A 113,407-nucleotide genomic window follows, 5' to 3' on the forward strand; every position below is an offset into this window, starting at 1 on the left:
CGCCCGCGACCGGCCCCGCGCTCAGCCCTTCTCCGCCGCCATCCGCGCGGCGAAGGCCGTGAGCTCCTCCGACCAGCCCGTCGCCAGCCGCGAGGACGTGGCGATGCGGGTGGCGCGCTCGACCAGTTCGCGGATGTGGCGCTCGGCGATGCCGCGTTCCTCGCGCTCCAGGAGGATCTCCCGCAGCAGCTCGGCGTCCCAGTCGTACTCCGGCCCGCCGTCGAGGAAGCCGCGCAGCCGCCACGCGGCGTGCAGGGCGCGGGCGTAGGCGTCGTAGGTGACGTCGAGGTCGGGGCGGCCGGCGAGGGCGCCGCCCAGGCGCAGCGGGTGCCGCACGGCGTACCAGCCGGCCGTGCAGCCCCGGTCGCATCCCGATATGCACCGCCCGGGCCAGGGGTCGTCGAGATACTCGGCGGCCATCGCCTCGTGGGCGTACGTGCCGACCACCCGCTCCAGGCGCAGTTCGTCCCAGATCCGCCAGGCGGCGACGGGCAGCCGGGCCGCGAGCCGGTCGGCGAGGGTGAGGGAGAGGTCGCCCGCGAGGTTCGCGGTGGACTCGCCGAAGCGCCCGGCGTCGCCCGCCCAGCCGTTGCGCTCGTGCTCGGCGGCGCGGCTGACGTGGAGGGTGGGGATGCCACGGCGCAGAGCGGCGTTGTCGCGGACGTCGCTGCGGATGAGGGTGCAGGTGTCGAGGAGTTCGAGGGCGGCCGCGGCGTCGACCGCCTCGGCGGCCTCGGGGCCGTCCGGGTCGCCGCCCGCCGCGAGGTAGCCGGTGAGCAGGACGACCGGGCGCACCCGGTCGACGCCCACCGCGACGAGCTCGGCGAGGGACTCGATCAGCCCGGCGCCCCGGGTGTCGGCGGTGCGCCAGCGCCGGTGTTCGTCGTTGAGGAGGCCGCGCAGGCGCTCCTCCACGCGGTCGAGCATGCCCGCGCGCTGGAGTTGGGGGGCCACCTCCTGGGGCGCCGGCGAGCGCGGCAACCTTGGTTGCGCTGTCATCGTGTGCCTCCCTGGATCGGCTCCGGCCTGCGACCGGCCGGGCCGGCGGGTGCTCCGCCGCGCCGGCGGAGCCTGACCGGCCAGAAGGCTTCCCAGCGGAGCGCGCCGGAAGCGGTGGTTTCCTGCCATACCGGATCGAGCCATGCGCGGGGGCTCCGCCCGGAATTTGAGCGTCCGGTGGCCGGGGGCCGTCGGCGGTGGCGCGATTCCGGCGGGCCGGCGGGTGGCTCATATTGGGCTGTTGCGCGAAGGCACCGGGAACTGACCGGGGCTCCGCCGCGTCCTTGGGCGCCCGGTTCCGCGAGGGCAGGCCATCTGTACAGCGCGGCTGCGGCGCCGCTACAAACGAAAGGCCCGGAGACGGCGGAGGCGGGAGACGGCGATGCGCAGGATCGCGGTAGTCGGCGCGGGGCAGGGGGGACTGCACCTGGCCCTCGGGCTGAACGGCCGGGGCTATGAGGTGACCGTCCACGCGGCCCGGCGCCCGGACGAGGTCCGGGCCGGGAGCATCCTGTCCACCCAGGTGATGTACGGCCCCGCCCTCGCCCTGGAGCGCGCCGCGGGCCTGAACCTGTGGGAGGCCGGGACCCCGCGGCTGGGCGCGCTGCGCACGACCGTCGCGGACACCGCCGTCACCGCGCCCTTCGACGAGCCCGCGCAGTCCGTCGACCAGCGCGTCAAGACGGCACGCTGGCTGGAGCTGTTCGAGGAGCGCGGCGGCCGCGTCGAGTACGGCACGGTGGGGCCGGAGCAGCTGGAGCGGATCGCCGGGGCGCACGACCTGACGGTCGTCGCGACCGGCCGCGGCCCGCTGTCGGAGCTCTTCGGCCGGGACGAGCGGCACAGCCCGTACGACGGCCCCCGGCGGACCCTGGTCGCCGTCTACGTGCACGGCATGAGATCCCCGTCGGACGCCCCCGGGCCGCAGCTGCGGGTCAGCCCGGCGGAAGGCCGCGGCGAGTTCTTCGCCTTCGACGGCACGTCCTTCGACGGGCCCTGCGGGATGCTGATGTGGGAGGCCGTGCCCGGCGGGCCCCTCGACCGCTGGCAGGACCTCCCCGGCGGCCCGGACGCCGTGGTCGAGCGCTCGCTGGAGCTGCTGCGGACCCACGCGCCCTGGGAGTACGAGCTGTGCGCGGGCGTCGAGCCGACGGACGCGGGCGCCGCCCTCGTCGGGGCCGTCACCCCGGTCGTCCGGCACCCGGTGGCACAGGTCGCCCCCGGCCGTCACGTCCTCGGCATGGCCGACACGGTCGTCGTGAACGACCCGATGACCGGCCAGGGCGCCAACTCCGCGGCCCGCTGCGCCGACGGCTACCTCCGCGCGATCCTCGCCCACGGCGACGCGCCCTTCGACCGTACGTGGATGCTGCGGACGTTCGCCGCGTTCTGGGAGCACGCCCGGCACGCGGTGGCCTTCACCAACCTGCTGCTGGCGGGGCCGCTCCCCGAGCACGTGCGCCGCGTCCTGGTCGCGGCGACGGCGCACCCGGAGGTCGCCCACCGCTACGCCAACGGCTTCGCCGACCCGGTCCGTTTCCAGGACTGGCTGCTGGACGAGGACCGCGCCGACGCGTATCTGGCCGCGGTGACCGGCCGGCAGGTGACGGACGCCTGAGCGGTGCCGGAGCGATGGCGGTAGCCTGGAATCCGGTGGCGGCCGTCGGCCGCCGCGCGGCGGTGGGGCCCGCCGTACCCGAACCGCGGCACAGGCGCCGCCAACGGTCCCTACTTGCTGGCACCGCGCGAGTAGGAGGCATCGTTCATGGGCTCTTCACGGGCCGTCGCGGACACTTCCCCGGTACGAACACCGTCCCCCGGGCGGTCGGCCGCGCCCGGGCAGTGGCCCGTCGTCTGCGCGGTGTCCCTCGGCGGCGGGGCCGGAGCCGCCGCCCGCTACGGCGCGGGGCTGCTGTGGCCGACCGCCCAGGGCGCGTTCCCCTGGACCACGTTCCTGATCAACACCGTCGGCTGTGCCCTGATCGGCGTCCTGCTCGTGGTGATCGCCGACCTCGCCGCACCGCACCGGCTGCTGCGGCCCTTCCTCGGCACCGGGGTGCTGGGCGGCTTCACCACGTTCTCCACGTACGCGGTGGACATCCGGCACCTGGTGGACGACGGCCGCACGGCGGCCGCCCTCGCCTATCTCGCGGGCACGCTGCTCGCCGCACTGGCGGCGGTGTGGGCGGCGGCGAACCTCACCCGCGTGTTCCTGCGCCGGAGGGCACGATGAGACTCCACGGCAACGCGCTGCGCCTGACGGTCGTCGTCGGCGAGTCCGACACCTGGCACCACCGGCCGCTGTACTCCGAGATCGTGCACCGCGCCCACGCGGCGGGGCTTGCGGGCGCGAGCGTCTTCCGCGGCATCGAGGGATTCGGCGCCTCCTCCGTCGTCCACACCTCGCGGCTGCTGTCCCTGAGCGAGGACCTGCCGGTGTCCGTGGTGATCGTCGACACCGAGGAGCGCGTACGGGCCTTCGTCCCCGCCCTGGACGAACTGGTCGACGAGGGGCTCGTGTTGCTCGACGAGGTCGAGGTCGTGCGCTACACCGGCCGCGGCGGGGAGCCGGGTGACGCGGCGTGAACTGGATCGTCGTCGTCGCCGGGGCCATGGTCGGCGCGCCCCTGCGCTATCTCACGGACCGCGCCGTGCAGTCCCGCCACGACTCGGTCTTCCCCTGGGGCACCTTCACCGTCAACGTCGTGGGCTGCCTGATCCTGGGCACGCTCACGGGTGCGGCCGTCTCTTCCCACGTGCAGTTGCTGTTGGGCACGGGGTTGTGTGGCGCGCTGACGACGTACTCGACGTTCTCGTACGAGACGCTGCGGCTGTCGGAGGAGGGCGCGTCGGGTTTTGCCGTAATGAACGTGGGGGCGAGCGTCGTGTGTGGTTTGGGGGCGGCGTGGGTGGGGGCGACGCTGGGGCAGGCGGTCGTCGGCTGAGCGGGTTTGTTCCCCACCCCGCCCCTTCCCGAACTGGGGCTCCGCCCCAGACCCCGAAGCACGCTTCGCGCGCTGTCCTCAAACGCCGGACGGGCTGGATTTCGCGGACCGTAGCCAGCGAATTCAGCCCGTCCGGCGTTTGAGGACAAGCGGCGCAGCCGCTTCAGGGGGTCCGGGGTCTCCCCGGTTTCGGGAAGGGGCGGGGCTGGGGAACAAGCCCGCCGCAGGCGCAACGGAGTCGCACCCACGCCCGGTCACCCCGGCGGCGGCGTGCCCAGATGTTCCAGCAGAACGCCGCGCAGCTCGCGCGCCGCGCGTGGTGGGGCGACATCCTTGCGGTGCGCCACCGCGATCGTGCGCCGCATCCGCGTCCCCTCGAAGGGAGTGACGCGCAGGCCCGAGCGGGCGGCCACCATGCCGGGGACGACGGCGAGGCCGAGGCCCGCGCGGACGAAGCCGAGGACGGCGTCCATCTCGCCGCCCTCGACGGTGAAGGACGGTTCGAAACCGGCCGCCCGACAGGCCGCCGTGGTGATCTCCCGCAGGTCGTAGCCGCGCCGGAACATCACCATGGGCCGGTCGGCGAGCTCCGCGACCCGGATGGCGCTGCGCCGGGTGGGCGGTGGCGCCGAGGGGGCGGTGACGACGACGAGGTCCTCGCGCAGGAGCTCGGTGGTGGCGAGGGCGGGGCCACCGACGGGCAGCGGGGTGATGATCAGCGCGAGGTCGAGCCCGCCGGCGGCGAGGGTGCGGACGAGGTCCTGCGAGCCGCCCTCGTCCACCACGAGCTCGATGCCCGGGTAGCGCGCGTGGTAGGCGTGCAGCACATCGGGGACCAGACTCGCGCAGAGGCTGGGCGGCGCCCCGAGCCGCACCCGGCCGCGCCGCAGCTGGACGACCTCCTGGACCTCGCGGCGCGCCGTCTCGGTGTCCGCGAGGATCTGCCGGGCGAGCGGCAGCAGGACCTCGCCCGCGTCGGTGAGCGTGATGTTGCCCCGGGCCCGGTGGAAGAGCTCGGCGCCCAGCTCCCGTTCGAGGGCGCGGATCTGCTGGGACAGCGAGGGCTGGGCGACGTGCAGCGCGTCCGCGGCCCGCGTGAAGTGGCGGATCTCGGCGAGCGTGGTGAAGTAGCGGAGCTGCTGGAACTGCACCCGCGCATCGTATATAGCCGGAACCTATCGAGACAGGCTCCGGCATCGACGTTCACCGGCCGGCGCGGGCGGGCCCGTCAGCGCGCCCCGAACACCTGGGTCCACCGGGGGCCGCCCGGCGCGTGGTTGACGCCGACGCCGATCTCCTTGAAGGAGCAGTTGAGGATGTTCCGCCGGTGCCCGTCGCTGTGCATCCACGAGTCCATGACCGAGGCGGGGTCCTGCTGCCCGTAGGCGATGTTCTCGCCGTACGTGCTCCAGTGGTACCCGGCGGCGGTGATGCGCTCGCCCGGGCCCGCGCCGTCGGGGTTGGTGTGGTCGAAGAAGTTGCGGGCGGCCATGTCGTCGGAGTGGCCCTGCGCCGCGCGGTCCAGGGTGGCGTTCTCGGTGACCGGGGAGCAGCCGGCCTTCGCGCGCTCGGCGTTGACGAGGGCGGTGACCTGCTGTCCGAGCGAGCCGCCGCCGGGCGCGGCGGGCGGCTTGGGCGCCGCGGGGGCCTCGGTGGCGGGGCGGGCGGTGGCGGGGTCCGGCTTCTTCGGCTCGGGCGCGTCGCCGGTGGCGCTCTCCGGGGCGGAGGCCGGGGCGGACGCGCTCGGCTTGGCGGACGCGCTCGCGGAGGCGCTCGCCCGGGGCGAGGGCGACGCGCTCGGCGGCAGGGCGCCGGTGGAGGCGTCCAGCGCCTTCACCTGGGTGGGTATCTCGTCCCCGGCCGAGACGGGCCGGTCCGTACGGTCCGTGGAGTCGGTGAAGAGGTACATCCCGCCCAGCACACCGCCCGCGACGACGGCCAGGGCCGCGGCCCCGGCGGCGGCCCGCTTCACGGTGCGGGGCCGGGAGGAGGCGCGGTGGCCGTGCGTACGGCTGCCGCCGGTGCGGTGCCGGGCGGCGCGGGAGGCGCCCGGAGCGGGGGACGAGGCCGCGACCGGCCGCGTGTGGAGCACCGCCCCGCCGCTCCACCAGCCGAGCAGCGCGCCCGCCACCGGCACCAGGCCGAGGCCGACGAGCAGCCGCTCCGCGGGGACCAGCGCGGACCAGGCGCCCCCGCACGCCCCGCAGGCGCGCGCGTGCCGGGCGATGCGCTTGCGCCACAGCGCGGACGGGTTGCCGTCCCAGGGGCCGACGAGCTCGGCGAGCTCGCGGCAGCGCGGTGCGGCACCGAGGGCGCGTACGACGCCGCGCGCCGTGTCCAGCTGCTCCTTGGTGCGCTGGACGCGGACGGCCGTGTGCGCGGGCGACAGCTCCAGCGCGGCGGCGACCTCGGCGCGGGTCAGCTCACCGGCCGCCTCCAGCCACCACAGGGACAGCACGGTCTGCTCGCCCTCGTCGAGCCAGCGGGTCGCCTCCGCGACCTCCCTGCGCTGGCCCGAGAGGCCAAGCCGCACGATGGTCAGGTCGACGAAGTCCGCGCGGGGGTCGGGGACTTCGGCGACTTCCTGCAGGCCACTGACGGGTGCCTCGGGGCGAGCCCGCCAGTGGCTGCGTATCTGGTTGGTCGTGATGGCCACGAGCCAGGAGCGGAAGCGGGCGGGGTCCCGGAGCTCGTCCAGGCCGTTGATGACCCGCAGCATCGTCTCCTGGACCACGTCGTCGACGTCGGCGTGCCCGTTGAGGGCCCGTCCGACGATGTTGTAGACGAGCGGCAGGCAGTCGGCGACGAGCTCGTCCTGTGCCGCCGGGTCCCCGGCCCGTGCCGCCTCGACCACGGCCACGCTGTCACTCTTCACGCCGCGCCACCCCTTCTCGCTTTTCCGTTCGGTCCGACACATAGGAGACGTGGGACGCCGCGCGGGATAACAGAAAAGGGAGAGGAAATTTTTCAGCAGTGCCGGATCACGGCCTGCGGGCCGCCCGGTTGCGGCCGCCGGGGCCGGGCGACAGCCCTTCGGCGAGTTCGTCGAGGGCGTCCAGCAGAAGGTCCGCGCCGCGCACGGCGACGCCCTCGTCACCGACTTCCGCCTGCCAGGCGGCGAGCGCGGCGCGGGGGCCCGTCCAGTCCAGGTGGCCCCGTTCCCGTACGGCCTCGGCCGCGGCCGGGAGGGCCGCCTTGAGGGCCTCGGCGAAGGACTCGGCGCCCTTGGAGGGTTCGGCGTCGCGGTCCGGGAGGTGAGCCTCCATCAGCATGGTGGCCCGGCCCATGGTGGCGAGCGCCGCCTCCGCCGCGCGCTCCTTCGTACGGGAGATGCCCCGGTGCCGTACGGGCTCGGTCAGGGCGCGGGCCGCCGCCTCGTCCCAGGCGGTACGGGCCGCCCGCGAGTCCAGCAGCGCCTCGCGCACCCGGCGCGGGCGGCGCTCGGCGGGGTTGCCGAAGGCGTGGAGCACGGCCAGGCTGTAACGGCCGTTGGCGGTCAGCCAGTCGGCGAGCCGGTCGCGCAGCCGGGGCGTCTCCCAGGTGGGGAAGAGCGCGTACGCGGCCATCGCGAGCAGCCCGCCCAGCAGGGTGAGGGCCACCCTCGCCTGGACGGTCTGCGACCAGTCCCCGCCCGCGATGCCGAGCAGGAAGACGACGTAGGCGGCGATGCACGCCGACGCCACGCTGTAGCCGGTGTTCATCAGGAGGTACATCAGCGCGATGCACAGCACGGCGAGGCCCGCGTTCACCCACGGCCCCGGGTGGGCCAGGGCGACCAGCGCCCCGCCGATCAGCACGCCGACGACGGTCCCGGCGAAGCGGGCGATGCCCCGCGAGTACGTCTGGCCGAAGTCCGGCCGCATCACCATCACGGAGGTCATCGGCGCCCAGTAGCCGTGTCCGAGCGGCAGCGCGGTGCCCAGCACGTAGCCGACCAGCACGACCGCCGTCACCCGGACCGCGTGCCGCCCGACCGGCGACGACCAGCGCGCCTCGCGGCGCAGGGCGCGCAGCGCGAGCGGCACGAGGCGGGGCACGGAGGGCCGCAGCAGGTGCCGGTGTTCCTCACCGGCGGGCGGCCGGGTCGAACGGACCGGCTCGTCGGTGGCGTCCACGGCGTCGCCGAGCAGCGCGATCAGCCGGTACGCGGAGCGGCGGGCCGGGCCCTTGAGCATCGGCCCGGACGCGGGCACCTGCAAGGTGGCCACCGTCTCGGGCGACAGCCGCACCGGCTTGCCCCAGCGGATGGCGCGGGCGACGGCGTCCAGGACCGCCCCGGCGGCGGCCAGCAGATCGCGGGCCCGGTCGCGCTCGGGCCCCTCGGCGGGGGCGCCCAGCACGGGGTCGGCGATCGAGGCGAGCACCGGCCGGATGCGCTCGGCGACCCCGCGCGGACCGCCGAGCTGGCGGGGCCTGTTGCGGGCCTGACGGGGCGTGAGCTCGGCGGCCTCACGGGCGTCCATGAGCGGCTGCGGGTCGAAGCGGGCCATGGGGTCGTGGCGGAGTCTTCGCGCGTAGTCCGCCTCGGCGGCGAGCGCGTCGGCGAGCGCGTCGCGCTGGATGCCCCAGGGGCGGACGGGCAGCAGCACGATCAGCGCCGCCTGGACCAGCCCGCCGACGGCGATGAGCCCGGCGTGCTCCAGGGCGCCGAGCACGGACGTCGGCAGGGTGACCGTGACGAGCATGACGGCGATGGTCTGCGTGGCGACGAGCCCGGACACCGGCCCGACCGCCCACGCCATGCCGGCGAAGAGCGTCCACACCGCCAGCAGCGTGGCGAACAGGACGTGGTCGGCGGCGGCCATGTAGCCCAGGAACGTACTGATGCCGAGCCCCACCGCCACCGCGAGCGCCAGCACGGGCCGCGGCCGCCAGCTCCGCTGGAACGTCGCCAGGCCCGCGGCGAAGGCGCCGAACGCGGAGGAGACGGCGAGGGTGGGCGTGCCGAGCCAGAGCGTCAGCCCGACCACGATCGCGACCCCGGCCGCGCCGCGGAGGGCGACGACCGGGGTCAGCTTGGTGCGCTCCACGGTCAGACCGGTCCGTACGGTTTCTCTCAGGGCGCTGGACCAGGTCATGACCTGAGCTTACGTTTTGGCGGGTTCAGGTCCGTCGCCGCCCGCGCCCCGCGCTCACCGGTGGCTGGGGAAGCCCAGGTCGACGCCGCTTTCCGAGGGGTCGGGCCAGCGGGTCGTCACGACCTTGCCGCGGGTGTAGAAGTGCACGCCGTCGTTGCCGTAGATGTGCAGGTCACCGAAGAGGGAGTCCTTCCAGCCGCCGAAGGAGTGGTAGCCCACCGGCACCGGGATCGGGACGTTGACGCCCACCATCCCCGCGTGGACCTCCAGCTGGAAGCGGCGCGCCGCGCCGCCGTCGCGCGTGAAGATGGCGGTGCCGTTGCCCCAGGACGAGCCGTTGATGAGGGCGAGGCCCTCCTCGTAGGTGTCGGCGCGCAGCACGCACAGCACCGGGCCGAAGATCTCGTCGCGGTAGGCGTCCATGTCCGTGCCGACGTGGTCGAGGAGGGACAGGCCGATCCAGTGCCCGTTCTCGTGGCCCTCGACGGTGAAGCCCGTGCCGTCCAGGACGACCCGCGCGCCCTGTCCGGCGGCGCCCTCCACGTAGGAGGCGACCTTGTCGCGGTGGGCCTTGGTGATGAGCGGGCCCATCTCGGAGGCGGGGTCGTCGCCGGGGCCGATCTTGATCTTCCCGGCGCGGTCGACGATCTTCTCCACGAGCGCGTCGCCGGTGGCGCCGACCGCGACGACCGCGGAGATGGCCATGCAGCGCTCGCCGGCGGAGCCGTACGCGGCGGAGACGGCGGCGTCGGCGGCCGCGTCGAGGTCGGCGTCGGGCAGCACGAGCATGTGGTTCTTGGCGCCGCCGAGTGCCTGGACGCGCTTGCCGTTCGCGGTGGCCACGGTGTGGATGTGACGGGCGATCGGGGTGGAGCCGACGAAGGAGACGGCCGCGATGTCGGGGTGCTCCAGGATGCGGTCGACGGCCACCTTGTCGCCGTTGACGACATTGAGCACGCCGGCCGGCAGGCCCGCCTCGGCGGCCAGTTCCGCGAGCAGGAAGGCGGCCGAGGGGTCCTTCTCGCTGGGCTTGAGGACGAAGGTGTTGCCGCAGGCGACGGCGAGCGGGAACATCCACATCGGCACCATGGCCGGGAAGTTGAAGGGCGTGATGCCCGCGACGACGCCGAGGGGCTGCCGGATCGCCGCGACGTCGACACCGCTGGACACCTGGGACGACAGCTCGCCCTTGAGCTGCGTGGTGATCCCGCAGGCCAGCTCGACGATCTCCAGGCCGCGGGCGACCTCGCCGAGCGCGTCGGAGTGGACCTTGCCGTGCTCGGCGGTGATCAGCCGGGCGATCTCGTCGCGGTGGGCGTCCAGGAGCGCGCGGTAGCGGAAGAGGACGGCGGTGCGGGCGGCGAGCGAGGAGGTGCCCCAGGTGGCGTACGCCTCCTTCGCCGCCGCCACGGCGGCGTCGACCTCCTCGGCGGAGGCGAAGGCGACCCGGGTGGTCTCCTCCCCGGTCGCGGGGTCGGTGACCGGCCCGAACGTGCCGGAAGCGCCCTCGACGGCCTTGCCGCCGATCCAGTGGTGCACGGTCTTCATCTTCGGGGACCCTTCTGGCGGATGACTTGGCGGACGGGAGACGGACGGGCGGGAGGCCCTCACAGATATCGGCGCCGTCCGACCACGTGCCGTTCGTACTCCTCCCGGGCCCTGACCGCCGCGGGACGGGTCGCGGTCTGGGCGACAGGCACATCCCACCATGCCTGCGCAGGGGGCGCGCCCGGCACTGTGTCGGCCGTTTCGGTCTCCACATAGACACATGTGGGGCGGGTGGCGGCGCGTGCCTCGGCCAGCGCCTCCGCCAGTTCGCCGTTGGTCCGGGCGCGCAGCACCGACATCCCCAGGGAGGCGGCGTTGGCGGCGAGGTCGACCGGCAGCGGGTCGCCGGTGTACGTGCCGTCGGGGGCCCGGAAGCGGTAGGCCGTGCCGAAGCGCTCGCCGCCGACGGCGTCGGAGAGCCCGCCGATGGAGGCGTAGCCGTGGTTCTGGAGCAGCAGGAGCTTGATGGCGATCCCTTCCTGCACGGCCGTGACCAGCTCGGTCGGCATCATCAGATACGTGCCGTCGCCGACGAGCGCCCAGACGGGGCGGTCGGGGCTCGCCATCCGGACGCCGATCGCGGCGGGGATCTCGTAGCCCATGCAGGAGTAGCCGTATTCGAGGTGGTAGTCGCGGCGGCCCCGGGCGCGCCAGAGCTTGTGGAGGTCGCCGGGGAGCGAGCCGGCCGCGTTGACGATCACGTCCGAGGGGTCGACGACCCGGTCGAGGGCGCCGAGCACCTGGGCCTGGGTGGGGCGGGCGGCGCGGTCGGTCCAGGAGAAGGCGCGGGTGACGACCTGGTCCCAGGCGGCCCTGCCGCGGGCGTACTCCCGCTCGTACTCCGCGGGGACGCGGTGGCCGGACAGCGCCTCAAGCAGCGCCTCAAGACCGGCCCGCGCGTCGCCGACCAGGGGCAGGCCGGAGAGCTTGTGGGCGTCGAAGGAGGTGATGTTGAGGTTGACGAAGCGCACGCCGGGCGCGGCGAAGAGGGTCGAGGAGGCGGTGGTGAAGTCGCTGTAGCGGGTGCCGACGCCGATGACGAGGTCGGCGGTGCGGGCGAGTTCGTCGGCGACGGCGGTGCCGGTGTGGCCGAGGCCGCCCACGTCGCGGGCGTGGTGGTGGGGCAGCGAGCCCTTGCCCGCCTGGGTGCAGGCGACGGGGATGCCGGTGGCGTCGGCGAACACGGACAGCGCCTCGTAGGCGCCGCTGTGCGGGACGCCACCGCCCGCGATCAGCAGCGGGCGGCGGGCGGCCCGTACGGCCGCCACGGCCTCGGCGAGGGCGCCCGGGTCGGGCGCGGGGCGGCGCACGCGCCAGACGCGGTCGGCGAGGAACTCCTCCGGCCAGTCGTACGCCTCGGCCTGTACGTCCTGCGGCAGGGCGAGGGTGACGGCGCCGGTCTGTACGGGGTCGGCGAGCACCCGCACGGCTTCCAGGGCGGCCGGGATCAGCATCTCGGGGCGGGTGATCCGGTCGAAGTACCGCGAGACGGGCCGCAGGCAGTCGTTGACGGAGATGTCGCCCGCGCCCGGGTGTTCGAGCTGCTGGAGCACGGGGTCGGCGGGGCGGGTGGCGAAGGTGTCGCCGGGCAGCAGGAGGACGGGGATGTGGTTGATCGTGGCGAGGGCGGCGCCGGTGACGAGGTTGGTGGCGCCGGGGCCGATGGAGGTGGTGACGGCGTGGGCGGAGAGCCGGTCGCGGTGGCGGGCGTAGCCGACGGCGGCGTGCACCATGGCCTGTTCGTTGCGGCCCTGGTGGTAGGGCATGGCGTCGCCGGACTCCAGCAGCGCCTGGCCGATCCCGGCGACATTGCCGTGGCCGAAGATGCCCCAGCAGGCCGTGATCAGCCGCTGCCGTGTGCCGTCGCGCTCGGTGTACTGGTGGGCGAGGAATTCCACCAGGGCCTGGGCGACGGTCAGCCGCCGGGTGGGAACGGTCATCGGGCCTCTCCTGCGGTGTACAGCGGCAGCCGGGGGTCGACCGGCTGTCCGGGCCAGGTGGCGCGGATCCAGGCGTGGTCGGGGTGATCTCTGATGAGCCACTCCCGTTCCGCGCCGGGCCCGGCCATGACGTTGAGGTAGTACATGGTGTGGCCGGGGGCGGCGACGGACGGGCCGTGCCAGCCGTCGGGGATCAGCACGGCGTCGCCGGTGCGGACCTCCGCGAGCACGTCCGTGCCACCGCTCCGGGAGGGCGAGACCCGCTGGTAGCCCAGCCCGGCGTCGCCCTCGATCTCGAAGTAGTAGATCTCCTCCAGGCGGGACTCCTCGCCGGGGCGGTGCTCGTCGTGCTTGTGCGGCGGATAGGAGGACCAGTTGCCGCCGGGGGTGAGCACCTCGACGGCGATGAGCCGGTCGCACGCGAAGGCGTCTGCGGCGGCGAAGTTGTTGACCTGCCGCGAGCAGTTGCCGGTGCCGCGCAGCTCCACGGGGACGTCGGAGGCGGGGCCGTAACGCGCGGTCAGCCGGTTCGCGCAGCGCGCCCCGGCGAGCGCGAACCGGCCGCCCGCGCCGGAGCCGAGGGTCACCCGGGCGTCCCTCGGCACGTACGCGAAGTCGCTCACGCCCTCGAACACGCTCTTCCTGCCGTGCAGTTCGAAAGGCTCCCCGTCGACGGTGACCGTGCACCCTCCGGCCAGCGGCAGCACGATCCATTCGCTGTCACCCGCCGTGAAGGTGTGCGTGGAGCCGGGCGAGAGCGTGAGTACGCGCAGCGAGGAGTGGCTCCAGCCGGCCTGCTCGGGCCAGATGTCCAGGGCGTACGGGCCGTCGGCCGCACTGCCCGCCGGGAGGTGATGGGTGGCGAAGGTCATGAGCTCTCGTCTCTCCTGACGCCGTGTGGGCCACAAGCGTCACAGCAGTCGTACGGCCGTGTCGACGGCACCGGCCACATCCCCGTCGGCCGGATAGAGCAGGGAACGGCCGACGACGAGCCCCTTCACGGTGGGCAGCCGCAGGGCCGTGCGCCACTTCTCGTACGCGGCGTCGCCGCCCACGTCGCCACCGAGCAGCACGGTGGGGAGCGTGGTCGTCTCCAGCACCCGGCCCATGTCGGCGGGGTCGTCGGTGACGGGCACCTTGAGCCAGGTGTACGCGGAGGTCCCGGCGAGCCCCGAGGCGATGGCGATGGAGGTGGTGACGGCCTCGGCGCCCAGGTCGTTGTGGACCCGGCCGGCCACCCGCCGGGAGAGGAACGGTTCGACGAAGACGGGCAGTCGGCGGGCGGCCATGTCGTCGATGGCGCGGGCCGCGGAGTGCAGGGTCCGCAGCGAGCCGGGGTCGTCGTGGTCGATGCGCAGCAGGAGCTTGCCCGCGTCGAAGCCGAGCCCGGCCAGGTCCTCGGGGCGGTGCCCGGTGAACCGGTCGTCCATCTCGAACGCGGCACCCGCGAGCCCGCCGCGGTTCATGGACCCGATGACGACCTTGTCCTCCAGCGCGCCGAGCAGCAGCAGGTCGTCGAGGACGTCGGCGGAGCCGAGCACCCCGTCGACGCCGGGCCGGGACAGCGCGAGGCACAGCCGCTCCAGCAGCCCGGCCCTGTCGGCCATGGCGAACGGCCGGTCCCCGACGGCGAGTGCGCCGCGCGCGGGGTGGTCGGCGGCGATGATCATCAGCCGCCCGCTGTCCCCGACGAGCGGCCGCCGCACCCGCCGCGCAGCGGCTTCGGCGACGGCTTCGGGGTGCGCGGCCCTTACGTTGACCAGGTCGGCGATGTCGATTCTCACGATGACCTTCGGCTCGGCGGATGTTGCACGGCGGACGCCTGCGGCGGGCTTTTTCCCCAGCCCCGCCCCTTCCCGAAACTGGGGGCTCCGCCCCCAGACCCCCGGGGTGCGCGAATTCAGCCCGTCCGGCGTTTGAGGACGCGCCCGCAGGGCGCTCCCGCCGCAGGCGGCAAGACGGCCCGCAGCCGGGGGTCTGGGGCACGAGCCCCAGTTTCGGGAAGGGGCGGGGTAGGGGAACAAAACCCGCGGCTACCCGGAACCCAGCAACCCCTCGATCTCCGATCGCGTCGGCATCGCCGAAGAGCAGGACAGCCGCGAAGCGACAAGCGCCCCCGCAGCGTTCGCGTAACGCAACGACACCGCCAACGACAACCCGCTCAGCAACCCATCGCACAGCGCCCCGCCAAACGCATCACCCGCCCCCAACCCGTTCAGCACCTCGATCTCCACCGGCGGGACCTCCGCCGTCGTGCCGTCCCGGTGGACGGCGAGGACGCCCTTGGGTCCCTGCTTGACGACGGCCAGTTCGACGCCCGCGTCGAGGAGCGCCCAGGCCGCCGCGAGCGGCTCGCGCTCGCCCGTGGCGACCTCGCACTCGTCGGCGTTGCCGACGGCGACGGTGGCGTGGGCGAGGGCGGCCGCGTAGTACGGCCGGGCGGTGGCCATCGCGGCGGCACCCGTACGCCCGCCGTCGCCCGAGGCGCCGCCCTCGCCGCCCCAGAACAGCGGGCGCCAGTCGAGGTCGAGCACGGTGGTGCCCCGCTTGGCGCGGGCCGCGAGCGCGGCGAGCGTCGCGGAGCGGCTCGGCTCCTCGCACAGGCCGGTGCCGGTCACCCAGAAGATGCGGGCGGCGCGGATCGCGTCCAGGTCCAGTTCGGTGGTGTGGATCTCCAGGTCGGGCGCCTTGGGCCGACGGTAGAAGTAGAGCGGGAAGTCGTCCGGCGGGAAGATCTCGCAGAAGGTCAGGGGCGTGGGGTGGGCGGGCACGGGCGTCACCCACCGGTCGTCCACGCCGAAGTCGCGCAGCGCCCGGCGGACGTAGTCGCCGAAGGGGTCGGCGCCGGTGCGGCTGATCAGCGCGGTGCGGCGGCCGAGCCGGGCGGCGGCGACCGCGACATTGGCCGGCGAGCCGCCGAGGAACTTGCCGAAGGTCTCGACCTCCGCCAGCGGCACGCCGGGCTGCAAGGGATAGAGGTCCACCCCGACCCGGCCCATGGTGATCAGGTCGTACGGTCCCGTCTCGCTCATGGGTCAGGTCTAGCCGGGCCCCCGCGACCATGTCAAGGAATTGTCCTTACATATTGACGTACTCGGGGCGGACTTGACGTGACGTCCGAATGTCCGGACGTAACCTTGACACCCCCTCCGCCCGGCGGGGAAGCTACGGGGAGCCCCCGCCCCTCGCCCGAGGCGACCCGAGGAGAGCCGCAATGCCCCCCAGCCCCGCTCCTTCGCCCGCGTCCCGCATCCGGGTGGGTTCCGCCCCGGACTCCTGGGGCGTGTGGTTCGCCGACGACCCGGCCCAGGTCCCCTGGCAGCGCTTCCTGGACGAGGTCGCCGACGCGGGCTACGCCTGGATCGAGCTGGGGCCGTACGGCTACCTCCCCACCGACCCCGGCCGGCTGCGCGACGAGACCGGGCGGCGCGGCCTCTCCGTCTCCGCGGGCACGGTCTTCACCGCCCTGCACCGCGGCCCCTCCGTCTGGGATGCGACCTGGGAGCACGTGTCCGCGGTCGCCGGGCTGACCCGGGCGACGGGCGCGCGGCACCTGGTCGTCATCCCGTCCTTCTGGCGCGACGACCGGACCGCGGAGCAGATCGAGAGCCCCGAGCTGACGGCCGGGCAGTGGCAGCACCTGGCCACGGGCACGGAGCGGCTGGCCCGCGAGGTCCGCGACCGCTACGGCCTGGAGGTCGTCGTCCACCCGCACGCCGACACCCACATCGACACCGAGGCGCACGTCGAGCGGTTCCTCGACGCGACGGACCCCGCGCTGGTCAACCTGTGCCTGGACACCGGGCATTACGCGTACTGCGGCGGCGACAGCGTCAAGCTCATCGAGACCTACGGCGAGCGGATCGGCTATCTCCACCTCAAGCAGGTCGACCCGGCGGTCCTGGCGGAGGTGGTCGCGAAGGGCACCCCGTTCGGGCCCGCCGTGCGGCAGGGCGTGATGTGCGAACCGCCGCGCGGCGTACCGGCGCTGGAGCCCGTGCTCGCGGCCGCCGCGAAGCTGGACGCCGACCTGTTCGCCATCGTGGAACAGGACATGTACCCCTGTCCGCCGGACCGCCCGCTGCCCATCGCCCGGCGCACCCGGCGCTATCTGCGGGGCTGCGGCGTCTGACGGCTTTTTTCCCCCATGTACGGAACGAGGAGGCACCCACCATGACGCAGCAAGGCACGCTCGGCGTCGCCGTCATCGGCACGGGACGGATGGGCGCCGACCACGTCCGGCGGCTCGACCGGGTCATCAGCGGGGCGCGGGTCGCGGCGGTCGTCGACATCGACGGCGACCGCGCCAAGCGCGCCGCGGGCGGCATCGACGGCTGTACGGCCTACACCGACGCGGCCGCCGCCCTGTCCGCCCCCGACGTGGACGCCGTGCTCATCGCCTCCCCCGCCCCCGCGCACGAGGCCACGCTGCTGGAGGCGTTCGCGCGCGATCTGCCCGTGCTGTGCGAGAAGCCGCTCACGCCCGACGCCGCGTCCGCACTGCGCGTGGTGGAGGCCGAGGCCCGGCTCGGCCACCGGCGCGTCCAGGTGGGCTTCATGCGGCGGTACGACCCGGAGTACCTGCGCCTCAAGGCGCTGCTGGACGGCGGCGGCATCGGGCGCCCGCTGATGCTGCACTGCCGGCACCGCAACGCGGCCACACCGCCCGGCTTCACCGAGCAGATGATGATCAACGACTCGGTGGTCCACGAGATCGATGCCACGCGCTGGCTACTCGGCCAGGAGATCGCCGCCGTCACCGTCCTCAAACCGGCCCGCTCGTCCGCCGCGCCCGAAGGCCTCGGCGACCCTCAGCTCGTCCTCCTGGAGACCTCCGGCGGCGCCCTCGCGGACGTCGAGATCTTCGTCAACTGCGGCTTCGGCTACCAGGTCCAGTGCGAGGCCGTCGGCGAGCGCGGCAGCGCGCGCATCGGCGACGCGCACGGCCTGCTCGTGAACACGGCCGGCCGCTGGGGCGGCGAGATCCCCCAGGACTTCGTCGAACGCTTCCGCACCGCGTACGACGAACAGGTCCAACGCTGGGTGACCGCCACCCGCGAGGGCCGCACGGAGGGCCCGACCGCGTGGGACGGCTACGCGGCGGCAGCCGCCTGCGAAGCGGGCACCCGGGCCCAGGCGTCGGGTGCCCGCGAGCGAGTGATGTTGGCGGAGCGTCCACGACTGTACGGCTGAGAGCGCGGGCCCGTTGCCGCCTGCGGCGGAGCGCCCTGCGGGCGCGTCCTCAAACGCCGGACGGGCTGGATTTCGCGGACCGTAGCCCGGAATTCAGCCCGTCCGGCGTTTGAGGACAGCGCGCGAAGCGTGCTTCGGGGTCTGGGGCGGAGCCCCCCACGCGGCGGAGCCGCAAATTGACACAGCCGGGAAGGGGCGGGGCTGGGGAAAAGAAACGGAGCTGCACCATGAGGGTCGGACTCATCGGCGCGGGACGCATCGGCTCGTTCCACGCCTCCGTACTCGCCACCGCCGACGACGTCGAAGCACTCTTCATCGCCGACGCCGACGAACAGCGCGCAACCACCCTCGCCGCACGCCTCAACGCCGGAACCACCACCGTCGACACCCTCCTCCGCACCGTCGACGCCCTCGTCATCACCACCCCCACCTCGACCCACGCCGACCTCGTCACCCGCGCCGCCCGCGCCGGGCTGCCCGCGTTCTGCGAGAAGCCCGTCGCCCTCGATCCCCGGCGCACGCGGCAGGCGCTGAGTGCCGTCGAGGAGGCGGGGACGCTGTTGCAGCTCGGCTTCCAGCGGCGCTTCGACCCCGGGTTCCGCGCTGCGCGCGACGCGTTGCGGTCGGGGCGGCTGGGGCGGGTGCACACCATCCGGGCCGTCACCTCGGACGCCGCTCCCCCGCCCGCGGACTTCCTGCCGCTCTCCGGCGGGCTGATCCGCGACTGCCTGATCCACGACTTCGACACCGTGCGGTGGCTGACGGGACGTGAGGTGACGGAGGTCTACGCACGGGGCTCGGCCGGCGGCGCGGCGTTCTTCCGGGAGGCGGGCGACGTGGACACCGCCGCCGCCCTGCTCACCCTGGACGACGGCACACTCGTCACCGCGACCGCCACCCGCTACAACGGCGCGGGGCACGACGTACGGATGGAGCTGTCCGGTGAGCGCGACCAGTGGGTGGTGGGACTCGGCGACCGTACGCCCACGACGTCGGCCGAACCGGGCGGGCCCGGCGCGCCGGAGCGGCCCTGGGCGGACTTCCTGGAGCGGTTCGACACCGCGTACCGCGCCGAGTTGGCTCATTTCCTGCGGGCGGCGCGCGGCGAGGCGCCCAACCTCTGCTCCGGGCAGGAGGGGCTGGCGGCGCAGCTGATCGCCGAGGCGTGCGAGCTGTCGCGCCGGGAGAACCGCCCCGTCAGGCTGTGACCGCCGACCGCCCACCGGCGTGAGAGGTCACACCGTCACGACCGTCACGCTTTCGCAGAGCTTAGGTCACAGACCCCCAACAACCCCTCGCCGTCGCTCACTCCGCGTCGTTCACCGGGCACAGGCTCAGTGATCAAGAAGGCCGCGCCGCGGCTTCCCCGACGGATCCCCCTCCGTCGCCGCGGCGCAGCGGAGAGGCGCGAGAGATGACCGACCGTCGACTCTGGTCCTACAAAGAGATCGCGGCGCACATCGGCGTACAGACCGATACCGTCCGGACCTACCGCAAGCACGGCATGCTCCCCGCACCCGACCTGGTCGAGGAGAGCAAGCCCTACTGGTTCGCGGACACCATCCGCGACTGGGTGGCCGCCCGCCCCGGCAACCGCTCCCGGCGTGAGGCCAAGGACTGACACACCGCCCTCCCAGGGGCCCCGGGCCGGACTTCCGGCCCGGGGCCCCTTATGCGTGCGCGCCCCCGCGGGACCGGCGGAACCCCCGGCGAGGAATACCCCCAGGGGGTAAGCTGTTGGTGCTGTTGTCCGACGACGCACGACCTCACCGAGGGGAACCACCATGAGCGACTCCACCACCGTCTACCAGGTGACCGGCATGACCTGCGGGCACTGCGAGTCCGCGGTCACCGAAGAGATCTCCGCCCTCGCCGGGGTCACCTCGGTGAAGGCCGTCGCCGCAACCGGCCGGGTCACCGTGACCGCCGCCGCCCCGCTGGACGACGAGGCGATCCGCGCCGCCGTCGACGAGGCGGGCTACGAGCTCACGGGCCGCGCCTGACCCGTACGCCCCACCCGTTCCGCCCCCTCCCCACCGGGAACCCGCGATGACCGGCACGGCCCCCACCCCCGAGACACCCGCTCCCACCGAGGTCGAACTCGCCGTCGGCGGAATGACCTGCGCGTCGTGCGCCGCCCGGGTGGAGCGCAGGCTCAACCGGATGGACGGCGTCCGGGCGACCGTCAACTTCGCCACGGAGAAGGCCCGCGTCGCCCTCGGCGAAGGGGTGACGGTGGCGGACGTCATCGCCGAGGTGGAGCGGACGGGGTATACGGCCGAGCCGCCCCGGGCTCCCGGGCCCGAGGCGGCCACGGCGGCGGAGGGCGAGGACGGCGGGGAGGCGGGGGCGCTCCGGCAGCGGCTGGCCGTCTCGGCCGTGCTGTCCGTGCCGGTCGTGCTGATGTCGATGGTCCCCGCGCTCCAGTTCGACAACTGGCAGTGGCTGTCGCTGGCGCTCGCCGCCCCCGTTGTGATCTGGGGCGCGCTCCCCTTCCACCGGGCCGCGTGGACCAACGCCCGGCACGGCGCGGCGAGCATGGACACCCTGGTCTCGATCGGCACGCTGGCCGCGTTCGGCTGGTCGCTGTGGGCGCTGTTCCTCGGCACGGCCGGGATGCCGCACATGCGGCACGCGTTCTCGCTCACCGTGTCCCGTACGGACGGGTCGTCGACGATCTATCTGGAGGCGGCGGCCGGGGTGACGACGTTCCTCCTCGCCGGGCGCTGGCTGGAGGCGCGGTCCAAGCGGAAGGCGGGGGCCGCGCTGCGGGCGCTGCTGGAGCTGGGCGCCAAGGACGTGGCCGTCCTGCGGAACGGCCGCGAGGAGCGGGTCCCGGTGTCCCGCCTGGCGGTCGGCGACCGCTTCGTCGTACGGCCCGGGGAGAAGGTCGCGACGGACGGCACGGTGGTCGAGGGCGCGTCCGCCGTGGACGCCTCGATGCTGACGGGCGAGTCGGCGCCGGTGGACGTGAACGTGGGTGACACGGTCGCGGGCGCGACCGTCAACACCGCCGGACGGCTGGTCGTGGAGGCCACGCGGGTCGGCGCGGACACCCAGCTCGCCCGGATGGCCCGGCTGGTGGAGGACGCGCAGAGCGGCAAGGCCGAGGTGCAGCGCCTCGCCGACCGCGTCTCCGGCGTCTTCGTGCCGGTGGTCCTGCTGATCGCGCTCGGGACGCTGACCGGCTGGCTGCTGGCGACCGGCGACACCACGGCCGCGTTCACCGCCGCCGTGGCCGTTCTGATCATCGCCTGCCCGTGCGCCCTGGGCCTCGCCACACCGACCGCGCTCATGGTCGGCACGGGCCGGGGCGCCCAGCTCGGCATCCTGATCAAGGGGCCGGAGGTGCTGGAGTCGACCCGGCGGGTGGACACGGTCGTGCTGGACAAGACGGGCACGGTGACCACCGGCCGGATGGGTCTGCGCGACGTCGTCACCGCGCCGGGCACGGACGAGCGCGACCTGCTGCGCCGCGCCGGCGCGCTGGAGCACTTCTCCGAGCACCCGGTGGCGCGGGCCGTCGCCGCCGGGGCCGAGGAGCGGACCGGTGGGCTGCCGCCCGCCGAGCACTTCGAGAGCGTGGCCGGGCTGGGCGTCCGGGGCCTGGTCGAGGGGCACGAGGTGCTGGTGGGCCGGGAGTCGCTGCTCTTCGAGGCGGGGATCGAGCTGCCCGCGCGGCTCGCGGACGCGCTGGCCGCGGCGCGGGCCGAGGGCCGCACCGCCGTGGCGGTGGCCTGGGACAAGGAGGCGCGGGGCGTCCTCTCCGTCGCCGACACGGTCAAGGCGACCAGCGCGCGGGCGGTGGCCGAGCTGCGGGCCCTGGGGCTGCGCCCGGTGCTGCTGACCGGCGACAGCGCCGCGGTGGCCGGATCCGTCGCCCGCGCGGTGGGCATCGACGAGGTGATCGCCGAGGTGCTGCCGCAGGACAAGGTCGCCGTCGTCCGGCGGCTGCAGGGCGAGGGCCGTACGGTCGCGATGGTCGGCGACGGGGTCAACGACGCCGCCGCCCTGGCCACGGCCGATCTGGGGCTGGCCATGGGGACCGGCACGGACGCGGCCATGGAGGCGGGCGACCTCACGCTCGTCCGGGGCGACCTGCGCGTCGCGGCGGACGCGATCCGGCTGGCCCGGCGAACGCTCGCGACCATCAAGGGCAATCTCTTCTGGGCGTTCGGCTACAACGTGGCGGCGCTGCCGCTGGCCGCGGCGGGGCTGCTCAACCCGATGATCGCGGGGGCGGCGATGGCCTTCTCGTCCGTGTTCGTCGTGACCAACAGCCTGCGGCTGCGCTCTTTCCACTGAGCCCCGGGCCGCCCGGAGCCGCCCGGACCCGGATTCACGTAATCCATATAAGCGACACAACACCCACACATTCGACCCCTTGCCCTTTTACGTCCAGTTATGGCAGGAGACCTAGATCACAGCCTTTTCCAGGTAACCATTGCGGGGGGTCGCGGGTCTAACCAGGCAGTGCTGGATCGTCTTGGGGGACGGTACCGGCCACGCGTGGCCGGGGCACGTACACCGGGGAGCTTTGAGCGGCCCTCCCGTTCGTACGGGTCCCGGCAGATCGCGTCGGCTCCGCGCACCGCGACTCCCGGCCGGATCCCGTGGGGGGAATCCGTACCGGGGAACGGAAAGCGCCCCGCTCCGACCCGTGGGGGGATCGGTAGCGGGGCGCTTTTCTCTGCCCGTTTTTTCGCGGTCCGTCTTTCCCGGCCCGCGACGCTCAGCCCACGAGGGGCCCTGCGGACGTCAGCTGCGGTCGAGCGGCAGGTCGCGCTCCACCACGCCGGTGTAGATCTGGCGCGGGCGGCCGATGCGGGAGCCGGGCTCCTTGATCATCTCGTGCCACTGGGCGATCCAGCCGGGGAGGCGGCCGAGCGCGAAGAGCACGGTGAACATCTCGGTCGGGAAACCCATGGCCCGGTAGATCAGACCGGTGTAGAAGTCCACGTTGGGGTAGAGGTTGCGCGAGACGAAGTAGTCGTCGGAGAGCGCGTGCTCCTCCAGCTTGAGCGCGATGTCCAGCAGCTCGTCGGACTTGCCGAGCGCCGAGAGGACATCGTGGGCCGCCGCCTTGATGATCTTCGCCCGGGGGTCGAAGCTCTTGTAGACGCGGTGGCCGAAGCCCATCAGGCGGACGCCGTCCTCCTTGTTCTTCACCTTGCGGATGAAGGAGTCGACGTCGCCGCCGTTGGCCTGGATGCCTTCCAGCATCTCCAGGACCGACTGGTTGGCGCCACCGTGCAGCGGGCCCCACAGAGCGCTGATGCCGGCGGAGATCGAGGCGAACATGTTCGCCTGCGAGGAGCCGACCAGGCGCACGGTGGAGGTCGAACAGTTCTGCTCGTGGTCCGCGTGCAGGATCAGCAGCTTCTCGAGCGCCGAGACGACGACCGGGTCGAGGTCGTACTCCTGGGCCGGCACCGAGAACGTCATCCGCAGGAAGTTCTCGACGTAGCCGAGGTCGTTGCGCGGGTAGACGAACGGGTGGCCGATCGACTTCTTGTAGGCGTACGCGGCGATCGTCGGCAGCTTGGCCAGCAGACGGATCGTCGAGAGGTGGCGCTGCTTCTCGTCGAACGGGTTGTGGCTGTCCTGGTAGAAGGTGGACAGCGCGCTGACCACGGACGACAGCATGGCCATCGGGTGGGCGTCACGCGGGAAGCCGTCGAAGAAGCGCTTGACGTCCTCGTGCAGCAGCGTGTGCTGGGTGATCTCACCCTTGAAGGTGGCGAGCTCGTCGGCGGACGGCAGCTCGCCGTTGATCAGCAGGAACGCCGTCTCCAGGAACGTGCTGCGCTCGGCGACCTGCTCGATCGGGTAACCGCGGTAGCGGAGGATGCCCTGCTCGCCATCGAGGTAGGTGATAGCGGACTTGTACGCGGCGGTGTTGCCGTAACCGGAGTCCAGGGTCACCAGCCCGGTCTCGGCGCGGAGCTTGCCGATGTCGAAGCCCTTGTCGCCGACGGTGCTGTCGACCACCGGGTAGGTGTATTCGCCGTCCCCGTACCGCAGTACTACAGAGTTGTCGCTCACGTCATCCCTCACCGACGTTGTGCCTCTTCTTCGAGGTGCCCTGACTACCCCTACCTTCCCCCATTTGGACGATGCACGTGCACTCGGGGTCGGCCATAGGGCCTAAAGACGGCACTCAGTGCCGCCCAGCCTGGCCATACTGCCCCGTTCGCCCCGGTTGGTAAACCGTCTGGGGACGAATGCCATGTGCGTCACTCCCTCAGGCGCCCCTCCCCAGCCGGTGATCCAGGGCCGTACATCTGCGGCCTGCGGAAACGGTGCGCACGGCCTGGCCGAGGGCCTTGCGGGAGCCCACCAGGACCACCAGGCGCTTTGCCCGGGTCACGGCGGTATAGAGGAGATTGCGCTGGAGCATCATCCAGGCGCCGGTGGTGACGGGGATCACCACCGCCGGATACTCGCTGCCCTGCGAGCGATGGATGGTCACCGCGTAGGCGTGGGCGAGTTCGTCGAGTTCGTCGAAGTCGTAGCCGACCTCCTCGTCCTCGTCGGTGCGCACGGTGAGGCGCTGCTCGACCTCGTCCAGGGCGGTGACCACGCCCACCGTGCCGTTGAAGACGCCGTTCTCCCCCTTCTCGTAGTTGTTGCGGATCTGGGTGACCTTGTCGCCGACGCGGAAGACCCGGCCGCCGAATCGGCGCTCCGCGAGGCCGGGGCGGGCGGGCGTGATCGCCTGCTGGAGCAGTGCGTTGAGGTTCCCGGCGCCGGCCGGGCCGCGGTGCATGGGGGCCAGCACCTGGATGTCGCGGCGGGGGTCGAGGCCGAACTTCGCAGGGATGCGCCTGGCCGCCACCTCCACGGTGAGCCGGCCCGCCTCCTCGGTGTCCTCCTCGGGGAAGAGGAAGAAGTCGGCCAGACCCTGAGTGATGGGCGGCACACCGGAGTTGATGCGGTGGGCGTTGGTGACCACGCCGGACTGCTGCGCCTGCCGGAAGATGCGGGTGAGCCGCACGGCGGGGACGGGGCTGCCGGGCGCGAGGAGGTCGCGGAGCACCTCCCCTGCACCCACGGACGGCAGCTGGTCGACGTCGCCGACGAGCAGCAGGTGGGCGCCCGGGGCCACGGCCTTGACGAGCTTGTTGGCCAGCAGCAGATCGAGCATGGACGCCTCGTCGACCACCACCAGATCGGCGTCCAGCGGGCGGTCCTTGTCGTACACGGCGTCGCCGCCGGGCTTGAGCTCCAGGAGGCGGTGCACGGTGGACGCCTCGGCGCCGGTGAGCTCGGAGAGCCGCTTGGCGGCCCGCCCGGTGGGGGCGGCGAGCACGACCTTGGCCTTCTTGGCGCGGGCCAGCTCGACCACCGAGCGGACGGTGAAGGACTTGCCGCAGCCCGGCCCGCCGGTGAGGACTGCGACCTTGCTGGAGAGCGCGAGCCGGACCGCCTGCTGCTGCTCGGGGGCCAGCTCCGCGCCCGTGCGGTCCGCGAGCCAGGCCAGCGCCTTGTCCCACTCGACGGTCCGGAAGGCGGCCAGCCGGTCGTCCTCGGTCCGCAGCAGCCGCGTCAGTTGGGCGGCGAGGGAGAGCTCGGCGCGGTGGAAGGGGATGAGGTAGACGGCGGTGACGGGCTCGCCGTCGGGGCCGGGGACGCTCTCGCGGACCACGCCCTCCTCGTCGCCGGCGAGCTCGGCGAGGCAGTCGATGACGAGCCCGGTGTCGACCTGGAGGAGCTTGACGGCGTCGGCGATCAGCTTCTCCTCGGGGAGGTAGCAGTGCCCCTGGTCGGTGGACTGCGAAAGGGCGTACTGCAGACCGGCCTTGACGCGCTCGGGGCTGTCGTGCGGGATGCCGACGGCCTGGGCGATGCGGTCGGCGGTCAGGAAGCCGATGCCCCAGACGTCGGCGGCCAGCCGGTAGGGCTGATGGCGGGTCACGGAGATGGAGGCGTCGCCGTATTTCTTGTAGATCCGCACGGCGATGGAGGTGGAGACGCCGACGCCCTGGAGGAAGACCATGACCTCCTTGATGGCCTTCTGCTCCTCCCAGGCGGCGCCGATCATCTTCGTCCGCTTGGGGCCGAGGCCGGGCACCTCGATCAGCCTCTTGGGGTCCTTCTCGATGACGTCCAGGGTGTCGGTGCCGAAGTGCTCGGTGATGCGGTCCGCGATGCGCGGGCCGATGCCCTTGATGAGGCCGGAGCCCAGATAGCGGCGGATGCCCTGGATCGTGGCGGGGAGCAGCGTCGTGTAGTTCTCGACGGTGAACTGGCGGCCGTACTGCGGGTGGGAGCCCCAGCGGCCCTCCATCCGCAGCGACTCCCCCGGCTGCGCGCCGAGCAGGGAGCCGACGACCGTGAGGAGATCGCCGCTGCCGCGGCCGGTGTCGACGCGGGCGACCGTATAGCCGCTCTCCTCATTGGCGTAGGTGATCCGCTCCAGGACCCCTTCGACCACTGCCATGTTCACCATGACCCGACGGTACCGCCGGGGTACGACAGGCGTTCGGGGCTGTGGATAACTCCCCCGAGGCCCACGGGACAAGCCGAGGGGCCCGGTCCGACGACCGGGCCCCTCGGGCACCCCCCTGAAACCGGCTTCCTCTGAAATCCCCCCGGATCCCTCCCCAGGAAGCCCGATGCAAGTTACGACCCACTGGACCGCGAAAGGGTTGCACCGCCTTCAAGGAGTTATCGTTCCGTTACCCGAACCGGGAACGATCACTTACCCGTTACCGCGGGTATCCCCAGCACATACCGCTCGTAACGATCCAGCACCTCCGCCAGCACCGCCGCGCCGTCCCGCGCCCACAGCCCCGGCTGGAAGATCTCCACCTCCTCCGGCCCCCGGTATCCGGCGGCCCCGGCCCGCTCGTGGAACCACCGCAGATCCACGCATCCGTCCCCCAGTTGCCCCCGCCCCAGCAGCACGCCTTCCGGCAGCGGGGTGACCCAGTCGGCGAGCTGGAAGGCCGCGATCCGGCCGCCCTCCCCGGCCCGTACGAGCTGTCCGGCCACGGTGTCGTCCCACCACAGGTGGTAGGTGTCGACCACCACGCCCACCTGGTCGGCCGGGAAGCGCTCGGCCAGGTCGAGGGCCTGACGCAGGGTCGACACGACGCAGCGGTCGGAGGCGTACATCGGGTGCAGCGGCTCGATCGCGAGCCGGACCCCGCACCCGGCCGCGTACGGCCCGAGCTCCGCCAGTGCGTCGGCGACCCGCTCGCGCGCGCCCGGCAGGTCCCGGGAGCCCGGCGGCAGGCCGCCCGCGACCAGGACGAGCGTGCCGGTGCCCAGCGTGGCCGCCTCCTCGACGGCCGCCCGGTTGTCGGCCAGCGCCGCCGCCCGGCCGGCGGGGTCTGCGGCGGTCAGGAAGCCGCCCCGGCACAGGCTGCTGACGGTCAGTCCTGCGTCCCGCACCAGGCGGGCGGCGGCCTCGGCCCCGTACTCCCGCACGGGCCCGCGCCACAGCCCCACCCGGCGCACCCCGGCCGCCGCGCAGCCCGCCGCGAGCTCGGGCAGGGACCACTGCCGCACGGTCTGCTGGTTGAGACTGAACCGCGCGGGGGCCGTCACGGCCCCGCCCCGTGCAGCGCCAGCAGCCGCGCCATCCGGTCCTCCGCGAGATCCGGGTCGGGGAACAGGCCCAGCTCGTCGGCCAGTTCGTAGGCGCGCGCCAGGTGCGGCAGGGAGCGCGCGGCGTGCAGGCCGCCGGCCATCGTGAAGTGCTCCTGGTGGCCCGCGAGCCAGGCCAGCAGGACGACACCGGTCTTGTACGCGCGCGTGGGCGGTTCGAAGAGGTGCCGGGACAGCGCGACGGCCGGGTCCAGCCGCTCCCGGAAGCCCTGCCGGTCACCGGAGTCGAGCCGCCGCGCGGCGTCCACGGCGAGCGGCCCCAGCGGGTCGAACACCCCGAGGAGCGCGTCGCTGTGGCCCTGCGCGTCCCCCTCGATCAGCTCGGGATAGTGCAGGTCGTCCCCCGTGAAGCAGCGCACCCCGGCGGGCAGCCGCCTGCGCAGGGCGCGTTCGCGCCCCGCGTCCAGCAGGGACACCTTCACGCCGTCGACCTTCTCCCGGTGGGCGTGGACGATGTCGAGGAGCGTCCGCGCCGCGCCGTCCAGGTCGTCGTCGCCCCAGTAGCCCTCCAGGGCGGGGTCGAAGACCGGGCCGAGCCAGTGCAGGATCACGGGCCCCGACGTCTGGCTCAGGAGGCGCCCGTACGTCTCCCGGTAGTCGTCCGGTCCGGTGGCGACGGCCGCGAGGGCGCGGGAGGCCAGGACGACGGCCTGGGCGCCGTGCGCCTCCACCACGTCCAGCTGCTCCTCGTAGGCCGCCGTGACGTCCTCCAGCGTGCCGTACGGGGGCGTGAGCTGGTCGGTGCCCGCCCCGCAGACGATCCGGCCGCCCACGGCGCGCGCCTCGGCGGCGGAGCGCCGTATCAGCTCGGCCGCCCGTGGCCAGTCCAGGCCCGCGCCGCGCTGGGCGGTGTCCATGGCCTCGGCGACGGCGAGCCCGTGCGCCCACAGGTGGCGGCGGAAGGCGAGGGTGGCGTCCCAGTCGAGGTCGGCGGGGCCGTAGGGCGTGGTGTCGCCGTACGGGTCGGCGACGATGTGGGCGGCGGCGAAGAGCATGCGGGAAGCGGGCGGTCCGCTCCCCGCCACGAGCTCCAGCGGCCGCTTCCGGGGTGCGTACGGGCGCAGGGCGCCGCGGGCGTCGGGCAGCCGGATCACGGTGCGCCCCCGGCGATGCCGAGGCTCCGTCTGCGGCCGTCCCGGGCGGAGTCCCGGGCCAGCAGCCCCAGCCGTACGCCGCGCGCGCCCGCGTCCAGGCCGAAGTGCCAGGGCTCGTCCAGGGCGACATGGCGCAGGAAGAGCTCCCACTGCGCCTTGAAGGCGTTGCCGCCCTCCCCGGATTCCCCGTTGTCCGGGACCTCCTGCCACTGGGCGCGGAAGTCCTCGGTCACCGGGACGTCGGGGTTCCACACGGGCCGCGGGGTGGCGGAGCGGTGCTGCGCGCGGCAGTTCCGCAGGCCCGCGACGGCCGAGCCCTCGGTGCCGTCGACCTGGAACTCCAGCAGTTCGCCACGGTGCACCCGCACCGCCCAGGAGGAGTTGAGCTGGGCGACGATCCCGCCCTCCAGCTCCATGATCGCGTAGACGGCGTCGTCGGCGGCCGCCTCGTACGGCACGCCGTGCTCGTCCCAGCGGCGCGGGATGTGCGTCGCCAGGTGCGCCTGTACGGACCTGATGGGGCCGAACAGCTCGCGCAGGACGTACTCCCAGTGCGGGAACATGTCGGCGGTGATGCCCGCGTCCGGGTCGCGGTAGTTCCAGGAGGGCCGCTGGGCGGGCTGCCAGTCGCCCTCGAAGACCCAGTAGCCGAACTCCCCGCGGACGGACAGCACCCGGCCGAAGAAGCCGCCGTCGAGCAGCCGCTTCAGCTTGCGGATGCCCGGGAGGAACAGCTTGTCCTGGACGACGCCGTGCTTGACGCCCGCGGCGACGGCCCGTCGGTGGAGGACGAGGGCGCCGCCGTGGTCGAGGGCGGTGGGCTTCTCGCAGTAGACGTGCTTGCCCGCGTCGATGGCCTTGTGCAGGGCGGCCTCCCGCTCGCGGGTGGCCTGCGCGTCGAAGTAGATGTCGATCGCCGGGTCGCCGAGGACGGTGTCGAGGTCGGTGGTCCACGCGTCCAGTCCGTAGCGCCCGGCGAGTGCTCTGAGCTTGTGTTCGCTGCGTCCGACGAGGACGGGCTGCGGCCACAGCCGGGTGCCGTCGCCGACGTCGATGCCGCCCTGCTCGCGCAGCGCGAGGATCGAGCGGACGAGGTGCTGGTGGTGTCCCATGCGTCCGGTGACACCGTTCATGGCTATCCGTAAGGCTCTGGTGTCCGTTCCGGTCACCCCCTTCTGCCGTACGGGAAGCATTTCCCGGACGCCGCCGGGGAACCCGGTCCCCATGAAACTCGCCTTTTCCACTCTCGGAGTGCCCGGTATGCCCCTCCCGGAGGTGGCCCGCCTCGCCCACGCGCACGGCTATGACGGCGTCGAGCTACGGGCCCACCCCGAAGAGCCCCTGCACCCCGGGACGGGGCCGCGGGAGCGGGCCGGTGCGGTGGCCGCGTTCGCGGCGGCGGGGGTGGAGATCCTGGGCGTCGCCGGGTACGTCCGGGTGGCCTCCCCGGAGCCGGACGAAGCGGTGTTCGACGCTCTGAACGGGCTGATCCGGCTGGCGGCCGACGTCGGCGCGCGCTACGCCCGCGTGTTCCCCGGCGGCGCGGACCGCCCCGCCGCCGAGGCGGACGCGGACGCCGCGCGCCGGCTCGGCGCGGTGGCGCCGCTCGCGGCGGACCTGGGCGTCCACGTCCTCCTGGAGACCCACGACTCCCACCGCCGGGCCCGGGACGTCGCGCGCGTCCTGGGCCCCGTGGGCCACCCCAACGTCGGCGCACTCTGGGACGTCCTCCACACCTGGCTGGGCGGCGAGACCCCGGCCGTCAGCTTCCCCGCCCTCGCCCCGCACCTGGGCTACGTCCAGCTCAAGGACGTCGCCTCCCCCGACGACACGGCCCCGCTGCCGCTGGGCACGGGCGTGCTGCCGCTGGGCGGCTGCGTGGACGTCCTCGGCCGGGCGGGCTGGGACGGGTGGCTGTGCTGGGAGTACGAGCGCCGGTGGCACCCGGAGGCGGCCGACTTCGCGCAGCTGATGGGCCCGGGGCGGGCGTACGTGGAGGGCCTACTGTCGGGTGCGGCGCCGTGACCTCCGACCGGCCACTCGGCCGGAGCCGGTCACCGCGCGAACCGTATGATCAGCCCTGGCGAGAGGGCTGCACATGGCGGTGGAGGACACCAAGGAACGGCTGATCGACGCGGCGGGCACCGTACTGAGGACGCAGGGCTACGGCAGGTCCAGCGCGCGGACGATCGCCAAGGAGGCCGGGGTCAACTCGGCTCTGGTCTTCTATCACTTCGGCGGTGTCGACCCGCTGCTGTTCGCCGCGCTCGACCGGTCGTCCGCCGAGCGGATGGCCGTGCTCTCGGACGCCGTCACCGGCTGCCGCACCCTCGAGGACCTCGTGGAGGCGGGCACCCGCGTCTACCGGCACGACATCGACGCCGGGCACCTGACCCTCTTCTCCGAGCTCGTCGCCGCCGCCGTCGCCAAGCCGGAGCTGCGGGACGAGATCAAGGTGCGGGCGGAGCCGTGGATAGCCTTCGTCGAGGAGACGCTGGAGCGCGTCATCGGGGGCACCCCGCTGGCCCGGCTGACCCCGCCGCGCGACCTGGCCAACGCGGCGATCACGTTCTATCTGGGGGTCAACCTCTTCACCGTGCTGGACTCCGACCGCTCGCGCACGGAGTCGGTGTTCGCGATGGCCCGGCGGCTCGCCCCCCGCGCGCGGCTGCTCACCCGGCGGCTGCCGGCCCGGCTCGGCACCAAGCGGCGCGCGCTCGGCTAACGCGCGCCCCGCACGGAACCGCCGCGGGGCACCGCCCGTCCAAGGGGCGTGCCGCCGTCGGGGCACCGCAGCGCGGTATCGGCGTACGCCACCGATCGCGTCGCTGAACTCCCTCTCCGCCGCCCTGCTTCCCGACGGCACCGCCGCCGGCGCACCCCCCTTCACGGCGCCGGCGGTGGCCCTCCGCACCCCGGGCGCGCGGGTGATGACCGCACGCTCCCGCGTACGGGCCGTACCGTGCGCCCCGCACACGCTCCGTTCCCTCCCTCCGTACGCGCCCCACGCGTCTGGCGCACGCCGGTTCCAGGCAGCACGCTGGAGCGCGTGGAAGGACGGACGGGGGACAGCATGCGCCATCGCGCTCTGCCGGGCGCGCTGCTCGCACTCATGGGGCTCACGGGGCCGGTGGCGCTGTCCGGTTGCCACGCGCCGCAGCGGGCCGGCTCGGTCGTCACCCCGCCGCCGTCGCCGCCCCGCTCCGGGGAGCGGCCGGAGTTCCTGGCCGAGGACGCGTGCGCGGGCGGGGGCCACGAGTCGTACACCGAGGTCGACTGCGCGGACGCCCGTGCCGCCGCGCGCGTCCTCGCCCGCTACAACGGCCCGCAGGCGAGCGGCCCGCGCTGCCCGGCCGCCACGGACTTCGTCCTGCACATCACGGCGGTGGACCAGGGCGACTCGGAGAAGGAGAGCTCGCCGGAGGGATACGCCTGCATGCGCTACCTCCGGCCGCCGCACCCGGGCGACCCGGGGCAGGGCGGCGGCCCGCTGACGGTGACCGGCGACTGCGTCTACACCCAGCGGGACGGGGTGGTGAAGGAGACCGCGTGCGACGGCTCGGGGGCGCACGCGCCGGAGTACCGGGTGATCGACGAGGTCACCACGCGCGCCGCGTGCCCGCCGTCGACGGATCTCTATGTGCAGGTGGGCGGCGAGGCACCCGTCGGGTGCGCCCGCCGCCTGTCCTGACGCCCGCCGTTACGGCCGCAGGCTCTGCTGCCGCTCGACGACCGGGCGGTCGAGCTTCGCGTCGTACGGCGCGAGGGGCTTGGCGTGGGACGCGTCCTGCAGCACGGCCTTGGGAGCCACGCCCGCCCACTGGAGCACCTCGGCCGTGGCCTTCGCCCGCTCGTCGGCGACGAGTTGGGCGATGTTCGAGCCGTGGTTGCCGCCGGGGGCGTAGAAGCGGAAGTCGTGGCGCGCCGCCGCGTTCCTGCCGAGGGTGAACGGCTCACCGCTCCACGGGTCGTTCTGGCCGTAGACGAAGAGCATCCGCTCGCTGTCCTTGCGGACCCAGCGGTCGATGTCGGCCATCACACCGGGGTGGAACCTCATCGGGATGTCCCGCGGGACGTAATTGCGCGGGGTGTTGATCCCGGGGTACCGCAGCAGGCCCTTGAGCTGCGGGGTCTTGACGGTGGGCGACCCGAGCTCGGTGCCCGCCTGGTAGTAGTACGGCGTGTACTTCTCCAGGCCCTGGTCGGTGTAGCTGTCGAAGCCGGAGATGGTGTCGACGAACTTGTAGAGGTCGTCGGTGGAGGCGCTGGTCGCGGGCACGGTCGCGCAGTCGCTCTGGAGGTGGTACTGCCAGAACGACCACACCAGGTCGAGGACGACGTTCTCGTACGCCTTGTCGGCGCTGCCGACGACCTTGAACGTCCTGCTGTTGGCGTCGGCCCACTTCTGGTAGCGGGCGACGATCTCGTCACGGCGCACCAGTGCCTGCTTCTGCACGGAGTAGAGCTGGGTGCGGCATGCCTTGTCGCCGACGTTCGCGAAGAAACGGTCATAGGCCGAGTCCTCGGCGTCGTTGACGTCGTTGGGCGCGACGTAGGCGACGGTGCCGTCCATGTCCTGCGGGTGGAAGCGGCGGTAGTACGTCGCCGTCATGCCGCCCTTGCTGCCGCCGGTGGCCAGCCAGTTCTTGCGGTAGACCGGCTTGAGCGCCTGGAAGAGGCGGTGCTGGTCGTCGGCCGCCTGCCGGATGTCGAGCTTGGACCAGTCGGCGGGCTGCGGGCGGGACGGGGTGAAGAAACGGTACTCCAGCGACACCTGGTTGCCGTCGACGATCCGGGTCGGCTCGCTGCGGCCGGGGCTGGTGTTGACGTTGTAGCCGGAGGTGAAGAACACGGTCGGGCGGTCCGTGGACTTGTGCAGCAGGGTGAAGCGCTGCTTGAAGGTGCCCTTGGACGGGTCGCGGTGGTCCACGGGCTGGTCGTAGGTCAGGACGAGGTAGCGGTAGCCGTCATAGGGCTTCTCCTCGACGAAGTTCATTCCCGGAATGTCGAGGATGCGTTGCTTGATGTCCGGCTCTGTGGTCGCCGCGGTGGCCGTGGTCGCCGCCCCGATGCCGATGGTGCTCATGAGCACCGTCAGCGCCAACAGCCATCTGAGTACCTTGCGCATTCGCCCTCCCCTTGGGTTCGCATAGGTCGCGGCGAACTTACCTGGGCGGGCGGGTATTTGTCTCCGGCGTCTTGCGTCACGTGTGCGGCGGTTGCCCTCAAGTACGCGACCGGCCCGGCTGTTGCCCGGATCTCGGGCCAACCGCCGGGCCGGTCGCGTACTTGAGGCGCGCCGGCGCCGTCAGGCGGCGATCGCCGCCCCTGTGAACGTGCGCCAGAGCTCCGCGTAGCGGCCGTCCCTGGCGAGCAGTTCGTCGTGCGTGCCGTCCTCCGCCACGCGGCCGTCGGAGAGCACGATCACGCGGTCCGCGCGGGCCGCCGTGGTGAGGCGGTGGGCGACGACCAGGGTCGTGCGCGTGCCCGCCAGCCGGTCCGTGGCCTGGTTGACCAGGGCCTCGGTGGCCAGGTCCAGCGCGGCGGTCGCCTCGTCCAGGAGCAGGATGTCCGGGTCGACCAGCTCCGCGCGCGCCAGGGCGATCAACTGCCGCTGCCCGGCGGAGAGGTTGCGGCCGCGCTCGGTGACCCGGTGCAGATAGCCGTCCTCCAGCCCGGCGATCATCCCGTGCGCGCCCACGGCCCGCGCCGCGGCCTCGACCTCGGCGTCGGTGGCGTCGGGGCGGCCGTACGCGATGGAGTCGCGCACCGTGCCGGGGAAGAGATAGGGCTCCTGCGGGACGACGCCGAGCCGGTGCCGGTAGCCGGTGGGGTCCAGCTCGCGCAGGTCGCGGCCGTCCACGAGCACGGCGCCGGACGACGGGTCGTAGAACCGCGCCACCAGCTTGACCAGCGTGGACTTGCCCGCGCCCGTCTCGCCGACGAACGCCACGGTCTGCCCGGCGGGGATGGTGAGGTCGATGCCGGTCAGGGCCAGCTCCCCGGTGCCGTAGTGGAAGTCCACCCCGTCGAAGGCGATCTCGCCGCGCAGCTCCCGCACCTCGCGCGGCTCGGCGGCCACCGGGGTCGTGGTGGGCTCGCGCAGCAGGCCCTGCACCCGGCCGAGGGAGACCGTCGCCTGCTGGTAGCCGTCGAAGACCTGCGACAGCTGCTGCACAGGCGCGAAGAACAGGTCGATGTAGAGCAGGTACGCCACCAGCGCGCCCGCCGTCAGCGTGCCGTCGCCCACCCGGCCCGCGCCCACGATCAGCACCGCGGCCGCCGCGACGGACGACAGCAGCTGGACGAACGGGAAGTAGACCGAGATCAGCCACTGGCCGCGCACCCGCGCCCGGCGGTAGCCGTCGCTGCGCTCCGCGAACCGCCGGGCGCCGGTCGCCTCGCGGCGGAACGCCTGCACGATGCGCAGCCCGGCCACGCTCTCCTGGAGGTCGGCGTTGACGACGCCGACGCGCTCGCGGGCGAGCTCGTACGCCTTGACGCTCTGCCTGCGGAAGACCACCGTGCCGACGATCAGCAGCGGCAGGGTCGCGAAGACGACGAGGGCCAGCTGGACGTCGAGGACCAGCAGGGCGACGAGGATGCCGAAGAAGGTGAGGACGGAGACGACGGCGGTGATCAGGCCGGTCTGGAGGAAGGACGACAGGGCGTCCACGTCCGTCGTCATCCGGGTCATGATCTTGCCGGTGAGCTCGCGCTCGTAGTAGTCGAGCCCGAGCCGCTGGAGCTGGGCGAAGATCTTCACGCGCAGCGCGTAGAGCACGCGCTCGCCCGTGCGGCCGGTCAGCCGGGTCTCGGCGAACTGTGCGGCCCACTGCCCGGCCACGACCAGCAGCGCGAGCCCGGAGGCCGCCCAGACGGCGCCGAGGGCCAGCCGCTGGACGCCCTGGTCGATGCCGTGCCGGATCAGGATGGGCAGCAGCAGCCCGGCGCCGGCGTCCACGGCCACCAGCAGCAGGGCCAGCGCGAGCGGCGCCCCGAAGCCCCGCAGGAGCTGCCGCAGGCCGTACGACTCCTCCGGCCGCGCGGCGCGCTCCTCGTCGACGTCGGGGGTGTCGGTCGCGGGCGGCAGCGCGGCGACCTTGGCGAGCAGTTCGGGTGTGGCAGGCATCCCTGCGATGTCGGCGGTCCCGTCGGTGTCCTTGCGGACCCAGAGGGACGGGGTGACGCCGTCGACGACGGTCCGCTTGGACGCGGTGCGGGGGGCGGGCAGCGCGTCGGCCAGGCCGGTGGCCGACGCCTCCCCGCCGAAGGCTCCCGCGAGGGCGAGGGGCGCGGCGCCGAGGACCGGGGCGTCGGGGCCCGGGGCCAGGCCCGCGGGGTCCTTCGTCACGCCCGCCAGCTCCTCCGGGTCGGTGAGCAGTCTGCGGTACAGCTCGCAGCGGCTCTCCAGCTCCTCCGCCGTGCCGATGTCGGCGAGCCGGCCGCCGTCGAGGACGGCGATGCGGTCGGCGAGCGCCAGGGTGGACGCGCGGTGGGCGATGAGGAGGGTCGTGCGGCCCGCCATGACCCCGCGCAGGGCCTCGTGGATCTCGTGCTCCACGCGCGCGTCGACCGCGGAGGTCGCGTCGTCCAGGAGCAGCAGGCGGGGGTCGGTGAGGATGGCGCGGGCGAGCGCCACGCGCTGGCGCTGGCCGCCGGAGAGGGTCAGGCCCTGTTCGCCGACCTCGGTGGCGTAGCCGTCGGGCAGTTCGGATATGAAGCCGTCGGCCTGTGCGGCGCGCGCCGCGGCCCGTATCTCCTCGTCGGTGGCGTCCGGGTGCCCGTAGGCGATGTTGTCGCGGATCGGGGCGGAGAAGAGGAAGCTGTCCTCCGGCACCAGCCCGATGGCCGCCCGCAGCGAGGGCAGCGTCAGGTCGCGCACGTCGTGGCCGCCGACCCGTACCGCGCCGCCGGTGACGTCGTAGAAGCGCGGCAGGAGCAGCGAGACGGTGGACTTGCCGCTGCCGGAGGTGCCGACGACGGCGACGGTCTCGCCGGGTTCGATGCGCAGGGAGAAGTCGTCCAGGACGGGCCGCTCCGGGTCGTAGCCGAAGGTGACGCCGTCGAACTCGACGGTGGCGGGCGCGTCCTCGGGCAGCGCGTGGGCGCCGGGGCGCTCCTCGAGCACCGGCTCGGTGTCGATGAGCTCGAAGACGCGCTCCACTCCGGCGCGGGCCTGCTGGCCGACGGTCAGCATCATGGTGAGCATCCGTACGGGCCCGACGAGCTGCGACAGGTAGGTCGAGAAGGCCACGAACGTGCCGAGGGTGATCTGCCCGCGCGTGGCCATCCAGCCGCCGACGGCCAGCATCGCGACCTGGCCGAGGGCCGGTACGGCCTGGAGGGCCGGGGTGTAGCGGGAGTTGAGCCGCACGGTGCGCAGCCGCCCGGCGAACAGCCGGCGGCTGACCTCGCGCAGCTTCCCGGCCTCCTGCGCCTCCTGGCCGAAGCCCTTGACGACGCGTACGCCCGTGACCGCGCCGTCCACGACGCCCGCGACCGCCGCGGCCTGGCCCTGGGCGTACCAGGTGGCCGGGAAGAGCTTGGTGCGGCTGCGCTTCGCCAGGAACCACAGCGCCGGTGCGACGGCGAGGGCGATGACCGTGAGCAGCGGCGACAGGAAGACCATGACGGCCAGCGAGATCACGAACAGCAGGATGTTGCCGATCATCATCGGCAGCATGAAGAGGAGGCTCTGCACCAGCTGGAGGTCGCTGGTGCCGCGGCCGACGACCTGGCCGGTGGAGAGCTCGTCCTGCCGCCTGCCGTCGAGCCGGGCTATCGACGCGTACATCTCGGTCCGCAGGTCGTGCTGGACGTCGAGGGCGAGGCGCCCGCCGTAGTAGCGGCGGAGGTAGGTGAGGCCGTAGACGACGACCGCGGCGACGATCAGGAGCGTCGCCCAGGGGGCCAGCGGGCGGTCCTGCGCGCCTATGACGTCGTCGATGATCAGCTTGGGTATGAGGGGGACGAGCGCCATGACGGCCATGCCGGCGAGGGAGGACCCGAGCGCGAGCAGCACGGTGCGGCGGTAGCGCCAGCAGTGACCTGCGAGGCGCCGGGCCCATCCTTGACCGCTTGTATCCGTCGTTCCCACCCGAGACCTCCCGTTGTCCCCACGTTTCTCGTCCGGAGGGCCCAACGCGCTGGACTGCGGATTTCATCCCGCTGCAACAATTTGGGGGCGCGCGCAGGGCGCAGCGCGCTCCCCGGGCGCAGCCCCGGTTACGGCAGCCGGACCGTCAAGGCGTACAGCCGAGTGACCTGCACGGGGTTCTGGTTGTCGTCGCTCACCAGCAGGAGGCGCAGACGGCCGCCCGGCGCGCGCCCCAGCACCGCCGTCCCCTCGATGTTGTCCAGCAGCGGATTCCGCTGCGGCTGCTTCGCCGTCGCGCCCAGCGAAGGGCACGCCCCGATGTCCGCGACCAGCGTCTTGCGCACCGGCCGCACGCCCGTGCCCGGCAGCGCCGGGACGTCGCTCACGTCGCTCGCGCCCCGGAGGTCCGCGACGTACAGCCGCACCGTGTTGCCGACTCCCGGCGTGAAGCCGCGCTCCAGGACGAGCAGGCGGCCGTCGCCCGTGGCGGTGGCCTCGGAGACGCCGAGGCCCGCGTCGACGGGGTAGGCGTACTGCCGGGCGAGGCGGAAGTCCCCCGCGCCGTGCCGCTGCCAGCTCTGGAAGCGTACGAGCGGGTGTCCGGCGGCGTCCGGCCCGTCACCGGTGAGCGGGCCCTCCATGGACGCTATGAGGGTGCGGCCGCCGGGCTGCAGGGCGAGGCCCTCGAAGGTGAGGTTGGGGCGGGCGCGCCCGGCGGGGGCGACCCGCAGCGCGTCGGGGACGGGCAGCCTGCCGAGGAGCTTGCCGGAGGCGTCGTAGCGGCGGACCGACGGCTCGGTCTCGGAAGTGATCAGACGGGTGCCGTCGCGGTCGACGACGAGCGCCTCGGAGTCGAGCTCGGCGCCCTTCTCGTCGGCGAGCGGCACGACCCGTACGGGCTTGGCCGTGGGCCCCTTCCGTACGTCCAGGGAGAACAGCTGCGACCGGTCGGAGAGGGCGGCGACCGTGCCGTCCCGGTCGACCGCGAGCGCCGAGAGGTTGCCCACGAACGCGCCCTGGAACGTGGTCTTGTCGAGACCGTCGGAGAAGCCGTCGATCCGGGCGTACGGCGAGCAGGCGCGCGACGGGCCGTGCGCCTGGGCCGGGCCGGTGGCGGTCAGACAGGTGGCCGCCGCCAGTGCGGCGGTGGCGGCGGCGAGCGCGGGTCGGATACGCACGGGCGGGGCCTCCTGGGGATCGGCGGTCTTCGACTGCTGCCGACGGTAGAGGCCCTCGCTCCGGGCGGGAACGATGTTGCCGGAACTGGCGGTGAACGTCCGGTTCACATACCGGGGACGAGCTGGAGCAGCAGGTCGATGGCCTTGATCCCGGCGAACGGCGCGACGAGCCCGCCCAGTCCGTACACGCGCAGGTTGCGGCGCAGCAGCGCGTGCGCGGTGGAGGGGACGTAGCGGACGCCGCGCAGGGCGAGGGGGATCAGGGCGACGATGACGAGGGCGTTGAAGATGATCGCCGAGGCGATGGCCGAGGTGGAGCTGTGCAGGCCCATGACGTTGAGCTTCTCCAGGCCCTCGTAGCCGGTGACCCCGCTGAACATCGCGGGGACGATCGCGAAGTACTTCGCGACGTCGTTGCAGATCGAGAACGTGGTGAGCGCCCCGCGGGTGATGAGCAGCTGCTTGCCCACCTCGACGATGTCGATGAGCTTGGTGGGGCTGGAGTCCAGGTCGACCATGTTCCCGGCCTCCTTGGCGGCGGAGGTGCCGGTGTTCATGGCGACGCCGACGTCCGCCTGGGCGAGGGCCGGGGCGTCGTTGGTGCCGTCGCCGGTCATGGCGACGAGGTTGCCGCCCGCCTGTTCCTCCCGGATGCGGGCCAGCTTCTGCTCGGGGGTGGCCTCGGCGATGAACTCGTCGACGCCGGCCTCGGCGGCGATCGCCTTGGCGGTCAGCGGGTTGTCGCCGGTGACCATGACGGTCTTGATGCCCATGCTGCGCAGGGCGGCGAAGCGCTCGGCGATGCCGGGCTTGACGATGTCCTTGAGGTGGATCGCGCCCAGGACGCGGGCGCCGTCGCGGTCCTCGACGGCCACCAGCAGCGGGGTGCCGCCGCCGGCCGCGATGGAGTCGACGATCCAGCGGGCGTCGGTGGGCACGCTGCCGCCGCGCGCGGCGACCCACTGCACCACGGCGTTGCCCGCGCCCTTGCGGATGCGGCAGATCTCGTCCCCCCAGGCGAAGTCGACGCCGCTCATGCGCGTCTGCGCGGAGAACGGCACGAAGTACGCGTGCGCCAGCTCGCCCTCGTCGCGCTCCCGGATCCCGTACCGCTTGGCGAGGACGACGACGGAGCGGCCCTCGGGCGTCTCGTCGGCCAGCGAGGAGAGCTGGGCGGCGTCGGCCAGGAGGTCGTGCGGGACGCCCTGGACGGGGACGAAGGCGGCCGCCTCCCGGTTGCCGAGGGTGATGGTGCCGGTCTTGTCCAGGAGCAGGGTGTTGACGTCGCCCGCTGCCTCGACGGCACGCCCCGACAGGGCGAGGACGTTGCGCTGGACGAGCCGGTCCATCCCGGCGATGCCGATCGCGGAGAGCAGCGCGCCGATGGTGGTGGGGATCAGGGTCACCAGCAGGGCGACCAGCACGGTGATCGTCTGCGGGGCGCCCGCCCAGTCGGCCATGGGCTGGAGCGAGACCACGGCCAGGATGAAGATCACGGTGAGCGAGGCGAGCAGGATGTTGAGCGCCAGCTCGTTGGGGGTCTTCTGCCGGCTGGTGCCCTCGACCAGGGCGATCATGCGGTCGAGGAAGGTGTGGCCGGGGCGGGAGGTGATCCGTACGACGATGCGGTCGGAGAGCACCTTCGTGCCGCCCGTGACGCCCGACCGGTCGCCGCCGGACTCCCGGATCACCGGCGCGGACTCCCCCGTGATCGCCGACTCGTCCACGGCGGCGACCCCTTCGACGACCTCGCCGTCGCCCGGCACGGTCCCGCCCGCCTCGACGACCACGACGTCGTGCGGCCGCAGCTCGGCGGCGGGCACCTGCCGCTCCTCCCAGTCGCGCCGGTCCATGCCCACCCGCCAGGTCTGCAGCCGCCGGGCGACGATGGTGGAGCGCGTGCGGCGCAGGGTCTCCGCCTGCGCCTTGCCGCGGCCTTCGGCGACGGCCTCGGCGAGGTTGGCGAAGATGACGGTGAGCCAGAGCCAGCCGCTGATCAGCCAGGTGAAGACGGACGGGTCCAGCACGGCGGAGAGCGTGGTGAGCACCGAGCCGACCTCGACCACGAACATCACGGGGTTCCTGACCATCACCCGCGGATGCAGCTTCCGCACGGCGTCCGGGAGGGACGCGAGCAGCTGCTTGGGGTCGATGGCACCGCCTGCCACGGCCCTGTGCCGTTGCCTGGCGGCGGGGGGCGGGGTGGTGTCCTGCTCGGGGACCAGGTGCAGCATCAGGGGCCTTTGGGTGAGGTGAATGATCACCTCACCCAATCGGCCGGGCGGGGGGCGCGCGGATGTCCTGACGAACCCTTGTCGCCTGCCGGCGGGGGTCTGACGGGGCCTTTACGCGCTTTCCGCCGGGTGAGGCCGGGGCGTAGGCCCCCCGGGGGTCAGCCTCGCGCTGCCGCGATCTGGCGGGACATGATCGTCGTCAGCTCGTACGCCGTGTGCGACGCCGCCACCGACGTGATCTCCGCGTGGTCGTACGCCGGGGCCACCTCGACCAGGTCCGCCGAGACCAGGTTGCAGGAGGACAGGCCGCGGATGATCTCCAGCAGCTCGCGGGAGGTCAGGCCGCCCGCCTCCGGCGTGCCCGTGCCCGGGGCGTGGGCCGGGTCCAGGACGTCGATGTCGATCGAGATGTACAGCGGGCGGTCGCCGACGCGCTGGCGGAGCTGGTCGGCGATCTCGTCGACGCCGCGCCGCATGACGTCGGCGGACGTGACGATGCCGAAGCCCATCTTCTCGTCGTCGGTGAGGTCCTTCTTGCCGTACAGCGGGCCGCGCGTGCCGACGTGGGACAGCGCGGACGTGTCGAGGATGCCCTCCTCGACGGCCCGGCGGAACGGCGTGCCGTGCGTGTACTCCGCGCCGAAGTACGTGTCCCAGGTGTCCAGGTGCGCGTCGAAGTGCAGCAGCGCCACCGGGCCGTGCTTCTTGGCGACCGAGCGCAGCAGCGGCAGCGCGATGGTGTGGTCGCCGCCCAGGGTCATCATCCGGGCGCCGGTGCCGAGCAGGTCGTCGGCCGCGGCCTCGATGGTCTCCACGGCCTCGTTGATGTTGAACGGGTTCGCGGCGATGTCACCGGCGTCGGCGACCTGCGCGAGCGCGAAGGGGGAGGCGTCCTGCGCCGGGTTGTACGGGCGCAGGAGGCGCGAGGCCTCGCGGATGGCGTTGCCGCCGAAGCGGGCACCCGGCCGGTAGGAGACGCCCGAGTCGAAGGGCACGCCGACGACGGCGACGTCCGCGGTGCCGACCTCGTCCAGGCGCGGCAGGCGGGCGAAGGTCGCCGGGCCCGCGTAGCGCGGGATCCGGGAGGAGTCGACGGGGCCGCGCGGTTCACGGGGGGCGGGGGTGGTGCTCATTCTGGAGCCTCTCGAATCACGGACGCGTTACGGTCGAATCAACGTCGGGGCGGCGGCTGTGGACGTACCCGAGGGTAGGCAGGGCGGCGGATTCCGCACATGTACGTACTGAAGGGGTCCGGCCCCGCCATATGGACATCGCGTCCATCGAAAAATCGTCGGGGGAGAGAATGAGCCGCATGCCGATACCGAGCCGTGCCGCATTGATCGACCACCTCGTCCGTACGCGCATCGCGGGCGCCGTGGCGACCCCGCGCGAGAACAACCTCGACCACTACCGCAAGCTCGCGTCCGGCGACCGGCGCCACTGGCTGGGCCTGGAGCTGGGCGACCGCTGGACGGACGAGCAGGACGTGCTGGCCGTGATGGCGGAGCGCTGCGGCGTCAGCGACGACCTCGCCCACCGCTCCGGCCAGGACACGATCGACCCGGAGCTCACGGTCGACGCCCTGGAGCGCATGGCGACGGTGCTGCGCAAGGCAGCCGAGGGGCGGCAGCGGGTGCTCCTCGCGACCGGGCACCCGGGCGGGCTGCTGGACGTGCACCACACGACGGCGAAGGCGCTGCGCGCGGCGGGCTGCGAGATCGTCCGCATCCCCGGCGGGCTGCGGGCCGACGACGGTGTGGTCTGCCAGTTCGCGGACGTCGCGGTGTTCGAGGGCGGGGCGACGCTGTGGCACACGCACTCCCCCGCGCCGATGGCCACCATCCTCGACGCCCTCGCACGGGAGGGGAGCCCGCTGCCCGACCTGGTCGTCGCCGACCACGGCTGGGCGGGCTGCGCGGCGCAGCGCGGCATCGAGACGGTGGGCTACGCGGACAGCAACGACCCGGCGCTCTTCCTGGCGGAGGCGGAGGGGGTGCTGCGGGTGGCCGTGCCGCTGGACGACCATGTGGTGGATCCGCGGTTCTACGAGCCGGTGACGGCGTACTTGCTGGCGGCGGCGGGCCTGTAGGGGGCGGGGTGCGCAAATTCAGCCCGTCCGGCGTTTGAGGACGCGCCCGCTGGGGGCACCTCCCAGCGGTAGCTGGGGGAGCTCCCGCCGCAGGCGGCAACGGACCCGCAGCCGGGGGTCTGGGGCACGAGCCCCAGTTCGGGAAGGGGCGGGGCTGGGGAACAAAACCGAGGTCAGCCCCGCGGGACTCGCACCAGGCCCTCCTGGATCACCGATACCGCCAGCGCGCCGCTCTCCGTGAAGATGCGGCCCCGGGCCAGCGCCCGCCCGCCGGAAGCGGAAGGGCTCTCCTGGTCGTACAGCAGCCACTCGTCCGCACGGAACGGCCGGTGGAACCACATCGCGTGGTCCAGGCTCGCCCCGACGACGTCGCCGACGGCCCAGCCGCCACGGCCGTGTGCGAGCAGCACGGAGTCCAGGAGGGTCATGTCGGAGACATAGGTGGCCAGGCAGATGTGCAGCAGCGGATCGTCCGCCAGTTTGCCGTTCGTCCGGAACCAAACCTGCGACTTTGCCTCGCGGGGCTCCCCCACCTTGGCGAACGGCGGCTCGTCCGCGTAGCGCAGGTCGACCGCCGCGCGGGCGTCGAGCAGCCGGTCCAGCAGCTGCGGGTCGGCGAAGCGGTGCGCGTGGCGGGGGAGCATCTCGGCCGCGGTGGGCAGGGAGAGCGGGTCCGGCGCGGCCGGCATGGGCTCCTGGTGCTCCAGTCCCTCCTCGTGCGTCTGGAAGGACGCGGAGAGGTGGAAGATCGGCCGGCCGTGCTGGACGGCGACGACCCGGCGGGTGGTGAAGGACCGGCCGTCGCGGATGCGGTCCACGGTGTAGACGATGGGCACCTCGGGGTCGCCGGGGCGCAGGAAGTAGGAGTGCAGGGAGTGCGGGAGCCGGTCCTCGGGGACCGTGCGCCCGGCGGCCACCAGGGCCTGTGCGGCGACCTGGCCGCCGAAGACGCGCGGCACCAGCGAAGGGCGGCTGGTGCCGCGGAAGATGTCCCGCTCGATCTGCTCGGGGTCGAGCACGGTGAGCAGGTCGTCCAGGGGCGTAAGGGGCTCGTTCATCGGCGTCTGGGTCCTGCCGGCCGCTACAGGCCCATGGACTTGGCGATGATGGAGCGCATGACCTCGCTCGTACCGCCGTAGATCCGGCTGACGCGGGTGTCCGCGTACAGGCGGGCGATGGGGTACTCCATCATGTAGCCGTAGCCGCCGTGCAGTTGGAGGCACTTGTCGATGACGACGGCGGCGCGCTCGGTGGTGAAGAGCTTCGCGGAGGCGGCGTCGGCGGCGGTCAGCTCGCCCGCGTCGTGGGCCTCCAGGGCGCGGTCCACGACCGCCTCCATGGCGTCGACCTCGGACTTGCAGTCGGCGAGCACGAACTTGGTGTTCTGGAACGCCGCGACGGACTGCCCGAAGACCGTGCGGTCCTTCACGTACGCCTTGGCGAACTCGACGGCCGCGGCGGACTGGGCGTACGCGCCGACGGCGATGTAGAGCCGCTCCTGCGGGAGGTTGTGGCCGAGGTAGCCGAACGCCTTGCCCTCCTCGCCGAGGAGGTCCTCGACGGGCACCTTGACGTCGCTGAAGGAGAGTTCGGCGGTGTCGGAGGCGTGCAGGCCGAGCTTCTCCAGTTTGCGGCCGACCGCGTAGCCCTCGGAGGAGGTGTCGACGACGAGGATGGAGATGCCCGAGCGCCGGTCCTCGGGGGTGGGCGGCGCGGTGCGGGCGCAGACGAGCACGCGGTCGGCGAGCACACCGCCGGTGATGAAGGTCTTCGCGCCGTTGAGGACGTAGTGCGTGCCGTCCTCGGAGAGCTTCGCGGTGGTCTTCATGCCGGCCAGGTCGGAGCCGGTGCCCGGCTCGGTCATGGCGATGGCGGTCATCATGTCGCCGGAGACGAAGGACGGCAGCCAGCGCCGCTTCTGCTCCTCGGTGGCGTACTTCAGGAGGTAGGGCAGGCACAGCGCGGTGTGCACGCTGCTGCCGCCGAAGCTGACGCCCGCGCGGGCGCACTCCTCGGCGACGACGGCGTGGAACTTGAAGCTGTGCTCACCGGCACCGCCGTACTCCTCGGGCACCTCGATGCCGAAGACGCCCAGCTCGCCGAGCTTCTTGTAGAACTCGCGCGGCGCGGCACCGGCTTCGCGCCACTGCTCGTAGAACGGCACGACCTCCGCGGCGACGAAGTCGCGGATGGTCTCCCGGAACGCCTCGTGGTCCTCGCCGTACACAGTCCGCCGCATGGCCATCCCCCCGTATGCGTATCAACCCAGTGTGCGTATCGACTAAGCGCTTGCTCAGGGCGAAAGTTACCCGGCGGTCACCGGGACTGTCCAGAGGCCGCGTGCCCGTCCTCGCGGGCCGGCGGGCCGTCCGAGAGGGCCGCGAGCGCGCCCAGCGCCAGGCGGCGCAGGAGGGCCGCGGTGGCCGTGCGGCCGGGGAGCGCGCCGGGGCGGCCGAGGTGGGGCGTGGAGTTGAGCAGGCCGAAGACGGCGTGCACGGCGGCGCGCGCCTCGGCCTCCACGGCGTCCGGGTGCAGGGTGCGGACGACGTCGACCCACAGCTCCACATACTGCCGCTGGAGGGAGCGCACCTGCTTGCGGTCGCTGTCGCGCAGCTGGCCCAGCTCGCGGTCGTGGAGCGTGATCAGCGCGCGGTCGTCGAGGGCGAAGTCGATGTGGCCGTCGATGAGCGAGTCCAGCACGGCGGCCGGTCCGCCGCCCGCCGCCACGGCCTCGGCGACCCGCTTGCGGCCGCCCGCGAAGAGCCGCTCGCTGATGCCGACCAGCAGCTCGGCGAGCATCGCGTCCTTGCCCGCGAAGTGACGGTAGAGGCCGGGCCCGCTGATGCCGACGGCCGCCCCTATCTCGTCGACGCCGACCCCGTGGAAGCCGCGCTCGGCGAAGAGGCGGGCGGCCTCCTCCAGGATCTGCGCACGGCGGTTGGGGGCGGCTGACGTGCGGGTGGCTGCGTTGTTCACAAATCGATTCTAGACAGCGGCGTTAGTGGTCGTTAACCTGAAGGCAATGTGTTAACGCTCATTAACCGAGCAAGGGAGCTCGAGTACATGCAGCAGGCACCGGTGCTGGGAAGCGCCGCGGATCCCGCGTCCGACTCCTGGCGGACCAATGAGGCGGCGCACCGCGAGCTGTCCGCGGGGCTGCGGGAGCGGCTCGCCGCGGCGCGGCTGGGCGGCGGCGAGAAGGCGCGGGCGCGGCACACCGCCCGCGGCAAGCTGCTGCCGCGCGACCGGGTCGACGCCCTGCTGGACCCGGGGTCGCCGTTCCTGGAGCTCGCACCGCTGGCGGCCGAGGGGATGTACGGCGGGGCCGCCCCGGCGGCGGGCGTGATCGCGGGGATCGGCCGGGTGTCCGGGCGCGAGGCGGTGATCGTCGCCAACGACGCCACCGTCAAGGGCGGCACGTATTACCCGATGACGGTGAAGAAGCACCTGCGCGCGCAGGAGATCGCCCTGGAGAACCGGCTCCCGTGCCTGTATCTCGTGGACTCCGGCGGCGCGTTCCTGCCCATGCAGGACGAGGTCTTCCCCGACCGCGACCACTTCGGCCGGATCTTCTACAACCAGGCGCGGATGTCCGGCGCGGGCATCCCGCAGATCGCCGCGGTCCTGGGCTCCTGCACGGCCGGTGGCGCGTACGTGCCCGCGATGAGCGACGAGGCGGTCATCGTGCGCGGCCAGGGCACGATCTTCCTGGGCGGCCCGCCGCTGGTGAAGGCCGCCACCGGCGAGGTCGTCACCGCGGAGGAGCTGGGCGGCGGCGAGGTCCACTCCAGGGTCTCCGGCGTCACCGACCACCTCGCCGAGGACGACGCGCACGCCCTGCGGATCGTGCGAACGATCGTCTCCACCCTGCCGGAGCGCGGTGCGCTGCCCTGGCCGGTGGAGCCGGTCGAGGAGCCCAAGGCCGACCCGGCCGGGCTGTACGGGGCGGTCCCGGTGGACTCCCGCACGCCCTATGACGTGCGCGAGGTCATCGCGCGCGTGGTGGACGGCTCGCGGTTCGCGGAGTTCAAGGCCGAGTTCGGGCAGACGCTGGTGACCGGCTTCGCCCGGATCCACGGCCACCCGGTGGGCATCGTCGCCAACAACGGCATCCTCTTCTCCGAATCCGCCCAGAAGGGCGCCCACTTCATCGAGCTGTGCGACCAGCGCGGCATCCCCCTGGTCTTCCTGCAGAACATCTCGGGCTTCATGGTCGGCCGGCAGTACGAGGCGGGCGGCATCGCCAAGCACGGCGCGAAGATGGTGACGGCGGTCGCCTGCACGCGTGTCCCCAAGCTGACGGTCGTCATCGGCGGTTCGTACGGCGCGGGCAACTACTCGATGTGCGGGCGCGCCTATTCGCCGCGCTTCCTGTGGATGTGGCCCAACGCCAAGATCTCCGTGATGGGCGGCGAGCAGGCCGCGTCCGTCCTCGCGACCGTCAAGCGCGACCAGCTGGAGGCGCGCGGCGAGGAGTGGCCGGCGGCGGCCGAGGAGGAGTTCAAGGCCCCGATCCGCGAGCAGTACGACACCCAGGGGAACGCCTATTACGCGACGGCCCGGCTGTGGGACGACGGCGTCATCGACCCGCTGGAGACCCGTCAGGTGCTGGGCCTGGCGCTGACGGCCTGTGCCAACGCCCCGCTGGGTGAGCCCGGCTACGGCGTCTTCCGGATGTGAGGCGGAGCATGTTCGACACTGTCCTTGTCGCCAACCGAGGCGAGATCGCCGTACGGGTCATCCGTACGCTGCGCGCGCTCGGCATCCGCTCCGTCGCCGTGTTCAGCGACGCGGACGCCGACGCCCGGCACGTACGGGAGGCCGACACGGCCGTGCGGATCGGCCCGGCGGCCGCCGCCGAGAGCTATCTGTCCGTCGAGCGGCTGCTGGAGGCGGCCCGCAGGACCGGCGCGCAGGCCGTCCACCCCGGCTACGGCTTCCTCGCCGAGAACGCGGGCTTCGCCCGGGCGTGCGCGGACGCGGGCCTGGTCTTCATCGGCCCGCCCGCCGACGCGATCTCGCTCATGGGCGACAAGATCCGCGCGAAGGAGACGGTCCTGGCGGCGGGCGTGCCCGTCGTCCCCGGCTCCTCCGGGAGCGGGCTGAGCGACGCCGAACTGACCGCCGCGGCCCGCGAGATCGGCATGCCCGTCCTGCTGAAGCCCTCCGCGGGCGGCGGCGGCAAGGGCATGCGGCTCGTCCGCGACGAGGCGCTGCTGGGCGAGGAGATCGCCGCCGCCCGGCGCGAGGCGCGCGGCTCCTTCGGCGACGACACGCTGCTCGTCGAGCGCTGGGTGGACCGCCCCCGGCACATCGAGATCCAGGTGCTCGCCGACGCCCACGGCAACGTCATCCACCTGGGAGAGCGCGAGTGCTCCCTCCAGCGCCGCCACCAGAAAATCGTCGAGGAGGCGCCGTCCCCGCTGCTGGACGCGGCCACGCGCGCGGCGATGGGCGAGGCCGCGGTGCAGGCCGCGCGCTCGTGCGGCTACACGGGCGCGGGCACGGTCGAGTTCATCGTGCCGGGCGACGACCCCGCCTCGTACTACTTCATGGAGATGAACACCCGCCTCCAGGTCGAGCACCCCGTCACCGAGCTGATCACCGGGCTCGACCTGGTCGAGTGGCAGGTGCGGGTCGCCGCGGGCGAGCGGCTGGGGCTCGCCCAGGAGGACGTGACCCTGACCGGGCACGCGGTCGAGGCCCGCATCTGCGCGGAGACCGCACGGGTCGGCGGCGACCGCGTCGACTTCCTGCCGTCGGCGGGCACGGTGCGGCTGCTGCGCGAGCCCGCGGGCGAAGGCGTGCGCGTCGACTCGGGCCTCTCCGAGGGCACGGAGGTCGGCACCTCGTACGACCCGATGCTCGCCAAGGTCATCGCGTACGGCCCGGACCGGGCCACGGCACTGCGCCGCCTTCGCGCGGCGCTGGCGGAGACGGTGGTGCTGGGCGTCGACACCAACGCGGGCTTCCTGCGGCGGCTGCTGGCGCACCCGGCGGTGGTGTCGGGGGCGCTCGACACGGGGCTGGTGGACCGGGCGTCGGCGGAGCTCGTGGCGTCGTCCGTCCCGGACGAGGTGTACGTGGCGGGTGGGTTGCTGCGGCAGCAGGGGTTGTTCCCCAGCCCCGCCCCTTCCCGGACCCCCGCGTGGGTGGACCCCTTCTCCGTACCCACCGGCTGGCGCCTCGGCGGCGAGCCTGCCTGGACACCGCACCACGTCCGCGTGGCAGGCCACGACCCGGTGACGCTCCGGGTGCGCGACACCGGAACAGCCACCGAGATCGCCCTGGACAGCGCAGAGCTGCCATCCGTGGTCCCGGCCGGCCCGGCCTCGCCCGGCGGCGCGGAGCTGCCGTCCACTCGGGGGTCCGGGGGCTTGCCCCCGGTTTCGGGAAGGGGCGGGACTGGGGAAAAATCCCCCGTACGCGCCCGGCTCGTCACCGTCGACGCCCGCCACATCACCGTCGAAACAGACGGCCTCACCCACCGCTTCACCCACACCCCCTCCCCGGAGGGGACCTGGCTGGGGCGCGACGGCGACACCTGGCTCGTGCGGGAGCACGACCCCATAGACGCGCGCGGCAGCGCGAGCACCACCGGGGCCGACACCCTCACCGCGCCCATGCCCGGCACCGTCACCGTCGTGAAGGCGGCCGTCGGGGACGAGGTGACCGCGGGGCAGAGCCTGCTCGTCGTGGAGGCGATGAAGATGGAGCACGTCATCTCCGCCCCGCACGACGGCACCGTCACCGAGCTGGACGTCACGGCCGGTGCCACGGTCGCCATGGACCAGGTCCTGGCCGTCGTCGCCCCCCGGGAGGAATCATGATCGAGGGACTGCCCATGGCCGTGCCGGAGCCCGGCCTCCCGGCGCGCGTGCGGATCCACGAGGTGGGCCCGCGCGACGGTCTGCAGAACGAGAAGACGGTCGTGCCGGTCGAGGTGAAGGCGGAGTTCATCCACCGCCTCGCCGCCGCCGGGCTCGGCACCGTGGAGGCGACGAGCTTCGTGCGCCCCGAGTGGGTGCCCCAGCTGGCCGACGCCGAGCAGCTGGTGCCGATGCTCGACGGGGTGGCGGCCCGCCTCCCCGTCCTGGTGCCCAACGCGCGCGGCCTGGACCGCGCCCTCGCGCTGGGCATAAAGGAGATCGCCGTCTTCGGCAGCGCGACCGAGTCGTTCGCGAAGGCCAATCTCAACCGCACGGTGGACGAGTCCCTGGAGATGTTCGCCCCGGTCGTGGCCACGGCCCGCGAGGCGGGCGTGCGGGTGCGCGGCTATCTGTCCATGTGCTTCGGCGACCCCTGGGAAGGGGCCGTGCCCGTCGAACAGGTGGTGCGGGTCGGCCGCCGCCTGCTGGACCTCGGCTGTGACGAGCTGAGCCTCGGGGACACGATCGGCGTGGCGACGCCGGGCCACGTCACCGCACTGCTGACCGCGCTCAACGGCGCCGGGCTGCCGACCGACCGGCTCGCCGTGCACTTCCACGACACGTACGGCCAGGCCCTCGCGAACACCCTCGCGGCGCTCCGGCACGGCGTGACCACGGTCGACGCCTCCGCCGGCGGCCTCGGCGGCTGCCCGTACGCGAAGAGCGCGACGGGCAATCTCGCCACCGAGGATCTCGTCTGGATGCTCGACGGCCTCGGTATCGACACCGGGGTCGACCTCGGCCTGCTCACCGCCACCAGCGTGTGGATGGCCGACCGGCTGGGCCGCCCCAGCCCGTCCCGCACCGTCCGTGCCCTCTCCCACCAGGAGCCCTGAGCCATGTCGCTGGACCACCGCCTCACCCCCGAGCACGAGGAACTCCGCCGTACGGTCGAGGAGTTCGCACACGACGTGGTCGCGCCGAAGATCGGCGACTTCTACGAGCGCCACGAGTTCCCGTACGAGATCGTGCGGGAGATGGGCCGCATGGGCCTGTTCGGACTGCCGTTCCCCGAGGAGTACGGCGGGATGGGCGGTGACTATCTGGCGCTCGGCCTCGCGCTGGAGGAGCTGGCCCGGGTCGACTCCTCGGTGGCGATCACCCTGGAGGCCGGGGTGTCGCTGGGCGCGATGCCCGTCTTCCGCTTCGGCACCGAGGAGCAGAAGCGGGAGTGGCTGCCCAAGCTGTGTTCCGGCGAGATGCTGGGCGCGTTCGGGCTGACGGAGCCGGGCGCCGGCTCGGACGCGGGCGGCACCCGCACCACCGCGCGGCTGGACGAGGCCACGGACGAGTGGGTGATCAACGGCACCAAGTGCTTCATCACCAACTCCGGCACGGACATCACCGGCCTGGTCACCGTCACCGCCGTCACCGGCCGCAAGCCGGACGGCAAGCCGCTGATCTCCTCGATCATCGTGCCGTCCGGGACGCCCGGCTTCACGGTCGCGGCCCCGTACTCCAAGGTCGGCTGGAACGCCTCGGACACCCGGGAGCTGTCGTTCTCCGACGTCCGGGTGCCGAGGGCGAACCTGCTGGGCGAGGAAGGGCGCGGCTACGCCCAGTTCCTGCGGATACTGGACGAGGGGCGGGTCGCGATCTCGGCGCTGGCGACCGGCCTGGCGCAGGGCTGTGTGGACGAGTCGGTGAAGTACGCCAAGGAGCGCGAGGCGTTCGGCCGCCCGATCGGCGCGAACCAGGCGATCCAGTTCAAGATCGCCGATATGGAGATGCGGGCGCACACGGCCCGCGTCTCCTGGCGGGACGCCGCGTCCCGGCTGGTGCACGGCGAGCCGTTCAAGAAGGAGGCGGCGCTCGCGAAGCTGTACTCCTCGGAGATCGCGGTGACCAACGCGCGCGAGGCCACCCAGATCCACGGCGGCTACGGCTTCATGAACGAATACCCGGTGGCCCGCATGTGGCGCGACTCCAAGATCCTTGAGATCGGCGAGGGCACCAGCGAGGTCCAGCGGATGCTGATCGCCCGCGAACTCGGCCTCTGATCCGTCCGCTGACGGTCGGTCAGCCCTGCGAGAATCGTGCGCATGGCTGAGATCTTCCAGAAGGACGGCACGTGGACCTTCGACGGCGCCACGATACGGATCGTGCCGGGCCGGGAGCGTGGAGTGCACCTGGCCCGGCAGACCCTGGGTGAACTGGCCGTCCCGCTGACGGCGGTGGCCGGGGTCTCCTTCGAGCCGGGCCGCAAGGGCGGACGGCTCCGGCTGCGGCTGCGCGACGGGGCGGACCCGCTGCTCCAGGCCGTGCGCGGGCAGCTGCCGGAAGGCGCGGACCCGTACCAGCTGGCCGTCGAGCCGGGCCAGACGGGCGCCGCGGAGTACTTCGCGGACGAGGTCCGCAACGCCCTCGTCCTGGAGCAGGTGCCGGACGGGCCCACGGACCGCTATCTGCTGCCCGGCCCGGCCGTGCCGCTGTCGGTGACCGCGGGGGACGGCACCGTGACCTTCGACGGCGAGCGGATCGGCCTGGAGTGGAACTGGAAGACCGACGAGGACAAGCGGTCGGCCGGCCCGCGGTCGCTGGCGCTGTCCGAGATCGCCGCGGCGGAGTGGCAGCCGGGCAGGGGGCTGGAGAACGGCTACCTGCGCTTCCTTCTGCCGGGCGAGACGACCAAGAGGCCGCCCAAGACCGACCCGCACGCGATCCAGCTGTACGGCTTCAAGAAGGACCTGCTGATGGCGCTGGTCGCGGCGGCGGTCACCTACCGGCTGCCGCACCCGTCCGCCCCGCGCCCCGCCCTCACCAAGGAGGCGGCGCGGCCGGAGTCCGATCACGACGAGCTGCTGCGCCGGCTGCGCGAACTGGGCGAGCTGCACCGGCTGGGTGTGCTGACCGAGGAGGAGTTCTCGGCGGCGAAGCAGGCCGTGCTGAAGCGCTTCTGATCCCACTGGACCACCCCTTGGTCCAGACCTCTGCCCGTTTTACCCACCCTTTCCCTTCACCCCTGCCCGATATCGGGCAGGATTCTTGCCAAAGGTCGCGGCACCCCGCAGTATCGACGGGTGCTCGAACGCCGTACCCACCATGACGACCTGGTCGACCACCTGGTGCGCAGCACGCCGCTACAGCGCGGCGAGGCCGCCCGGGTGGTCCTGGACGTCCTGGCGTACTTCGACGAGACGACCGAGGCGTTCGTGCGCCGCCGCCACCGCGAGCTCCAGTCCGGCGGACTGCGCAACGCGGAGATCTTCGAGCGGATCGCGGCAGAGCTGCCGCACCGCGCGGTGGCACCGCCCGAACTCTCGCTGCGGCAGCTGCGCCGCATCGTCTACGGCTGAACACGACGGCTGCTGCCGTCGTCGAGCATCACTGATCGTTTGCCTGGGAGGGTCAACACATGTGCGGAATCGTCGGATATATCGGTAAGCGCGATGTCGCCCCGCTGCTGCTGGAGGGCCTGCAGCGCCTGGAGTACCGCGGTTACGACTCCGCCGGCATCGCCCTGCACGCGAGCGGCAAGGCGGGCGGCCTGAAGACCGCCAAGGCCAAGGGCCGCGTCCGCGAGCTGGAGTCGCGCCTGCCCAAGCGCTTCGCGGGCTCCACGGGCATCGCCCACACCCGCTGGGCCACCCACGGCGCGCCCAACGACGTCAACGCCCACCCGCACGTGGACGCCGAGGAGAAGGTCGCCGTCGTCCACAACGGCATCATCGACAACGCCTCGGACCTGCGCACCCGGCTGACCGCCGACGGCGTCGTCTTCCTCTCCGACACCGACACCGAGGTCCTCGCGCACCTCATCGCCCGCTCCCAGGCGGAGACGCTGGAGGAGAAGGTCCGCGAAGCGCTGCGGCACATCGAGGGCACGTACGGCATCGCCGTGCTGCACGCCGACTTCCCGGACCGCATCGTCGTCGCCCGCAACGGCTCGCCGGTCGTGCTGGGCATAGGCGAGAAGGAGATGTTCGTCTCCTCCGACGTCGCCGCCCTGGTCAGCCACACCCGCCAGGTCGTCACCCTCGACGACGGCGAGATGGCCACCCTGAAGGCCGACGACTACCGCACGTACACCACCGAGGGCTCCTCCACCTCGGCGCAGCCGACCACCGTGGAGTGGGAGGCCGAGTCGTACGACATGGGCGGCCACGACACGTACATGCACAAGGAGATCCACGAGCAGGCCGACGCCGTGGACCGCGCGCTGCGCGGCCGCATCGACGACCGCTTCTCCACCGTGCACCTGGGCGGCCTCAACCTCGACGCCCGCGACGCGCGCGCCGTGCGCCGGGTGAAGATCCTCGGCTGCGGCACCTCCTACCACGCGGGCCAGATCGGCGCCCAGATGATCGAGGAGCTCGCGCGGATCCCCTCCGACGCCGAGCCCGCCTCGGAGTTCCGCTACCGCAACCCGGTCGTGGACCCCGACACCCTCTACATCGCGGTGTCCCAGTCCGGTGAGACCTACGACGTCCTCGCGGCCGTCCAGGAGCTCAAGCGCAAGGGCGCCCGGGTGCTGGGCCTGGTGAACGTGGTCGGCTCGGCGATCGCCCGCGAGACCGACGGCGGCATCTACGTCCACGCCGGCCCCGAGGTCTGCGTCGTCTCCACCAAGTGCTTCACCAACATGGTGGTCTCCTTCGGCCTGCTCGCCCTGCACCTGGGCCGCATCCGCGACCTGTCCGTCGCCGACGGCAAGCGGATCATCGAGGGCCTGCGCAAGCTGCCCGCGCAGATCTCCGAGATCCTGGCGAACGAGGCGGAGATCGAGAAGCTGGCCGGGGAGTACGCGGACGCCAAGTCGATGATGTTCATCGGCCGGGTGCGCGGCTACCCGGTCGCCCGTGAGGCCTCGCTGAAGCTCAAGGAGGTCTCGTACATCCACGCCGAGGCCTACCCCGCCTCCGAGCTCAAGCACGGCCCGCTGGCCCTGATCGAGCCCGCGATGCCGACCGTGGCGATCGTGCCGGACGACGAGCTGCTGGAGAAGAACCGCGCCGCGCTGGAGGAGATCAAGGCCCGCAGCGGCCGCATCCTCGCCGTCGCGCACCAGGTGCAGGAGAAGGCCGACCACACGATCGTGGTGCCGAAGAACGAGGACGAGCTGGACCCGATCCTCATGGGCATCCCGCTCCAGCTGCTCGCCTACTACACGGCGAAGGCCATGGGCCGTGACATCGACAAGCCGCGCAACCTGGCGAAGTCCGTCACCGTCGAGTAGTACCCCGGGGCCTCGCGCCCCTTGAGCTCGGTCCTGTCGCACCTGTCCTGCGGCGGGTCCGGGACAGCCCTCCTCGCGCGTGCCACCCGGCGCGCGGGGAGGGCTGCCTCCCCTTGCCGGCGGCACTCTCCCGCCGGCGGTGATGCCGCCGGTTCCGGGAACCGTCACCTCCCGTCCGGCAGCACGTCACGCTCCGGTTCCTACCCGCCGGCGAGCCGCTCCCCACCCCCTACGCGCGGGTAGATTCAACAGCCGTCAACGCGCGGTCCGGGATCATCGCCCCTATGGGCGACGGAAGTTGACGTGGACCCGGCGGAGCCGGGCCGTCATGGAATGACGACCACCGGACGCTGCGCGCGCCGCGCCAGCCGCCCCGCGACCGAGCCGAAGATCCGGCCGACCAGACCGTGGGTGGAGCCGACGACGATCGCGTCCGCCGCGTACTCCCGGCCGACCTCCTCCAGTTCGTGGCAGATGTCGCCACCGCGCTCGACGAGGATCCACGGCACCTCGGACAGGTGGTCCGCACAGGCGAGTTCGAGGCCCAGGACCTCCGTGCGGTGATCCGGGACGTCCACGAAGACCGGCGGCTCACAGCCCGCCCACACGGTCGTCGGCAGCCGGTTGGCCACATGGACGATGATCAGGCCCGAGCCGGAGCGCCGGGCCATCCCGATTGCATACGCAAGCGCTCGCTCGCTGGACGTGGAACCGTCGAAGCCCACCACGACGCCGTGCTGGAACGCAGGATCGCAGGAATGGCGTGATTCTTCCGCCGCTTCGGGGTGCGCCGCGTGATCGGCGACCCGCTTGCGGTCCGCGGGTTCGGGGAATTCGTGACCGGCCATCGGTGTCTCGGCGAAGGATGTCCTCGTGCGGAGGGATCAGCGGTGGACTGGTTGCAGTTGTCAGAGGAGGAGCGAGCGCGAGCGCCGGAAAAGACGCAGCCCGGAGCGTCCCGCAGGATCATGGACGAAAAATCCGTCCGGGATTCATCTTTTCAAGCACTTACCTTCCAGGGTACGGCGACACCCGCCGCGTGCCCAGAGGCCGCCCGACGGGACGGCCCCCTCGGCACGGAACGGCGGCGCCGTCCCCTGCCCCGGGGACACAGGGACGCCGGGCGTTCCCCGGAGCATGCACGAGGGCGGCGCGCAGCGCAATGCCCTCGCCGCAACGCGGCCGTACTCCTGATGCGCGCGGCGCAGTGACCCCGGCGCCCGGCCCGGCGTTGTACCACCGTCAGCCGCCGCCAGCAGGGAGCCGCTCCGTGCCCGGAACCCGTGATCACGCCCGCGCCGACGACCCCGGGGCGGACTCCCCCGATCCGGTGAGCGATGTGGTCCGCTGGGCGGCCTTCAGCTGTGTGCTGGTCCCCGTGGTCCTGCTGATGTGCGGTCAGTCCTTCGGTGGCGCCGCCGGCACCGCGGCCGGGCTGGTGGCCCTCACCTGCGTCTGCCGCGCACTGCTGCGCCGGTCCGAACGCACCGCCGCCCGCGTCCCGTCGGGGCCGCGCACAGGCACGCCCGCACCGGAATCGTCAATTCCGCATCGTGGCCGCCACGGCCGCACGGGCGTCGGAAACCATCGGGGCAACCGCCATCCGGGCACGCCCGCGCAGAGCGGCGCCCAGGCCTCTCCCCGTACCGATACGCCGGGTAGTACGCCCGGTGAATGACGCCTTCGTACATATGCACCCGGTGCTTTTCAGCCAACTTCAGGCCGAACCCCTCACCTTGGCCTGAGCAGCCCCCAACAGCCGGTCGACCAGCAAGGAAAGGACCGCCGAGGGCGGTTGCACCCTACGGGGATTGGGCATGGGCGAGAGGCGTACTTTTCACCGAGCCCTGCAAGTGCAACGCTTCGTGATCGAACGCTTCGCGCCAAGTTGTCATGTCGACATAGAGCCGGGTGGTGAACTGGTCACCGCGACTCCGTGTGACGCAGTAGATTCGATCTTGGCCATGACCGGCGGGGGAACCGTTCAGGACCGAGGGGAAACGTGCAGGACCGAGAGGACTCGACCGCCGAGGGGGGCTTAGCGCCATGAGCCAGGACTCCACGACCGTACCGGAGACCACGCGCAAGCTCTCCGGACGCCGCCGCCGGGAGATCGTCGCAGTGCTGCTTTTCAGCGGCGGCCCCATCTTCGAAAGCTCCATTCCGCTCTCAGTGTTCGGGATCGACCGACAGGACGCTGGGGTACCCCGCTACCGATTGCTGGTGTGCGCGGGCGAAGATGTGCCATTGCGAACAACCGGCGGCCTGGAATTGACCGCACCGTACGGCCTGGAGGCGCTCTCCCGGGCCGGCACCGTCGTCGTACCGGCCTGGCGGTCGATCACCCAGCCGCCGCCCACCGCCGCACTCGACGCACTGCGCCGCGCCCATGAAGAGGGTGCCCGCATCGTGGGGCTGTGCACCGGGGCCTTTGTACTGGCCGCCGCGGGCCTGCTCGACGGCAGGCCCGCCACCACCCATTGGATGTACGCGCCCACACTCGCGAAGCGCTATCCGTCGGTCCATGTGGACCCCCGGGAGCTCTTCGTCGACGACGGCGACGTACTGACTTCCGCGGGCACCGCGGCAGGCATCGACCTGTGCCTGCACATCGTCCGTACCGACCACGGCGCCGACGCGGCGGGGGCCCTGGCCCGTCGTCTCGTCGTACCGCCCCGCCGCAGTGGCGGACAGGAGCGCTATCTCGACCGGTCTTTACCGGAGGAGATCGGCGCCGACCCGCTCGCCGAGGTCGTCGCCTGGGCGCTGGAGCACCTCCACGAGCAGTTCGACGTGGAGACGCTGGCGGCCCGCGCCTATATGAGCCGCCGGACCTTCGACCGGCGGTTCCGCTCGCTCACCGGGAGCGCCCCGCTGCAGTGGCTGATCACCCAGCGGGTGCTCCAGGCACAGCGGCTCCTGGAGACCTCGGACTATTCCGTGGACGAGGTCGCCGGGCGCTGCGGCTTCCGCTCGCCCGTGGCCCTGCGGGGTCACTTCCGCAGGCAGCTGGGGTCCTCCCCGGCCGCCTACCGCGCCGCGTACCGGGCGCGCCGGCCACAGAGCCCGGCCGACCGCCCCGAGCGGGGCGAGCGGCCGGACCGCGTGGACCGGCCGGAGCGCTCCGACCGGTTCGACCGGGCGGAGCTGGGCGAGCAGCGGAGCGGGGAGCCGTCGGTGATGGCGATGCGGCGGACGGCCCTGGCCGGCGCCCATGCCGTCTCCGGTGCGATCATGACCACCCCGCCACCACCACATAGTGGACATGGAGGGCATATCGCACAGTCCGCCTCGCACGGCGGTCACGGTGGTGGCCATCTCGGCACCACCGGCGGCCCGGATCCGGGCAAGCCGGAGTCGGACCTCTACACCCCACGCCTGCCCGGCCAGCGGGAACGCCCCGTAGGGTGAGACGCATGAACGATCGCATGGTGTGGATCGACTGCGAGATGACCGGGCTCTCGCTGTCGAACGACGCGCTCATCGAGGTGGCCGCCCTGGTCACCGACTCCGAGCTGAACATCCTCGGCGACGGCGTGGACATCGTCGTCCGCCCGCCCGCCGAGGCCTTGACCACCATGCCCGAGGTGGTCCGCCAGATGCACACGGCCTCCGGGCTGCTCGCGGAGCTGGACAAGGGGACGACGCTCGAGGACGCGGAGCGACAGGTCCTGGCGTACATCCGCGAGCACGTCCCGGAGCCGGGCAAGGCCCCGCTGTGCGGAAACTCGGTCGGTACCGACCGCGGCTTCCTCGCGCGGGACATGCCGGCGCTGGAGGACCACCTGCACTACCGCATCGTCGATGTGTCGTCGGTGAAGGAGCTGGCCCGCCGCTGGTATCCGCGGGCCTACTTCAGCAGCCCCAAGAAGAACGGCAACCACAGGGCACTCGCGGACATCCGCGAGTCGATCGCCGAGCTCCGCTATTACCGCGAGGCGATCTTCGTGCCGCAGCCCGGCCCGGACTCGGACACCGCGAAGGCCATCGCGGCCCGGCACGTGCTGCCCGCTCAGGGACAGTGACGCAGCTCGCTCCCAGGACAAGCACCACCTGGGAGCGAGCACCCCTCAAGACCCTGTACACTTTTTCTCAGCCGGTGGGAAACACACCGGACATGGTGGGTATAGCTCAGCTGGCAGAGCACCTGGTTGTGGTCCAGGATGTCGCGGGTTCAAGTCCCGTTACTCACCCTGATCGAGGGCCCCGATCCGCGAAAGCGGATCGGGGCCCTCGGCGTTTGCGGCTGCTCCCCCGGGGCGTGCGCCTGTAGCCCCTAGGAGTGAGCCGGGGCCCGTGCGGGGAGAGTTCACCGGCCGTCCGTGGGAAGGCTCAGATGTCGCAGTGGCGCGCGCTGCGGCCGGCGGCGCGCCGTGGCATCTGACGGAAGGTCGTGACCGATGGCCCGTGACCCGGTGGAACGCCGCACCCCCCGCGAAGGATCCCGCCCCGGGCAACCGTGAGCACCCCGGTGGGCGGTCCGCGCCGCCCCGGTCCGGCCGGTGTCGCGCTCGCCACCGTCACCGCGCTCGCCGTGGCCCTGCTCGGCAGCTGTGCCAGGGACGACGGGGACACCGGGCCGGCGGGCGGCCGGACCACCGTCACCATCGGCACCTTCGGGGTCTTCGGCTACAAGCAGGCGGGCCTCTACGCGGAGTACGAGCGGCTGCACCCGGACGTCACGATCAAGGAGAGCGTGATCGAACGGAACGACACCTACTACCCCCAGCTGCTGACGCACCTCGCGGCGGGCAGCGGCCTCTCCGACATCCAGGCCGTGGAGGTGGGCAACATCCACGACGTGGCCACCACCCAGGCCGACCGCTTCGAGGACCTCTCCCGGGCCCGGGGCGTCCACAAGGGCGACTGGCTGGACTGGAAGTGGGCCCAGGCCACGGCCGCCGGCGGCAGGACGATCGGCCTCGGCACGGACATCGGGCCCATCGCCGTCTGCTACCGGAAGGATCTCTTCCAGAAGGCCGGGCTGCCCACGGACCGCGAGCACGTCGGCAGGCTCTGGGCCGGTGACTGGCAGAAGTACCTCGACGTCGGCAGGGCGTACCGGAGGCACGCGCCGTCCGGCACGGTCTTCACCGACTCCGCGGCCGGGATCTACAACGCGTCCATCCACGGATACGCCGAGCGCTACTACAACCGGCGCGGCAGGGCCGTCTACCGCAAGAGCCCGGCGGTCAGGGCCTCCTGGCGGCTGGCCGTGCAGGCGGCGCGGGGCGGGCTGACGGCCCGGCTCAAACAGTTCGAGAAGCCCTGGGACCAGGCGTTCGCCAACGGCCGCTTCGCCAGCGTCGCCTGTCCGCCGTGGATGCTCGGCTACATCAAGGAGAAGGCGGGCCCGGCGGGCAAGGACAAGTGGGACGTGGCCGCCGCGCCGCGGCCCGCCAACTGGGGCGGCTCCTTCGTGACCGTGCCCCGGGCGGGCCGGCACCGGGCGGCGGCGGTCGCGCTCGCGGTCTGGCTGACGGCGCCCGAGCAGCAGGCCAAGCTCTTCGACCGGCAGGCGAGCATCCCCTCCACCCCCGCCTCGTACGCGATGCCGCTGGTCCGGGACGCGCGCAATCCCTACTTCGGGGGCGCGCCGACCGGGCGGATCTTCGCGGAGGCGGCCAGGAACATCCCGACCCTGGTGATCGGCCCCAAGGAGCAGCAGATCGGGACGGCCTTCACCGATGTGGCGATCCCCCAGGTCGAGCAGCAGGGCAGGTCGCCGCGGGCGGCCTGGAAGGCGGCGCAGAAGGAAATCGACAACGCGGTGGACGAATGACGGCGACCGCCGAGGCGGCCCGGGACACCCAGGCCCCACCGCCCGAGGGCCCGCGGAAGGAGGGGGGCCTGCCGCGGCCGTGGCGCAGCCGGCTGTGCCGCTGGGACGTCCGCTACAGCCCGTACGCCTTCGTCGCGCCCTTCTTCCTCTTCTTCTCCGCCTTCGGGGTCTTCCCCCTCCTCTATACGGGCTGGGCCTCGCTGCACCGGGTGGAGCTTTCGTCGCCTGACCACATGGAGTGGGCGGGCGCGCACAACTACCTCCGGCTGCTGGACGACGACTTCTTCTGGAACGCGCTGCGCAACACCTTCACCATCGGGGTCCTCTCCACGGTCCCGCAGCTGCTGATGGCCCTGGGCCTGGCCCACCTGCTCCACTTCCGGCTGCGCGCCGCCTCCTTCTGGCGGGTCGCGCTGCTGACCCCGTACGCCACCTCGGTCGCCGCCGCGACGCTCGTCTTCGTGCTGCTCTACGGGCGGGACTACGGGATGGTCAACTGGGCGCTGGGCGCGGCCGGGATCGGTCCTGTCGACTGGCAGAGCGGCCGGTGGTCCTCCCAGCTGGCGGTCTCCTCGATCGTGATCTGGCGGTGGACGGGCTACAACGCACTGATCTACCTGGCCGCGATGCAGGCGGTGCCGGACGAGCTCTACGAATCGGCGGCGCTGGACGGCGCGTCGCGGACGCAGCAGTTCCGCCATGTCACCGTGCCCGCGCTGCGGCCGACGATCCTCTTCACCGTGGTCGTCTCCACGATCGGGGCGACGCAGCTCTTCGGCGAGCCGCTGCTGTTCGGCGGGGCGGGCGGGCAGAAGGGCGGCGCGGCGCACCAGTTCCAGACGCTGGGGCTCTATCTCTACGAACAGGGCTGGTACGACTTCCACCTCGGGCGCGCCTCCGCCGTCGCCTGGACGATGTTCCTGATCCTGCTGTTGATCGGCGCGGTCAATGCCGTGGTCGCGCGACAGCTGGGGAAGACCCGGTGAGGGGCTGATGTGACGATCACTTCGACCGGGCGGGCCGGGCGGCAGCTGCACGGCGGGCCGGTCACCTACGCGGTGCTTGCGCTGTTCACCGCGGGCTCGCTCTTCCCGCTGGTGTGGACGGCGATCGCCGCGTCGCGCGACAACACCCGGCTGGCCCGCACGCCGCCGCCCTTCTGGTTCGGCGGCAGGCTGCTGAAGAACCTCGGGACGGCGTGGGGCGACGCCCACATGGGGCTGGCGCTGTTCAACACCACGCTGGTGGCGGGCACGGTCGCGCTGGGCACGGTGCTGTTCAGCACCGTCGCCGGCTTCGCCTTCGCCAAGCTGCGGTTCCGGTTCAGGGACGCGCTGCTGCTGCTGACGATCGGCACCATGATGATCCCGCCGCAGCTGAGCGTGGTGCCCCTCTTCATGGTCGTCGCCGGGCTGGGCTGGACCGACCAGCTGCAGTCGGTGGTGCTGCCCACCCTGGTCAGCGCCTTCGGGGTGTTCTTCATGCGGCAGTACCTCGTGGAGGCGCTGCCCACCGAGCTGATCGAGGCGGCCCGCGTGGACGGCGCGAACAGCCTGCGGGTGGTGTGGCACATCGTCCTTCCCGTCGCGCGGCCCGCGATGGCCGTGCTCGGGATGCTCTCCTTCGTGCAGGCGTGGAACGACTTCTTCTGGCCGATCATCGCGCTGACCCAGGAGAACCCCACCGTGCAGGTCGCGCTCACCGGGCTCGGCCGCGGTTACGTACCCGATCAGGCGGTGGTGATGGCCGGGGCGCTGCTGGGCACCCTGCCGCTGCTGCTCGCCTTCACCCTCTTCGGCAGACAGATCGTCGGCGGCATCATGCAGGGCGCCGTCAAGGGCTGATGCCCTCGTCATCCTTCCCACCGCCATTCCCCCCACCCGGGAGCGCTTCCATGACCGTGAACTTCCCGCCCGGCTTCCTCTGGGGCGCCGCGACCGCCGCGTACCAGATCGAGGGCGCGGCCCAGGAGGACGGCCGCACCCCGTCCATCTGGGACACCTTCTCCCGCACGCCCGGCCGGACCCTCGGCGGCGACACCGGTGACACGGCCGCCGACCACTACCACCGGCGCGCCGAGGACGTCCGGCTGATGGCCGAACTCGGCCTGGGCGCCTACCGCTTCTCCGTCTCCTGGCCGCGGGTCCAGCCCGGCGGCCGGGGCCCCGCCTGCCGGGCGGGGCTCGACTTCTACCGCGCGCTCGTCGACGACCTCCTCGACCGGGGCATCCGGCCGGTGCTGACCCTCTACCACTGGGACCTGCCGCAGGAGCTGGAGTCGGCGGGCGGCTGGCCCGAGCGCGGCACGGCGCACCGCTTCGCCGACTACGCGCAGCTGGTCGCCGAGGCGCTGGGCGACCGGGTGGAGCTGTGGACGACCCTCAACGAGCCCTGGTGCAGCGCCTTCCTGGGCTACGGCTCGGGGGTGCACGCCCCGGGCCGCACGGACCCCGTGGCCGCCCTGCGCGCCGCCCACCACCTCAACCTGGCCCACGGCCTCGGCGCCCAGGCGCTGCGCGCGGCCCTGCCCTCGCGGGCGCAGGTCTCCGTGACGCTCAACCCGGCGGCGGTCAGGGCCCGCACGGACTCCCCCGCGGACCGGGACGCCCGGCGGCGCGTGGACGCGCTCGCCACCCGTATCTTCACCGAGCCCATGCTCCGGGGCGCATACCCCGCCGACCTGCTCGCCGACACGGCGGGCATCACCGACTGGTCCTTCGTGCACGACGGCGACCCGGGCGTCATCAGGCACCCCCTCGACTCGCTGGGCATCAACTACTACGCACCTACAGTGGTATCAGCCGCCACTGACAACGCCCCGCCCCGCGACGACGGCCAGGGCTCCGCCGGTCACTCCCCCTGGCCGGGCGCCGACCGCGTCGCCTTCCACCGGCCGCCCGGCAAGCGGACGGCGATGGACTGGTCCGTCGACCCCACGGGCCTGCACGAGCTGCTGATGCGCTTCACCCGCGAGTTCCCCGGCCTGCCGCTCATGGTCACCGAGAACGGGGCCGCGTACGACGACAAGCCGGACGGGGACGGCGCGGTGCACGACCCGGAGCGCATCGCGTATCTGCACGCGCACCTCGACGCGGTCCGGCGGGCGCTGGCCGACGGCGCGGACGTGCGCGGCTATTTCCTGTGGTCGCTGATCGACAACTTCGAGTGGGCGTACGGCTACAGCAAGCGCTTCGGCGCGGTGTACGTCGACTACGCGACGCAGGCGCGCACGCCCAAGTCGAGCGCCCACTGGTACTCCCAGGTGGTACGGACGGGTCAACTGCCGCCGTACTGACGGGAGCTACTCGAAGACGGAGGGCGGCGGCGCGGGCGACGGCTTGGCGCTCGCGTCGGTGACGGGGGCCGCCCCGCCCGTGAAGTCGGCCAGGGCGCGGCCGTGTTCGACCCGCCCCTGGTGCGGGTCGGTGGCGGCCCGCCGGGTCAGTTCGGCGATGGGCAGCTCGTGATCGGAGGCCAGCAGCACGGCGTTGCCGAAGCGGCGCCCGCGCAGGACCGCGGGGTCGGCGGTCAGGCACAGCTCGGGGAAGACGGTGCGCACGGTGGCGATCTGTGCCTTGACGTAGGACAGCGGCGGGCCGTCCGCGAGGTTCGCGGCGTAGAAGCCGCCGGGCCGCAGCGCGCGCCGCACCTCGGCGGCGAACTCCGTGCTGGTCAGGTGCGCGGGGGTGCGGGCGCCGCTGAAGACATCGGCGATGATCAGCTCCGCCCAGCCGTCCGGCACCTTGGCCAGGCCCTCGCGGGCGTCGCCGCCCCGCACCCGTATCCGCCAGGAGCCGTCCAGGGGCAGCTCGCGGCGGACGAGCTGGACGAGGGGGGCGTCGATCTCCACGATCTGCTGGGTCGAGCGGGGCCTGGTCGCGGCGACGTAGCGGGCCAGGGTGAAGGCGCCGCCGCCCAGGTGGAGCGCCTGGACCGGCCTGCCCGGCGGGGCCACCAGGTCGGCGATGTGGCCGAGCCGGCGCTGGTAGGCGAATTCGAGATATGTGGGGTCGTCGAGGTCGACGTGGGACTGCGGGGCGGAGTCGATCAGCAGGGTGAACCCGCGGGGGCGGTCGCGGTCGGGCACGAGCTCGGCGCGCCCGCCATCCACGTCCGCGCCGACCGTTTCCACGGTGGCGCGCCCCCGCCCTCCTTGCTTCTTGGTCTTCGCCATCGGACCAGTATCCCCCGGTGCCACCCTGCGGGCTGCCTTGCCGCCTGCGGCGGGGGCGCCCTGCGGGCGCGTCCTCAAACTCCCCCAGCTACCGCTGGGAGGTGCCCCCACGGGCTGAATTTTGCGCACCCCGGGGGTCTGGGGGCGGAGCCCCCAGTTCGCCGACCTAGCGGCAGCGATCCACCGCTTCGATCGTGCGGGCCGCCTCGCCGAGCGCAGCGCGCAGCACGGCGGGATCCGTCGCGTCCGAGAACGCCGCGTCCGGCGCGACCAGCCAGCCCGTCCCGGTGATGGGCGGCGGCTCCGCCGGGTCGGCCTGGAAGCCGCGGCCGTGTGTCTGGGTGCAGGCGCTGCCCGGGACGTCCCAGGCGTCGGCCGTGCCGGGCGGCACCAGGAAGCCGAGGGTGTCGCACTCGCCGTCGTGCAGCACGGGGCCGACGCCGTCGCGCAGCCGCAGGATGTCGACCGCCTCCAGGCCCTGCCGGGCGGGCACGGTGACCAGGTCGCACGGCCCGGCCTCGACGGCCTCCTGCGCCGCGCACGGGGACGGCGACGGGCTGTGGTCCTCACGCGGCTGGTGCAGGGCCGTCGTCCGCGAGCTGCTGATGTCCACTCCGGCCTCCACCAAGGGAAACCCCTCCTCCGCCGTGCCACTCCGCGTCGAGCGCGCTCGTAGGTACAACGCGCGAACCCCGTCAACGGCAACGGCGCCATGCCGTCACAAAGGATGGCACTTCATGGCGGATCGCAGGTGAGATATCCGTTTTGTAGCCAAACACTCGGTAGTGGCCCCCTCGTTGCCGGTACGGTCTTCTCCGCCGAACGGCAGCTCCGCCGCTCCGGCAGCCCAGCGGGCAGCACAAGCCCACGCCCCCGCTCCGTACCGCGTGGGGCGGCAGTCGCCAGGGAGAGGGGCCGGCCATGGCGTCGTCCCACGCGTCCTCGTCACCGCCACCTCGCCCGAACGAGGCGTTCCGGCAGCTGCGGGGAAGCCGGTCGCCGGGCGAGTTCGCGGCGGCCGTACGGCGCGCGGCCCGGGAGATCGGCGAGCAGGTCTCGTGCGACGCGCGCTACGTCGGGCGCGTGGAGTCCGGGGAGATCCGCTGCCCCAACTACGCCTACGAGCGGGTGTTCCGGCACATGTTCCCCGGCAGGGAACCGGTCGACATGGGTTTCGCGCCGCGGAACGTGGTACGCGGCAAGAGGGCGCGCGAAACCGCCGAGGCGCGGCCTCCGGAGCCCGGGGGGACGGTCCGTGACCGCGCCCCCGGGGCTCCCGGCACTCCCTTCGACAGTCACAAGGAGAGCGACGTGTTGCGTCGCGCGTTCATGACCAGCGGCACCGCGGCGATGGCCGCGGTCTCCCTGGGCGCCGTCCCCGGCCCCCGCTCCCCGCGCCGCGCGGGCGAGACCGAGGCCGCCGCCGTCGAACAGGCCGTGCGCCGCATCCGGCTGCTGGACGACCGGCACGGTGCGGACGGCCTCTACCGGCGTGCCGCGCGGCCGCTGCGGGTCGCGTACGAGCTGCTCGACGCGGACACCCGGCGGCAGTCGGTCGCGGACCGGCTGCATACGGGGGCGGGCGAACTGGCGATCTCCGTCGGCTGGCTGGCCCACGACTCGGGCCGCTTCGCGGACGCCCGCTCGCACTACGCGGAGGCGCTCGCCACGGCGCGGGTCGCCGGGGACCCGGCCCTGGAGGCGCACGCCTTCTGCAACACCTCATTCCTCGCGCGCGACGCGGGGCGCCCGCGGGAGGCCGTACGGGCGGCGCAGGCCGCGCAGCGCGCGGGCCGGCGGCTGGCGTCGCCGCGGCTGATGTCCCTGCTGGCCCTGCGTGAGGCGGGCGGCTGGGCCGGGCTCGGGGACCGGGAGGCGTGCGAGGAGGCGCTGGCGCGGGCGCGCACGCTCTTCGGGCGCGGGGCGGCCGCCGCGGATCCGGAGTGGATGTCCTTCTTCGGCGAGGCGGAGCTGGAGGGGCTGGAGGCGCAGTGCTGGTCCGCGCTCGGCGACTGGGCGCGCGCGGCCGAGCACGCGCGGCGCGCGGTCGATCTGCAGAATCCGCACTTCGCCCGCAATATCGCGCTGTTCACCACCCAGCTCGCGAGCGATCTGGCCCACGGCGGCGAGCCGGACGCGGCGGCCGCCGCGGGTGACCGGGCGCTGGACCTGCTGACGGAGATCCACTCGACGCGGATCCGGACCATGCTGGCCGCGACGGCCCGACGGCTGCGCCACCACCCCCGCGAAGCGGAAGGTTTCCTCGCCCGCTACGGGCACGCGGTGGCGAGTGGGGGCTAGCCCACTCGCATCCGCTGCCTCACGCCAAGTGCCCGGTGTCGTTCCAGCGCTCGATCGCCGGGGCGTCGTACGCCCAGCCCAGGATGGACAGCGACGTGGGGTCGAGGCGGATGCGCGCCGCGAAGGACACGTCGAGGCCCAGCCAGCGCGCTCCGATCGTCCGCAGGATGTGCCCGTGCGCGAAGATCAGCACGTCGCGGTCGGCCGAGCGCGCCCACTGGACGACCTCGTCCGCGCGGGCGCCGACCTCCGCGAGGGTCTCGCCCTCCGGGACGCCGTCGCGCCAGATCAGCCAGCCGGGGCGCTGCGCCTTGATCTCGGCCGGGGTCATGCCCTCGTACGCGCCGTAGTCCCACTCCATCAGCGCGTCCCAGTCGGTGGCCCGGTCGCCGAAGCCGGCCAGCTCGCAGGTCTCCTTGGCGCGCACCAGGGGGCTCGTACGGATCTCGACGTCGCGCAGCCCGTCCCAGGGGGCGCGGTGCAGGCGCTCGCCGAGCAGCTTGGCGCCGCGCCTGCCCTCGTCGAGGAGCGGGATGTCCGTGCGGCCGGTGTGCTTCCCGGACAGCGACCACTCCGTCTGTCCGTGCCGGGCCAGCAGGATGCGCGGTGCCATGACGAGGGACCCTTCAGAAGATTTCGGTGATTTTGGCTACAGATACCGGCAGATAATTACAAGCTCTGACAGAAACGATCTGCTCGCTCTCCATCATCGCTCACACCCGTCCCGGGCAACCCTCCAGTGGTTCCCGGCGTCTCCTACCTCGCACTCCGCCCACCCCGGCCGAACAGCGGGCGAACTCGGCGTTTCCGATAAGTCGCGGGGCGGTGTGCGAACGATGCGGCGTACACCGTACGGTGGCATGCGCGCTTGTTGGCCGCCTGAACATATGGAGAGCGTCCGGATGTACCGCACCGCACCACTCGGGAAGCGGCCGCGCTGGTGGACCGAGCTGCCACTGATCGCCGTGGTGTACGCCCTGTACTCGGCGGGCCGCCTGCTGGTCAGGGGCGATGTGCAGTCGGCCGTCGACCACGGGCTGTCGATCCTCGATCTCGAGAAGACCTTCCGAATAAATTTCGAGCACCCGCTCAACCGGCTGTTCACGGACCACCCGGCCCTCGGCATACCCGCCGACTTCGCCTACGCGTCCCTGCACTACATCCTCACCCCCGCGCTCCTGGTCTGGGCCTTCCGCCGCCGCCCGGCCGACTACCGCTTCCTCCGCAGCTGGCTGATGATCTCCACCCTCATCGGCCTCATAGGTTTCACCCTGCTGCCCACCTGCCCGCCCCGGCTGCTGGATCCGTCCGAGGGCTTCGTCGACACCATGCGGATGTACGCCGAGTACGGCTGGTGGGGCGGCGACGCCAGTGCCCCGCGGGGCCTCGGCGGGATGACCAACCAGTACGCCGCCATGCCGAGCCTGCACGTCGGCTGGGCCCTGTGGTGCGGCGTCGTGATGTTCCGCTACGGCCGCACCACCTGGGCGAAGATCGCCGGTGTCGCCTATCCGCTGACCATCGCGCTCGTGGTGATGGGCACCGCCAACCACTACTTCCTGGACGCCGTCGCCGGGACCGCCGTCATGGGCGCCGGTTTCCTGCTGGCCAAGCCGGCGGTGCGGGCCGCCGACCGGATCAGGAACCGTTTCTCCCGGTCGACAGGCAAGGAAACGACCGGTACGCCCGCGAATGTCACTGCCGGATGCGAGACTTCGGCAGGTACAGCGCTTCCCCGGGCCGCGGCCTCCGGCTCCCCGGCCGGAGACGGCTCCCGGGGCGCGCCGGAGAGACTTCGCGAGGCGGACGCCAGTGACCAGATCCCTCGACAGCAGGCCCCCGGCGGGGCCGGGGACAGCCGCGCCGACGGCGCTGCGGCAGCGGCTCGCTGAGCTCCGCGGGCCGGACGTCCCCGCCCGCCCCCTCGACGCCCGCGCCCTGGCGGCCCTGGCCGCCAACCCCGGCTGCCGGCGCCGGATGCTGCTCGACGGCGCCGGGATCGACAAGGGGGCGCTGGCGCGGGCCCTGGGTTCCCCGGCGGCCTTCGGGCAGTCGCAGTTCGCCCTGGTGCGGGGCCATTCCTTCGAGCAGCGGGCCAAGGCCGACGGCGGGGCCGCCCTGATCCGTCTGCTGCACGAGCGGCTGGGTGACGGCTCGCCCCCGCCCGAGCCGGGCTCCGTCGACACCCCCGACCTCTCCGCCGCCGGTCCCGAGGGCCGCACCGCGCGTACGGCGCTTGCCCTGCGCGAGGCCACCGCCGCCGGGCGCTGGGCGCTCCTGGACCACCCCCTGCTGGCCCTGCGCATCGCGGGCACCCCCGCCTATCTGGAGCCGGACGCCGTGGTCGTCCACCCCGACGGGAGCTGGACCGTCGTGGAGATCAAGTCCTTCGCGATGATCGACGGCGCGGCGGACGCCACGAAGGTGGGCGCGGCGGCCCGGCAGGCCGCCGTCTACGTCCTCGCCCTGGAGGAAGTGGCGGCGCGCATGGAGGATCGCCCACGCGTGCACGCGCGCGTGCTGCTCGTCTGCCCCAAGGACTTCTCCAACCTCCCGGCCGCCGAACTCGTCGACGTGCGCAAGCAGCTCGCGACCACCCGGCGGCAGCTCGGCCGGCTGTCCCGCGTCGAGGACATCGCGGCCGCCCTGCCCGAGGGCACCACCTTCGACCTGTGCCTCGCCGAGGACGGCCGCACGGCGACGCGGCCCGCCGGGGAGCTGCTGGCGGCCGTCGAGTGCGTCGAGGCGGCGTACGCCCCGGAGTGCCTGGCCGCGTGCGAGCTGGCGTTCCACTGCCGGGCGCGGGCCCGGGAGGCGGGCGCGGTGGAGTCCCTGGGGCGCGGCCTGCGCGGGGAGCTGGGCGGGCTGACCACGGTCGAGTCGGTGCTGTCCGCCGCCCTGGGCGGGGCGGGCGATCCCGAGGACCCCGCCGTCGCCGCCCTCCGCCGCGCGGCCGCCCTGCGCGCGGAGGCGCTGGCCCTGGCGGGCACGGGCACGGAGGCCGCCGTATGACGCCCCTTCGCACACGCCGCGGCCCCCTCGACGTACGGACGGAGGCCGCATGTCGCTGATCACCTCGCTCGCGCGCATGGAGGCCGTGCGGGACGGCAGGGCCCGGCCCCTGACGACCGTGCGGCACCGGCACCTCGCGGAGCGGCCTCTCGTCCTCGTCCCCCTCACCACGGCCGGTGAGGCGGGCGCCCCGCTGGGGGCGCTGGTGGGCACCGACCGGGATGCCCCCCGGCTGCTGGTGGTGGCGCAGCCGCGCGACAGGGACCTGCGGTTCGCGTTCCTCGCGGAGCTGGCCGACGCGGTGCTGCCCTATGTCGAGGGGTTCGCCGACGCGGTGGAGACGGAGGAGCGCAAGGAGACCGACCCGGAGACCGGCAAGAAGGTGCCGGTCGAGGTCGAGCTGTGCGCGGAGGCGCCGCAGTTGCTGGTGCCGGGCGCGGCCGCGGTGGAGTACGTACGGCTGCTGGGGCGCTCCATGCGGTTCCGGCGCACCGCCGAGCAGGACCCGGAGGCGGCGTATCCCGCGCCCCCGCGCGTGCCGCTGCTCGGCCGCTGGCTGACGCACTTCGGGGAGCGGGCGCGGGTGCCCGGTTCGTCGCTGCTGCTGCCGATGACGCAGCTGCTGAGCAGGCACTGGGCGACGGGGCAGAGCAATCTGGAGGACCAGCACCTGGGCGCGCTGCTCGCCTGGATCGCGCCGCCGCCGGGGTCGACGGGCGCCGAGGCGGCGCTGCGTGCGGAGCTGGAGCGCGACGGTGACGGCCTGCTGCGCTGTCCCCCGGCGGGCCCCGCGACGGACCCGGCCTTCGACAACAAGCGGCTGGCGCCCGCCACGTCCCGCTACGACCGCGCCCGCGCGGAAGCGGCGGAGGCGGCGGCCGCGCTGGAGGCGGCGGGAGGGGCGGGCGCGCCCATGGCCCGCGCCCGGCAGCGGGCCGCCGTGGAGAGCGCCGAGCGGGAGATCCGCGCCCTGCTGGAGTCGCAGCTGCGGCCCACGTGGGACGCCGTGTGGCACGGCGTCGACCTGCTGCGGGAGCTGCGCGCGGGCGAGCGGGTGGCCGACCGGTGGAAGCGGGACCGCTGGTCGTACACCGCGCACCGCGACCGCGTGCGCGCCGGGGAGCCGCCGCAGCCCCGGCGGGACGACGCGGTGACGGCCGCCCGGAAGCTGGCGACGCGGGAGACGGCGCTGGCGCAGCTCGACGCCCAGGAGGCGCTGGACGACCCCTTGGTGATGGCCACGCGGCGGCTGGCCGGGGAGGCGTTCGCGGGCGAGGTCATCGAGGTGGTGATGGCGTACTCGACGGCGAAGGTGCCCCGGCCGCGGCCCCTGGTGACGGTGCGCACGGACGACAGCCCGCTGCTCGCCGAGGGGGCGAAGATCTTCCGGGCGCACGGCGCGACGGCGCAGACCGCGGAGTTCGTCGGCCCGGTGGCGGGCGAGCCCGGCGCGCTGACGGTCCGGCTGACCGGTGGCATGGGCCGGGGCAAGGTCCCCGACGCGGGTTCGGTGCCGGAGAAGGGCGACCGCGTCTGCTGGACCCTCTTCGAGCACTCCCCCCGCGGCGGGCCCGAGCTGCCCGACCCCGAGCGGACGCCCTGGACCCACGGCGGCCCGCCGGGCGAGGCCGTGGAAGCCCCCGATCCGGTGACTCCGGAGGACCACCTGTGAACGTGACGGAGGACCGTCTGTGAACCCGACCGACGCGGCGCCCGCCGTCCCGGCGCCGCGGGCCCGCACCGCCGCCGGATTCGATCCCTCCGCGGCGGCGGCCGCCGCGACCGACGCGATCCTGCGCGACACCCTGCACGGCGCGCACCGCGGCGTCGTCGTCGACTCCCCGCCGGGCGCGGGCAAGTCGACGCTGGTCGTACGGGCCGCGCGGGAGCTGGCGGCCGCGGGCCGCCCGCTGATGATCGTCGCGCAGACCAACGCGCAGGTCGACGACCTGGTGCTGCGGCTGGCCGCGAAGGACCCGGAGCTGCCGGTCGGGCGGCTGCACAGCAGCGAGGCGCAGCCGTACGACACGGCGCTGGACGCGCTCCCGTCGGTGGTGAAGTCGGCGCGGGCGGCCGATCTCGCGGGGCTCGACGTGGTCGTCTCCACGGCCGCGAAGTGGGCGCACACCAAGGTCGCCGAACCCTGGGGGCACGCGATCGTCGACGAGGCGTACCAGATGCGCTCCGACGCGCTGCTGGCGGTGGCCGGGCTCTTCGAGCGGGCGCTGTTCGTCGGCGACCCGGGGCAGTTGGACCCGTTCAGCGTGGTGGGCGCGGAGGGCGCGGCGCAGTGGGCCGGGCTGTCGTACGACCCTTCGGCGAGCGCGGTGTCCACCCTGCTCGCCCACAACCCGGGCCTGCCCCAGCACCGGCTGCCCGTCTCCTGGCGGCTGCCCGCCTCGGCGGCGCCGCTGGTCTCGGCGGCCTTCTATCCGTACACCCCCTTCCGCAGCGGCACGGGCCACGGCGACCGGCGGCTGGCCTTCGGGGTGCGCTCGGACGGCTCGGCGGCGGACCGGGTGCTGGACGAGGCGGCCGAGGCGGGCTGGGGCCTGCTTGAGCTGCCCGCCCGCCGGACGCCGCGCACGGATCCGGAGGCGGTGGGCGCGGTGGCGCACGTCGTCCGGCGGCTGCTGGACCGGGGCGGCGCGGCGACGAGCGAGCTGTCCCCCGACCCGGTGCCGCTGACGGCGGACCGCGTCGCGGTGGGCACGGCCCACCGCGACCAGGCGGCCGCCGTGCGGTCGGCGCTGGCCGGTCTCGGGGTGCGCGGGGTGGCCGTGGACACGGCGAACCGGCTCCAGGGCCGGGAGTTCGACGTGACCGTGGTGCTGCACCCGCTGTCCGGGCGGCCGGACGCGACCGCCTTCCACCTGGAGACGGGCCGGCTGTGCGTGCTGGCCTCGCGCCACCGGCACGCGTGCGTGGTGGTGGGCCGGGCGGGCGTCGACCGGCTGCTGGACGAACATCCGTCGACGGATCCGGTGCGCCTGGGAGTGACGATGAAGTTCCCGGACGGCTGGGAGGCCAATCACGCCGTGTGGGCGCACCTGCTGGAACACCGCGTCGCCTGGCGGCCGTGAGCCCCTCCCCCGTGGGCGCACTTGCGCGGCGCAGGACAATGGATGGCGGTGCAGACGATCCTGGAGGTATGTACATGTGCGAGCCGAAGCCGGCTCCCGGCGCGCGCGACAGTGGGCAGCGCCGCTTGAAGCCCGCGCAGCTGCTCTTCGAGCCGCCCGAGGCCGTCGCCGACCCGGAGCACTTCTTCGACCTCGAATCGATCGAGGACCCGCGTGAGCTGCTGGCTCGCTCCACCGAGCTGGCGCTGGCCTTCCGCGCGGCGGCCGACAGAGCGACCGAGTTCCAGGCGGTGGCCGCGGCCCAGCTCGCCGACCCCGGGCGCTTCGACCGGCTGCCGACCGCGGTGATCGCGGAGCGCGCCGAGTGGAGCGAGGACTACGCGAAGAAGATGGTGGAGTTCGGCCGTGGCCTGCTGCGGGGCAGCAGCACCGTCGACTGACCGGCCCGGCCCGTGGTCCTTCGACCATGGGCCGTTGGCATATGCGCCGCGGAAGATAGCGCACCACCCGCCCCGCTGTCCCGATTTCGGGCAACTACCGCGAGCGGGCGGGGATGTGGCGCAGACCATAGGACATGAGCTCCTGGCCGAACGACCCGCACCCCATCCGCTTCCGGCGCCCGGCGCCCCCGCACACCGCGCCGCGGCGTGCCGCGCACCGGCCCGCAGCCACCCACGTCACGCTCGCGGGGGCCGACTGGCTCGCCTCCGCCGGGTCGGCGCCGCACCAGGTGCACGCCCTGTGGGCGGAGAACCCGGGCGCCCCCATGGTGCTGCCGTGCGGCACGGCGTTCGACGTGGTCGGGCTCCCGGCGCTGTTCGGGCGGAAGGTCCTGGACCGGTTATGGGCGAGCGGCCCCGGCTCCGGGCCGGTCGCCGTCCAGCGCGGCCGCCTGCTGCTCTTCGCCGCCCCCGGCGCCGCCCAGCGGCTGCCCGCGCTGCTCACCTGGGAGGAGTGGGCCCGGGCGATGCCCCCGCTGCTGTGCCACGGCACGGGCGACGCGGTGACCGTCCCCCCGCTCTATCCGCCCGCCGACGACGAGCCCGTGCCCCCGGCCTCGCGCTGGCTGGTCGCCCCCGAGGTGCGCCACCCCTGGCTGCCGGACGCCGAGGTGCTGCTGTGGGCGTGCGTACGGGTCACCCGGGAGACCTCCGGTTCGGACCTCAGGAGTCGCACCGGTCGCACCGACGGGGACGCCGACGCCCCGGCCGGCCGCGTGACCGGCGCTCCCGCGCGCTCTCCCCGCTGAAACATATGGATTTTCGTTCCACCGGATCAGGGTGCTAAAGTCTTCCACGTCAGCAGGCGCCGCTAGCTCAGTTGGTTAGAGCAGCTGACTCTTAATCAGCGGGTCCGGGGTTCGAGTCCCTGGCGGCGCACAGACAGAAGAAGGCCCCTCACCACGGTGAGGGGCCTTCTTCGTGCGCGGAGCGCGCGAGCCGGTCAGCCGTTACTCCCGGGTCACCGCGACCGTCCAGGAGCCGCCCGCCGTCCGGCCCCGTACGGACACCCGCACTCCGTCGGCCTCCGAGCGCAGGGACTCCCCCACGCCGAGCGGCGCGTCCGCGAGCGCGGGGTAGACCGACTCGCCCCAGCACGCCTGGTGCCCGGGGTGGCCGTCGAGCACCTGCACGGGCCCGTTGCCGGAGGCGGTGTCGCTGCGCACCCGGTAGACGAGCACGCCCTCCGAGCAGGTGGCGGCGTCGTTGCCGGAGGCGGAGCGGGCCTCGACGGCGATGGCGCTCGCCGGGCCCGTGCGGATCACGACCATGCGGGTCCGGTTGTCGCCGCCCGGTTTCATCGGGGCCTCCAGCGGCTGGAGGGTGTGCAGGCTGCTGCCGCGCCCCCGGACGCAGGTGACCTGTCGCGAGCCGAGCCAGCCGAGCTTCCACTTGTGCCAGCCGAAGGGGTCGGAGGCCAGCCCGAACTGGCTGCCCATGAGGTCCCAGTCGCCGACGTGGGTGTCCCAGTCGCCCTTGCCGTCCTGGGGCCGGTGGTAGAGGTCGGGCAGGTCCAGGACGTGCCCGGTCTCGTGGGCGAGGACGTTGCGGTCCGGCGGGTGGTGCTCGAAGACGGTGACGACGCGGCGCAGCGTGGTGCCGTCGACCTGGACGGGGTGGTCGAGGTTGACGACCTTGGTCGCGTCGGAGTCGACGCCCGGGGCGTCGGGGTCGGCGACGAAGTAGACGAGGTCGTAGCGGCTGAAGTCGACGTCGCCGTCGGCCACGGCGATGGCGTCCCGCAGGAATTCGGAGCGCTGGTCGCCGTCCCAGTCGCGCTGTATGCGGTACGAGGTGGCGGACCGGGGCATCCGCAGCCACTTCTTCAGCGGGTGGGCCTCCAGCTGGAAGCGCCCGTAGGAGGCCCGCTCGAAGAAGCGGGAGGTGGCGGGGAAGTGGTCGGCCGCGAGCCGCTCGGGGCTGACCTCGGGCTTGGAGTCCGGGAAGGACAGGAAGATCATCACGGCGTCTAGGTGGCCGACGGGCCGGGGGTAGGCCGGGTTCCAGGTGTCGAGCCCCTCGGAGTGGTGGGCCTGGCTGCGCGGGAGCGCGCACGGACCGCCGGGCCCCACGGCGTGCGCCGGTCCGGCGACGACGGTGGTGGCGATCGCACACAGGGCGGTGAGGACGGCCCCGGCACGGCGCAGCCGTGGCCGGTCCACCCCCATGGGTGTCTGCGGACGCACCACGTCGACCTCCCGGGACAGATTCGGGACACCTCATCCAGCCTCATTGGATTTGTGGTGATATGCCCGTTTCTGTTACCCCGGTCGAGTGACTAAGCCGACTTCTGGGTACATCACACTCAGTCACTGACGGTCAATCGAGATGGCGCGACACCACCAGCTCAGCCAGGAGCGCGCACGGTCGATCAGGAAGGGACAAAGGGGAGAAGGCGCCTCGGACCCCGAGGGCAGGGCCGCTGGAACGGGCCCCTTGCGCGCTCTATGATCGCCACATTTCCAGCACGGATTCCCCCGGACAGGCGGCCGCCAGCCGTGTGTCCGGACACACGTACGAGATCCATGAGACCCATACGAAACCAGTGCGGAACGAATGCCATGCGGGAGCGAGCGGTGAGCGGAACCCTCGACGGCCAGGGCGGCGCGCCCGGTTCAACGCCTACAGTCGTCACGCAATGTAATGAATCCAGTGATTTTCGTGCCGCCTTCAATGCCGCGCAGCTCGCCATGGCCGTGGTGGGCCGCGACGGTCTGGTGCGTACCGCCAACCACGCGCTCGGCGAACTGCTGGGCACCGACCCGGCCCGGCTCGCCGACGCGCCGGCCGCCGACTTCACCGGGCTGCGCGAGGACTCGCGCACCTGGAGCGCGTACCGCGAGGTGCTGCTCGGCCGCCGCGACCGGCTGCACTGCACCCGCAGGCTGCGGCCGCGGGGCGGGCAGGGGATGTGGGCCGAGGTGATCGTCACGCCGCTGCCCGACAGCTGCGACACCCTGCTGTCGGTCGCCGACATCAGCGACCGGCGCGACCTGCGGGCCCGGCTGCGGCACCTGAGAATGCACGACCCGGTGACCCGGCTGCCCAACCGGAGCCTGTTCTTCGAGCGGCTGACGACGGCGCTCACCACGGGGGCGGTCGCACACGGCGGGCGCGGCCGGATCGGGCTGTGCTATCTCGACATCGACGGCTTCAAGGCCATCAACGACACCCTCGGCCACCGGGCCGGCGACCGGCTGCTGGGCGCGGTGGCGAAGCGGCTCATGGAGTGCGCGGCGCCCGGCGGCCACCTGGTGGCCCGGCTCGGCGGCGACGAGTTCGCCCTGCTGGTGGAGGAGTCCGCGGGCACGGAACAGCTCATCGCCCTCGCCGCGGCCGTACAGGCCAAGCTGCAGCGGCCGTTCGAAGTGGCCGGGCAGCGGCTGGCGGTGTCGGCGAGCATCGGGGTCGTCGAGCGCCCGGCGGCCGGGACGCACGCCACGGAGCTGATGCAGGCCGCGGACACCACGCTCTACTGGGCCAAGGCCGACGGCAAGGCCCGCTGGACCCTCTTCGACCCCGAGCGCAACGCCCACCGGATGACCCGTCAGGCCCTCTCCAGCACCTTGCGCCCGGCGGTCGAGAGGGACGAGTTCGTGCTCCAGTACCAGCCGCTGGTGGGGCTGGGCGACGGGGTCGTGCGCGGGGTGGAGGCGCTGGTGCGGTGGCGCCATCCGCAGTTCGGGATGCTCGCGCCGAATCGGTTCATCGGGCTGGCCGAGGAGACGGGCGCCATCGTCCCGCTCGGCCGCTGGGTGCTCGCGACCGCCTGCCGCCAGGCGCGCCGCTGGCAGCTGGAGCACCCCGGGGTGCCGCTCGTCGTCAGCGTCAATGTGGCCGTGCGGCAGGTCTGGGACTCCGACCTGGTCGCGGACGTGGCGGCGATCCTCGCCGAGACGGGACTGCCGCCGCGCCTGCTCCAGCTGGAGCTCACGGAGTCCGCCGTGATGGGCTCGGCAGGCCGGCCGCTGCAACAGCTGCACCAGCTCAGCGACATGGGGGTGGCCATCGCCATCGACGACTTCGGCACGGGCTACTCCAACCTCGCCTACCTCAGCCGGCTGCCGGTCTCCACGCTCAAGCTCGACGGCTCCTTCGTCCACGGCTTCCGCTCGGGGGAGCCGCCGAACCCGGCCGACGAGACGATCGTCGAGGCCCTGGTCCAGCTGGCGCACCGGCTGGGCATCAAGGTGACGGCGGAGTGCGTGGAGAGCGCGGAGCAGGCGGAGCGGCTGGGCCGCATCGGGTGCGACACGGGACAGGGCTGGTTCTACTCCCGCCCCGTCCCGGCGGACTCGATCTCGGCGCTCCTCGGCACGGGCCCCGCGGTCCCCGGACGGGCCGGGTTCGTCTGCGGATCGGCGTGAAAGCCCCGCGGGCCGGCGTGAGACCGCCCATGGCGGCCCCACGCCCGTCCAGTGGAACGAGGGCTACTTCCCGGGCAGTCCGAACGTGTCCGCGATCAGGTCGAAGCTGCGCAGCCGCTCCCGTGCGCCGTGCGCGTTGGAGGTGATCATCAGCTCGTCCACGCCCGTCCGCTTCACCAGGCCCCGCAGCCCCTCGGCCACCTCGTCCGGCGTCCCGTACACCACGTTCGCCAGCCAGCTGTCGACGAACTCCGCCTCGCCCGCGCGGTAGTCGTACGTCTCCGTCTCCTCCGGCGTCGGGATCAGGCCGGGCCGTCCCGTGCGCAGCCGCAGCATCGACAGCGCCCCGGTGCGCACCTGGCGGCGGGCGTCGGCCGCGTCCTCCGCGGCGAACGCCTGCACGCCGATCTTGGCGTACGGCCGGTCGAGGATCGCGGACGGCCGGAAGGACTCCCGGTAGAGGTCGAGGGCCGGGACGGTGTTGGCCGAGGAGAAGTGGTGCGCGAAGGAGAACGGCAGGCCGAGCACACCGGCGAGCCGCGCGCTGAAGCCGGAGGAGCCGAGCAGCCAGATCGAGGGGCGGTCGGCCCGCTGCACCCCGCCGGGCACCCGGCCCTGGACGGGTCCTGGCACGGCGTGGATGCGGGAGTAGGGGTGCCCGTCGGGGAAGTCGTCGTCCAGGAAGCGGGTCAGCTCGGAGAGCTGCTGCGGGAAGTCGTCCGCGTCCTCCCGGAGCCGGTCCGCGCGGCGCAGCGCGGCGGCGGTCGCGCCGTCCGTGCCGGGCGCGCGCCCGAGCCCGAGGTCGATACGGCCCGGGGCGAAGGCCTCCAGGGTGCCGAACTGCTCGGCTATGACCAGCGGCGCGTGGTTGGGCAGCATCACGCCGCCCGAGCCGAGGCGGATGCGGTCGGTGTGGGCGGCGATGTGGGCCAGGACGACGGCCGGGGAGGAGCTGGCGATGCCGGGCATGGAGTGGTGCTCGGCGACCCAGAAGCGGTGGAAGCCCCGCCGCTCGGCGAGCCGCGCCAGCTCGACGGTGGTGCCGAGCGCCTGCGCGGCGGTCCGCCCACTGCCGACGGTCGCCAGATCCAGTACGGACAGAGGGACGGGCGCGCTGCCCTCTGCCGTGCCCCGGATGAAGTCACCGTCCTGTACGTCGGCCACGGTGGTCCGCCTTCCTGATCGCCTGCGGCACTCCCGTGCCGCGCTCCGGTCGTCTCGCTTTCGCCGGGGGCAACCGGAGAAGCTCTCCGCTTATTCCCGGGAAGGCCGCCTTCCCGATCTTCCTCGGGCTCTCCCCGCACCCACATGACAAGCGCATATGCCAGTGCGCCGCGCCCCAGGACAGCGCCTTGCGGGTTGGCCTCAGTGTGGTCAACCCCCTCTCTTTATGGCCCTTTTCGTGGTTATCGTGAGAGCGGGAACTCGACGGAAGCCCGCTAGGGGGAAACCGTGGCGCTCAAACCCGAGCCGACCGCACCGCTGCACTCGGCGCAGTACGCCCTGCGCGTGCTGGAAGCGGTCGCGAGGCGCCCCAGCGGTGTGACCGAATCCCGCATCGCGCGCGAGACCGCCCTGCCCACGGCCCACCTCGCCCGGCTGCTGCCGATGCTCCGCCGCGAGGGCTATCTGGAGCGGCTGGCCGACGGGGCGTACGTCGTCGGGGACTCCCTCGCCCTGCTGGGCTCCGGCAACGACCGCACCCACGCCCTGCGGCACCGGCTCCGGCAGTCGCTGTCGGAGCTGCGCGACTCCGTCGGCGCGGCCATTTACCTCAGCCGCTACATCGACGGCGAGGTGCGGATCACGGAGTGCGCGGACGGCCCGGGGACCCCCAAGGTCCACGAGTGGGTCGACTTCCGCTCCGCCGCCCACGCCAGCGCCGTCGGGAAGTGCCTGCTCACCCAGCTCGACCACGACGACCGCCGCGATCACCTCGCGCGCCACAAGACGGCCCGGCTCACCTCCCGGACGATCACCGACGAGAAGGCCCTCTTCCGCCGGCTCGACGCCCAGCCCGCGACCGTCCCCGTCCTCGACCTCCAGGAGTACGCGGTGGGCACGGTCTGCGCGGCCGTGCCGATCACGGCGGGGCGCTCGGTCGGCTGCCTGGCCCTCTCGCTCCCGCTGTCCGACGCCCACCGGCTACGGCACGCCGCCGACACCCTGAACCGGCGCGCGACGCCGGTGCTGCTGTCGATGGCCCTCTGATCCCGCCTTTCCGGGCCCGGACGGCGGGCGGTCGAGAGCACCCGTTCGGACCAGGTATATTTATCTCTGTCAGCAGGCGCCGCTAGCTCAGTTGGTTAGAGCAGCTGACTCTTAATCAGCGGGTCCGGGGTTCGAGTCCCTGGCGGCGCACAGACAGAAGAAGGCCCCTCACCACGGTGAGGGGCCTTCTTCGTGCGCGGAGCGCGCGAGCGGCGGGCCCGTAGCATGGAGGGCCCACCCGCCCGTACGAGAAGCTCCCGCGGGCGGAGCCCGTACGCGCGCGAGCGACAGGAAGGAGCAGTACGTGCCGCAGCACCGCCGTCCATCGGCCGCCGCCGTGCTCCTGCTCCTCCTCGCGGTCGTCTTCTGCCCGTCCCTCGCCGGGGCGGGCCCCTTCGCGTCCGGGCCCGGCAAGGGCGCCGCGGCCTCGAAGGTGTCGGCGGCCGCCGTCCAGTCGCCCGCTTCCGGCGCGGGGGCCGAGGCCAGGCCGCACGCGGTCGACGCCTTCGGCACGGGCGGCACCTGCAAGCAGCAGGACGCGCCCCTCAGCGGCACCCAGGCCGCCGTCGCCCACGCGCACAACGACCCGCTCACCGGCCCCGGCGCCACCCGGACCGCCCTGCCCGAGGGGCACGCGCCCCGGCCGGGCGCCCCCCGCGCACCGCCCGTACCGGTCGCCGGCTGCGCCGAGCTGCTCCCCGTCCTGCGGATCTAGACCGCCCGCCCACGGCCCGCGCACCGGGCCGTGCCCCGGCATGTCCTGATTTCCGTACGCCCCAGGGAGCACTCCCCATGTCCGCACGTCTCACCTCACCCTCCCGCCGGATCGCCGCGATCGGCGCAGTCGTCGCCCTCGTGGTCGCGCTCGTCGCCACGGGCATCGCGATCGGCAAGAACACCGGCGGCTCCGGCAAGCGCGAACCCGCCGCCGGAGCCTCCGGGAACGACGCCGGGAACACCGGCCCTTCCGCCGCCGAGCGGCAGAAGGCCTACGCACAGCTGGAGAAGGCCAGCGTCCGCCGCACGGGCGACGACCCGCTGGCCGTCGGCAAGGCCGACGCGCCCGTCGTGCTCGTGGAGTACGCCGACTACCAGTGCTCGTACTGCGGGAAGTTCACCCGCGACAGCCAGCCCGAGCTGATCAAGAAGTATGTGGACGAGGGCACGCTGCGCATCGAGTTCCGCAACTTCCCGATCTTCGGCAAGGACTCCGAGCGGGCCGCCCGCGCGTCCTGGGCCGCCGGGCAGCAGGGCCGGTTCTGGCAGTTCCACGACGAGATCTATGCCAAGACCCGCAAGGGCGACGCGCTCGCCGAGGACAAGCTCGTCGGCATGGCCAAGGACAGCGGCGTCGGCGACCTCGACAGGTTCCGCGCCGACCTGAACGGCTCGGCCTCCGAGGCCGCGGTCAAGAAGGACCAGGAGGAGGGGTACTCCATCGGCGTGCAGTCCACCCCGACCTTCCTCGTCAACGGGCAGCCGATCGCCGGCGCCCAGCCCATGAGCGCCTTCGACGAGGCCATCGTGCAGGCCAAGGCGGCGAAGAAGAGCGAGAAGTGACCGACATCGGCTATCTCGCCGCCTTCCTCGGCGGCACCCTCGCCCTGGTCAGCCCGTGCAGCGCGCTGCTGCTCCCGGCGTTCTTCGCCTACTCCCTCGCGAGCCCCGGCCGGCTGCTCGCCCGTACCGGCGTCTTCTACCTCGGGCTCGCGACGACCCTCGTCCCCCTCGGTGCCGCGTCCACCGCCGCCAGCCGCCTCTTCAACGGCCACCGCGACGCGCTGATCGGCGTCGGCGGCTGGCTGGTGATCGCGATGGGCGCCGCGCAGATCCTCGGCCTGGGCTTCGCCTCGAAGCGGGCGCAGGCCGCGGCCGGGCGGATCACCCCCCGGTCGGCGGCCTCGACGTTCCTGCTGGGCTGCGTGTACGGGCTGGCCGGGTTCTGCGCCGGGCCGATCCTCGGCGCGGTGCTGACCCTGACCGCCACGACCGGCAACCCGGCGTACGGGGCGTCGATGCTCGCCGTCTACGCCCTGGGCATGGCCCTGCCGCTGTTCGTGCTGGCCCTGTTCTGGGACCGCTTCCAGCTGGGCGGCCGCGGCTGGCTGCGCGGCCGCGAGCTGCGGGTGGGCAGGCTGCGGCTGCACACCACCTCCCTCGTCTCGGGCCTGTTCTTCATCGGCATCGGCGTGCTCTTCCTCGCCTACGACGGCACGACGGGCCTGCCGGGCGCCCTGGACGCCGACCAGGAGTTCCGCCTGGAGGAACTCGCGTCGCGGGTGGGCAACGCGGTGCCGGACTACGCGCTGCTGGCGGTGGTCGCGCTGGTGGTGGCGGGCGTACTCGCCCGGATCGCCCTGCGCCCGGAGAAGCAGCCGGAGAAGCAGCCGGAGAAGTCCGGGCAGAGCTGACGTGGACTGCCGGACGGGCCGGGTTCCAAGCCCGTCCGGCAGCGGTCGGCCCTCGGGTCAGAACTGTCGGGTCAGAACTGGACGTCCGAACACGCGTAGAACGCGTTGCCCGTGTCCGCGATCGTCCAGACCGCGAGGATCAGCTGCTTGCCCGTCCGCCCGTCCGGGATCGTCCCCTGGTGGGTGACGGTCGCGTCCGGGATCCGGCCCCCGTACGGCACCGTCAGGAACGGCTGGTCCTCGAGGTCGGACCGGGTGAGCGGCCGGGTCGGGTCGTACCCGGGCTTCGTGAGGTAGTAGCTGAAGTCCGTCGTGGCGTGCCGGGCCGTGAGCCGCCATCGGAAGGTGAAGCTCTGTCCGGCCGTGACCGGGGTCGCGGGCCACTGCCCGCCCCGGGGGTCGTCGAGCTGCGCGAAGCGGCTGTTGCCGCCCGCGCATATCGTCCCGTCGGACGGCCCGTGCGACGGGAACCCCTTGGGCCCCTCGACGCTCTGGGGTTCCCACTGGATGTCACCGCAGTCCTGCACGGTGCCGTTCGCGCAGAACTCCTGGCGACTGGTGGGGGAGTCGGTGTAGCCGTGGCTGCCGGCGCTGCCCGTGCCGAGCAGGGAGACGCCGGCGATGCCGAGGCCGATGATCGCCGCACTGATCTTTTTGCGCATGCTTCGCTCCTCGAAGAACGTGGGGGGTTCCGTGAGTCGAGTGCCGTGAGTCGAGTGAGATGCGGTCTAGACCAAGGCGGAGGCTAGTACCACCAGTTGGTCATGTCCAGGCCAACGGACGAAGTCATCCGGCCGAAGTTCACCCGCGAGGACGTCACCGGTTCGCCACGAGGGGCGGCTGTCCTGCACCCGGACGCGCACCGGCGCCCCGGCCCTTCGCATTTCAATGAGGCACCCTTGACGCGCCCCCGCCCGGTGCGCATGCCGCACGGGGGGGCCGTACGGGTGACCGGCCGGGCCGCGGGGTCAGCGCACGCGGCCGTACATGTTCGGGTCGTAGTGCGAGAACGTGGAGATCCGGACCTTCTTGCCGGGCCGCGGCGCCTCGATGTAGCGCCTGCCGCCCAGGTAGATCGCGGCGTGGTGCACCCCGGACGCCTTGCCGTTGCCGGACCAGAAGACGATGTCACCGCGGCGCAGGGCGGACCGCGGGATCCGGGCCATGGCGCGGTACTGGTCGGCCGCGATGCGCGGCAGCTTCACCCCGGCCCGGCGGTAGGCCTGCTGGATGAGCCCGGAGCAGTCCCAGCGGTGCGGGCCATTGCCCCCCAGGGCGTACGGATCGCCGATGTGGGCCATCGCGAAGGCGATCGCGGGTTCGAGGTCCCGCCGCCCGGCGGCCGGCCGCTGAGGGTGCTGGGGGTGCGGTGGCGCGGGGGGCGCCGGGGGCTCCTGCGCGTCGTCCTGGTCCACGGGGTCCGACTCGTCGGCGGACGTCTCCTCCTCCGGGGCCAGCTCCTCGTCGTCCCCCTCCTCGCCGCCGTCGTCCTCGGCCGCCCCGTCCGGGACCGTCTCCGCGTCGAGGGCGTCGAGGGTGTCCGGCTCCGTCTCCGCCACGGCCCCGGCCGCGCCCTGGCCCTCGTCCGCGTCCCCGCCGACGGAGGCGGCACCCGGGTGCGGGAGCGGGCCGGGGCCCGTCGGAGCGGCCCCCTGCGTACGGTCCGCGTGGACGGCCACCCCCGGGTCCGCATGCCCCGGACCCGGCTCGGGGGACGCCGCGCCCGCGCCCGCCCCGGGGCCGGCCAGCACCACCGCGCCCACCGCCACCGCGATCGCGCCCCGCAGGGCACCCCTGTGCCGTACGGGCCCGGCCGCCGCGCCGCGCCCCGCCCCGGCCGTCGCGGCGGCCCCGTCGACGCAGAGCGCGCACGCGCAGTCGCCGGGTATCGCCTCGGTGAAAGCCGGTATTCGCACGGGCACCGCTGCCTTCCGTCGTACTCGGCACAGCTTCTCAACGGCCGACGAAATCCGCATGTCGGAAAATACGGGGCGATCCACCCACGAGAAGGGGACCTTCGCCCCTGCAACCACGGCCCCCGCAGCGCTATACGCAGGCACTTCCCCGCTCCCACCGCCTCCGGGAGGTGGTCGGGAGCACCCTCGGGGATCAGGTAGAGTTTTCTCTGTCAGCAGGCGCCGCTAGCTCAGTTGGTTAGAGCAGCTGACTCTTAATCAGCGGGTCCGGGGTTCGAGTCCCTGGCGGCGCACAGACAGAAGAAGGCCCCTCACCACGGTGAGGGGCCTTCTTCGTGTACGCGGAAGGACCACGGAAGACCATGGAAGATCAGGTACCACTTCCGAACACTTCCGCCGCATTCACATGCGTCTTCGCATCACGCACCGCTTTGCCCGGTAAACACCTCGTTTCGCCCTTGTGATCATGACGTGGCGTCCGAGATCCTGAGCCGAGAGCAATGACTCAACGTCAATGAGTGACCAATGAGTTGGGTGTGCCGGTGGGGAGCCGGCGCACACAGGGTCCATGCGGCTGTGGGGGGCCGGTGGGCTCACGACTGACACACGCAGTCAGCATGCGTGCGGGGGGAATGACCATGACGACCACGCCTGCCGACGCCCGGCAGCAGACCCACGCTCCGGCGGCCGCCGGCGGCCCACCACGGGCACCCGGCGTACCGCAGCAGCCCGCCGGGCCCACGGCGACACCACCCGGCGATATGCCGGGCGCCCGGACCGCGGTCCGGCCGCCCGTCCGCCCGCCCGGAGCGCGCCCGCGCTTCGACTACGAGCACTACAGCAGGCTGGCCGGCCCGCTCACCGAGCCAGAGCCCGGCCAGCCGTACCGCGTCCGCTACCGCAGCCTGCTCGCGGACGAGACGCACCGCGTCCTCGGCGCCCTGCTGCTCGGTGCCGCGCCCTTCGTCTCGCTGGGCCTGCTGCTGTGGCTGATGCAGCCCGCCCACTGGACGCACCGCGAGCACTCCACGCCCCTGATGCGGCACCTGGACACCGTGATGCTGGTGTCGATCGGGCTGATCGAGCTGTTCCGCACGCTGAACGTCACCTCCAACGCCCACGCCACCCTCGTCGCGCGCGACCCCGTGCCGGTCGTGCCCGAGACCGGCACCAAGGTCGCCTTCCTCACCTCGTTCGTGCCCGGCAAGGAGCCGCTCGAGATGGTCACCCGGACCCTCCAGGCGGCGGTCCGGGTGCGGCACCGCGGGCCGTTGCACGTATGGCTGCTGGACGAAGGGGACGACCCCGGGATCAAGGAGGTGTGCAGACGGCTCGGCGTCCACCACTTCTCCCGCAAGGGAGTCGAGAAGTGGAATCAGCAGAAGGGGCCGCACCGCGCGAGAACGAAGCACGGCAACTACAACGCCTGGCTGGACGCCCACGGCGACGACTACGACTTCTTCGCCTCGGTCGACACCGACCACGTACCACTGCCCAACTTCCTCGAGCGCATGCTCGGCTACTTCCGTGACCCGGATATCGCGTTTGTCGTTGGACCGCAGGTGTACGGGAACTACGATGCGGCCGTGACCAAGGCCGCCGAGAGCCAGCAGTTCCTGTTCCACGCCCTGATCCAACGCGCCGGAAACCGCTATGGCGCACCCATGTTCGTCGGCACCAACAATGCCGTCCGCATCAGCGCGCTCAAGGGCATCGGCGGGCTCTACGACTCGATCACCGAGGACATGGCCACCGGCTTCGAGCTGCACCGGCACCGCAATCCGGCGACCGGTCGCAAATGGCGCTCCGTGTACACCCCGGACGTCCTCGCGGTCGGCGAGGGACCGAATTCCTGGACGGACTTCTTCACCCAGCAGCTGCGTTGGTCGCGGGGCACGTACGAGACCATCATCAAGCAGTTCTGGAAAGGCCCGTTCACCCTGTCGCCGGGGAAATTCCTCAACTACACGCTGATGGTCATCTATTATCCGATGACCGCGCTCAACTGGCTGCTCGGCGCCCTGAGCTGTGCGCTCTTCCTGGGGCTCGGCGCCTCCGGGATCCAGATCAACTCCGAGGTCTGGATGATGCTCTACAGCGACGCCGCGGCCCTGCAGATCGGGCTCTACATCTGGAACCGCCGCCACAATGTCTCGCCGCACGAGCCCGAGGGCTCCGGCGGGCTCGCGGGCATGGCGATGTCCGCGCTGTCGGCGCCGATCTACGCCCGCTCGCTGATGGACGCGGCGCTGCGCCGCAGGAGCACCTTCGTGGTGACGCCCAAGGGCGATTCGGCCAGCCCCGACACCCTCTTCGGCACCTTCCGCGTCCATCTGTTCTTCCTGGTGGTGTTCGGCGGCTCGCTGCTGTCCTCGTTCTGGCTCGGTCACACGCACGTCGCGATGCGCACGTGGGCGGTCCTGGCCCTCGCCATCACCGTCGCGCCGGTCCTCGCGTGGTGGTGGAGCGTGCGCCACGCCAAGCAAGCCGTGGAGGTCAGCAGATGAACCAGCCCCGTTTCCGTGTCGGCCGCCGCACCCGCCGCATGGCCGTCGGGTCCGCGGTGGTGCTCGCCCTGGCGGGGATGAACGGGCCGGCGCTGTGGGGCTACGCCTCCGACCAGTACCACGACTACAAGATCAACCAGCCGGAGTACAAGGCCAGGAACGGCCACTGGGACATGGTCGACGTCCCCGACGAATACCGCATCAACACGATCCACGCCGCCCTGCTGCACACCGGCAAAGTGCTGCTGGTCGCGGGCTCGGGGAACAACGCCGCCAATTTCAAGGCGAAGTCGTTCCGCTCGGTCCTCTGGGACCCGGAGAAGAACACCTTCAAGAACATCCCCACCCCGAAGGACCTGTTCTGCGCCGGGCACACCCAACTCCCGGACGGGAAACTCCTGGTGGCGGGCGGCACCCAGCGCTACGAAAAGCTGGGTGGCGACGTCGCCAAGGCCGGCGGGCTGATGGTCGTCCACAACGAGGACCCGGACAAGCCGATCACGCTGCCCACAGGCACCAGATTCACCGGCAAGAACAACGGCAAGACCTTCGAGTCCAGGGACCCCGTGCTCATCCCCCGCGCCAAGAAGGTGCAGGACGAGCAGAGCCGCAAGGTGACCGTCACGGTCAGCACCGCCCGCGTCTATGTGGAGGCCCTGGAGAAGGGCCATAAATTCGAGACCGGGCTGACCGACAACTACAGCATCGAGGGGCTGAAGGGCACCGACACCCGCAATGTCTACGGCATTGCCAACAAGCTCTCGTTCGACAAGAAGGACTTCCAGGGCATCAAGGACGCCTATGAGTTCGACCCGGTCGCCGAGCGCTATGTCACGGTCGACCCGATGAACGAGGCCCGCTGGTATCCCACCCTCACCACCCTGCAGGACGGCAAGGTCCTCTCCGTCTCCGGTCTGGACGAGATCGGCCAGGTCGTCCCGGGCAAGAACGAGGTGTACGACCCGAAGACCAAGAAGTGGAGCTATCTGCCCAAGGAGCGCTTCTTCCCGACCTATCCCGCGCTCTTCCTCACGGACAAGGGGCGGATCTTCTACACGGGTTCCAACGCGGGCTACGGCCCGGCCGACAAGGGCCGCGTCCCGGGCGTGTGGGATCTGGGGAGCAACGACTTCACCGAGGTCCCGGGGATGAGCGACCCGGACACCCTTGAGACGTCGATGTCCGTGCTGCTGCCGCCCGCGCAGGACCAGCGCTACATGGTCCTCGGCGGCGGCGGGGTCGGCGAGGACAAGAAGGCGACCGCCAGGACCCGGATCATCGACCTGCACGCGCCGCAGCCGCGCTTCAAGGACGGGCCCGACCTCTACGCCAAGGCCCGCTATCCCAGCAGCGTCATCCTGCCCGACGACACGGTCCTGACCACCAACGGCTCGGGCGACTACCGGGGGCGCAGCGATTCCAACGTCCTCAAGGCGGAGATCTACGACCCGAAGGACAACTCCCGGCACACGGCCGCCGATCCACTGGTGGGCCGCAACTACCACTCCGGCGCCCTGCTGCTGCCCGACGGCCGGGTGATGACCTTCGGTTCCGACTCGCTCTTCGGCGACAAGGCCAACAGCAGGCCCGCCACCTTCCAGCAGGAGATCGACCTCTACACCCCGCCCTATCTCTTCAAGGGCGGCGCGCGGCCCGAGCTGAAGGACACCGAGCCGAAGACCGTGGCGCTGGGCGGGAAGGCCACGTACCGCACGGCCGGCCCCCGGCCCGTCGCGAAGGCGCGGCTGATCCGGCCGGGCTCCTTCACCCACGTCACCAATGTGGAACAGCGGTCGATCGCCCTGGACTTCACCAAGCAGGACGGCGGCGTGACCGTCACCCTCCCCAAGGACTCGACCCTCGTCCCGCCCGGCTGGTACATGCTGAACGTGATCGACGACCACGGCATCCCGTCCCCGGCGGTGTGGCTGAAGGTGCCCGGCCCGAACGGGAGTTAGGGCGACACACTTCTGAGGACCGGGGCCCCGTGCGGGCCCCGGTCCTCGGCTGTCAGATCATCAGCGGGCGTTGCGCGCGAGCTCCAGCGCGTATGTCTCCCACCACTGCCCGGCGTCCGGGCCGCCCTTGCACGTGCCGTCCGACTCCCCCGGCCGCTTGACCCACAGATACGCGTCCACCAGGCCGTCGCCGGTGTGGGTCGTCGGCGGCTCGCCCAGCGCCCGCCCGGAGGGGTTGCACCAGGCCTTCTCGTGGTTCCCGCCCGACAGCGGGCCGTTGCCGTTGCGGCTGGTGTCGATGACGAAGTGCTTGCCGCCCAGGAGGGCAGAGAGGGTGTGGCCGTATTCCTTGTTGTCCTGCGTGGTCTGGAAGTTGGACACGTTGAGCGCGAATCCGTCGGCCTGGTCGATGCCGGCCCGCTTCAGCGGATCCACCATCCGGTCGGCGGGCGTGACCCAGCTGGAATTGCCCGCGTCCAGATAGACCTTGGTGTTCGGCAGTGCCTTGAGCTTGCCCACGGATTCCTTGAGCAGGGCGTACCGCTCCTCGTGGAACTGCTGGGGCGTGCAGCCGTCCTCCATGTGCGGCAGGGCGTCCGGCTCCAGGATCACCGTCGCGCCCCGGTCGCCGATGCCCTTGGCCGCCTTGTCGAGCCAGTCGCGGTAGGAGTTGCCGTCGGAGGCGCCGCCCTGGCTGTACTGGCCGCAGTCGCGGTGGGGGATGTTGTAGAGGACGAGCAGCGCGACCCGGTCGGCGGCGTGCGCCGCCTCGGTGTAGCCGCGGGTCTGGCCCTCGGGGTCGTCCACGCCGATCCACTCCGCGACCGGCTGGGCCGCGATCTTCTCCAGCAGGTCGGCCTGCTTGGTGCTGCCGTCCTTGCGCAGCTCGGCGGACCTCTTGGAGGCGGTGGACTCGGGGTTGACCCAGAAGGGCGCCCGCGACTTGGGCAGTTGGGCGGGCTGCCGGGGTGGCGCGTCGGCGGCCTTCGGCGGTTCCGCGGAGGACGAGTCGGAAGAGCATCCGGCGAGCAGCAGCAGGGCCGCGATCGCGGCTCCCGCTCCTGTCCGGGCCGTACGGGCACGACATGTGCGGCCGGCGTAGCTGCCGTACATCCATTCCCCCTTGGGTGTACTTCCTGTGGGGTGTCCCCCCGCCCCCACGGGACATGACCGGTCTTTTCCATGCTTGCACAGAAATCGCCCGCGCCGTGGGTGGTCGGGCGATGACACGGTGTCAAGTCGCCCTGTTGGAGCAGGGGAGGTGCGGGCGGCGCGCTCAGACATGTCCGGCGCCGGTCAGATAGGCGGACACGACGACATTGGCGTTGTAGGAGCGACGGGTGCGGTCGTAGGTGCCACCGCAGGTGATCAGGCGCAGCTCGGCGCGGTTCCGGTCGCGCGGTCCGTAGACGCGGTGGGCGTCGAAGTGGTCCTTGGTGAAGACGGAGATGTCCTCGACGGTGAACTCCGCGGTGGTGCCGTCGGCGCGGTCGACGGTGACGGTGGCGCCGCGTTTGAGGCCGGCGAGGTCGTAGAAGACGGCGGGCGCGTGGTCGGTGTCGACGTGGCCGACGAGGACGGCGGCGCCGGGCGAGCCGGGCTGCGGTCCGCCGCGGTACCAGCCGACGGCACCGGCCCGCTGGTACGGGGGCGGGTCGACCGCGCCGAGGCGGTTCAGGTCGCGGTCCTCGATGGGGGCCTTGACGCCGACGGACCTGATCACGAGGGACCGGGGGTGTGCCGCCCGGAGCGGCGCGTGGGCCGGGGGCAGCGGGTGGGCCCCGGGGCGGCCCGCGGCGGCGACGTCACCGGCGGCGGGGGTGGCGGTCACGGTCCCGTCGGTGATCTCACGGCCCCAGAGCCACAGGGCCACCAGCAGCGCCGCCCAGGCCACCCCGGTCAGGAGGCGGCCGTGGCCGCTGCTGCGCGCTTCGGACATCTCGGCGGGCCCTTCCTACCGCCGTCGGCCGGTGTCGGCCCGGCGGCGGTGGCGGGTCGCCGCGGCGGCGGCCAGTGCGGTGCCGCCCGCGAGGACGAGTCCGGGGACGCCGGGAGGGTCGGCGGCGGCCGCGGTGCCGCCGCCACCGGCCGGTACGGGCGCCACGGGTGAGGGCGGGGTGCGGGGCACGGCGTGGGCGGCGTGCGCGCGGGCCCGCTCGTCGAGGTGCTTGACGATCGTGAGCCGGCCCTCGGCCGTGCCGCCGTGGCCGTCGCAGCGGACCTTGACCGTGTACGTGCCGGGCGCGGTGGTCGAGCGGACGGTGGTCTCGGCGAAGAGCCCGGCGGAGTCCTTGGCGAGCCGCGCGTCGGAGACGAACGCCTCGGAGGTGGCGGTCGCCTTGTCGTCCGCGCAGCCCGCGACGCGCAGCTGGACGCGGGAGCCGGGGGTGCTGGTGACGGGGGTGAGGGAAACCGTTCCGGACATGGTCGCGGGGCCCTCGTGGGCGTAGGCGGGGGCCGTGCACACGGCGACCGCCGCCGCGGCGCCGCACAGAGCGGATCGGACTGGGTCCATGGGAAACCTCCTGGTATCCCAGAGACTCGCCCGCCCCGGCGGGGCGCCGCATCCGCTGCGTGGCGCTATTGCTCCGTACGGTTCGGGAACCAGCCCATTGCCGGACCTGCGGGGCCTTCCCGCTGCCCGCGGCTCAGATCAGGTCGACCAGGTCCGCGATGGAGTCGACGACCCGCGACGGGCGGAAGGGGTGGTGGTCGACGTCCTCCGGGCGCGTGAGCCCGGTCAGGACCAGGAAGGTCTCCATGCCCGCCTCCAGCCCGGCCAGCACGTCGGTGTCCATGCGGTCGCCGATCATCGCGCTCGTCTCCGAGTGCGCCCCGATCGCGTTCAGCCCGGCCCGCATCATCAGGGGATTCGGCTTGCCGACGAAGTACGGTTCCCGGCCCGTCGCCTTGGTGATCAGGGCGGCCACGGAGCCCGTCGCCGGGAGCGCCCCCTCCGCGGAGGGCCCGGTCTCGTCGGGGTTGGTGGCGATGAAGCGCGCGCCGGCGTTGATCAGCCGGATCGCCTTGGTGAGCGCCTCGAAGCTGTAGGTGCGGGTCTCGCCGAGCACCACGTAGTCGGGTTCCGCGTCGGTGAGGACGTAGCCGATGTCGTGCAGCGCGGTGGTCAGCCCGGCCTCGCCGATGACATAGGCGGTGCCGCCGGGCCGCTGGTCGTCCAGGAACTTGGCGGTGGCCAGCGCGGACGTCCAGATGTTCTCGACGGGCACGTCCAGCCCGATCCGCTCCAGCCTGGCGTGGAGGTCGCGGGGGGTGTAGATGGAGTTGTTGGTCAGGACGAGAAAGGGCTTGCCGGATTCCCGGAGGCGTTTGATGAAGGCGTCGGCGCCCGGCACCGGAATGCCCTCGTGCATCAGCACACCGTCCATGTCGGTGAGCCAGGATTCGATCGGCTTGCGCTCTGCCACGGTGGGACTCCTGCCGTCTGCCGCCCCTTGCCGGGGCTGGGGAAACGCCGGGACGGCCCAGCTCGTGCGCCGCCCCGACACCTCCAGCCTAATCAGCTTCCGGTCGCCGACTTCCACGCGTCGACGTAGGAGGCCAGGTTCTTGTCTATTTCGACCCAGTCCGGGCGGAATATCTCGACGCCCTTCATGATCTCCGCGAGGGCGGTGGCGTTCTTGTCGGTGGCCTTGACGTCCGTGCGGGCGGGGAATCCACCGGCCACGGAGGACGCCTGCCGCTGCACCTCTTCGGAGAGGAGGAAGTCCAGGAATTTCTTGGCCTGCGCGGTGTGCGGGGCGTTCTCGACCAGTCCGGCGGCGTACGGGAGGGCGAGCGTGGTGGGCTTTCCGCTGCTGCCCGCCGGGAAGAAGATGCCCTGGTGGGGCATGGACTTCATGTTCGCGTAGTTCATCTGGACATCGCCGTTGGCCACGAGGAGTTCACCCTTGTCCGTCTTGGGGGCGAGCTGTCCGGTGGAGGAGGAGGGGCCGACGTTGTTCTTCTGGAGCTTTCCGAGATAGGCCATGGCGGCGTCCTTGCCGCCGAAGTCGTGAATGGCCTTCACGAGAACCGCCGTGCCGTCACCGGCAACACCGGGCGTGGAGTATTGCACCTTGCCCTTGAAACGGGCGTCCAGGAGGTCGTCCCAGGTCTTCGGCGGGGTCTTCAGTTCCTGGGTGTTGTGGATGAAGCACAGGTAGTTGTCGACGACGGAGGTCCAGGTGGCGGCCCTGTCACCGGCGGGGACCTTTTCCGAGCCCGCGGGGCTGTAGGCGGCGAGCAGGCCCTTGCCGTCGGCCTGCTGGATGAACGGCGGCAGCGTGACGAGCACATCGGCCTTGGTGCGGGACTTCTCCCGGGCCAGGCGCTGCACCATTTCACCGGAGCCGCCCTCGACGTATTTCACCTTGATGCCGGTCTTTTCCCGGAACTCCTTGAAGACCGTGTCGTAGAAGCCGGAACCGTCCTCGGCCTTGAGTCCGTCCGCGCTGTAGACGGTGATCTCCTGGGCGCCGGCGCCGGACGTGCCGCCGCAGCCGGTCAGGGTGGCGGCGAGGACCACCGCGCCGAGCGCGGAGGCGGTGAGCGACCGGGGAAAGCGTGCCATGACGTGTCGTACTCCTTGTGTGAAAAGCGGGGAGGAAGGGCGGCCTGATCAGCGGTAGGACGCCTTGGTGCGGATCCGGGAGACGCCGAGCAGGACGGCCAGCGTCGTCACCATCAGGACGACGGCGAGCGCGGCACCGGCGAAGAGGGCGCCGCGGTCCGTGGTACCGAAGATCTTGACCGGCAGGGGCAGCCAGTCCGGCGGGTAGAGCATCATCGTGGCGCTCAACTCCCCCATGGACAGGGCGAAGCAGAGCCCCGCAGCCGCGGTCAGGGACGGCAGGAGCAGGGGCAGCTTGACGTGCCACAGGACGTACGAGGGGCGCGCCCCGAGGCTCGCGGCGCTCTGTTCGTACGCCGGGTCGAGGCGGGCGAGCGCGGCGGACACGGACTGGTGGGCGAAGGCCGTGACCAGCACGGTGTGCGCGACGACGACGATCTCCCGGGTGCCGTTGAGCAGCAGCGGCGGCTCCGAGAAGGCGACCAGCAGCGACAGCCCGACCACGACGGACGGCACGGCGACCGGCAGCATGAACAGGGCGTCGACGACGCGCCGCAGGCGGCGGTCCATGCGCTGCGCCGCGAGGGCGGCCCACGTGCCGATGGCGAGCGCGAAGGCGCTCGCCGCGACGGCCGTCAGCAGGCTGGTGGTCAGCGCGCTCAACGAGTCGCCCTGCGCGATGTCCTGATAATGCGTCAGCGTGGCGCCCGAGGGGAGCGCACCGCTCCAGTTGGTGGCGAAGGACGCGGCGAGGATCACCAGGAACGGCAGCGCGAAGACGGGCAGGAAGAGCGCGAAGAAGACGGCCCGTACGACCCAGCGGGCGCGGCGGCTATGCACGAGCACGGCGGGCACCTCTCTTTCCGAACGATCCGGACTTCCCGCTGACAAGCAGGCGGTAGAGGCCGTACAGCGCGACGGACAGGACCACGTTGACCACGGCGACGACGCACGCCCCCGCGTAGTCGCCGTCCAGGATCGCCTTGCTGTAGACCAGCATCGGCAGGGTCGTGACGCCCTTCGCCCCCGTGAACAGCACGATCCCGAACTCGTTCAGGCACATGACGAGGACGAGGCTGCCGCCCGCGGCGAGCGCCGGCAGCGCCTCGGGCAGGATCACCTGCCGCACGATCCGCGGCGCCCGCGCCCCCAGCGAGGCCGCGGCCTCCAGCTGCGCCGTCTCCACCTGCGAGAAGGCGGCGAGCAGGGGCCGCATGACGAGCGGCGTGAAATAGGTGATCTCCGCGAGCAGTACGCCCCAGGGCGTGTGCAGGAAGTCGAACGGCCCGTCGGCGGATCCCGTGACATCGGTCCACAGCCCGTTGGCCATGCCGCGCGAGCCGTAGACGAAGAGCAGGGCGAGCGTGATGAGGAAGGACGGGAACGCGAGGAAGATGTCGATGAACCGGCTCAGCGCCTTGGCGCCGGGAAACGGCACGAAGGCGATGACCAGCGCGAGTACGAACCCCAGCACGAGGGCCCCGACGGTGGCCCCGACGGCGATGGCGACCGTGTTCCAGAGGGCTTCACGGAACGCGGTCTGCCGGAAGATTTCGGCGTAGCCGTCGGATTGCTTGACGACGAGCGCGAGGGGATAGAGAAAGAAGAGCGCGAGCGCGGCGACCGGTGGTACGGCCCAGAGTGACCTGGTCAGCGCGTAACCAGCCCGTCCGGCGTTTGAGGACGCGCCCGCAGGGCGCTCCGCCGCAGGCGCAACGGACTCGCGGCCGGGGGCCCGGGGCGCGAGCCCCGGTTTCGGGAAGGGGCGGGTAGGGGAAAATCCACCGGCCCGAACCCTACGCATCGGCCACCGCCACCGCGTCCTCCGCCGCGAAGTGCACAGCCACCCGCTCCCCCAGCCCCGGCGGCTCCCGCAACTCCCCCACTTCCGCCGTCATTTCGACCGCATCCGACATCGCAACCGTCACCCGATGCGACGCCCCCCGCCACTGCAGCCCGGTGACTACGCCTTTCACCACATTGACCCCCGGCTCATCGGATTCCCCGAGCCCCACCAAATGCGGCCGTACGCACACCGTCACCTCTCCCGCGCCCTCACCCCCGCGGACGCGAAGCCGTACCCCCTCCACATCCACCACACCAGCCCCGCACCACACCCCGCGCAACAAATTCGCGCTGCCGACGAACGAGGCCGTGAACGCGCTGCCCGGCGAGCGGTACAACTCCCGTGGCGTGCCGCAGTCCTGGAGGCGGGCACGGTCCATGACCGCGATGCGGTCGGCGAGGGTGAGGGCCTCGGACTGGTCGTGGGTGACGTAGAGCATGGAGACGTCCGGCAGGTCCCGGTGCAGCCGGCCCAGCTCGGCGAGCATGCCGCTGCGCAGCTGCGCATCGAGCGCGGAGAGCGGTTCGTCGAGGAGGAGCACTCCCGGCCGGATGGCGAGGGCGCGCGCGATGGCGACGCGCTGCTGCTGTCCGCCGGAGAGTTCGCGCGGGTAGCGCTTGGCGTACGCGCTCATCCCGGTCATCTCCAGCGCCTCGGCGACCCGCTCGGCAATGCCGTCGCGGGGCGCCTTCTGAGCCTTGAGCCCGAACGCGACGTTGGCGTCGACCCGGAGGTGCGGGAAGAGCGCGTACTGCTGGACGACCATGCCGATGCCCCGCCGGTACGGCGGCAGCCCGGTGACGTCCCGCCCGCCGATCAGCACCCGCCCGGAGGCCGGCTGGACGAACCCGGCGACGGCTCGCAGCGCGGTGGTCTTCCCCGAGCCCGAGGGGCCGAGGAGCGCCATGACCTCGCCGGGTTCGACGGTGAGGTCGAGCGAGTCGAGCACGACGGTGTCGCCGTAGGCGACGGACACCTTGTCGAAGCGGATCCCTCCGCCCGTCGTGACGGTCGTCATGACTCGTACTCCGCTATCAGGTCGGGCAGTTCGGCCACCGACGGCAGGACGGCCGTGGCCCCCGCGGCGCGCAGCGCCTGCGCGTCGTGCGCCCCGGTGAGCACGCCCGCCACGACGGACGCGCCGGCCCGCCGCCCGGAGAGCATGTCGTAGGAGGTGTCGCCCGCGACCGCGATCCGCTGGACGGCGTCCACGGCGCCGGTGCGCAGCAGGGCGGCGAGGACCATGTCCGGGTAGGGGCGGCCGCGGCCGGCGTCGGCGGGGCAGAGGGTGAGGTCGGCCAGGTCGCTCCAGCCGAGGGCGGTGAGGATCGCGTCCTGGGTGACGCGTGCGAAGCCCGTGGTCAGGACGACGGTGCGGCCCTCGGCCCGCAGGCGTTCGATCGCGGCGCGGGCGCCGGGCACGGGCGCGCAGTGGCCCGCGTCGACGAGCCGCCCGTACGCCTCCTCGAAGGCGGCGTTGGCGCGCTGGGCCCGCTGTTCGTCACCGAAGAGGTGGCGGAAGACGGAGATCTTCGACTCGCCCATGGTGGCGCGTACGTACGCGAGTTGCTCGGCATGCCGCGCCGAACCCGGCTGTACGCCGAGCTCGGCCGCCGCGGCCGCGAAGGCCTGCTCTACGAGGCCGTCGTCGGCGACGGTCGTCCCGGCCATGTCGAGGACGACCAGCCCGATCTTTTCGTTCATCGCGGTCACCAGCCCAGTTCGTTCGCGGTCGTCTCGGCGATGGCGGGTGCGCAGGTCATGCCGCGCCCGCCGGGTCCGGTCACCAGCCAGATGCCACTCCGTACCTGCTGCCGGTGCACGACGCGCGTGGTGTCGACGCACTGCGCGTACACCCCGGCCCAGCGGCGCCGGATCTTCGGCAGGGGGCGGCCGAGGAGCGATTCGGTGACGGTCGTCAGGTGTTCGTACGGGTCCTCGTCGACGTCGAAGGCGAACGGCGCCGCGTATTCGTGGGTGTCGCCGATGGTCAGCCCGCCGTCGGCCCGCTGGACCATGAGCAGTTGCATCCGGTGCTCGGCGGCGACGGGCGGCTGGCTCTGCGCAGCGGCCAGCGCGTCGAGCGCGGGGCCGCCGTAGGCCGGGTAGTAGCGGAAGCTGTCGGCGTCCGCGACGGAGGTGGGGAGCGCCTCGCCGAGCGGCTCGGTCTGCATCATCTGGAGGCGTACGCGCCGTACGGGCAGGTCGGGCACGAGCTCGCGGACCAGGCCGCCCAGCCAGGCGCCGGTGCAGAGCACGACGGCGTCACCGGTGTGGGTGATGCCGTGGTCGTCGCGGACGGCGTGCTCGCCGATGGTCTCGCGCACCTCGCGCCCACCGAGGAAGGTGTAGCGGCCGGAGGCGAGGAGCGCGTCCTTGAGTGCGCGCTGGGCGGTGCGCGGTTCGACGGCGGCGTCGCGCGGGCACCACAGGGCGCCGAGGAGTTCGCCGCGCAGGGCGGGGTTGAGCGCGCGCGTCTCCTCGGGCCCGAGGAGGGCGAAGCCGCGGGCGGCGGCATCGGGGCGGGCGACGGCGGCGCGGGCGACGGCCAGCTCCGCCTCGTTGGTGACGACCGTCAGCGAACCGTTGGCCCGGAAGCCGAGGCCGGGGACGCCCTCGGCGATCTCCTCCCAGAGTTCCCGTGCGCGCAGGGCGGTGTCCAGCTCCTCACCACCGGCCCGGCCGCTGACCCAGACCAGCCCGAAGTTGCGGACGGAGGCACCCCGGGCCTCGGCCTCGCGCTCGATGTGGACGACCTCGTGGCCGCGTTGGACTGCGTGCCAGGCGTGCAGGGTTCCCAGCACGCCGGCTCCGACGACTATGACTCGCATGCCGGGAACGGTCGTCGGGCCGGGTGACCCGAAGCGGTCCGGACGGCGACGTGAGGGTGAACGCGCTGTCAAACTTGGCCTAGACCCGTTATCATTACGTTACATTGAGCGGGAGGCCCGGTTGATCGACTTCTATCGCTTCGTGCCCAAATGCGTGGTGAAGGAGAAGCGGTCGCCCCGGTAGAGCGAGCGGACGCGCTCCATCGGGCGCCCCTCCGTGTCCCGGGACAGCCGGTGGATCAGCAGCATCGGCAGCGCGGGCGGCGTGCCGATGAGGAGTGCCTCGCGCGGCGTGGCGAGCACGGTCTCCAGCCGCTCGTCCGCGTCGCCGAAGGAGATGCCGAGGCGGTCGTGGAGATAGCCGTAGAAGGAGGAGTCCGGCTCGAAGTCGGTGTCCAGTCGCGGCACGCGCTCCACCGCCACATAGGTGCTCTCCAGGCCGACCCGCTCGTCGTCGGCGAGCAGCACGCGCTCCATGTGCCATACGGGCGCGCCCGGTTGGACGCCGAGGTCGGGCGCGAGCGCGGGCGGGCAGGGGAAGCGGTCCAGCCCGGTGAGGGCGCGGCCCGGCCGGCGGCCCTGCCTGCGCACGCCCTCGGTGTAGCTGGCGAGGGCGAGGGGCTGTTCGAGCTTGGGCCCCGCGACGACCGTGCCGCGCCCCGCGCGCCGCAGCCGCCCCTCCAGCAGCAGTTCACGCAGGGCCTGCCGTACGGTCTCGCGCGACACCTCGAAGCGCACCGCGAGATCGCGTTCGGTCGGCAGCAGCCCGCCCTCGCCCAACTCGTCGAGCAGGGCGGCCACCCGCGTCTTGACCGCGTAGTACTTGGGGATCCGGCCGTGCTCGGGGATGCCCGCGCGGATGGGCGCGCCGGGCGCGGCGCCGGGGGTCTGCTCCCCCGTGCCGCCGGGGTAGTCCGTGAAGTCCACGGCGTGATCCTCGCACTTCAGCGCCGTGCGCGACGAGCCCCGAAGATCATGGACCCGCCGGCGAGGAGCAGGGCGAAGGCGGCCGCGCCCATCGCGAAGAGCGGGCGCTGGGAGCCGGTGTCGGCGAGCACGGACCGGTGGTCGGCCTCGGCGGACTCCCCCTCACCGGGCGCCTCGTCGTCCCCGCGACTTGCGGCCGGTGCGGTGCTCGCGGCGGTCCCCTCGACACCGAAGGTGTAGTCGTCGGACTCCCCGACCCAGTCGCCGTCGCCGCCGCGCCGCTGCACCGCGGTCACATTGAAGGTGACCTGCCCCTGGGGCGCCCGGCCGGTGAAGCCGAGGCGTACGCGTACGGGCACGGCCGCGTGCGCGGGCACGGCGAAGCCGGGGAAATCCGGTGAAGTGCCGTCGAAGACACCGACGTTCTCGGCCTCGTCGGTCCGCTCGAACCGCACCGGCCGCCAGCGGGAGGCGGCGGTGTCGTAGAAGTCGAACCGGATGTCGGCCGGCCGCAGCGCGCGCGCCCGGTCGGCGAACACCGCCACGGGGTGCACGTCCCGGCAGTCGGCCCCGGTGCCGTTGCGCAGCTCCAGCTCCCAGACCTGCTGGTCGCCCCCGCGCGCGTACGTACCCGGCCCACCGCTCAGCCGCGCGACGATGGGAAACGCGGCACTCCCCGGACGCCCACAGCGCGACTGGACGGGCGCCCGGTCGAGCGGCGGCCGGGGGTACGTGGGTGCCGCCGACGAAACGACCGCCAGCGCGACGGCGCCGACGACGAGCGCACGGGGCAGGTACATCGCGAAACCTTTCCGAAGGGTCCGGGAACGCGAGCCACGGTGGCAGCGCGGCCTTGAGCACGGCGCTCAGGCACGGCGGCGGGTGGGCTGAGTGGGGGTGCGTTTCCGCTCGATATGCGTATTTTCTTTTGATCCGCATGGGTACCTCGCCGCAGACGCGACGAACCCGCGCGTTCAAGCCCGTCCGGCGTTTGAGGACGCGCCCGCAGGGCGCTCCCGCCGCTGGGGGGCTGGGGCGCGAGCCCCAGTTCGGGAAGGGGCGGGGCTGGGGAAAAGAACTCCCGGTCAGCCGAACACGCGCGCAAGCACCAGCTCCGCCGCCCCCTCCACCACGGAACGCGCCCCCGCCACCTCCACCCGCGCCGCGCCTCCGACGACAGCAGCCACCCCCGCTTCGAACGGCGCCGGATCCGCCAGCACCGTCCGCCCCCCGAGCAACACGAGATCGATATCCAGCAGCCGCACCAGATTCGCGGCCCCAACCCCAAGCAGGCGAGCCGCCCGACCGATGTCGCCGTCGGCGACCGCCCCGAGACACAGCACCTCGATGCAGCCACGGCTGCCGCACGCACACACCGGCCCGTCCAGCTGAAGCACCTGGTGACCGAACTCCCCCGCCCCCGTCCGCTCCCCCCGGCGCACCGCACCTCCAAGCACCAGCCCCGCCCCCAGCCCCGTCCCCAGGTGGAGGTAGGCGAAGGACGACGCGCCGCCGCGCGGCAGCAGTCCCAGGGCCGCCGCGTTGGTGTCCTTGTCGATGATCACCGGCACTCCCAGCCGCGCGGCGAGCGCGTCCCGCAGCGGGTAGCCGTCCCACTGCGGGAACCCGGTCACCTTCCGCAGCACGCCGTCACGGTGATCGAGCGGCCCGGGCGCGGCGACCCCGACACCCAGGACCGTGGCGGGAAGGAATCCGTCGAGCAGCGCCGCCACCTCGTCCAGCACCGCCTCCGCGCCCGCGCCGAAGGCCAGCGGCGCCGTACGCGTCGCGACCTCCGCGCCCGACAGGTCGACGAGGGTCGCCGTCATGGCGTCGCGGTCCAGGTGCAGGCCGACGGCGTGGGCCGCGTCCGGGACCAGGCGCAGCAGCGTCGGCGGCTTGCCGCCCGTGGACGCGCGCCGTCCGGCGTCCGTGGCGAGTCCGGCCGCCCGCAGCCGTGCGCCGATCTTGCTGACGGCCTGCGGGGTGAGGCCCGTGCGCGCGGCCAGTTCGGCCCGGCTGGCGCCGTCCGGTCCCGCGTCGCGCAGCAGGCCGAGGACGACGGCGGCGTTGTGATCACGCAGCGCGGCGAGGTTCGCGCCCACCGGCCCGAGGGGCGCGGGCGCGGCGGGACGAGCGTCGGGGCGGGGACTGTTCACGCTGCTCACAGGACCATTGTCGCCACCGCTTGCACTTTCGCAACACCGTTGCCAAAGTGGAGAGCATGGATGGCACCCCTGACCCCCACCGCGCCCCGTACCGCGTCGGACTCATCGGCTACGGCCTCGCGGGCTCCGTCTTCCACGCCCCGCTGATCGCCGCGACCGACGGTCTCGCCCTCGACACGGTCGTGACCGCCAACCCCGAGCGGCAGCGCCAGGCCGTCACCGAGCACCCCGGCGTGCGTACGGTCGCGGACACGGACGCCCTGTTCGCCCGCGCGGACGAGCTCGACCTGATCGTCATCGCCTCCCCCAACCGCACGCACGTCGACTTCGCCCGCACCGCCCTCGAAGCGGGCCTCCCGGTCGTCGTGGACAAGCCGCTCGCGGCGACCGCCGCCGAGGCCGAGGCCCTGGCCGACCTCGCCGAGGAGCGCGGGCTGCTGCTCAGCGCCTTCCAGAACCGCCGCTGGGACAACGACTTCCGCACTGTCCGGCAGCTCGTCCGCGACGGCGCGCTCGGCGACGTCCTGCGCTTCGAGTCCCGCTTCGAGCGGTGGCGGCCCCGGCCCAAGGGTGGCTGGCGGGAGTCGGGCGACCCTGCCGAGATCGGCGGGCTGCTCTACGACCTGGGCAGCCACGTCGTGGACCAGGCCCTCGCCCTCTTCGGGCCCGCCGCCACGGTGTACGCCGAGGTCGACGTGCGCCGGCCCGGCGCCGAGGCCGACGACGACACGTTCATCGCGGTCACCCACACCAATGGCGTCCGCTCCCACCTGTGGGTGAGTGCCGTCACCGCCCAACTCGGGCCGCGCTTCCGGGTGCTGGGCAGCGCCGCCGGCTATGTGAAGTACGGCCTGGACCCCCAGGAAGCGGCCCTGCGCGAGGGCCTGCGCCCGGCGGACGACCGTACGGCCTGGGGCGTCGAGCCGGAGTCCGCGTGGGGCCGGATCGGCGCGGGCGAGTCCCCCCGTACGGGCGGCGGCGAGCCCGTCCCCACCCTCCCCGGCGACTACCCCGCCTACTACGCAGCCGTGGCCCAGGCCCTCCGCACCGGCGGCAAGCCCCCCGTGACCGCCCGCGAGGCGGCCGCCACCCTGCGGGTGCTGGAAGCGGCACGGGTCTCCGCGGACCAGGGCCGTACCGTACACATCGAGGAGGCCGCGGCGTGAACGACGAGGTCACCCTGCTCGAAGCCGACGAACGGCGGCTGGTCCTCGACCGGTTCGGCAACGACGACGCCTGGGAACTCGGCTCCCTCCTCGTCTCCCTCGCCCGAGCCCGCGGCGCCGCTGTCACCGTCGGCATCCGGCGCGGCCGGCAGCGGCTCTTCCACTGCGCACTGCCCGGCACATCGCCCGACAACGACGCGTGGATCGACCGCAAATGCCGCGTGGTCGAGCACTACGCGGAGTCCTCCCTCCTGGTCGGCGCCCGCTTCCGCGCGAAGGGCCGCACCTTCGAATCCCACTCCCGCCTCGACCCCGACCTCTACGCCGCACACGGCGGCGCCTTCCCCCTGCGCCTGCGGGGCACGGGCGTCGTGGGCGCCGTCGCGGTCTCGGGCCTCCCCCAGGCGGACGACCACGCGCTCGTGGTCGAGGCCCTGGAACGCTTTCTGGAAGCGGCGGCGCGCTAAACGCTTTCCGCTGGGGGTGCGCTTTCGGCTGGGTGCGGTTGTTTTGCCGGGTGCGGCTTTGTTTGCGCCTGAGGCGGGGCGCCCTGCGGGCGCGGCCTCAAGCTCCCCCAGCTACCGCTGGGAGGTGCCCCCACCGGGCTGGGTTGTGGGTGGCCGGGGGCGTGGCCTCCGGGGCAGGGGTCCTGGACCGTATATTTACGGCGCGTTGCCCTCTTGGGTATTGAGTGCCCGGGATTTGCGCCACAAATATACGGCAGCGTCCAGGACCCCTACCCCTGCGGCCCCACCCCCTCCCGCCGGTGGGCAAGTGACCGCAGTGGGGGCTCAGTAGTCCTCGAATTCCGTTGCCGGGGCTACGAGTTCGACCTCGAAGCCGTCTTCGTTCTCCAGATACGCCGCGTAGTGCGCTTCGCCTCCTGCGTGCGGGTGGCGGTCGGCGAACATCAGGTGCCAGCCGTGTTCCTCCGCCTCTTCGACGATGGTCTCCACCGCATCGCGGCTCTCGACGTGGAAGGCCAGGTGGTTCATGCCCGGGCGGCAGCGTTCGTGCGTCGGTGCGGTGAGCGCCGGGGACTGCTCGACGACGAGGTAGAAGGACCCGAGCCGCCAGCTGCGGGCGCGCTCCCAGGTCTGGTGCGGCTCGTATCCCAGGGTGTCCAGCAGCCATCCGAAGCTCTTTGCCGCGCGGTCGAGGTCGGGTACCCAGAGTTCGAGGTGGTGGGGCATCCCGGCCTTGGGCTGTTCCATGTCGGCGCCTTCCTGTTGCGTCTCCGCCGCATGGTGTCACCCGCCCGGCCCCCACCCTCTGCGACGGGTGCGCATCATCACCCACTCAGCTGCCGCCCGGTCTGTGACTGCGGTGGCTTTGCGAGGAGCCGTGACCACTTGGGCGAGCCCCGGCGGCCGCACCGCGCGGTAGTCGGTGAACCGCCTCACCCCACAGCTCGCGCACGTCGCTTCGCCTCCGGTGTGCGTCCAGCCGTTGCTGTGGGTGCATGTGCGCGTTGCGATGCCAGTCATAGTCCGTGCTCCAGTCGCCAGTGCCCTCGCTGTGCGACCAAGGCTCGACTCTTCTTCAGCTTGTCGTCTCCGGCTTGCGCCTCCCGCAACGCGGCCGCGAGTTCCGGACATTCCGCGCACCCGGTCATCGGCCTGATCATCTGGGGCCAGAGGCCGATGACTTCCCTCTCGTCGCGCGTCGCCAACCGCAGGGCGGAGAAGGGTACTTCCCACTCCTGCCCGCCCCCGGGTTCGCGCAGCTGCACGCGCGTGCCGATGCTGTCGATCACTTGTCCGATCCGCTCTTCGCGGGTGTCCATCACGAACACGCCGTTCCTGTACGTCATCGCTCCGCGCCTTCCCCCAGTGCCGATGTGTGGCTACTCGCTGTAGCCACACATCTACGATGAACCGCCAGTTGGGCTGGCGCAACCAACTTGGGCCCAGAATGAGCTACTTCATCCTTGTGGGTGACTCCCGCGTCTGCGGTTCAGGTTCTGGACCACACTGAGCAGCGCACTGCCAACAGGGGAGGAAGCCATGGGGAATGCCCGCCGGACCGCCCGCCGCCGGAGGCTGGGCTCCGAATTGAGAGCACTTCGAGAAGCAGCCAGCGTCTCGACCGAAGAGGCGGCGAAGGCGATCCACGGCGACAAGACGAAGATCAGCCGACAGGAGACGGGGCTGTACCGCACCACCCGACTTGAGCTGGAGGTGCTGCTCAACCTCTACAAAGCCAAGGACGAGAAGCAACGGCAATGGCTCATTGCCCTATCGGCAGAGGGGAACAAGCGAAATTGGTGGCACCGGCACAGCGAGACACTCCCGAACCACTTCAAAGAAACGCTGACGCTTGAATCCGATGCGGCGAGCATCGCTACGTTCCAGTCACGGGTTGTTCCGGGGCTGCTGCAGACCCAGGCGTACGCAACTGCCGTTCTTACCGGTAACGCACAGCCGTTGTCCGAGGAACAGCTCAACCTCTCCGTCGACATTCGGATGAGCAGGCAAAGCATCTTCCTCCGAGGCAACCCTCCGCAGTACGCAACTGTCTTGACAGAAGGCGTCGTCCGCCAACAGATCGGCGGACCTCAGGTCATGGCTGATCAGCTCCGACACCTGGCCGCCCTGAGCCAGACACCTGAGTTGGCGATCCAGGTCATCCCCTACGCGCAGAGGAGGTTCACGAACACAGGAGGGTCCTTCATCCTGTACTCCTACCCTGCACCTCTGGACTTCGATGTTGTCCAGGTGTCCTACCTGGGAGGTGACCTGTTTCTGGATGAAGCTGAGGCAGTGGCGAAGTACCGGAAGGCATTCGAAGAGCTACGAGCTTCAGCACTGTCTGTCCCGGAGTCCGCCGAGCTGATCTCATCCATTGCGCACGAATTTGAACGCGAGTGAGGTACATCTTGTGATACGCCACGATTTCCCCCGCTACGGCTGGTACAAGTCCTCCTACAGCCCTGACGAAGGCGACGACTGCGTCGAGATATGGATGGCCGACGGGCTCATATCCATACGCGATTCCAAGAACCCCACCGGCCCGATGCTGCGCATCACCGCATCCGCGTACCGATCTTTCACCCGGGCCGTCACCCACGACACGCTGTGCGATACCCACCGGCGGGAGGGGGTGGGGCCGCAGGGGTAGGGGTCCTGGACGCTGCCGTATATTTGTGGCGCAAATCCCGGGCAATCAACACATCAGAGGGCAACGCGCCGTAAATATACGGTCCAGGACCCCTGCCCCGGAGGCCACGCCCCCGGCCACCCACAACCCAGCCCGGCCGGCGATTGAGGCCACCCGCCGCAGGCGCGAACAAGCCGCACCCGGAAAAACAACCGCACCCAGCGGAAAGCGCGCCCCGCCGCAGGCGCAAACAAAGCCGCAGGCGCAAACAAACACCAGCGGACCCTCCCGCAATGCGAAGCCACCCGCATCGCAATAGCGTCGGCAAGGTGACGGCAAGTCATCGACACCCCCTGCTCATTTGCCTGACCCTCGCCATAATCATCGGCACGGGACAGGCAACCGCTCACCCATCCGGCGGCCCCCACAAGAAATGCGTCCCCTCCGCCCGCGACGGCTGCACGCACCCGTCGGCGATCGTCTCGATGGGTGACAGCTACCTCTCCGGCGAAGCCGGCCGGTGGGCCGGGAATGCCGACACCGGAGCCGGCGGCACCGCATGGGGGACGGATCGCGCCGCGGTCCGTTGCGCGAGTGAGGACAGCTGCGATCACTACCCGGAGCAGATCTACGGCTCGACCTCGTACGTTCGGGGTGGCAACCGGTGCGACCGTTCGTACCGCGCTCCGATCACTGCGACGGACTACCCCGGCGTTCCGGCGGAGCGCCGTTTCAACATCGCCTGTTCCGGCGCGACGACGTACGAGTTCACCCATGAGTACGCCGACAAGCACGAGCGCCCGCAGATCGACCAGCTCAAGGACCTCGCCAGGGAATACAGGGTCAAGATGGTCGTCGTGTCGATCGGCGGAAACGATCTGAAGTTCAAGGACATCGTCGAGTCCTGTGCCCGGCGGTATCTGGTCGGCTTCGTCGATTACTGCAAGGACGCCTGGGGCGGCATGGGCGACGAGCTCGACGCGGTCGAGGTCAAGGTGGGCCAGGCGCTGAAGGACGTCCGCAAGGGGCTGGAGGATCTCGGGTACGAGGAGGCGGACTACCGCCTGGTGGTGCAGTCCTATCCGGCCCCGATCCCACCGGGGTCGGAGTACCGCTATCCGGAGAAGTACGTCAGGTATACCTCCGGCGGCTGCCCCTTCTACGACACGGACTCGGACTGGGCCCGGGACACGGTCGTGGCAGGAATGGGGAGCCGGCTCAGGCGGGCCGCGTCCGATGCGGGTGCGACCTTCCTGGACGTCCGCGACGCGTTCGCCGGTCATGAACTGTGCAGCAAGGACGCCCGGCAGGCAACATCGGCCAACTCTTCGAAGAATCGCCTGAGTTCCCAGGACGCGGAATGGGCTCGCTGGATCCCGTACCTCTATTTCTCGGGCCTGCCCTGGACGTCCCAGGGGGACCAGCAGGAGTCCATCCACCCGAACTACTTCGGCCAGTTGGCGCTGGGCACATGCCTGACCCGGCTCAGCGAGCAGTTGCAGGTAAGCGACCGCACCAGGTTCCGATGTCTCAACGACGGACATGACGGCGCGGACGGCATGAACGTCACGACAACCCTGTAGCGAGGAGTCCGCATGCTGGTGCGCCGACGCCTGAGAGCCCTTTGTGTCATCGGTGCCGTCGCCCTGATCGCGGGGCTGCCGGGTACGGTGGCCCGCGCCGAGCCCCTCGACGACATCACGTGTGAGGGCCCAGAGAGCGATGACTCCTCCGGGATCTTTCCGCTCGACGGGGCACCGTCCAAGAGCAGGGCCCGGGATCACGGTGGCTGGACCCCCACGAAGTGGCCGACCGGAATCCCGAACGCGGGCGATGCGCGGATGATGCTGTACGGCCTGGCCGTCAAGGACAAAACGGCAATCAAGTACCACCGGGAAGACTTCCGTGTCGACGGCAGTAAGAACTGCTGGATCAAACAAGGTCCCGACTGCTGCTCCACCCGCGAGATCGTCCTCCAGGCCCAGTCCACGGTGCCGGTGACCCTGAGAGGTAAGTGCGAGGTCATCACAGGGCGTTGGACAAGCGAGTACGACGACTTGGTGTCCGATAACCGCAGGGACATCGACATCGATCACATCGTGCCGCTCAAAGCCGCCTGGGACTCGGGCGCCAGTACCTGGGACGTCGCCAAGCGGGAGAGGTTCGCCAACGACATCTCGCCCAACACCCCACAGCTGATCGCTGTTTCCAAGTGGTCCAACCGCCGGAAAGGCGACAAGGGACCCGACGTCTGGCTGCCGGCCGACACAGCGGTATGCCCGTACAGCGAAGCATGGGTCGCCGTGAAGAGTAAGTACGGCCTCTCCGTCACCCAGGACGAGAAGGACAAACTGAACGAGAAGCTGCGCCACTGCTGAGCCCGGACGGACGCTATATCCGCCCACCCCCCTGCCGGTTCCGGACGAGAACCATCAAGCCGAGCCCCGAGCCGGCGAGCATCAGGCCCCCGCCCAGCACCACCGTGTCGCCCAGCGGGGGCCCGCTGTGCTCGGGCGCGGGCGCGTGGCCGCGCGCGTGCGGCTGGTTCAGGCCGGAGAACGCGCACACCAGCAGCGCACCACTCACCACGGTCATCACGATCAGCGGACGCCGCCCGCGCCACCGGCGTGGCCGTCGGTGCCGTCCCTTCACACCCAAGACCTTGAACATATCCGAAAATATGCACACTCAGGGGGTGCGGGCGGGGCAGCACACGCCCCCGTTCCCCCGAGCACACGCCCCGTTCCCCCGAATCGCCGCACCCAAGGGCCGCACTCACGCGTGTTTCCGCCAAGCCCGTCGCCGACGCTGTGCCGGAGCCGGGGCGCCGCTGTAGGGTTCGGGCGCTCGATGCGTGCCGATCGACGTACAGAAACCGGGTGTTGGACCACCCAACACCCCGGCCTCGTTGGTTCCGTTTCCGCACAGGAAAGGGCAGTCGCATGCGTAAGAGATCGGGTGAGAGACACAGACGGATCGGTCAGCTGATCCGTTCCTTCAGAGCAGGTGTCGCGGCCGTGGCGGTCGCGACGGTACTGGCGGCCTCGCCGGGTGTCGGCTGGTCGGAGGCGGCCGCGGCCCCCTCGTCCCATGACGTCAAGGCGAAGGACGCCGTCTTCGGTTCCTCCATAGCCGCGGCCAGGAACGCCGACGGACGACTGGAGCTCTTCGGGACCAACAGCGGCGACGCGATCTTCCACCGGTCGCAGAACAGCATCGGCGGTTCCTGGTCGAACTGGGCCCAGTTCGACGGCGCGCTGCGTGCCGTCGCCGCCGAGACGAACGCCGACGGCCGGATGGAGTTCTTCGGCGTCAACGGCGCCGGATACATCTACCACCGCTGGCAGACCTCCCCCGCGGGCGCCTGGTCGAGCTGGGAACAGCTCGACGGAGTGCTGACCTCGATCGCCGTGGCCCGCAACGTATACGGGCGGCTGGAGCTCTTCGGGGCCAACAGCGCAGGCAACATCTTCCACCGTTCGCAGATCTCCATCGGCGGACCGTGGTCGGGCTGGGACCAGATCGACGGCGGGCTGACGCAGGTCGCGGCGGAGACCAACGCGGACGGGCGGCTGGAACTCTTCGGCGTCAACAGCGGCGGCGCGATCTTCCACCGGTATCAGACCACCCCCGGTGGGGCGTGGACCGGATGGGTGCAGTTCGACGGGGCGCTCTCGACGATCGCGGCGGCGCGGAACGCGGACGGGCGGCTGGAGATCTTCGGGACCAACAGCGGTGACGCCGTCTTCCACCGCTCGCAGAACTTCAGCGGCTCCCCCTGGTCGGGCTGGGTGCAATTCGACGGTGCGCTGACCCAGGTCGCCGCCGAGACCAACGCGGACGGCCGGATCGAACTGTTCGGAGTCAACCGTGGCGGGTACATCTACCACCGCTGGCAGACGTCCGTGAACGGCCCTTGGTCGGACTGGGCGAGCTTCGACGGCGTCCTGCGACCCTGACGTAGCGCCGGGATCGGCTGAGGTCGGCCGATCCCGGCTCGCCCGGCCGCCCCTACGCGTCCTTCAGCTGCTGACGCTGGCGGCCCAGGCGGTCGATCTCCAGTTCCACCACGTCGCCCGCCCTGAGGTACGGCTTGGGGTCGGGGTGGCCGTCCGCCACGCCCGCCGGGGTGCCCGTGTTGATGACGTCGCCCGGGTAGAGCGTCATGAAGCGGCTGACGTAGCGGACGACCTGGGCGACCGGGAAGATCTGGTCCGCCGTCGTCGCGTCCTGCTTCAGCTCGCCGTTGACCCACAGGCGCAGACGCAGGGCCTGGGGGTCGGGGATCTCGTCGGCGGTGACCAGCCAGGGGCCCAGCGGGTTGAACGTCTCGCAGTTCTTGCCCTTGTCCCACTGGCCGCCGCGCTCCAGCTGGAACTCCCGCTCGGAGACGTCGTTCGCCACCGCGTAGCCGGCTATCGCGGCCAGCGCCTCCGCGTCCGTCTCCAGGTGGCGGGACGTGCGGCCGATGACGACGGCCAGCTCGATCTCCCAGTCCGTCTTCTCGCTGCCGCGCGGCACCAGCACCGGGTCCTCCGGGCCGACGACCGTGTCCGGCGCCTTGAGGAAGAGGACCGGCTCTTCGGGGGCCGGGACGCCGAGCTCGGCGGCGTGGCCGTGGTAGTTGAGCCCCACGCACACGATCTTGCCGATGCGGGCGACCGGTGGGCCGACCCGCAGGCCCCGCGGGTCGACGGCCGGGAGGATCCGGGCGCCCACCGCCGCCCGTACGCGCTCCAGGGCGGAGTGGTCCGCGAGCAGCCTTCCGTCGATCTCGTCGACGACGGTGGTGAGGTCGCGGAGCGTGCCCTCGTCGTCGAGCAGGGTGGGGCGTTCCGCTCCTGGCGGGCCGGTGCGCAGCAGCTTCATGGGTGAGCTCTCCCGAGGTCGTGGTCGGCGGTTGCCCGTCCGGGGTCGGCCGATGGGGACGGCCATCGAGGGATCGGTTTGATCGTGTGCGAACGGAGGGGGGCTCCGCAAGGGAGGTTTCGGCCTGTTGGCGGCTGGGTTTTTCCCCTCCTCGCTCTTCCCTCGACTGGAGGGGGAGCCCCCAGCCCGCGGCTCTCAAGCGGCGGGCGGACTCGCGGGCAGGCCTCGGGCCAGGTAGGCGCGTTCCGCCGCCGTCCACGCGGTGCTCGTCGCCAGGTAGAGCCCGGCCGCCAGCGGGACCACGGCCACCGTGATCAGCGTCCCGAAGGAGAGCAGGGGCAGGAACTTCGTCAGGCCCGGGACCTCGGCCGACGCCGGCATGGGCATCCGGCGCGAGCGGACGTACGTCCACGTGGCCACCGCCGCGACCACCACGAACAGGCCCGCGTACACCAACCCCTGCGCGCCGAACGGCGCGTCCGTCCAGTGGCCGCCCAGCCTCGCGCCGAGCAGCGTGTGGTCCAGCAGGTCCGACGCGCCGCCGCTGAAGAGGTGGTACATCACGAAGAGCACCGGCAGCTGCGCCAGTGACGGCAGGAGCCCGGCCATCGGCGACACCCCCGCCTTCGCGTGTGCCTCGCGCATCGCCCTCATCAGCCGCTCGGGGTCGCTCTTGTGCTTGCGCCGCAGCTCGGCCATGCGCGGGGCGAGTTCGGCCTTGGCCCGCTGGCCGCGCGCCGCCGATCGGGCCAGCGGGTGCAGCGCGAGCCGCACGCCCAGGGTGAACAGGACGATCGCGACGGCCGTCGCCGAGGCGCCGAACAGCGGGTCGATCAGCCCGGTCAGCCAGGAAAGGGGGAGGGAGGCGAAAGTGGACATGGTGAGCCCTCCACGGGTCTCGTCGTGCCGGAATCGGATGCATTCGGGCGTGACGAGCCGCGCGGGCTCAACAGGAAAGCGGGAGTGAGCGCCTACGCGGCCGTCGGGAGGGCGTGGCCGGGCGCGCGAGGCCGTCGTCGGCCCCGCCCGTCGGGATCGCGCTGGGCGAGGAACGCCGTGCGCAGCTCCCGGTCCCGTATCGCCGTGCGTATTCGCGTCGGGGTGAGCGGGCCGCCGGCACCGGCCGTGGCGGCCACGGCGCACAGCAGCAGGGACGCCGCGACGGCCGTGGTCGCGGCGAGCGCGACCACGCTCAGCAAGCCACTCTGCGCGAGCAGCAGTTCGGACAGCAGGAAGAGGAGCACGCTCACATGCGTACGGAATACGGCTTTCATCAGCATGGCCCCCCTTCCCCGTCGAAACCGGATCGAGTCCCGGGTCGAATATCGGGTCGAATCCTGGTCGGGCCTCAGCCCGACACTCGTTCAGTCATTCGCTCGTTCCGATGCTAGACCGTGCCACTGACAACGGCCTCACCCGGCCCGGGATCCTTCGCCAGCACCTCGCTGTCGGGCCGTGCGGCGTCCTCGGGGCGCGGGCGCGGTCCCCACCAGGAGACGGCCAGCGCCACCAGCACGTTCACGGCGAGGGCGAGCGCTCCCGCGTTCACGCCCCAGACGGGGTCGTGTTCGGTGAAGACCAGGGCACACACCAGCGCCCCGCCCGCCACCAGGCCGCTCATGGCCCCCCACAGCGTCAGCTTCCGCCACACCAGCCCCAACAGGATCATGGGGACGAGCTGGGCCATGCCCTCGTACGAGATGAGCGACAGCCTCACCAGCGTGTTGGGCGCGGTGTACGTCAGCAGCAGGGCCAGCGCGCCCGCGACCACGACGACCACCTGGGCACCCGTCTTCTGCCGGTCGGGGCGCCCGGCCAGCCGGGGCATGACCCCGAGCACGCTCTTGCCCCACATCGTGCCGATGACCAGCATGAACACCGCCATCGGCACGATCGACGACAGCGCCGCCGCCACCCCGATCAGCCCGACCGCCCACGCGGGCAACGAGTCCACGACGAGCTTGAAGAGCGCGAGGTTGGAGCCCGCTCCGGTGAGCCCCGGCACCACGAAGACCGCCGCCATGCCGAGGAGCATCGGCACGAACAGCAGCACGTTGTAGAACGGCAGCAGCATCGCGTTGCGGCGCAGCGCGTCGGCGTTCCGCGCGCCCAGATAGCCGGCCACGGTCGTCGGGAAGATGACGACGGTGAGGGAGTTGAGGAAGCTCGTCGTCACGAACCAGCCGCCGCCGAGCCCGCTGCCGCCGTGCCCCGTGAACGTCAGCCACTCCGGCTTCTCCGCCACGACCTGGTCGAGGAACGGCCCGTAGCCGTCGAAGTAGTGCAGCGGCACGTAGATCGCGAGGAACCCCAGCGTGCCGATGACCAGTACGTCCTTGAGGACCGAGACCCAGGCGCTGCCGCGCAGCCCGCTCACCACGACAAAGCCGGTCGTGACGGCGAAGGCGATGAAGTAGGCCCAGTTCAGGCTGATCGCGCCGTAGGAGATGGTCGAGACGACCACGCCCATGCCGGTGATCTGCAACTGGATGTACGGCAGCAGGCAGACCGTCGCCAGGATCGCCACCAGGGTGCCCAGCCAGGACCTGTTGTAGCGGTGGGCGACCATGTCGGTGATGGTGACGAGA

At 72.4% G+C, this 113,407-nt stretch carries 100 protein-coding genes and 4 tRNA genes (1 of these 104 only partly in view); 53 read left to right on the top strand and 51 right to left on the bottom strand.

Annotated features, from left to right (window positions below; all coding sequences use genetic code 11):
- Window positions 1-21: 21 nt before the first annotated feature.
- The gene (locus ABD269_RS01185) at window positions 22-999 is read right to left on the bottom strand and encodes a polyprenyl synthetase family protein (protein WP_301887315.1); all 978 of its coding nucleotides are present in this window, start codon (window positions 997-999) and stop codon (window positions 22-24) included.
- Window positions 1,000-1,381: 382 nt separating this feature from the next.
- Here ABD269_RS01185 and ABD269_RS01190 point away from each other — a divergent pair, with 382 nt between their 5' ends.
- From ABD269_RS01190 to crcB (ABD269_RS01205), 4 genes are all read left to right on the top strand, one after another.
- The gene (locus ABD269_RS01190; RefSeq protein ID WP_344115109.1) at window positions 1,382-2,617 is read left to right on the top strand and encodes a styrene monooxygenase/indole monooxygenase family protein; all 1,236 of its coding nucleotides are present in this window, start codon (window positions 1,382-1,384) and stop codon (window positions 2,615-2,617) included.
- A 147-nt stretch (window positions 2,618-2,764) separates the two neighbouring features.
- Window positions 2,765-3,232 carry a fluoride efflux transporter CrcB gene (gene crcB / locus ABD269_RS01195; protein ID WP_344115111.1) on the top strand — a complete coding sequence of 156 codons (468 nt, stop codon included), beginning with the start codon at window positions 2,765-2,767 and terminating at the stop codon, window positions 3,230-3,232.
- A complete protein-coding gene (locus ABD269_RS01200; protein ID WP_301887312.1) occupies window positions 3,229-3,585 on the top strand; it encodes a DUF190 domain-containing protein in 357 nt (118 codons plus the stop codon). Before crcB (ABD269_RS01195) ends, ABD269_RS01200 begins: the two co-directional genes overlap by 4 nt.
- Window positions 3,582-3,944, top strand: coding sequence for a fluoride efflux transporter CrcB (crcB, locus tag ABD269_RS01205; RefSeq protein WP_344115114.1), 363 nt, complete (start codon window positions 3,582-3,584; stop codon window positions 3,942-3,944). Before ABD269_RS01200 ends, crcB (ABD269_RS01205) begins: the two co-directional genes overlap by 4 nt.
- 254 nt (window positions 3,945-4,198) lie before the next feature.
- Here the strand turns inward: crcB (ABD269_RS01205) and ABD269_RS01210 are convergent, their stop codons facing one another.
- From ABD269_RS01210 to iolC, 8 genes are all read right to left on the bottom strand, one after another.
- Complete coding sequence (locus tag ABD269_RS01210) at window positions 4,199-5,095, bottom strand: LysR family transcriptional regulator (protein WP_301887310.1); 897 nt, start codon at window positions 5,093-5,095, stop codon at window positions 4,199-4,201.
- A 77-nt stretch (window positions 5,096-5,172) separates the two neighbouring features.
- On the bottom strand, window positions 5,173-6,819 hold the full coding sequence (locus ABD269_RS01215; protein ID WP_344115115.1) for a sigma-70 family RNA polymerase sigma factor: 1,647 nt from the start codon (window positions 6,817-6,819) through the stop codon (window positions 5,173-5,175).
- A 106-nt stretch (window positions 6,820-6,925) separates the two neighbouring features.
- Window positions 6,926-9,022, bottom strand: a complete 2,097-nt coding sequence (locus tag ABD269_RS01220) for an FUSC family protein (RefSeq protein ID WP_301887308.1) — start codon at window positions 9,020-9,022, stop codon at window positions 6,926-6,928.
- Between the two features lie 54 nt (window positions 9,023-9,076).
- A complete protein-coding gene (locus ABD269_RS01225) occupies window positions 9,077-10,570 on the bottom strand; it encodes a CoA-acylating methylmalonate-semialdehyde dehydrogenase (protein ID WP_344115118.1) in 1,494 nt (497 codons plus the stop codon).
- Between the two features lie 59 nt (window positions 10,571-10,629).
- Window positions 10,630-12,510, bottom strand: a complete 1,881-nt coding sequence (iolD, locus tag ABD269_RS01230; RefSeq protein WP_344115120.1) for a 3D-(3,5/4)-trihydroxycyclohexane-1,2-dione acylhydrolase (decyclizing) — start codon at window positions 12,508-12,510, stop codon at window positions 10,630-10,632.
- Window positions 12,507-13,382, bottom strand: coding sequence for a 5-deoxy-glucuronate isomerase (gene iolB, locus ABD269_RS01235; protein WP_344115122.1), 876 nt, complete (start codon window positions 13,380-13,382; stop codon window positions 12,507-12,509). Before iolB ends, iolD begins: the two co-directional genes overlap by 4 nt.
- Window positions 13,383-13,421: 39 nt before the next feature.
- Window positions 13,422-14,294, bottom strand: a complete 873-nt coding sequence (locus tag ABD269_RS01240; RefSeq protein WP_344115124.1) for a Cgl0159 family (beta/alpha)8-fold protein — start codon at window positions 14,292-14,294, stop codon at window positions 13,422-13,424.
- Window positions 14,295-14,543: 249 nt separating this feature from the next.
- Window positions 14,544-15,542, bottom strand: a complete 999-nt coding sequence (iolC, locus tag ABD269_RS01245; RefSeq protein ID WP_301887303.1) for a 5-dehydro-2-deoxygluconokinase — start codon at window positions 15,540-15,542, stop codon at window positions 14,544-14,546.
- 182 nt (window positions 15,543-15,724) lie between these two features.
- Between iolC and ABD269_RS01250 the strand changes: the two genes are divergently transcribed.
- The 6 genes from ABD269_RS01250 (at window position 15,725) to ABD269_RS01275 (ending at window position 22,008) form a co-directional block, all read left to right on the top strand.
- A complete protein-coding gene (locus tag ABD269_RS01250; protein ID WP_344115127.1) occupies window positions 15,725-16,642 on the top strand; it encodes a sugar phosphate isomerase/epimerase family protein in 918 nt (305 codons plus the stop codon).
- Window positions 16,643-16,683: 41 nt separating this feature from the next.
- Window positions 16,684-17,703 carry a Gfo/Idh/MocA family protein gene (locus ABD269_RS01255; protein WP_344115129.1) on the top strand — a complete coding sequence of 340 codons (1,020 nt, stop codon included), beginning with the start codon at window positions 16,684-16,686 and terminating at the stop codon, window positions 17,701-17,703.
- Between the two features lie 227 nt (window positions 17,704-17,930).
- Window positions 17,931-18,911, top strand: a complete 981-nt coding sequence (locus tag ABD269_RS01260; protein WP_344115131.1) for a Gfo/Idh/MocA family protein — start codon at window positions 17,931-17,933, stop codon at window positions 18,909-18,911.
- A gap of 206 nt (window positions 18,912-19,117) precedes the next feature.
- Window positions 19,118-19,324 carry a helix-turn-helix transcriptional regulator gene (locus ABD269_RS01265; protein WP_301887299.1) on the top strand — a complete coding sequence of 69 codons (207 nt, stop codon included), beginning with the start codon at window positions 19,118-19,120 and terminating at the stop codon, window positions 19,322-19,324.
- Between the two features lie 163 nt (window positions 19,325-19,487).
- Complete coding sequence (locus ABD269_RS01270; protein WP_301887298.1) at window positions 19,488-19,706, top strand: heavy-metal-associated domain-containing protein; 219 nt, start codon at window positions 19,488-19,490, stop codon at window positions 19,704-19,706.
- Window positions 19,707-19,752: 46 nt separating this feature from the next.
- Window positions 19,753-22,008 carry a heavy metal translocating P-type ATPase gene (locus ABD269_RS01275; protein ID WP_344115135.1) on the top strand — a complete coding sequence of 752 codons (2,256 nt, stop codon included), beginning with the start codon at window positions 19,753-19,755 and terminating at the stop codon, window positions 22,006-22,008.
- Between the two features lie 453 nt (window positions 22,009-22,461).
- Here ABD269_RS01275 and ABD269_RS01280 read toward each other — a convergent pair whose 3' ends face one another.
- The 5 genes from ABD269_RS01280 to ABD269_RS01300 form a co-directional block, all read right to left on the bottom strand.
- Window positions 22,462-23,748: a citrate synthase gene (locus tag ABD269_RS01280; protein ID WP_301887296.1), complete on the bottom strand. Its 1,287-nt coding sequence runs from the start codon at window positions 23,746-23,748 to the stop codon at window positions 22,462-22,464.
- A 199-nt stretch (window positions 23,749-23,947) separates the two neighbouring features.
- Window positions 23,948-26,155, bottom strand: coding sequence for an SF1B family DNA helicase RecD2 (recD2, locus tag ABD269_RS01285; protein ID WP_344115139.1), 2,208 nt, complete (start codon window positions 26,153-26,155; stop codon window positions 23,948-23,950).
- A 248-nt stretch (window positions 26,156-26,403) separates the two neighbouring features.
- Window positions 26,404-27,258, bottom strand: coding sequence for a sugar phosphate isomerase/epimerase family protein (locus ABD269_RS01290; protein ID WP_344115141.1), 855 nt, complete (start codon window positions 27,256-27,258; stop codon window positions 26,404-26,406).
- Entirely contained in the window at window positions 27,255-28,412 is a 1,158-nt protein-coding gene (locus ABD269_RS01295) for a dihydrodipicolinate synthase family protein (RefSeq protein ID WP_344115143.1), read from the bottom strand. Before ABD269_RS01295 ends, ABD269_RS01290 begins: the two co-directional genes overlap by 4 nt.
- On the bottom strand, window positions 28,409-29,545 hold the full coding sequence (locus ABD269_RS01300) for a Gfo/Idh/MocA family protein (RefSeq protein WP_344115145.1): 1,137 nt from the start codon (window positions 29,543-29,545) through the stop codon (window positions 28,409-28,411). The genes ABD269_RS01295 and ABD269_RS01300 overlap by 4 nt, the downstream gene beginning before the upstream one ends.
- A gap of 91 nt (window positions 29,546-29,636) precedes the next feature.
- Between ABD269_RS01300 and ABD269_RS01305 the strand changes: the two genes are divergently transcribed.
- The 3 genes from ABD269_RS01305 to ABD269_RS01315 all read left to right on the top strand — a co-directional run bounded on the left by ABD269_RS01305 (window position 29,637) and on the right by ABD269_RS01315 (window position 32,103).
- On the top strand, window positions 29,637-30,437 hold the full coding sequence (locus tag ABD269_RS01305; protein WP_344115147.1) for a sugar phosphate isomerase/epimerase family protein: 801 nt from the start codon (window positions 29,637-29,639) through the stop codon (window positions 30,435-30,437).
- 73 nt (window positions 30,438-30,510) lie between these two features.
- On the top strand, window positions 30,511-31,137 hold the full coding sequence (locus tag ABD269_RS01310; protein ID WP_344115149.1) for a TetR/AcrR family transcriptional regulator: 627 nt from the start codon (window positions 30,511-30,513) through the stop codon (window positions 31,135-31,137).
- 348 nt (window positions 31,138-31,485) lie between these two features.
- Window positions 31,486-32,103 carry a hypothetical protein gene (locus ABD269_RS01315; protein ID WP_344115151.1) on the top strand — a complete coding sequence of 206 codons (618 nt, stop codon included), beginning with the start codon at window positions 31,486-31,488 and terminating at the stop codon, window positions 32,101-32,103.
- A gap of 9 nt (window positions 32,104-32,112) precedes the next feature.
- Here the strand turns inward: ABD269_RS01315 and ABD269_RS01320 are convergent, their stop codons facing one another.
- From ABD269_RS01320 to speB, 5 genes are all read right to left on the bottom strand, one after another.
- Window positions 32,113-33,540: a S28 family serine protease gene (locus tag ABD269_RS01320; RefSeq protein ID WP_344115154.1), complete on the bottom strand. Its 1,428-nt coding sequence runs from the start codon at window positions 33,538-33,540 to the stop codon at window positions 32,113-32,115.
- 180 nt (window positions 33,541-33,720) lie between these two features.
- Window positions 33,721-37,512 carry an ABC transporter ATP-binding protein gene (locus ABD269_RS01325; RefSeq protein WP_344115156.1) on the bottom strand — a complete coding sequence of 1,264 codons (3,792 nt, stop codon included), beginning with the start codon at window positions 37,510-37,512 and terminating at the stop codon, window positions 33,721-33,723.
- A gap of 128 nt (window positions 37,513-37,640) precedes the next feature.
- Window positions 37,641-38,690 (bottom strand): esterase-like activity of phytase family protein, encoded by a 1,050-nt coding sequence (locus tag ABD269_RS01330; protein WP_344115158.1) that lies wholly within the window; start codon window positions 38,688-38,690, stop codon window positions 37,641-37,643.
- A 104-nt stretch (window positions 38,691-38,794) separates the two neighbouring features.
- Entirely contained in the window at window positions 38,795-40,924 is a 2,130-nt protein-coding gene (gene kdpB / locus ABD269_RS01335) for a potassium-transporting ATPase subunit KdpB (protein WP_344115160.1), read from the bottom strand.
- A gap of 158 nt (window positions 40,925-41,082) precedes the next feature.
- Window positions 41,083-42,057: an agmatinase gene (gene speB, locus ABD269_RS01340; protein ID WP_301887286.1), complete on the bottom strand. Its 975-nt coding sequence runs from the start codon at window positions 42,055-42,057 to the stop codon at window positions 41,083-41,085.
- Window positions 42,058-42,236: 179 nt separating this feature from the next.
- On the opposite strand from speB, the gene ABD269_RS01345 reads away from it, so the two are divergent.
- On the top strand, window positions 42,237-43,013 hold the full coding sequence (locus ABD269_RS01345; protein WP_301887285.1) for a phosphatase: 777 nt from the start codon (window positions 42,237-42,239) through the stop codon (window positions 43,011-43,013).
- 173 nt (window positions 43,014-43,186) lie between these two features.
- Here ABD269_RS01345 and tesB read toward each other — a convergent pair whose 3' ends face one another.
- The 3 genes from tesB to ABD269_RS01360 all read right to left on the bottom strand — a co-directional run bounded on the left by tesB (window position 43,187) and on the right by ABD269_RS01360 (window position 45,989).
- Window positions 43,187-44,071 carry an acyl-CoA thioesterase II gene (gene tesB, locus ABD269_RS01350; RefSeq protein WP_301887284.1) on the bottom strand — a complete coding sequence of 295 codons (885 nt, stop codon included), beginning with the start codon at window positions 44,069-44,071 and terminating at the stop codon, window positions 43,187-43,189.
- A gap of 23 nt (window positions 44,072-44,094) precedes the next feature.
- Window positions 44,095-45,252 carry an acyl-CoA dehydrogenase family protein gene (locus ABD269_RS01355; protein WP_344115165.1) on the bottom strand — a complete coding sequence of 386 codons (1,158 nt, stop codon included), beginning with the start codon at window positions 45,250-45,252 and terminating at the stop codon, window positions 44,095-44,097.
- Between the two features lie 77 nt (window positions 45,253-45,329).
- Complete coding sequence (locus ABD269_RS01360; protein WP_344115167.1) at window positions 45,330-45,989, bottom strand: SACE_7040 family transcriptional regulator; 660 nt, start codon at window positions 45,987-45,989, stop codon at window positions 45,330-45,332.
- Window positions 45,990-46,076: 87 nt separating this feature from the next.
- On the opposite strand from ABD269_RS01360, the gene ABD269_RS01365 reads away from it, so the two are divergent.
- The 7 genes from ABD269_RS01365 to glmS all read left to right on the top strand — a co-directional run bounded on the left by ABD269_RS01365 (window position 46,077) and on the right by glmS (window position 55,118).
- On the top strand, window positions 46,077-47,693 hold the full coding sequence (locus ABD269_RS01365; protein ID WP_344115169.1) for a carboxyl transferase domain-containing protein: 1,617 nt from the start codon (window positions 46,077-46,079) through the stop codon (window positions 47,691-47,693).
- A gap of 8 nt (window positions 47,694-47,701) precedes the next feature.
- Complete coding sequence (locus tag ABD269_RS01370; RefSeq protein ID WP_344115171.1) at window positions 47,702-49,843, top strand: acetyl/propionyl/methylcrotonyl-CoA carboxylase subunit alpha; 2,142 nt, start codon at window positions 47,702-47,704, stop codon at window positions 49,841-49,843.
- Window positions 49,840-50,778 carry a hydroxymethylglutaryl-CoA lyase gene (locus ABD269_RS01375; RefSeq protein ID WP_344115173.1) on the top strand — a complete coding sequence of 313 codons (939 nt, stop codon included), beginning with the start codon at window positions 49,840-49,842 and terminating at the stop codon, window positions 50,776-50,778. Before ABD269_RS01370 ends, ABD269_RS01375 begins: the two co-directional genes overlap by 4 nt.
- Before the next feature lie 9 nt (window positions 50,779-50,787).
- Window positions 50,788-51,942 (top strand): acyl-CoA dehydrogenase family protein, encoded by a 1,155-nt coding sequence (locus ABD269_RS01380; RefSeq protein WP_301894474.1) that lies wholly within the window; start codon window positions 50,788-50,790, stop codon window positions 51,940-51,942.
- Between the two features lie 42 nt (window positions 51,943-51,984).
- Entirely contained in the window at window positions 51,985-52,842 is an 858-nt protein-coding gene (locus ABD269_RS01385) for a DUF4429 domain-containing protein (RefSeq protein ID WP_344115175.1), read from the top strand.
- Window positions 52,843-52,962: 120 nt separating this feature from the next.
- Entirely contained in the window at window positions 52,963-53,238 is a 276-nt protein-coding gene (locus ABD269_RS01390; protein WP_301887277.1) for a hypothetical protein, read from the top strand.
- Window positions 53,239-53,297: 59 nt separating this feature from the next.
- Entirely contained in the window at window positions 53,298-55,118 is a 1,821-nt protein-coding gene (gene glmS, locus ABD269_RS01395) for a glutamine--fructose-6-phosphate transaminase (isomerizing) (protein WP_344115178.1), read from the top strand.
- A 326-nt stretch (window positions 55,119-55,444) separates the two neighbouring features.
- On the opposite strand, the gene ABD269_RS01400 is transcribed toward glmS, so the two are convergent.
- Window positions 55,445-55,966, bottom strand: a complete 522-nt coding sequence (locus ABD269_RS01400; protein ID WP_116211949.1) for a universal stress protein — start codon at window positions 55,964-55,966, stop codon at window positions 55,445-55,447.
- Window positions 55,967-56,388: 422 nt separating this feature from the next.
- Here ABD269_RS01400 and ABD269_RS01405 point away from each other — a divergent pair, with 422 nt between their 5' ends.
- The 8 genes from ABD269_RS01405 to ABD269_RS01440 all read left to right on the top strand — a co-directional run bounded on the left by ABD269_RS01405 (window position 56,389) and on the right by ABD269_RS01440 (window position 64,195).
- Window positions 56,389-56,796, top strand: coding sequence for a hypothetical protein (locus ABD269_RS01405; protein ID WP_301887275.1), 408 nt, complete (start codon window positions 56,389-56,391; stop codon window positions 56,794-56,796).
- A 368-nt stretch (window positions 56,797-57,164) separates the two neighbouring features.
- The gene (locus ABD269_RS01410; protein ID WP_301887274.1) at window positions 57,165-58,529 is read left to right on the top strand and encodes a helix-turn-helix domain-containing protein; all 1,365 of its coding nucleotides are present in this window, start codon (window positions 57,165-57,167) and stop codon (window positions 58,527-58,529) included.
- Between the two features lie 5 nt (window positions 58,530-58,534).
- On the top strand, window positions 58,535-59,143 hold the full coding sequence (gene orn / locus ABD269_RS01415; protein WP_116211952.1) for an oligoribonuclease: 609 nt from the start codon (window positions 58,535-58,537) through the stop codon (window positions 59,141-59,143).
- A gap of 95 nt (window positions 59,144-59,238) precedes the next feature.
- Window positions 59,239-59,311 (top strand) — tRNA-His (locus tag ABD269_RS01420).
- 266 nt (window positions 59,312-59,577) lie between these two features.
- Entirely contained in the window at window positions 59,578-60,900 is a 1,323-nt protein-coding gene (locus tag ABD269_RS01425) for an ABC transporter substrate-binding protein (RefSeq protein ID WP_344115183.1), read from the top strand.
- The gene (locus ABD269_RS01430; RefSeq protein WP_344115185.1) at window positions 60,897-61,886 is read left to right on the top strand and encodes a carbohydrate ABC transporter permease; all 990 of its coding nucleotides are present in this window, start codon (window positions 60,897-60,899) and stop codon (window positions 61,884-61,886) included. Before ABD269_RS01425 ends, ABD269_RS01430 begins: the two co-directional genes overlap by 4 nt.
- Window positions 61,887-61,895: 9 nt before the next feature.
- Window positions 61,896-62,744 (top strand): carbohydrate ABC transporter permease, encoded by an 849-nt coding sequence (locus ABD269_RS01435; protein WP_301887271.1) that lies wholly within the window; start codon window positions 61,896-61,898, stop codon window positions 62,742-62,744.
- A gap of 50 nt (window positions 62,745-62,794) precedes the next feature.
- Window positions 62,795-64,195 carry a GH1 family beta-glucosidase gene (locus ABD269_RS01440; protein WP_344115190.1) on the top strand — a complete coding sequence of 467 codons (1,401 nt, stop codon included), beginning with the start codon at window positions 62,795-62,797 and terminating at the stop codon, window positions 64,193-64,195.
- Between the two features lie 6 nt (window positions 64,196-64,201).
- Here ABD269_RS01440 and ABD269_RS01445 read toward each other — a convergent pair whose 3' ends face one another.
- Complete coding sequence (locus ABD269_RS01445) at window positions 64,202-65,074, bottom strand: spermidine synthase (RefSeq protein ID WP_344115192.1); 873 nt, start codon at window positions 65,072-65,074, stop codon at window positions 64,202-64,204.
- Window positions 65,075-65,240: 166 nt separating this feature from the next.
- A complete protein-coding gene (locus tag ABD269_RS01450; RefSeq protein ID WP_344115194.1) occupies window positions 65,241-65,687 on the bottom strand; it encodes a hypothetical protein in 447 nt (148 codons plus the stop codon).
- A gap of 308 nt (window positions 65,688-65,995) precedes the next feature.
- Here ABD269_RS01450 and ABD269_RS01455 point away from each other — a divergent pair, with 308 nt between their 5' ends.
- Window positions 65,996-67,375 (top strand): NsdA family TPR-like regulatory protein, encoded by a 1,380-nt coding sequence (locus tag ABD269_RS01455; RefSeq protein WP_344115196.1) that lies wholly within the window; start codon window positions 65,996-65,998, stop codon window positions 67,373-67,375.
- Window positions 67,376-67,394: 19 nt separating this feature from the next.
- On the opposite strand, the gene ABD269_RS01460 is transcribed toward ABD269_RS01455, so the two are convergent.
- Window positions 67,395-67,988, bottom strand: a complete 594-nt coding sequence (locus tag ABD269_RS01460) for a histidine phosphatase family protein (RefSeq protein ID WP_301887267.1) — start codon at window positions 67,986-67,988, stop codon at window positions 67,395-67,397.
- Between the two features lie 289 nt (window positions 67,989-68,277).
- Here ABD269_RS01460 and ABD269_RS01465 point away from each other — a divergent pair, with 289 nt between their 5' ends.
- The 7 genes from ABD269_RS01465 (at window position 68,278) to ABD269_RS01495 (ending at window position 74,849) form a co-directional block, all read left to right on the top strand.
- A complete protein-coding gene (locus ABD269_RS01465; RefSeq protein ID WP_344115199.1) occupies window positions 68,278-69,267 on the top strand; it encodes a phosphatase PAP2 family protein in 990 nt (329 codons plus the stop codon).
- On the top strand, window positions 69,188-70,387 hold the full coding sequence (locus tag ABD269_RS01470) for a hypothetical protein (protein ID WP_344115201.1): 1,200 nt from the start codon (window positions 69,188-69,190) through the stop codon (window positions 70,385-70,387). The genes ABD269_RS01465 and ABD269_RS01470 overlap by 80 nt, the downstream gene beginning before the upstream one ends.
- A 49-nt stretch (window positions 70,388-70,436) precedes the next feature.
- Complete coding sequence (locus tag ABD269_RS01475; RefSeq protein WP_344115203.1) at window positions 70,437-72,059, top strand: hypothetical protein; 1,623 nt, start codon at window positions 70,437-70,439, stop codon at window positions 72,057-72,059.
- A gap of 19 nt (window positions 72,060-72,078) precedes the next feature.
- Window positions 72,079-73,470 carry an AAA domain-containing protein gene (locus ABD269_RS01480; protein WP_344115205.1) on the top strand — a complete coding sequence of 464 codons (1,392 nt, stop codon included), beginning with the start codon at window positions 72,079-72,081 and terminating at the stop codon, window positions 73,468-73,470.
- A 74-nt stretch (window positions 73,471-73,544) separates the two neighbouring features.
- Window positions 73,545-73,910: a hypothetical protein gene (locus ABD269_RS01485; protein WP_301887262.1), complete on the top strand. Its 366-nt coding sequence runs from the start codon at window positions 73,545-73,547 to the stop codon at window positions 73,908-73,910.
- 134 nt (window positions 73,911-74,044) lie between these two features.
- Window positions 74,045-74,719 carry a bifunctional DNA primase/polymerase gene (locus ABD269_RS01490; RefSeq protein ID WP_344115209.1) on the top strand — a complete coding sequence of 225 codons (675 nt, stop codon included), beginning with the start codon at window positions 74,045-74,047 and terminating at the stop codon, window positions 74,717-74,719.
- A gap of 56 nt (window positions 74,720-74,775) precedes the next feature.
- Window positions 74,776-74,849 (top strand) — tRNA-Lys (locus ABD269_RS01495).
- A gap of 71 nt (window positions 74,850-74,920) precedes the next feature.
- On the opposite strand, the gene ABD269_RS01500 is transcribed toward ABD269_RS01495, so the two are convergent.
- Window positions 74,921-76,138 carry a M6 family metalloprotease domain-containing protein gene (locus ABD269_RS01500; protein WP_301894473.1) on the bottom strand — a complete coding sequence of 406 codons (1,218 nt, stop codon included), beginning with the start codon at window positions 76,136-76,138 and terminating at the stop codon, window positions 74,921-74,923.
- A 393-nt stretch (window positions 76,139-76,531) separates the two neighbouring features.
- Between ABD269_RS01500 and ABD269_RS01505 the strand changes: the two genes are divergently transcribed.
- Window positions 76,532-78,337 (top strand): putative bifunctional diguanylate cyclase/phosphodiesterase, encoded by a 1,806-nt coding sequence (locus tag ABD269_RS01505; RefSeq protein WP_344115211.1) that lies wholly within the window; start codon window positions 76,532-76,534, stop codon window positions 78,335-78,337.
- 63 nt (window positions 78,338-78,400) lie between these two features.
- Here the strand turns inward: ABD269_RS01505 and ABD269_RS01510 are convergent, their stop codons facing one another.
- Window positions 78,401-79,501, bottom strand: coding sequence for an LLM class flavin-dependent oxidoreductase (locus ABD269_RS01510; RefSeq protein WP_344115213.1), 1,101 nt, complete (start codon window positions 79,499-79,501; stop codon window positions 78,401-78,403).
- A 288-nt stretch (window positions 79,502-79,789) separates the two neighbouring features.
- Between ABD269_RS01510 and ABD269_RS01515 the strand changes: the two genes are divergently transcribed.
- From ABD269_RS01515 to ABD269_RS01535, 5 genes are all read left to right on the top strand, one after another.
- Window positions 79,790-80,548: an IclR family transcriptional regulator gene (locus ABD269_RS01515; protein WP_344115216.1), complete on the top strand. Its 759-nt coding sequence runs from the start codon at window positions 79,790-79,792 to the stop codon at window positions 80,546-80,548.
- A 76-nt stretch (window positions 80,549-80,624) separates the two neighbouring features.
- Window positions 80,625-80,698, top strand: a tRNA-Lys gene (locus ABD269_RS01520).
- Window positions 80,699-80,852: 154 nt separating this feature from the next.
- Window positions 80,853-81,263, top strand: coding sequence for a hypothetical protein (locus ABD269_RS01525; RefSeq protein WP_344115218.1), 411 nt, complete (start codon window positions 80,853-80,855; stop codon window positions 81,261-81,263).
- 77 nt (window positions 81,264-81,340) lie between these two features.
- The gene (locus tag ABD269_RS01530) at window positions 81,341-82,108 is read left to right on the top strand and encodes a DsbA family protein (RefSeq protein WP_344115220.1); all 768 of its coding nucleotides are present in this window, start codon (window positions 81,341-81,343) and stop codon (window positions 82,106-82,108) included.
- On the top strand, window positions 82,105-82,959 hold the full coding sequence (locus ABD269_RS01535; protein ID WP_344115222.1) for a cytochrome c biogenesis CcdA family protein: 855 nt from the start codon (window positions 82,105-82,107) through the stop codon (window positions 82,957-82,959). The genes ABD269_RS01530 and ABD269_RS01535 overlap by 4 nt, the downstream gene beginning before the upstream one ends.
- Window positions 82,960-83,030: 71 nt before the next feature.
- Here ABD269_RS01535 and ABD269_RS01540 read toward each other — a convergent pair whose 3' ends face one another.
- The gene (locus ABD269_RS01540; protein WP_301887254.1) at window positions 83,031-83,621 is read right to left on the bottom strand and encodes a lytic polysaccharide monooxygenase auxiliary activity family 9 protein; all 591 of its coding nucleotides are present in this window, start codon (window positions 83,619-83,621) and stop codon (window positions 83,031-83,033) included.
- 306 nt (window positions 83,622-83,927) lie between these two features.
- A complete protein-coding gene (locus ABD269_RS01545) occupies window positions 83,928-84,875 on the bottom strand; it encodes a C40 family peptidase (protein WP_344115224.1) in 948 nt (315 codons plus the stop codon).
- A 219-nt stretch (window positions 84,876-85,094) separates the two neighbouring features.
- Here ABD269_RS01545 and ABD269_RS01550 point away from each other — a divergent pair.
- The 3 genes from ABD269_RS01550 to glxA all read left to right on the top strand — a co-directional run bounded on the left by ABD269_RS01550 (window position 85,095) and on the right by glxA (window position 89,340).
- Window positions 85,095-85,168, top strand: a tRNA-Lys gene (locus ABD269_RS01550).
- Between the two features lie 468 nt (window positions 85,169-85,636).
- Window positions 85,637-87,382: a glycosyltransferase family 2 protein gene (locus ABD269_RS01555; RefSeq protein ID WP_344115415.1), complete on the top strand. Its 1,746-nt coding sequence runs from the start codon at window positions 85,637-85,639 to the stop codon at window positions 87,380-87,382.
- Complete coding sequence (gene glxA / locus ABD269_RS01560; RefSeq protein ID WP_344115226.1) at window positions 87,379-89,340, top strand: radical copper oxidase GlxA; 1,962 nt, start codon at window positions 87,379-87,381, stop codon at window positions 89,338-89,340. The genes ABD269_RS01555 and glxA overlap by 4 nt, the downstream gene beginning before the upstream one ends.
- 60 nt (window positions 89,341-89,400) lie before the next feature.
- Here the strand turns inward: glxA and ABD269_RS01565 are convergent, their stop codons facing one another.
- The 13 genes from ABD269_RS01565 to ABD269_RS01625 form a co-directional block, all read right to left on the bottom strand.
- A complete protein-coding gene (locus tag ABD269_RS01565; protein WP_344115228.1) occupies window positions 89,401-90,453 on the bottom strand; it encodes a glycoside hydrolase family 6 protein in 1,053 nt (350 codons plus the stop codon).
- A gap of 163 nt (window positions 90,454-90,616) precedes the next feature.
- Window positions 90,617-91,279: a class F sortase gene (locus ABD269_RS01570; RefSeq protein ID WP_344115230.1), complete on the bottom strand. Its 663-nt coding sequence runs from the start codon at window positions 91,277-91,279 to the stop codon at window positions 90,617-90,619.
- Between the two features lie 15 nt (window positions 91,280-91,294).
- Window positions 91,295-91,855 (bottom strand): hypothetical protein, encoded by a 561-nt coding sequence (locus ABD269_RS01575; RefSeq protein WP_344115233.1) that lies wholly within the window; start codon window positions 91,853-91,855, stop codon window positions 91,295-91,297.
- Between the two features lie 133 nt (window positions 91,856-91,988).
- Complete coding sequence (locus ABD269_RS01580) at window positions 91,989-92,768, bottom strand: HAD-IIA family hydrolase (protein WP_301887248.1); 780 nt, start codon at window positions 92,766-92,768, stop codon at window positions 91,989-91,991.
- 92 nt (window positions 92,769-92,860) lie between these two features.
- Window positions 92,861-93,913 carry a 2-aminoethylphosphonate ABC transporter substrate-binding protein gene (locus ABD269_RS01585; protein WP_344115235.1) on the bottom strand — a complete coding sequence of 351 codons (1,053 nt, stop codon included), beginning with the start codon at window positions 93,911-93,913 and terminating at the stop codon, window positions 92,861-92,863.
- A gap of 48 nt (window positions 93,914-93,961) precedes the next feature.
- Window positions 93,962-94,759 (bottom strand): ABC transporter permease, encoded by a 798-nt coding sequence (locus ABD269_RS01590; RefSeq protein ID WP_344115237.1) that lies wholly within the window; start codon window positions 94,757-94,759, stop codon window positions 93,962-93,964.
- Entirely contained in the window at window positions 94,746-95,717 is a 972-nt protein-coding gene (locus tag ABD269_RS01595) for a 2-aminoethylphosphonate ABC transporter permease subunit (protein ID WP_344115239.1), read from the bottom strand. Before ABD269_RS01595 ends, ABD269_RS01590 begins: the two co-directional genes overlap by 14 nt.
- A complete protein-coding gene (locus tag ABD269_RS01600; RefSeq protein ID WP_344115241.1) occupies window positions 95,710-96,777 on the bottom strand; it encodes an ABC transporter ATP-binding protein in 1,068 nt (355 codons plus the stop codon). Before ABD269_RS01600 ends, ABD269_RS01595 begins: the two co-directional genes overlap by 8 nt.
- A complete protein-coding gene (locus tag ABD269_RS01605) occupies window positions 96,774-97,463 on the bottom strand; it encodes a phosphonatase-like hydrolase (RefSeq protein ID WP_344115243.1) in 690 nt (229 codons plus the stop codon). Before ABD269_RS01605 ends, ABD269_RS01600 begins: the two co-directional genes overlap by 4 nt.
- Before the next feature lie 5 nt (window positions 97,464-97,468).
- Entirely contained in the window at window positions 97,469-98,590 is a 1,122-nt protein-coding gene (locus ABD269_RS01610) for a TIGR03364 family FAD-dependent oxidoreductase (RefSeq protein ID WP_301887243.1), read from the bottom strand.
- 132 nt (window positions 98,591-98,722) lie between these two features.
- On the bottom strand, window positions 98,723-99,517 hold the full coding sequence (locus ABD269_RS01615; protein WP_301887242.1) for a GntR family transcriptional regulator: 795 nt from the start codon (window positions 99,515-99,517) through the stop codon (window positions 98,723-98,725).
- 17 nt (window positions 99,518-99,534) lie between these two features.
- Window positions 99,535-100,317 carry a hypothetical protein gene (locus tag ABD269_RS01620; RefSeq protein ID WP_344115246.1) on the bottom strand — a complete coding sequence of 261 codons (783 nt, stop codon included), beginning with the start codon at window positions 100,315-100,317 and terminating at the stop codon, window positions 99,535-99,537.
- Between the two features lie 285 nt (window positions 100,318-100,602).
- Window positions 100,603-101,676 (bottom strand): ROK family transcriptional regulator, encoded by a 1,074-nt coding sequence (locus ABD269_RS01625; protein ID WP_344115417.1) that lies wholly within the window; start codon window positions 101,674-101,676, stop codon window positions 100,603-100,605.
- A 65-nt stretch (window positions 101,677-101,741) separates the two neighbouring features.
- Here ABD269_RS01625 and ABD269_RS01630 point away from each other — a divergent pair, with 65 nt between their 5' ends.
- Together ABD269_RS01630 and ABD269_RS01635 are read left to right on the top strand one after the other, a co-directional pair.
- The gene (locus ABD269_RS01630) at window positions 101,742-102,851 is read left to right on the top strand and encodes a Gfo/Idh/MocA family protein (RefSeq protein ID WP_344115248.1); all 1,110 of its coding nucleotides are present in this window, start codon (window positions 101,742-101,744) and stop codon (window positions 102,849-102,851) included.
- Window positions 102,848-103,318, top strand: a complete 471-nt coding sequence (locus tag ABD269_RS01635; protein WP_344115250.1) for a heme-degrading domain-containing protein — start codon at window positions 102,848-102,850, stop codon at window positions 103,316-103,318. The genes ABD269_RS01630 and ABD269_RS01635 overlap by 4 nt, the downstream gene beginning before the upstream one ends.
- 324 nt (window positions 103,319-103,642) lie before the next feature.
- On the opposite strand, the gene ABD269_RS01640 is transcribed toward ABD269_RS01635, so the two are convergent.
- From ABD269_RS01640 to ABD269_RS01645, 3 genes are read right to left on the bottom strand one after another with little or no spacing between them, the layout of a single operon-like run.
- Window positions 103,643-104,065 carry a VOC family protein gene (locus ABD269_RS01640; RefSeq protein ID WP_344115252.1) on the bottom strand — a complete coding sequence of 141 codons (423 nt, stop codon included), beginning with the start codon at window positions 104,063-104,065 and terminating at the stop codon, window positions 103,643-103,645.
- 36 nt (window positions 104,066-104,101) lie between these two features.
- Window positions 104,102-104,449 carry a DUF6255 family natural product biosynthesis protein gene (locus tag ABD269_RS35285; RefSeq protein WP_425572803.1) on the bottom strand — a complete coding sequence of 116 codons (348 nt, stop codon included), beginning with the start codon at window positions 104,447-104,449 and terminating at the stop codon, window positions 104,102-104,104.
- Window positions 104,335-104,664, bottom strand: a complete 330-nt coding sequence (locus tag ABD269_RS01645) for a hypothetical protein (RefSeq protein WP_344115254.1) — start codon at window positions 104,662-104,664, stop codon at window positions 104,335-104,337. The genes ABD269_RS35285 and ABD269_RS01645 overlap by 115 nt, the downstream gene beginning before the upstream one ends.
- 193 nt (window positions 104,665-104,857) lie before the next feature.
- On the opposite strand from ABD269_RS01645, the gene ABD269_RS01650 reads away from it, so the two are divergent.
- The 4 genes from ABD269_RS01650 to ABD269_RS01665 all read left to right on the top strand — a co-directional run bounded on the left by ABD269_RS01650 (window position 104,858) and on the right by ABD269_RS01665 (window position 108,328).
- Complete coding sequence (locus tag ABD269_RS01650; protein WP_344115256.1) at window positions 104,858-105,721, top strand: helix-turn-helix domain-containing protein; 864 nt, start codon at window positions 104,858-104,860, stop codon at window positions 105,719-105,721.
- 10 nt (window positions 105,722-105,731) lie between these two features.
- Window positions 105,732-105,971, top strand: a complete 240-nt coding sequence (locus tag ABD269_RS01655) for a DUF397 domain-containing protein (protein WP_344115258.1) — start codon at window positions 105,732-105,734, stop codon at window positions 105,969-105,971.
- Window positions 105,972-106,435: 464 nt separating this feature from the next.
- Window positions 106,436-107,533 (top strand): GDSL-type esterase/lipase family protein, encoded by a 1,098-nt coding sequence (locus tag ABD269_RS01660; protein ID WP_344115260.1) that lies wholly within the window; start codon window positions 106,436-106,438, stop codon window positions 107,531-107,533.
- A 12-nt stretch (window positions 107,534-107,545) separates the two neighbouring features.
- On the top strand, window positions 107,546-108,328 hold the full coding sequence (locus tag ABD269_RS01665) for an HNH endonuclease family protein (RefSeq protein ID WP_344115262.1): 783 nt from the start codon (window positions 107,546-107,548) through the stop codon (window positions 108,326-108,328).
- A gap of 13 nt (window positions 108,329-108,341) precedes the next feature.
- On the opposite strand, the gene ABD269_RS01670 is transcribed toward ABD269_RS01665, so the two are convergent.
- Window positions 108,342-108,545, bottom strand: coding sequence for a hypothetical protein (locus tag ABD269_RS01670; RefSeq protein WP_344115264.1), 204 nt, complete (start codon window positions 108,543-108,545; stop codon window positions 108,342-108,344).
- 422 nt (window positions 108,546-108,967) lie between these two features.
- Here ABD269_RS01670 and ABD269_RS01675 point away from each other — a divergent pair, with 422 nt between their 5' ends.
- Window positions 108,968-109,909, top strand: a complete 942-nt coding sequence (locus tag ABD269_RS01675; protein ID WP_344115266.1) for a PLL family lectin — start codon at window positions 108,968-108,970, stop codon at window positions 109,907-109,909.
- Between the two features lie 52 nt (window positions 109,910-109,961).
- On the opposite strand, the gene ABD269_RS01680 is transcribed toward ABD269_RS01675, so the two are convergent.
- The 4 genes from ABD269_RS01680 to ABD269_RS01695 form a co-directional block, all read right to left on the bottom strand.
- A complete protein-coding gene (locus ABD269_RS01680; RefSeq protein WP_344115268.1) occupies window positions 109,962-110,819 on the bottom strand; it encodes a fumarylacetoacetate hydrolase family protein in 858 nt (285 codons plus the stop codon).
- Window positions 110,820-111,014: 195 nt separating this feature from the next.
- Window positions 111,015-111,698, bottom strand: a complete 684-nt coding sequence (locus ABD269_RS01685; RefSeq protein ID WP_344115270.1) for a YidC/Oxa1 family membrane protein insertase — start codon at window positions 111,696-111,698, stop codon at window positions 111,015-111,017.
- A 92-nt stretch (window positions 111,699-111,790) separates the two neighbouring features.
- Window positions 111,791-112,093 (bottom strand): DUF6412 domain-containing protein, encoded by a 303-nt coding sequence (locus tag ABD269_RS01690; protein WP_301887228.1) that lies wholly within the window; start codon window positions 112,091-112,093, stop codon window positions 111,791-111,793.
- A gap of 113 nt (window positions 112,094-112,206) precedes the next feature.
- On the bottom strand, window positions 112,207-113,407 hold the 3' portion of the coding sequence (locus ABD269_RS01695; protein WP_344115274.1) for a sodium:solute symporter family protein. It continues 317 nt past the right edge of the window; only the last 1,201 of its 1,518 coding nucleotides appear in the window; the start codon falls outside the window, past its right edge; the stop codon is at window positions 112,207-112,209.

Source organism: Streptomyces blastmyceticus (assembly GCF_039521185.1).
GTDB lineage: Bacteria > Actinomycetota > Actinomycetes > Streptomycetales > Streptomycetaceae > Streptomyces > Streptomyces blastmyceticus.

Excerpts from the sequence above, each read along its gene's own strand:
- ABD269_RS01185 (WP_301887315.1), bottom strand. The coding sequence starts at position 999 with ATGACAGCGCAACCAAGGTTGCCGCGCTCGCCGGCGCCCCAGGAGGTG.
- ABD269_RS01190 (WP_344115109.1), top strand. The coding sequence starts at position 1,382 with ATGCGCAGGATCGCGGTAGTCGGCGCGGGGCAGGGGGGACTGCACCTG.
- crcB (WP_344115111.1), top strand. The coding sequence starts at position 2,765 with ATGGGCTCTTCACGGGCCGTCGCGGACACTTCCCCGGTACGAACACCG.
- ABD269_RS01200 (WP_301887312.1), top strand. The coding sequence starts at position 3,229 with ATGAGACTCCACGGCAACGCGCTGCGCCTGACGGTCGTCGTCGGCGAG.
- ABD269_RS01220 (WP_301887308.1), bottom strand. The coding sequence starts at position 9,022 with ATGACCTGGTCCAGCGCCCTGAGAGAAACCGTACGGACCGGTCTGACC.
- ABD269_RS01225 (WP_344115118.1), bottom strand. The coding sequence starts at position 10,570 with ATGAAGACCGTGCACCACTGGATCGGCGGCAAGGCCGTCGAGGGCGCT.
- iolD (WP_344115120.1), bottom strand. The coding sequence starts at position 12,510 with ATGACCGTTCCCACCCGGCGGCTGACCGTCGCCCAGGCCCTGGTGGAA.
- iolB (WP_344115122.1), bottom strand. The coding sequence starts at position 13,382 with ATGACCTTCGCCACCCATCACCTCCCGGCGGGCAGTGCGGCCGACGGC.
- iolC (WP_301887303.1), bottom strand. The coding sequence starts at position 15,542 with ATGAGCGAGACGGGACCGTACGACCTGATCACCATGGGCCGGGTCGGG.
- ABD269_RS01250 (WP_344115127.1), top strand. The coding sequence starts at position 15,725 with ATGCCCCCCAGCCCCGCTCCTTCGCCCGCGTCCCGCATCCGGGTGGGT.
- ABD269_RS01255 (WP_344115129.1), top strand. The coding sequence starts at position 16,684 with ATGACGCAGCAAGGCACGCTCGGCGTCGCCGTCATCGGCACGGGACGG.
- ABD269_RS01260 (WP_344115131.1), top strand. The coding sequence starts at position 17,931 with ATGAGGGTCGGACTCATCGGCGCGGGACGCATCGGCTCGTTCCACGCC.
- ABD269_RS01265 (WP_301887299.1), top strand. The coding sequence starts at position 19,118 with ATGACCGACCGTCGACTCTGGTCCTACAAAGAGATCGCGGCGCACATC.
- ABD269_RS01270 (WP_301887298.1), top strand. The coding sequence starts at position 19,488 with ATGAGCGACTCCACCACCGTCTACCAGGTGACCGGCATGACCTGCGGG.
- ABD269_RS01275 (WP_344115135.1), top strand. The coding sequence starts at position 19,753 with ATGACCGGCACGGCCCCCACCCCCGAGACACCCGCTCCCACCGAGGTC.
- recD2 (WP_344115139.1), bottom strand. The coding sequence starts at position 26,155 with ATGGTGAACATGGCAGTGGTCGAAGGGGTCCTGGAGCGGATCACCTAC.
- ABD269_RS01300 (WP_344115145.1), bottom strand. The coding sequence starts at position 29,545 with ATGAACGGTGTCACCGGACGCATGGGACACCACCAGCACCTCGTCCGC.
- ABD269_RS01305 (WP_344115147.1), top strand. The coding sequence starts at position 29,637 with ATGAAACTCGCCTTTTCCACTCTCGGAGTGCCCGGTATGCCCCTCCCG.
- ABD269_RS01310 (WP_344115149.1), top strand. The coding sequence starts at position 30,511 with ATGGCGGTGGAGGACACCAAGGAACGGCTGATCGACGCGGCGGGCACC.
- ABD269_RS01315 (WP_344115151.1), top strand. The coding sequence starts at position 31,486 with ATGCGCCATCGCGCTCTGCCGGGCGCGCTGCTCGCACTCATGGGGCTC.
- ABD269_RS01320 (WP_344115154.1), bottom strand. The coding sequence starts at position 33,540 with ATGCGCAAGGTACTCAGATGGCTGTTGGCGCTGACGGTGCTCATGAGC.
- kdpB (WP_344115160.1), bottom strand. The coding sequence starts at position 40,924 with ATGCTGCACCTGGTCCCCGAGCAGGACACCACCCCGCCCCCCGCCGCC.
- speB (WP_301887286.1), bottom strand. The coding sequence starts at position 42,057 with ATGAGCACCACCCCCGCCCCCCGTGAACCGCGCGGCCCCGTCGACTCC.
- ABD269_RS01345 (WP_301887285.1), top strand. The coding sequence starts at position 42,237 with ATGCCGATACCGAGCCGTGCCGCATTGATCGACCACCTCGTCCGTACG.
- tesB (WP_301887284.1), bottom strand. The coding sequence starts at position 44,071 with ATGAACGAGCCCCTTACGCCCCTGGACGACCTGCTCACCGTGCTCGAC.
- ABD269_RS01355 (WP_344115165.1), bottom strand. The coding sequence starts at position 45,252 with ATGCGGCGGACTGTGTACGGCGAGGACCACGAGGCGTTCCGGGAGACC.
- ABD269_RS01365 (WP_344115169.1), top strand. The coding sequence starts at position 46,077 with ATGCAGCAGGCACCGGTGCTGGGAAGCGCCGCGGATCCCGCGTCCGAC.
- ABD269_RS01370 (WP_344115171.1), top strand. The coding sequence starts at position 47,702 with ATGTTCGACACTGTCCTTGTCGCCAACCGAGGCGAGATCGCCGTACGG.
- ABD269_RS01375 (WP_344115173.1), top strand. The coding sequence starts at position 49,840 with ATGATCGAGGGACTGCCCATGGCCGTGCCGGAGCCCGGCCTCCCGGCG.
- ABD269_RS01385 (WP_344115175.1), top strand. The coding sequence starts at position 51,985 with ATGGCTGAGATCTTCCAGAAGGACGGCACGTGGACCTTCGACGGCGCC.
- glmS (WP_344115178.1), top strand. The coding sequence starts at position 53,298 with ATGTGCGGAATCGTCGGATATATCGGTAAGCGCGATGTCGCCCCGCTG.
- ABD269_RS01400 (WP_116211949.1), bottom strand. The coding sequence starts at position 55,966 with ATGGCCGGTCACGAATTCCCCGAACCCGCGGACCGCAAGCGGGTCGCC.
- ABD269_RS01410 (WP_301887274.1), top strand. The coding sequence starts at position 57,165 with ATGAGCCAGGACTCCACGACCGTACCGGAGACCACGCGCAAGCTCTCC.
- orn (WP_116211952.1), top strand. The coding sequence starts at position 58,535 with ATGAACGATCGCATGGTGTGGATCGACTGCGAGATGACCGGGCTCTCG.
- ABD269_RS01430 (WP_344115185.1), top strand. The coding sequence starts at position 60,897 with ATGACGGCGACCGCCGAGGCGGCCCGGGACACCCAGGCCCCACCGCCC.
- ABD269_RS01440 (WP_344115190.1), top strand. The coding sequence starts at position 62,795 with ATGACCGTGAACTTCCCGCCCGGCTTCCTCTGGGGCGCCGCGACCGCC.
- ABD269_RS01445 (WP_344115192.1), bottom strand. The coding sequence starts at position 65,074 with ATGGCGAAGACCAAGAAGCAAGGAGGGCGGGGGCGCGCCACCGTGGAA.
- ABD269_RS01455 (WP_344115196.1), top strand. The coding sequence starts at position 65,996 with ATGGCGTCGTCCCACGCGTCCTCGTCACCGCCACCTCGCCCGAACGAG.
- ABD269_RS01460 (WP_301887267.1), bottom strand. The coding sequence starts at position 67,988 with ATGGCACCGCGCATCCTGCTGGCCCGGCACGGACAGACGGAGTGGTCG.
- ABD269_RS01465 (WP_344115199.1), top strand. The coding sequence starts at position 68,278 with ATGTACCGCACCGCACCACTCGGGAAGCGGCCGCGCTGGTGGACCGAG.
- ABD269_RS01475 (WP_344115203.1), top strand. The coding sequence starts at position 70,437 with ATGTCGCTGATCACCTCGCTCGCGCGCATGGAGGCCGTGCGGGACGGC.
- ABD269_RS01485 (WP_301887262.1), top strand. The coding sequence starts at position 73,545 with ATGTGCGAGCCGAAGCCGGCTCCCGGCGCGCGCGACAGTGGGCAGCGC.
- ABD269_RS01490 (WP_344115209.1), top strand. The coding sequence starts at position 74,045 with ATGAGCTCCTGGCCGAACGACCCGCACCCCATCCGCTTCCGGCGCCCG.
- ABD269_RS01500 (WP_301894473.1), bottom strand. The coding sequence starts at position 76,138 with ATGGGGGTGGACCGGCCACGGCTGCGCCGTGCCGGGGCCGTCCTCACC.
- ABD269_RS01505 (WP_344115211.1), top strand. The coding sequence starts at position 76,532 with ATGCGGGAGCGAGCGGTGAGCGGAACCCTCGACGGCCAGGGCGGCGCG.
- ABD269_RS01530 (WP_344115220.1), top strand. The coding sequence starts at position 81,341 with ATGTCCGCACGTCTCACCTCACCCTCCCGCCGGATCGCCGCGATCGGC.
- ABD269_RS01540 (WP_301887254.1), bottom strand. The coding sequence starts at position 83,621 with ATGCGCAAAAAGATCAGTGCGGCGATCATCGGCCTCGGCATCGCCGGC.
- ABD269_RS01555 (WP_344115415.1), top strand. The coding sequence starts at position 85,637 with ATGCCGGGCGCCCGGACCGCGGTCCGGCCGCCCGTCCGCCCGCCCGGA.
- glxA (WP_344115226.1), top strand. The coding sequence starts at position 87,379 with ATGAACCAGCCCCGTTTCCGTGTCGGCCGCCGCACCCGCCGCATGGCC.
- ABD269_RS01565 (WP_344115228.1), bottom strand. The coding sequence starts at position 90,453 with ATGTACGGCAGCTACGCCGGCCGCACATGTCGTGCCCGTACGGCCCGG.
- ABD269_RS01570 (WP_344115230.1), bottom strand. The coding sequence starts at position 91,279 with ATGTCCGAAGCGCGCAGCAGCGGCCACGGCCGCCTCCTGACCGGGGTG.
- ABD269_RS01575 (WP_344115233.1), bottom strand. The coding sequence starts at position 91,855 with ATGGACCCAGTCCGATCCGCTCTGTGCGGCGCCGCGGCGGCGGTCGCC.
- ABD269_RS01585 (WP_344115235.1), bottom strand. The coding sequence starts at position 93,913 with ATGGCACGCTTTCCCCGGTCGCTCACCGCCTCCGCGCTCGGCGCGGTG.
- ABD269_RS01595 (WP_344115239.1), bottom strand. The coding sequence starts at position 95,717 with ATGCGTAGGGTTCGGGCCGGTGGATTTTCCCCTACCCGCCCCTTCCCG.
- ABD269_RS01600 (WP_344115241.1), bottom strand. The coding sequence starts at position 96,777 with ATGACGACCGTCACGACGGGCGGAGGGATCCGCTTCGACAAGGTGTCC.
- ABD269_RS01605 (WP_344115243.1), bottom strand. The coding sequence starts at position 97,463 with ATGAACGAAAAGATCGGGCTGGTCGTCCTCGACATGGCCGGGACGACC.
- ABD269_RS01610 (WP_301887243.1), bottom strand. The coding sequence starts at position 98,590 with ATGCGAGTCATAGTCGTCGGAGCCGGCGTGCTGGGAACCCTGCACGCC.
- ABD269_RS01620 (WP_344115246.1), bottom strand. The coding sequence starts at position 100,317 with ATGTACCTGCCCCGTGCGCTCGTCGTCGGCGCCGTCGCGCTGGCGGTC.
- ABD269_RS01630 (WP_344115248.1), top strand. The coding sequence starts at position 101,742 with ATGGATGGCACCCCTGACCCCCACCGCGCCCCGTACCGCGTCGGACTC.
- ABD269_RS01640 (WP_344115252.1), bottom strand. The coding sequence starts at position 104,065 with ATGGAACAGCCCAAGGCCGGGATGCCCCACCACCTCGAACTCTGGGTA.
- ABD269_RS35285 (WP_425572803.1), bottom strand. The coding sequence starts at position 104,449 with ATGTCCGGAACTCGCGGCCGCGTTGCGGGAGGCGCAAGCCGGAGACGA.
- ABD269_RS01645 (WP_344115254.1), bottom strand. The coding sequence starts at position 104,664 with ATGACGTACAGGAACGGCGTGTTCGTGATGGACACCCGCGAAGAGCGG.
- ABD269_RS01650 (WP_344115256.1), top strand. The coding sequence starts at position 104,858 with ATGGGGAATGCCCGCCGGACCGCCCGCCGCCGGAGGCTGGGCTCCGAA.
- ABD269_RS01660 (WP_344115260.1), top strand. The coding sequence starts at position 106,436 with ATGGGTGACAGCTACCTCTCCGGCGAAGCCGGCCGGTGGGCCGGGAAT.
- ABD269_RS01665 (WP_344115262.1), top strand. The coding sequence starts at position 107,546 with ATGCTGGTGCGCCGACGCCTGAGAGCCCTTTGTGTCATCGGTGCCGTC.
- ABD269_RS01670 (WP_344115264.1), bottom strand. The coding sequence starts at position 108,545 with ATGACCGTGGTGAGTGGTGCGCTGCTGGTGTGCGCGTTCTCCGGCCTG.
- ABD269_RS01680 (WP_344115268.1), bottom strand. The coding sequence starts at position 110,819 with ATGAAGCTGCTGCGCACCGGCCCGCCAGGAGCGGAACGCCCCACCCTG.
- ABD269_RS01685 (WP_344115270.1), bottom strand. The coding sequence starts at position 111,698 with ATGTCCACTTTCGCCTCCCTCCCCCTTTCCTGGCTGACCGGGCTGATC.
- ABD269_RS01690 (WP_301887228.1), bottom strand. The coding sequence starts at position 112,093 with ATGAAAGCCGTATTCCGTACGCATGTGAGCGTGCTCCTCTTCCTGCTG.